The organism is Maribacter sp. UH1, from assembly GCF_056839145.1.
Genome location: NZ_CM166387.1, coordinates 1,526,201 through 1,641,543, shown reverse-complemented (window position 1 = coordinate 1,641,543; position 115,343 = coordinate 1,526,201). Strand labels below are relative to the sequence as shown.

Sequence of the window (115,343 nt, the reverse complement as noted above, 5' to 3'; positions counted from 1 at the left end):
ACTTCACAACAGGCTGCTGGTGATAACTCATATACCGATTTTGGTATAAGAGCGGCACATAAGTTCAGTGATAAATTTGCTGTGAAAGTAAATTTCGGTTATTTAAAAGGAACGGATTGGGCAGCTAATAATACGGATGATAAAATAACACCAGGTGGAACAAGAGCTAATTTAAATTATGATGGTGTAAATGTTTATGGTGATGAGGTTTCTACTAATATTAAAGAGGTAGCACTTACCTTGGAAGGTTTAGGTATTTTGCCTTCTGGTGCAAATGCCTTGGTACCATCTGAAATTGTAAGTAGAACGGGCTATAATGAAAGTGATCTTACCAATTATAATGCAGAAAGTATAAAGGCTGATTGGGGGTTATACTATAGACCTATTGAAGATAATAGTTTAGAGCTTTCTTATGTTGGTAAAGTAGGTACTGGTAACACCATATATCAAGGTACTAACAGGTATAATATTAAAGGCTTCTTTCAAGAGCAACATAAACTTGAAATAAGAAACGATAACTTTTTTGTAAGAGGTTATATGGTAGGTGATAAATCAGGTGATTCTTATGATATGGTATTTACGGGTATTAATATCAATAGAGCTTGGAAAGATGATAATACATGGTTTGGTGAATATACAGGTACATATGTGCAGGCTACATTATCTGGTGCTACTGATGAGCAAGCTCATGCTGCAGCAAGAGCTCAAGCGGAATCTGGTAGATTTTTGCCGGGCACACCAGAATTTGAAGCTGCATTTACAAGGAGTGTAAATGATCCAGATTTATCTACAGGGTCTAAGTTTCAAGATGCTTCAAAATACTACCATGCAGATGGTAACTATAACTTTAGTCATCTTATAGATTGGGCAGAAATACAAGTAGGTGGGTCGTTTAGAGAATATGATTTAAATTCTTCTGGTACTATTTATACAGATTTTGACGGTCCAATTAGATATTCTGAATTTGGTGTTTATTCTCAAGTTCAAAAGACATTGCCTTTTGAAGGTGATAAAAGTTTAAAGCTTACAGGGTCTATTAGATATGACAAATCAGAATTATTTGATGGTTTTTTCTCTCCTAGATTGTCTGCTGGTTATACCTTAAATAGAAATCATAATATTAGAGCTTCTGCGCAAACAGGATTTAGAAACCCTACTACCCAGGATTTATTTATCGGTTTAAATGCAGGAAGGGCTATTTTGGTAGGATCTGCAGAAGATAATTTAGATCGTTATACTAGAGATTATGAAGTAAGTGCTAGTGGTCAGCTTTTAGGTCAACCTTCAGAAGTTACACAAACTGGTGCTGCTGCTTATACTAATTCTTATTCTGCAGCTTCTGTTACAGAATTAGGAGAAACAGGAAATCCTGCAGTATTAGAAGTTTCAAATCCTGACTTGATCAAACCTGAAAAAGTAACCTCTTTTGAAATTGGTTATAGAGGTAAGGTGGATAAACTTGTTATAGATTTTAGTACTTATTATAATAGCTATCAAGATTTCATATCTCAAGAAGTGGTTATTGCTCCTTTCTACGGGGAAGTTGGTGATGGCGGACTTTCAGTAGCTGCGATTGCAAATGGAGATTTTCAAGCATATAGCGCTTATACAAATACCGATGCTAATGTAAATTCTTATGGTGCATCTTTAGGTTTGGATATGAAAGTGTTTGGTAATTTTGATTTAGGAGGTAGTTATACGTTTACAAAGTTAGATTTTGACCGCGAGGCAAATCCAGATGTAATGTTGAATTTCAACACACCAGAACACAAGTTCAAGGCTTCTTTTGGTAACAAAGAATTATTTGAAAATTTTGGATTCAATGTATCATACAGATTTAGTGATGACTATTACTGGGAAGCTACTTTTGGTAATGGAGTAATTCCAGAATTCCACGTGGTAGATGCTCAAATTAATTACGATGTGCCAAGTATTAAATCTTCTTTCAAATTAGGAGGTACAAACCTTACTAATAAAGAATATTATACGGCATTCGGTACAGGATTCATAGGTTCTATGTACTACTTATCTTGGACTATTAACAACTAATTAAAATCAAAAGTTGAAATGAAAAACTTAAAATATTTATATATTTCTTTAGGTATCTTGGCCTTTACGGCTTGTAATGACCCTGAAGATGTGGATCTTGATCCAGAAGAAATGGTAGAAGAATTACCGGCACTAACCGCTGGTTCGGCAGATTTCTCTAATTATGTTTCTTTAGGAAATTCGTTAACGGCAGGTTTTACAGATGGCGCATTGTTTCAAGCAAGTCAGACCTTGTCTTTACCTAATTTATTATCTCAGAAATTTAGTCTAGCCGGTGGCGGTACATTTACCCAACCGCTTACCAATGATAATATTGGTGGCTTGGCACTTGCGGGTACAAGAATTCAAAGTCCAAGATTGGTCTTTGGTGGTGCAGGTCCGGTATCTTTAGAATCTTTGATTGGTGATGTAACGGTTACAACTGATATTGCGTTGAACAACCCAACAGGACCTTTTAACAATTTAGGTGTACCTGGCGCTAAGAGTTTTCACTTACTAGCCCCTGGATATGGAAATATTGGTAATGTACAATTAGGTCTTGCTAATCCTTATTTTGTAAGAATGACGGGTACAACACCAGATATTAGTGTGTTGGAAATGGCGGTTGCTCAATCACCTAGTTTTTTCTCTTTATGGATCGGTAATAATGATGTATTGGGGTATGCTACAACTGGCGGTGACGGTTCAGATCCTATTACACCTGTATCAGGTGCACCAGGTCAAGGTTTTGATGGTAGTTATGGAGCATTGATTGCAACGTTAACTGCAGGTGGGGCTCAAGGTGTAGTTGCCAATATTCCTAACGTAACAGATGTTCCTCATTTTACTACGGTACCACATAATCCTTTAGATCCTACTGATGAATCATTTGGTGCTCAGATAGCTACTTTAAACGGAATATTTGGTCAGTTGAATCAGGTTTATGCATATTTAGAAAGTGTTAATCCTGCTATTTCAGCTTCAGAACGTTCCATTGAATTTTCAAGTACAGCTGCTAGTGAGGTCATTATTAAAGATGAAACCTTACCAGATTTATCTGCTGAAATTGCTGCAGTGTTAGGTGCTAGTCCAACTTTCCCTGCATTTGTAGAATCATTTGGCTTACCTGCACAAGCTGCACCATTGGTTGCCGGTTTATTAGGTAGTACGTATGGTCAATCAAGGGAAGCAACTGCAGATGATTTATTCGTTTTGCCAAGTGCCTCGGTTATAGGAACGGTTAATGTAGAATCTGTTGGTACATTAATGGCTGCAGGTTTGCCACAAGCCTTAGCTGGTCAGTTTTCAGTGGAAGGAATAACACTTCCGTTAGAAGACAAATGGGTTTTAATACCTACGGAACAACAAGAAATTGCTGTAGCAACAGAAGCATTTAATCAAATTATTGCAGCAACAGCTAGCCAGGCAGGTTTGGCTTTAGTAGATGCAAATACCTTGTTAAATCAATTAGCTAATGGTGGTATTACTAGCGGTGATTTCACTTTACAATCAAATCTGGTTACAGGTGGTGCCTTTTCTTTAGATGGTATTCACCCTACTGCTAGAGGTTATGCGTTACTAGCAAATGAGTTTATGATAGCAATTGATGCTACTTATGGCTCTAATTTTGAGGAATCAGGTAGTTTGTTGAATGTGGGAGATTACCCTACAAACTACCCGGCTACACTACAATAAAGGGATATAAAATAGTAAGATTTAAAAGGTGCTTTAAGGGCACCTTTTTACTTTTGTAAAAAAGGAAAAAAACTATTTTTCTTTAAAATTGAAAACTATATCTTTGCAGCCTGAAAATGAGAGCATTTTTCAGGTTATATTAAACGTATTAAATAAACATATAAGTAATGTCAAAAGTTACAGGTAAAGTTTCGCAAATCATTGGACCCGTGGTTGATGTAGAATTTCAGTCAGGTGCTGATCTTCCTAGAATCTATGATTCCTTAGAAATTGTAAACAAGGATAAGTCGGTTTTAGTATTAGAAGTACAGTCTCATGTTGGTGAAAACACAGTAAGAACCATCTCTATGGATTCTACTGATGGTTTAAGCAGAGGTGTAGAAGTAGTTGCTACAGGTAGTGCGATACAAATGCCGGTAGGTGATGACGTATATGGTCGTTTGTTCAATGTTATCGGTGATGCTATTGATGGTTTAGGTGATTTGCCTAAAGCAGGTAAAGATGGTCTTCCTATACATAGGGAAGCACCAAAATTCGAAGATCTTTCAACTTCTACAGAAGTTTTATTTACAGGTATTAAAGTAATCGATTTGATCGAGCCTTATGCAAAAGGTGGTAAAATTGGATTATTTGGTGGTGCTGGTGTAGGTAAAACGGTATTGATTCAAGAATTGATCAACAACATTGCAAAAGGTCATGGTGGTCTTTCTGTATTCGCAGGTGTTGGTGAAAGAACTCGTGAAGGAAATGATTTACTTCGTGAGATGTTAGAATCAGGTATTATAAAATATGGTGATGATTTCATGCATTCTATGGAAGAAGGCGGATGGGATCTTACCAAAGTTGATAAAGAAGCAATGAAAGGTTCAAAAGCGACTTTCGTTTTTGGACAAATGAACGAGCCACCAGGAGCACGTGCTAGAGTTGCCCTTTCAGGTTTAACAATTGCTGAATATTTCCGTGATGGAGCAGGTGAAGGTCAAGGTAAAGATGTACTTTTCTTCGTAGATAACATTTTCCGTTTTACACAAGCGGGTTCAGAGGTATCGGCACTATTGGGCCGTATGCCATCTGCGGTAGGTTACCAACCAACATTGGCAACAGAGATGGGTGCTATGCAAGAGCGTATTACATCAACAAAAAGAGGTTCTATTACATCTGTACAGGCGGTTTACGTACCTGCGGATGATTTAACGGATCCAGCACCGGCAACAACTTTTGCTCACTTAGATGCAACAACGGTATTGTCTCGTAAAATTGCCGAGTTGGGTATTTACCCAGCGGTAGATCCATTAGATTCTACATCAAGAATTTTAACAGCTGAAATTTTAGGAGATGAGCATTATGCTTGTGCACAAAGAGTAAAAGAGCTTTTACAACGATATAAAGAACTTCAAGATATTATTGCCATCTTAGGTATGGAAGAATTATCTGAAGAAGATAAATCTGCCGTAGGTAGAGCAAGACGTGTACAACGTTTCTTATCTCAACCTTTCCACGTAGCAGAACAATTTACAGGTCTTAAAGGTGTGTTAGTTGATATTAAAGAGACTATCAAAGGATTTAATATGATTATGGATGGTGAATTAGATCACTTGCCAGAATCTGCTTTTAACCTTAAAGGTACGATCGAAGAGGCTATTGAAGCTGGTGAAAAAATGTTGACTGAAGCTTAAATCTAGTAAACAGTTGGCGGTAGCAGTTTGCATTTTGCAAAAGATTACTAAGCACTGATTACTGAATACTGAAAAAATATGTATTTAGAAATTGTATCACCAGAAGCAACATTATTTGCAGGCGAAGTAACTTCGGTAACGGTACCAGGTATAAATGGTGAGTTTCAAATGTTAAAAGACCACGCCCCAATTGTATCATTGTTACAAGAAGGTAAGGTTAAGATTTCAGGTAATATTTCTTTAGATGAAGAATATGCCTCTAAGTTTACTAAAGATGCTAGCGGTAGTACAGTATTACAGATTTCTAGCGGTACTATTGAGCTTAAGAATAATAAAGTAATTGTACTTGCAGATTAGTAAGTAGAATACGTAATAGGTTTTAAAGGCTACACTGAAAAGTGTAGCCTTTTTTTATTCCTTTTCATATGCTAAAATATCTGCAGGCTGACAATCTAAAGCTTTACAAATAGCCTCTAGTGTAGAAAAACGAATGGCTTTAGCTTTACCTGATTTTAGAATAGAAAGGTTAGCTTCGGTTATACCGATCATTTCGGCTAGCTCTTTGCTTTTCAAATTTCGCTCTGCTAATACGGTGTTTAAGTTTACGACGATACTCATAGTTATATGGTTAGGTCGTTTTCATTCTTTAGCTGATAACCTTCTTTTATCAATCTGGCTATAATAAGTAGAAAAATAGCTATTACTAAAAGTGATATTCTTTCGCTTAGTGCCGTTCCAAAATTTTTGCCTAAGGTATATGAAGCAGAAACACCATATTCTAAAGTTATTTCAAAGGATTTTTCTATTAACCTTATAAAGAAAATTAATACAGAATAGATTATAAGTCCGTTACCGACCTTTCTAAAAATAGCACTATTATTCTCTGTAAATATTGTATCCGTTTTAAATTCGGGTATTACTTTTCTAAATTTCAAAAGAAGCCAGAATATATAACCTTGTAATAAAACAGTTAGTAAAGGAATTAAAAGCATTAGTATCCAGTTATTTTCTTCACCGGAATATTCAAGCAAATCAAATTTTGTAAGAACGTATTTTGATAATTCACCTAAGTTTATAATTATAGATATTAGTACGGAAAAAATTAAAAAATTAATAAGCCATTTGAGTGCAGAAAGAAGATTTTTCATAATATAATTATTGTTTAACGATAACAAATATATAAAAATTATCGAATAACAATAATAAAAATAAAAAAATGATTTCTGTTATCTTTCCTTATCAGTAAAACTACAGAGAGGTATAGATTAAATTTGAATCTTAATTACGTGTTCAAATTCTTACTGTTATAGATGTAAGAGCATGACGCTTGCTATAGCGTTTGGCAACAAAATCTTATATTTTACACACTTTTGTAATATGGGTAAAGAGGCTCTACTGTTTTAAGGCGCTCTTTTAGCTTATTGTAATATGGTATCCAATCTTTTAGTTGAGGCACGTTATAAAAAATCTCATCACGAGAGGCTACCTTTTCTTCAAAATTAGGGTCAGAACAAAGTTTGAAAATAATCAAACCTCTAAATCTTCGATCTGCTAACCCTACTAAAATTTCATTCGTGTTTTTTCCTTCTGCCTCTAAGCGGTCCATTTCCTTTAGTACATTGGGCAGGTAGGAGTAGGTATCTATAAAAGCCTGACCAGGACCTTCGGCGTAATCCACAATTAAGTGGCCCCATTGGCGGAAACCCTCGATTGAGGAAAGGTCTACATTTAATTTTATTTGCTTGTAGTAGTCAACAAAATCATTATCAAAAACAGTATCTAGATAATCATCACCAAGCGCTATTTTTGATAAGTCACGATTTGGTAATCCGATTTCTACTATGATATTTTCGACTTTCTTAAACCCAATATGAAAAACGGTTCCTGAATGTGTGTTGCTACTTAAAGTAAATGTAAATCCAAGCCGAACAATAATCTCCTCATTCTCCTTTATAAAAGATACAGGTCTTTTGCTTTGAAAAATAAATCCTTTACCATTAAACCAAGGTTTGCAAACCTTAAAAAGTTCCTTTTTTTTATCAGTAAGTGATGCCATCATTAGAAATTTATATCTTTTATAAACTGCATATCGTAAAGTATTGGTAGCTTAATGCTTGTGCTAGCGACCTTAGTTTGTTCTCGATAACAATGATATTTTTTTAATATACAGGATTATTAAGTTAATGTTTTTTTTCTGCTATAGTAGGCAGGGGTTTTAAACCTCAATTTTCTTTTTTAATGATAACCTCATAATCCAAATCATAAAAGGTAACATCTGTCATGCCAGCTTCTTCTATGGCATTTCTTAATCGTTCGGATACAATAAACGTGTAACCGTCATATAAGAAATCATAGCCTTTGTTTAAGCTTAAAACAGAAGGGATAAATTCATAATTCTTGTGGTTGGCTTTTTTTATCTCAAGTAACTCATCATATGGTAATGCTTTTATGAATGTTATGTCATCTTTATTATTTTTATTCACTTTTTTAAATACTGAATTCTCAATACTTAGATGTGGGTAGTTCCATTGTTTAATAGGATAAAATAACCAATATTTATTTTCGGTCTTTTTTTGATAATTGCCCACTTTCAATTCTAAGAATTGATCTTCCGTTAAAGTAAAATCATTTAAAATTTTAAACAATTCGTCACTTAAACATATACCTCTTGTAAATGGCGTAAAGGCAGCTTTATGCCATTTGCGACTTCCGCCACCGCTAGACCATAGCATGGTATTACGCAATATGGGTTCATTAAAGTCTAATTGTTCATGATCTGGAACATTAGTGTCTACATACAACTGAATAGGTTCTGGGTTTTCCCACCTTTCTCTATTTCTTAATAAATGGACATCTAATTGTAAACGAGCAGTTTCTTCTTGGCTACAATAGAATTGCCAACCTAATGAACCTTCGCCTATTCCAATATACTTCATAATTCATCTTAGTTTAAGAATCTGTTAATAGCATCAATTGCATTTTTCTTTTCCAAGTCATTTGCATTTGCATTAATTTTCACGCCAAACAAATCATTTACATTCGTAATTCCTTTTACAGATTAATCTAACAATACTTTAAGTTATAACTTTTAAGTCATAGACTTAATTTGTTTTAATCAAGCAGTCCTCAAAGAAATCAATTCCCAATCCTGCCCTAAAGAACTATAAGTACAAATTTTTTCGAATCCTACGGCGTAATGTGCCCCAAGAGAACGGGAGTTAGTTGCGTCAACTTCAGTGATAATGGCATCGTATTTTGGGTAAGAAGCAATTTTCATAGCATTATAAAGTCCGCGGAAAATCCCCATTCTTCTATGGGTCTTAGCTACACAAATTTGCCCCATGGTAATAAAATTTTGAATTTTTACGTTTTCTAATTCGGTAAACATAGGTCTTAAAACAGAGATTTCATCTTTAAAGTCATCGGTCATTGAAAGGGCGTAGCCAACTACGTTGTTTCCATCTTTCGCAATAATATGCGGACAAGCATTATTCATTCTAGTAAGCACATCTAAAGTGTGGTGTACGGTAACGAAACCTTCTTTTTCCATTTCATCGCCAGAAACAGAAGATTTCAAATTCATCTGCTGTAAAGAAAGAATCTGTATTAATTCTTCATTTGTTGTGGCTGTAGTATATATCAAATTCATTTACTCAACTTTTAACCAAGCTTTGCGGGCTTTTAATATTTTTTTTGAAGGAGCTTCCTCATTTTTCTCTATCAAGCTAATAGTGTAGTTAGGGTCAGCGGTCAATGTGACTTCGGTTTTTCTTTCCAATCCATTTCGTAAAAAGCTTAGTAAAAGCTTGTCATTTGGTTTAAATTTATTTTCTATGAACTTGTTGAACTGAATACCGTTGGGGAATTTATCTCCATTGATAGCGGTAATGATATCGCCTTTATCTAGCCCGGCAAAATAAGCAGGACTCCCGATTTTGGTATTGCTTCTAATTTTACCGTTTAAATCGTCTGTTATAGATACAGCAGCGCCAAAATAAGCAGCCTCTTTGTTTTGAGATAAACTTACCCCAACAGTTTTAAATAGTTCGGCATAGCTTGGCATTTCGCTTTTGTAGATGAAGTTATTAAAGAAGTTATTGCCAAAATCTTCGCCAGCGTACGTGTTCAAAGTTTTATTCAAGTTTTCAACGGTATATGAATTTTCAGATCTCCCGTAGGTAGTCCACACAAGGTTCATAAAATCATCTAAATTTAAATCGCGCTCTCTTAAAGAAAGGTCTAGGGCTAAACCAAGTACACTACCATAGGAATAATAGGAAATAAAAGTATTCTCTCTGTTTACAGGGTCTACAGAGGTTGCCGCATCTACAAAAGGAGCTTGGTAGCTCATTTCAATTGGATTAAAAAATTGTCTGGCGGGTGAATTCCATACATAGTTGAAAGTACCGGCTAATCCCTCTACATATTTTTTAGGTGTAATTAATCCTGCTCTACAAAGTATGAGATTGGTATAGTAGCTGGTAAAACCTTCTGCAAACCAAAGCTCACCACTCATGTTGGCTTCTTCAAAATTAAAAGGTTCTAAAGATTTTGGTCTAATACGTTCAACATTCCAACTATGAAAAAATTCATGGGATACGGTGCCGATATTACCATCCATGCCTCCATTTGCCAAAGTCCTAGTGCTAGTTAAAATGGTAGAGTTTCTATGCTCCATACCATCACCAGAAGCATTTGGTATATAGCAGGCTAAAAAGGTATAAGATCCATAATCAAATGTAGGTAGTTCACCAAAAACCTTCTTTTCAGCTAGAACAACTTTTTTTACTTTCTCAAAATATTGATCAGCTTCTTCTTCGGTACCAGGGTCGTGCAAAGCTAATTTTATGATTTGACCGTCTACAGTGAATTCGCGAACCTTATGGTTGCTCAGTTCTGTTGGGCTATCCATAAAATAATATAGATTAGGCGCGCTGTAGGTATTGTCCTTAACTTTAGGTAATTGCGTAGCTATCTTCCACTTAAGATCATCTCTTGTGTTAAAATCTACTTCTATTTTTCTGTCTTTAAGAGAAGGTGCGTACATAAATGTAGCCGGTATATTTAAATGCGCATGGGTTTCGTCTATTTGCGAATAGGTGCCATCACCTCTATTGGCAAAAAGGGTATAAGAGATTTTAACGGTGCCATCATGTCCAAAAACGTTCCATTCGTACGGGTTGGTTCTTGTGACTTTCAGATGGTTTCCTTTACTGTCTATAGCTTTAAAGTTATATACGTTTTTAGCAAATTCATGTAGTGCATACCTACCAGGCGAGGTTCTGCTCATTCTCAGGGATAATGTATCTGATGACACTTTTGGAAATGTAGCAGATATATTTGCCTCATGATGTTGGGCATTCTCAAAAGAGATAGTGTAAGAATTTGTCTGTGCAAATAGTTGAACCGATTGTAGTCCACAGAATAATAGAATAAAGAGATAGCGCATACTTAGATTTTTAGCTAAGATAATGAAGCTATTTCATGTATGAATCTACAATATTTTAATTATTGAAATGTGGGTTAGATGGTCTGGTTTTGTTCAAACTTATCATCTATACTTTCTTTTATTCCTTTTAATAAAAATTCTGTAATAGGTTTGGTAACAAAATCTACTACTAGGGGTTTTTTCTTTAGCTTTTCTATATCATTTCTATATGCAGAAGATGTAAGGATAAAAACCATACAGTTATCTGTAGAAGCAAAAGATTCTAGCTGATCCATAAATTCCCAACCGTTCATTACGGGCATATTAAGATCGAGAAAAATGATGTAGTTTTTCTGGTCTGAATATTCGTTTTTTAAAAATTCTATTGCAGGTTTTCCATTAGAAAAATTAACTGTATCACCCTTTAAATCGGCATGTTTAATACCTTTTTCGAGTAAAAAAGTAAAAATAGGATCGTCCTCAATTAGTAATATTTGGTAATTCATTTAATATCTTCTATATCAATAGCATTAATGGTATTTTCAACAATGTCTTTTATAACAAAATCAATTTCATCTGCTGAAGTGATTATAAAGTTAAGAACTTGTTCTCTTTCTTTTGGCTTTAATTTCTCTTTATCATCTCTTAGTAAATCTACTAAGCCCATTAATCTAGCAACAGGAGCTCTTACAATATGAGATTGAGTCCATGCTATTTTTTTAAGCTGAGCATTTTGCTCCTCTATTGCCTTTAAGTGTTGCACTTTGGTAGTCACATCTTTAGAATTCACAACTATACCATTAATTGTGGGTTCATCAATTTTGTTGGTTATAGCGGTTTCTAACCAGACCCAATGACCGGCACCATGCTTAAACCTAAATGGTTTGATATTTACTTGTGGACTATCTAAAATTTTTATGAATTCATTATATACAGTATCATGGTCGTCTGGATGAACATAATCGAAAGCATTAGTGCCAACAAATTCTTCTGGTGTAATTTCTAAAACCTTTGTAGAGGTAGGACTGGCATATGAGAAATTTGCTTTTTCGTCAATAATACAGATCATATCACTGCCTTCTTGAACTAAAGTTTTATACCGACGTTCGCTATTTTCTAATTGCTGTTCAGCCTTTTTCTTTGCGGTAATATCTCGGGTAGTTACAACTATCCCGTTTATTGATGGTTCGTTAAGTTGGTTGGTTATAATATTTTCAAACCATTTCCATTCACCGTTAACGTCTCTGAACCTAAAGGAATCTATTTCAACAGAATCTCTGTCCTTTATTGAGATAAATTTTTCTTTTACCCGTTCTAGATCATTTGCGTGAATATAATCAAACGCATTCGTGCCAATATACATTTCTGGATTGGCGCCTAGTACTTTTATTATACTGGGACTTACATATGTAAAATTACCTTCTAAATCTAGAATAGAAATAATATCACTACTTTCTTGCACTAACGTTTTAAACCGGCGTTCGCTGTTCTCTAATTGTAGTTCAGATTTTTTCTTTTCGGTATTATCTCTTGCAATGCAGTAGTAAACACCTTCTTTTTCATCCCAATTAGATGACCAAAGCATGGGTATTACGTGCCCGTCTTTATGAATATACCTATTTTCAAAATTCACCACTTTTTCTCCAGAAGAAACAGCGGCGGCAGAATTTTTTGTGTCTGGCCTGTCATCTTCATGAACAAGTTCAATATGATTAGTGCCAATAATGTCTTTAGGATGATACCCCCAAATGGCTTTACTGGCTTGGTTAACACTTAAAAAGTATCCTTCCTCATCAAGCGTGCAAATAATATCTAATGAAGTATCCATTATTTTTTGCATCTCTTCTTTAGCACTGATCAGTACTTGTTGAGATAATACCTCTGAGGTTATATCTTTTGAAAAACAGGTAATACCAATTGTTTCACCTTCTTTATTATACATGAGGTCAAAAGAGGTAAGGCCGTAAGTGGTCCAAAACTTTTTCGGGTTTTGAATTTTTTGTTTTACTGAAAACCTACCGTTGTTTAGTGCTCTTTTGTAGTATGATTTCCATTTGTCGGTTACTTGTTTTGGTACAGCATTAGAAAATACAGGATCACCTTCTTTGAAAGGATGCCCTTGAATTTTTTCAACCAAATCATGAAATGCTGTATTTGCAGTAATAAGATTAAAATCAAGATCAATAGACCACATTAGATCCCTAGTACTGTTGATCATTGCATCTTGGTTATTTTTAATCCTTTCAAGCTCTGTGGTGTATCTTTTCTTTTCAGTAACATCCTGTATGGTTCCGTACATTAACAAAGGTTCTTTGTTGTCACTCCATTTCAGTACCTTACCTTCTTCGTAAATCCATTTATAGCTGCCGTTTTTTTGTAAAAGTCTGTATTGCACATTACAGCCAACGGAAGGGTAATTTAAGCAATCGTGCATTTTTTTCTTTACGTGTGGCAGGTCATTTTGGTGAATACGGCTAAACCAATCGTTGGTTTTAAAATTTTTTAGAACATTCTCATCTAAATCAAATATTTTAAGTCCCTGTTCATTTAAAGTTAAACTGTCACTAGCAAGATTACGCTCCCATATTCCTATACCTGTTGCAGATACAATATTGTCTAAAAGTTTACCTTTTCTCTCTAAATCTAATTTTTGGTCTAATTCTAGTTTTTTGGCTTTTCGAAGTTCAAAAAGATGAACAACTTGTTTAGCCAAAGTCTTAAGTCCATCTATTTGTACATCATCTAATTGTCGTGTTACATTATCAAGAACGCATAAGGTACCCAAACGCATACCATTAGATGAGGTTAAGGATGCGCCCGCGTAGAATTTTATGTTGGGATCATTTTTAACTATGGTATAATTGGCAAAGCGCTTATCGTTTTCTGTGTCTTCAACAATAAATAAATCTATATCGTCTTCAATGATATATTTACAAAAAGATTCGCTTAAAGGCGTTTCATCATAGTCAATACCATGGTGAGATTTAAAGAATTGCCTTTTGTCATCAAGTAATGAAATAAGGCTTGTGGGAGAATTGCAGATAGAGGCGGCCAATGATGTTATTTCGTCATAGATAGCCTCAGGACGTGTGTCCATAATATCGAAAGAAATCAATGTTTCTAATCTATTTGTATCTAAAATATTACTCCCTTTCATTTTATCCTTGTAAAAAGATATGCACTTAATCTAATACTTTAATAACAAAGTAGGAAATTTCTGCAAAAAAAAGACGCAAAAATAAGATATAAGTTTATTTTTTAATCACAAAAAGTATCTTTTTTTAAAAATTTAATTGATATTTTTAGTTTGTAACTAATTATTAGTCAGAATTATAAAACGATTTTAGCAACCATTTTAAGGTTTGGCTGAATTACCTTCACTGATAATTAAAAATCATTAGAAAATTTTCATTAAATCCTTAATATGGTTACATATCATTTCATAGAAAGGCTATTTTTGTGATATGAGTCCACTACCTAAAAAGTTACAACATGTTTTAGCAACACGTAAGAAAGAAGAAACTTTTCGTACGTTAAATTCTATAGAAGGTCTAATAGATTTTCTTTCTAATGATTATTTAGGTTTTGCTACAAATGAAACTTTGTTTTCTAAAACATTTCAATTATTGCTTACAGAAAGTGTAGCTTCAAATGGCTCTGGAGGTTCTAGGTTGCTTTCGGGTAATCATAAATTGTACAACAGATTAGAACCGTTGTTGGCTAATTTTTATAAATCTGATGCTGCATTGGTATTTAATTCTGGATATGATGCTAATATGGGACTGTTTAGTGCTGTGCCCCAAAGAGGGGATTTAGTGTTTTACGATGAATATGTTCACGCCAGTATACGAGAAGGTATACGAATGAGCAATGCAAAAGCATATAGTTTTTTGCATAATGATTTATTAAGCTTAAAAGAGAAAATAGATTTAAATACTGCCAGGAACGAACAAAAAGATAGTACTGTTTACATTGTTACTGAAAGTGTTTTCTCCATGGATGGAGATACGCCAGATTTAAAAGCTTTTGCAAAATATGCAAAGTCTAATACTTATAATTTAATAGTTGATGAAGCACATGCTGTTGGTGTATTAGGAAAAAACGGAGAAGGATTAATACCTGAATTAAAACTTGAGAAAGATGTTTTTGCAAGAACGGTAACTTTTGGTAAAGCTTATGGTTGTCATGGAGCAGCAGTTCTGGGTTCTAATGATTTAAAGGATTATTTAGTAAATTTTGCTAAACCATTTATTTATACCACCGCATTAACGCCGCATACCTTAGCTACTATAATTACTGCTCATGAACAAATGGGTGATTTGGGAAAAGAACCAAATAAATTATTAAGAGAGCATATACATTTTTTTAAGAAGCAATTAAAGGCTCATAAAATAGAACAGTTATTCATACCTAGCGATACTGCAATACAAGGCTGTATAATTTCAGGATCTAAAAAAGCAAAGTTGGTGTCTAAAAAATTAATTGATAAAGGCTTTAATATTAAAGCAATTCTTTCACCAACGGTACCAGAAGGTCAAGAGCGATTAAGAATATGTTTGCATAGTTTTAATTCTAAAGAAGAAATAGGATTGTTGGTAAAATTATTATCTAGTTTTATTTAAGCTTATATGGAAGATAAATTTTATCAACTGGCAACTTTTGAATATGTTGCTGATGTACAGATTGTAAAAGGCAAGTTAGAGTCAGAGGGTATACCGGTATTTCTGAGGGATGAAAATACTTTAAATTCTGATCCACTTATAAGTAATGCCATTGGTGGTGTAAAGCTACAAGTCTATTCAAAAGACAAAGAAAGAGCAATTAAGATATATGATGAAATAAGGGCTTATGCTGTTGATAATAATGGAAAGCCAATTATTTGTCCCAATTGTAAGGCTCAAAAATCTGAACCTTATTATAACAGGACAGGTTTATTTTATAAACTTTTTCCTTTTTTTGAGAAAAGAAAATATAAGTGCCTAAATTGTGGAATGATCACTAATTCAAACTAAAATAGAATGCAAAAGATATTTGTAACAGGAATTTCAACTGAGGTTGGTAAAACTATAGCATCTGCAATTTTTACCGAAGCATTAAATGCAGATTATTGGAAGCCTGTACAAGCTGGTGATTTAGATAATACGGACACTGATAAAGTAAAAGCACTTATTTCTAATGACACCTCTAAATTTCACCCAAGTAGTTATAATTTAAAATTACCAATGAGTCCGCATGCAGCGGCTGAGATAGAAGATATTAGAATTGATAGATTTCATATTAATGAGCCAGAAACAGCTAATGATTTGGTTATTGAAGGTTCGGGTGGAATTCTGGTGCCGTTAAATGAGGAAGATACCATGTTCGATATTATTATGCCCGACTATAAGGTTGTGGTGGTATCTAGAAATTATTTGGGTAGTATCAATCATTCTCTATTGACCATAAATTGGTTGTTACAAAAAGGTTATGAAGTTTCGGTTTTGTTTAGTGGTGAAGCTAACCCACATACAGAGAATATTATTCTGCATAAAACAGGAGTATCTTTAATAGGTAGAATAGATGAAGAAAAGGAATTTACCAAGGAGGTAATCAAAAAATACGCTGATAAATTTCAAGGTGTTTTAAGAACATTATAAGCGTTGTAAAATTTCGGCGTTGTCCACAGTGGCAATTACCTTATAATGTTTATCTAAATATGCATCTATATATTCATTTTCTTCAATTTCTTTTTTGTCGAAAATTCGCTTTCCCTTACGAATAACTACTGTTTGCGGTCGTAATTCATGCATGATATATTTAATTTCTTCAACAGAGTTTTTTCTGGGGTTACCGTAAAAAGTAAATAGTTCATTTCTACAAATGTTACTTGGGTGTGTAGAAGCTGTTGTGGGTGGTAAAGTGTCTAAATTCCAATATCCAATATGGTACTCAAAAAACATAATATTTTCGGTATCTAAATTATGTTCTAAAATATACTGTGGTGCAGCAAAGCCTTCCCCATTGAAGAATGTGCCTTTTTCAAATTTATTTTGTAAAACGTTCGCATATTCCAGGTAACTTTCAGCGGGTATCAATAATGCGATAAAAGCGGCATAAACCGGTAGTTTAGGTTTGTACTGTATTACTAAGTTGTAGCTAACTATCGCAACCAGAATAAGTAACATGGGATGCAATTGTATAAGGTAATGACCGTTGATTCTTCCTCCTTTTGCAAAAGAGAATAATATTCCGATAAGGGCAACTAATAGCAGTTGTATGGTTCTATTTTTAAAATCAAGTTTTTTGCTTTTAAAGGCATAGACAAGAAAAAGTCCTGTAATGACGAAAATAGGTGCCAGTTTAAAAATAGAATATCTTCTTGCTCCTGTATATTCTAAAGGTGCCAATACCACAGACTCCCACCAGATATAAGTTTGATCGGTTATATAGTATGGTACAATAGTCCCTACAATTACGGTGATTACTCCTGTTGCAAAAAGTAACACATGAAGAGGAGATATGTTTTTTTTCTTAAAAATAGCCTCATATGTCAAGAATATACCAATGAATAGAATAGGGAAAGCCATGTTTAACTTTACCATAACCGTTGCGCCCATTAATAATCCGGCAAAGAAAAAATAACCGAGAGACTTTTTAGTTTGCAAAAGATAAATTGCTGGTACAAAAAATGCAATACAAATATGTTCTGACATTACACCTTGTAGGCTGCCAAAAAGGCTTAAGAGAACAATGCAAAATACACCAACAATAATAGAACCCTTTTTTGGGATTATGGTTAAAGCAATTTTATAGGTGTAAAAAGCGGTAATGGCAACCAAGAACACACCGGCAAACCTAATGGCGACAAAACTTTTGCCAAAAACAGAAATAATAGCGGCAAAGAATGCAAAGGTCAGTGGTGGCTTTAAATCCCATAATTGTGTGTAGGGTAGAAAACCATTTGCCCAAGATTGCCCTAATAGTATAAAAGTGCTTTCATCGCGATCTATGTAATCTCTAAAGAAGAAGGGAAAACGTATTAAAAAAGTGATTAAAGAAAGTATGAGAAATACAGTAGTATTTTTCATTTGGGAAAAATTTAAAAAGGCATTTTTGTTTCTTTCTAGAGGCATCTATTTATTGCGGTTTATTTCCCGATCTTTGCAAGATAGATAAAATGAAGAATTATAAATTCTATGAAAGTGGAAAATCTATCTAGTCGAGATAAAAAATATTTATGGCATCCATTGACCCAGCATAAGTTGGGTAAACCACAGTTACCAATAACTAGGGCAAAGGGCGCTTTATTGTTTGATGAAGAAGGAAAAGAATATATTGACGGAATTGCATCTTGGTATACCGTAATGTATGGTCATGCAAATGATCATATAATCTCAGCAATGAGCCAGCAAATGCAGAAGTTGGATTTTGTAATGTTCAGTGGTCTTACGCACGAACCGGCAATAGAATTATCAGAAAAATTAATGGCCATTTTGCCGGATAATCAAGCAAAGCTATTCTTCAACGATAATGGTTCTACCGCTATTGAAGCTGCGATAAAAATGTCCCTTCAATATTTTCATAATAATGGGGAGAAAAGAGATACGTTGATTGCTTTTGAAGATGGTTTTCATGGCGATACATTCGGAGCTATGAGTGCATCCGGTCTGTCATCTTACAATGGTCCCTTTGAAGATTTCCTGTTAAAAGTGGTGCGAATACCTGTTCCGCAAGAAGATAATATTGAAGAAGTAAAACGTACGCTTTCTAAAATTTTAAATGAAAATGAATGTGCTGCATTTGTTTTTGAACCTTTAGTACAAGGAGCTGCCGGTATGAAATTTCATTCCGCAGAAGGATTAGACGCTTTAATAAGTCTATGTCAAAAACATGAGGTTTTATGTATTGCCGATGAAATAATGACCGGTTTTGGTAAAACAGGAAAGAATTTTGCATCAGATCATTTATCGAACAAGCCGGATGTTATTTGTTTAAGTAAGGCATTGACAGCAGGTATGTTTCCTTTGAGTATTACAAGTTGTTCACAGAAAATTTATGACCGTTTTCTTAGTGATGATGTGCATAAAGGTTTTTTTCATGCGCATACGTTTAGCGCGCATCCTTTAGGTTGTGCAGCTGCTTTGGCAGGAATTGAACTTTTAAATTCAGTGGAAATTATAAAAAGAAGAACATATATTGAAAATGCGCATAACATATACGCGGACAAAATTCAGAATCATAAAAGAGTAAAAGAGGTTAGGGTAATGGGTGCTATTCTTGCCATAGACCTTGAAATAAAAATGGAACGTTATGGTAGTTTGCGAGACGAATTTTATAATTTCTTTTTGGAAAGAGGGGTGTTGTTAAGACCTTTGGGTAATACTATTTATACATTGCCGCCCTACGTAATTACAGATATACAACTTCAGAAAATTTACGACTCGATCACTGAAGCTTTAGATACATTTTAGATTAGAATTTGAAAGAAAAAATATCCATAACAGCAATAGCTTCAATGTCACCTTTAGGTAGTACGTTAGAAGAAGCTTGGCAATCATATCAGAACGATGATCATTACTTTTCTTTATCAGAAATAAATGGTTCTGAAACTTGGGCGGCACCCTTATCTACATCTGCAAGATTACTAGTAGAAGAACTAAGGGAGTCTGATAGTAAATACAGAAAATTAGATGACAGTGTGTTATTTGCAATGGTGGCTTCAAGAATGGCTGTGAAGCAATCTGGTTGGGAAAATACAGCTGAATTCGGTATTAACATGGGCTCTTCTAGAGGGGCTACAAAGTTGTTTGAAGAATATCATGCTGAATTTTTGGATACCGGTATTTCATCTACATTAAGTTCACCTACTACTACGCTTGGTAATATATCATCATGGGTATCTCATGATTTAGGTGCAACCGGACCAGAAATATCCCATTCCATTACCTGTTCCACAGGCTTACATTCGGTATTGAATGGAGTGGCGTGGCTATCAAGTGGTATGTCAACTAAATTTTTGGTAGGAGCCAGTGAAGCTCCATTGACCAATTTTACTATTGCCCAAATGAAGGCATTAAAGATTTATGCAAAAGCACCTGAGTCGAATACAGATTCAGTAGTTGAGCGTAGCCGAAACTATCCTTGCCATGCATTAAACATGGAAAAACAATATAATACCATGATTTTGGGCGAAGCGGCATCTGTAGCTTGTTTAGAAACTGGTGTGGTAGAAAATGCATTAGCAGTGATTGAAGGCGTAGGTTTTGCTACGGAAATATTAAAACATAATACTTCTATTTCTGCCAATGCCGTTTGCTTTCAAAAATCCATGAAAATGGCTTTGGGTAATATGAATCTTGCTGAGGTAGATGCCATAGTTATGCATGCACCAGGAACCATAAAAGGAGACTCATCAGAATATAATGCCATTAAGGAAGTGTTTGGTGAGCATATGCCTCAATTGACCACTAATAAATGGAAAATAGGTCATACGTTCGCTACATCAGGAATGCTAAATCTAGAATTAGCGATTCTAATGTTGCAGCATAACAAGATGATTTCAGTACCTTTTGTAGCATCGGACTCAAAGAATAGAAATCTTAAAAAAATACTGGTAAATGCTGTAGGTTTTGGTGGAAACGCGGTAAGTATTTTGATAGGTAAAAATGAATAATCAACTTTAGACAACGCGGTAAGTCATTATTTTAAAAACATCCAATTATTTTTTCAATATAAATTCCGTTATTTTTGAACCCTGGTAACAACCTAAGATTATATGAGCGAAGCAAGACATAATTGGTCAAAAGAAGAAATCCTAGAAATATACAACAAGCCTTTAATGGAGCTGCTCTATGAAGCTGCTACCGTACACAGGAAAAATCATGATCCCAATACGGTACAAGTTTCTACATTGCTTTCTATTAAAACAGGCGGTTGTCCAGAAGATTGTGGCTATTGTCCGCAAGCAGCACGTTACCACACGGATATTGAAGGTAACGATCTTATGGCTGTTTCTCAGGTAAAAGCTCAGGCGCTAAGAGCAAAAGCATCTGGTAGTTCTCGTGTATGTATGGGTGCTGCGTGGAGAAACGTAAAAGACGGACCTGAGTTTGATCAAGTATTAGAAATGGTGCGTACCATTAACAAGCTTGATATGGAGGTTTGCTGTACGTTAGGTATGATTACAGAGAATCAGGCAAAACGTTTGGCAGAGGCAGGTTTATACGCTTACAACCACAATTTAGATACTTCAGAAGATTATTATAAAGATGTTATTTCTACACGTGCCTTTGAGGATCGTTTAGATACTATTGAAAATGTTCGTAAAAGTAATGTAACCGTTTGTAGCGGTGGTATTATTGGTATGGGTGAAGCATTGGAAGATAGAGCAGGTATGTTAGTTGCTTTGACATCATTGAATCCTCAACCGGAATCAGTGCCAATTAACGCATTGGTTGCCGTAGAAGGTACACCTATGGAAGATATAGAGCCAGTTTCTATATGGGATATGATCCGTATGGTCGCTACTACAAGAATAGTAATGCCAGAGACGCAGGTACGTTTATCTGCAGGTCGTACGGAAATGAGTAGGGAAGGACAGGCAATGTGTTTCTTTGCCGGTGCCAATTCTATTTTTGCAGGCGATAAATTATTGACCACTCCAAATCCTGATGTAAATGAGGATATGGCGATGTTTAAAATGTTAGGTCTAAATCCGCAAAAGCCATTTACAAAGGTATCACAACCTAAAACTGTAGAAGCAGAAGATTCTCAAATTGAATCTTTAGGTGAAAAACCAAAATGGTCTAGACCCGGTCATTCTATTGAGCGTAATGAAACTGCGAAGCAAAAAGCAAAAATTGTTGAATAATACTACATTATTACATTTTTAAGAAATTATTTTCTTAACGTTAATTACCTTTGTTTTCCCTATAAAACCATGTGTAATTGAAGTTAGCAGATATTCCAAGGGTAAAACATATTACCAAGGAGAACTTTATTAAAGATTACTTTAAACCTCAAAAGCCTGTTGTGTTAGAACAGGCTATTGAAGATTGGCCTGCTTTTAAAAAGTGGAATCTAGATTATATTAAGGAAATAGCTGGTGATATCACGGTGCCTTTATATGATGATAGACCTGTGCAGCATAAAGATGGTTTCAATGAACCGCATGCCAAAATGAAAATGTCGACATATGTGGATTTATTGAAAAAAGAGCCTACCAAGTATAGAATATTTCTTTGGAATATTTTAAAGGAAGTACCAGCACTGCAAAAGGATTATAAGTTTCCTGATTTCGGATTAAGGCTTTTAAAAGGGGTGCCAATGATGTTTTTTGGGGGACGTGACTCCTACACTTTCATGCATTACGATATTGATTTGGCGAATATATTTCATTTTCATTTCGATGGTGAAAAAGAGGTAGTGCTGTTTCCGCAGTCAGAAACGGAAAATCTATATAAGGTACCACATTCGTTAATTACCCATGAGAGTATAGATTTCTCAAATCCGGATTTTGACAAGTGGCCGGCATTAAAAAATTCAAACGGATTTAAAACAACCCTCTCTCATGGAGAAGTTTTATATATGCCAGAAGGTTATTGGCATTATATGAAATACAATACTCCGGGCTTCTCAATGAGTTTGCGTGCATTGGCGCGTAATCCCAAAAACTTAGCGAAAGCATCGTATAATATTCTTATAATGCGTTATTATGATGTGCTTATGCGAAAGCTAAAAGGGCAAGATTGGATAGATTGGAAAAATAAAAAGGCTATTTCTAGAACGAATAATACAATAAAAGCTTAAGGAATCAACTCCCTTAATTTCTCATAAACCAGGTGGCTTTCCCAGCCTCTGTATAATAAATAATCAGCTAGTTTTTTTCTACGCTTTTGAATATTGGTTTCGGTAATTTGCTGCAATCTTTTATGAGCTAAATCATCTAAAGTAGTTAGGTATGCTTCAGGTTCAATTTCTTTTAAGGCAGTAGTAATATTGTATTTAGAAATATTTCTGAATTTCAGTTCTCTGACAATTCTATTTTTCCCCCATTTTTTAATGTTGAATTTTCCTCTGGCAAAACTTTTTGCAAAGCGTTCTTCATTTAAGAATCGGTCTTCAATAAGCTGAGCAATAATGGTATCGACTGCTAATGGGATCATGCCCATGTCTTTTAATTTTGAAACTACTTCTTTATGGCAGCGATCTTGGTAAGCACAGTAGCTTTCTATTTTTTTAGTAGCTTCCTGAACAGTATAGCCTTTAGTTTTTTCGTTCAATGATGATATTTAATAAAATTTAAAATTAAGACGGTCATGCCGCAAAGATATAACCAAAAGCAAAACTGAGTAAAAATATTAAGGCACCAACTGCTATTACTACTCCAACCGTTATTAGTAAAAATAAAATCACCTTTAATATTGATTGACCAATGGTAAGTTTATATAGTCTTCCATAAACATAAGTATAATAAAAAATCAATAGAGGATATATTAAAAGAAACAGGCTAGGATGAACCCAAATAGCTATAAAAAATATTAGAGAGGTAGTTAAAAAACTTAAACCCTGAATGTAACAATTGGCTACAATATGTTCTGCATAATTGTAGGGTTTTCTGTATACTAAAAATGCTATCAATGTGTATATGGGAAGTAAAAGGATTGCCATTATGTTAAAGTACTTAAGCATAAATTTTGAGCTTTCGGTTGATTTGGTCAACTGCTCTGCCTTAAATTCTGGATCTGCAAATGGTCCACCCAGTGTTTCTGCATACCAATTAATTTGTGATTCATTAAAATCGTTCATTACTGATATGTATTCTTTATCAAAAGAATTAAATACAAACAAGTTGATTGCCATACATATAGTTAAGAAAGCAAAAGGGTTCAAGAATTTTTTACGTGTACCGTTATAATATTCTCTAAGAAGTACTCCAGGTCTTAAAATCAAGTATTTAATGGTAACAAAATACTTGTTGTCCCACCCAATATAATTTTGAAAGGCGTCTTCTATAATACGTTTAATAGTTATTCTTTCAGAGACTATTTTAGCACCACATTGGTTACAGTAAAAAGATTGATGAACTAGAGCAGAAGAACAATTTTTGCAAGACATTTACTATGGTTAGTTAGGATTTTTGTGGTTAAAGTACATAAAAACCCAAAACAAAAAAAGCGACTCTGTTTAGAGTCGCTTGGTTTTTTATATTAGTAAAATACAAATCTACTTTAAACTATTACCTCTTATAAAAAGTTATAGCCAAGTACTATAGAAAGCACTTTGTAATCAGACGAAATAGCTGCATAGTTACTAAGTAATGCTCTTCTGGGGTTGTAGTTTAATTTAATGCTAGCATTTTTGCGAGCAAAACCTAGTCCAAAATTAAATGAAGTTCTTGGTTGAACTTCAAAATCACTACTAGATTCGAAATCTATTTTTGAATCTAAAGCTGTATCTATTTGAAATGCTGTATTTATAAATATTCTGGAGTCTGAATTAAGAAAAAAGTAATGCCTAACTCCAATAGATGTTTCAATTGATTTATAGTCTACCGAAACTTTTTGAAACTCTAATTGTTCTTTACCGTCAAAACTTTGATACATAGGTTGAATAAACAAAGACCATTTATTTTTATTAAATGGTAATACAGCTTCTAGTTCGACACCAAACCTTATACTTGAGTTGTTTTCAAGTTCAAAATTAGTACTTGATTGAGGCAACTTAAAATCCATAGAGGCGGAATTTAAACCAGCACGTATGCCTAAATTAAATACGTTTTTATTGTTGTTTTGTGAGGTGGTAGAGTTTACATAGTTAGGATTCTTGCATTGATTGTATAAAGTAAAAAACGAAAGTAATTCAGATTTTCTATAATCAGTAGATTTTACATCGTTAAGAGATAAATTTCCGCATTTTAAGTCATCCCACAATTGTTTTTTATATTCAGTATTCTCTCCAATACGATTGTTTTCAGTGAGGTACTTTTTATAAATTAATTGTGTTGTAGAAGCGTTGTTTAAGTTGTAAAAGAATCTTATTAGATTACTGTCTTCATAATAAAATAAATTTGCATCACCTTCGGCTAGCTGTTCAAGAAATAAGGTTTCTTGGGTGAATTCAGCTTCTTTTATCTTGCTAAACCTTTTAAGAATCGACTTAGACCTATCTATTTTTATGTCTTTTCTTATATACTTTTTTCCGTTTTCAATAGAGAATTCGGCTATGTTGTAGATTCCACCTTCTTGAACTTCAGCATTAGAGTCAATTTTATATTCAAATTTTGTGGGGTTGTTTTTCCAACCATTGTTCTTTATAAGACAATTTATTTTTTTACCAGAATTATCAATAATGTAACCTGGTTCAAATGTAATTTGTGCAAAGGTGTTAAAACTTAAAAAAGTCAGGAGAAATATAGATAGATATTTTTTCATCTTTAATGGAAATGATTAAGATTAGTTGAGATGCTTCTTTCATTTTCGGCAACAAAAAAAGCGACTCCGTAAGGAAATCGCTTTTTTCATTAATATATTGTTTTGCCGTCTTTGTTTTTAAAACGGTATTCTAGATACGTATACGCATCGCGCGGTTGAATTTTAATCCATTTTTTGTACTCTAAGAACCATTTTGTTCTCATTGATGGAAAACCTTTTGTAATATAGGCTGCTATAAAAGGGTGTATATTTAAAGTTATACTGCTATCCTTTTTAGGGCCTTTAAGAAGTTTTTCAAGGTCCGCTGTAATTTTATCTATTAAAACAATAGGTGCTTCCACCTGTTTCCCTGCATTGTTAGGGTCCTCTTCAGTTGTTTTAATATTCATTTCAGGTCGTACCCTTTGTCGGGTAATCTGAATTAAACCAAATTTACTAGGAGGTAGTATTTTATGTTTGGCACGATCATCTTTCATCTCATCTCTAAGATGTTCAAAAAGCCTTTTTCTATGTTGTGGTTTTACCATATCGATAAAATCTACCACTATAATTCCGCCCATATCACGAAGACGTAGTTGTCTTGCAATTTCAGAAGCGGATAAAAGATTTACCTCTAGGGCAGTATCTTCTTGATTTTTAGCTTTGTTTGATCTATTACCACTATTAACGTCTATAACATGAAGTGCTTCAGTATGCTCTATAATTAAATAGGCTCCTTTGCTCATAGCTGCAGTACGGCCAAAAGACGTTTTAATCTGTCTTTCAATACCAAACTTTTCAAAAATAGGTACGTTGGTGTTATAGTGCTTTACGATGCTCTCTTTTTCTGGAGCGATCTCTGCCACATAATCCTTAATTTCATTAAATAAGGTGGTGTCATCCACATGTATTCCTGTAAAACTATCATTGAATACATCTCTTAATATAGAAGATGCTCTATTGAGTTCTACAAATACTTTTGATGGTGTTTGAGCACGATGTAATTTTTTACACATTGCTGTCCATTTGTTCAGCAAGTTTTCTAGATCTTTGTCCAGTTCTGCGACTTTTTGTCCCTCTGCGACTGTTCTAATGATAACACCAAAACCTTTTGGTTTAATGCTTCTAACGAGTCTTTTTAACCTGTCTTTCTCTTCTTTGCTACCTATCTTTTGAGATACGGATACACGATCAGAGAAAGGAACCATTACCAAGTAACGCCCAGCTATTGATAGCTCAGAACTAATTCTTGGTCCTTTAGTAGATATAGGTTCTTTTACAATTTGAACCAATAAAGATTGGTTCGCTTTTATAACATCGGTAATAACACCGTTTTTGTCAATATCGGTCTCGAACGGGAAATTTTCTAAAGTGTAATCCTTTAGTTTTCCTGTGCTCACTTGTTTAATGAACTTAAGCATAGAAGATAACTGCGGGCCAAGGTCATGATAATGCAAGAATGCATCTTTTTCATAACCAACGTTTACAAACGCCGCATTTAGACCGGTAACCGGTTTTCTGATTTTGGCAAGAAATATATCGCCAACAGAAAAGTCGTTACTGTTTTCCTCTTTATGTAGTTCAGTGAGTTTTCCGTCCTTTAGCAAGGCAAAGTCAACAGATTGGGAACTAGATCTTACGATTAATTCTCTATTCACCTGAATATTTTTTTGTCGTTCACCTAAAAAATAGGCAACGAACTGATTAAACAATACCATAGACAAATACAAATGTATCTGCCGAAATCCAAATTTTGGATCTCTATGTCAATGAACGTATTTTAAAAAGAAAAAGTAGTTATAAAACTACTTTTTCTTGTGTCGGTTAGCTCTTCTACGCTTCTTGCGCTTGTGTGTAGCTACCTTATGTCTCTTTCTTTTTTTACCGCTTGGCATAAAGTTCTTTTTTTAAGTTAATTATTTTACGTGTACGTTGCTCTTAACTCCTTCTACAAAAACCTTGGCAGGTTTAAATGCTGGAATGTTGTGAGCGGGTATTTTAATAGTTGTGTTTTTGGAAATATTTCTACCGGTTTTTTCGGCTCTAGTTTTAATGATAAAACTACCAAAACCTCTTAGGTAAACATTATCACCACTTTCTAATGATGTTTTTACCTCTTCCATAAAAGATTCAACAGTTGCCTGTACATCTCCTTTTTCAATTCCCAGCTTATCTGAGATCTTCGATACAATTTCCGCTTTCGTCATCTTTCAATATTAGATTTTCTGTATGTTTTTTCGGGTTGCAAATATATAAATTAAATTCAATCTTTCTTTCTAATGGGTTAATTTTAAGTGTATAAACTGCTACTTTTATAACTTAGTATCAAAGAGCATGTCATTTTCGGGTAAAATTTTAGATTGGTATCATCAAAATAAGCGCAGTTTACCATGGCGCGAGACCTCTGATCCATACAAAATATGGCTATCGGAAATTATATTGCAACAAACACGTGTGGCTCAGGGAACCCCATATTACTTGAGTTTTGTAGCAAATTTCCCAACGGTTAACGATCTTGCGAGTGCTAAAGAAGAGCAGGTATTAAAACTTTGGCAAGGGCTTGGCTATTATTCAAGAGCTAGAAATCTTCATGCCGCTTCAAAAATGGTCGTTAAGGAGTATGAAGGTAAGTTTCCTGATAACTATAAGAAACTTTTAACACTAAAAGGGGTGGGTGACTACACTGCTAGTGCTATTTCGTCTATATGTTTTAATGAACCACAGGCAGTAGTTGATGGAAATGTATATAGAGTGCTCGCTAGATATTACGGTATAGATACACCTATTAATAGTACTAATGGTGTCAAATATTTTAAAAGCTTGGCCCAAAAAGTAATGGATCCTGCTAATATTCGAGATTATAATCAAGGTATTATGGAGTTTGGGGCAATACAATGCTCGCCTAAAAAACCTTTATGTTTACTTTGTCCTTTAAATGATAGTTGTGTTGCCTTAGAAAAAGGCTTGGTAGATGCTCTGCCGGTCAAGTTAAAAAAGACAAAAGTGCGAAATAGGTACTTTAATTATCTTATACCTATATATAAGGATGCGGATGGGAATAAATTTACAAGTCTAAATCAAAGAACGGGCAAAGGCATTTGGCAAAACTTATGGCAGTTTTCTTTGTTGGAATCAAAAGAGGTATTAGAAATAGAGGATATTACTATAAGGTATAAAGAAGTGCTAAATGATATAGATGCTAATGAAGTTATAGGTTTCAATGAGAATGCTGTAGTACATAAATTATCACATCAACATTTACATACAAAGTTTTGGTTGGTTTATACGAATGACAATTTCAATGACATGATTCCGGTTGAAAAAATAACCGATTTTCCGGTACCGGTTTTAATAGCAGATTTTATCAAAGCATTTAAATTTTAGTACTTTTGAATTTTATATCTTTAAGTTATGAGCGGTACATTGAATAAGGTAATGTTGATTGGGCATTTAGGTGATGAAGTTAAAATGCATTATTTTGAAGGAGGCGGTAGTATTGGTAGGTTTCCAATCGCTACTAATGAGACATATACCAATAAATCTACTGGTGAACGTGTTACAAATACAGATTGGCACAATGTGGTGGTTAGAAATAAAGCTGCTGAAATTTGTGAAAAATATTTAAGTAAAGGCGATAAGGTTTATGTAGAGGGCAGATTGAAAAATCGTCAATGGCAAGGTGAGGATGGTAATACCAGATATTCAACTGAGGTACATGTGCAAGAATTTACTTTTTTGACTACCAAGAAAGAAGGTATGCAGAATAATGGTGGTTCAGCTCCTGCTGCTCAGAAACCGGCAAGTACTGAAACTAAAGCACCGTCTAAAGCTGCTGCTCCTGCACCCGCAAGTCCAGAAGAGGATGATGATTTACCGTTCTAAATATAATTTAAATAGTAACTATTGGACCCAGACCCCTTACCGTTATTAATGACAACATTAGTTGTAAACGGTGTTTTTGCAATGAATATAGTTGTACTATGTGTACTGCTTATTTGCTCTGCACTTATTTCTGGTGCTGAAGTAGCCATGTTCGGCTTATCTACGACCGAAATAAAAGAACTACAAGATGAAAAATCTGCTAAGAGTTCCATTTTAATAAAACTTCTTGAACGACCTAAAAAACTACTGGCAACCATATTAATAGCAAACAATGCTATTAATATTGGAGTAGTATTGCTGTTTAGCATTATAGGGGATACCCTTTTTGAAAATGTCAACCAGGTATTATTTGGTATAGTATCCGTACGTTTTTTATTAGAAGTTGTGGTTGCTACTTTTCTAATTTTAATGTTCGGTGAAATATTACCCAAGGTTTATGCCAATAGAAATAGAATGAGCTTTGCGCATTTTATGGCATACCCATTGAGAGTGTTAGATTTTATTTTTGCTCCATTGAGTTTGCCCATGCGATCAGGCACTCTGTTTTTGTATAATAAGCTTGGTAAGCAGAAATCTAGTTTAAGTGTGGATCAATTGTCTCAGGCATTGGACCTGACGTCTCAAGGCGATACTACTAAGGAGGAGAAAAAGATTTTAGAGGGTATTGTAACCTTTGGTAATACGGATACCAAACAGGTAATGAGACCTCGTATAGATATTTTTGCGCTTAATGAACAGATGAAATTTCCTGAAGTGCTTGGGGAAATCAAAAAACATGGGTATTCAAGAATTCCGGTTTTTGGTGAGAATATAGATACCGTAAAAGGAGTTCTGTATGTGAAGGATTTATTGCCATATTTAGACCGAAAGACCTTTAATTGGATGACCTTGATAAGAGAGCCTTATTTCGTTCCTGAAAATAAAAAACTAGATGATTTATTAGGTGAATTTCAAGAGAAGAAAAACCACCTGGCTATAGTTGTAGATGAATATGGTGGTACTTCTGGATTGGTATCTTTAGAAGATATTATTGAAGAAATTGTTGGGGATATTAGTGATGAATTTGATGATGAAGATTTAATATTTTCTAAGCTGGATGATTTTAATTATGTCTTTGAAGGTAAAACACCTCTAAAAGATTTTTATAGAGTTATTAAGTTGGAGGATAGTGATTTTTTTGAGGAAAATAAAGGAGAATCTGAAACCCTGGCAGGCTTTGTTTTGGAAAAAGCAGGTAGTTTTCCAAGACGTGGAGAAAAAATAATGTTCGAGTCCTATACCTTTGTGGTTGAAGCGATGGACAAAAAAAGATTGAAACAAATAAAAGTTACCTTACCACATGAAGAGTAAGTCATTCGTTACGTTTTTAGTAGTATTTCTTTTGATGGCCAGCTGTAAAGATGAGCAAGTACTACCCAAACCAAAAGCTAAAATGCGATTAGAGTATCCGCAGGGAAAATTAGCGGATTTAGAAACAGAAAACTTTAGTTTTAAATACAATCAACTGGCAAATGCAGAGCCAAATGGAGATCAAGCCTATACTATATCTTATCCAGAGATGAAAGGTGCTATTTTTTTAAGCTATAAAAAGATTAATGGTAATTTGTCTCAGTTGATCAATGATTCTAAAAGACTTAGTTACGAGCATGCGGCAAAGGCGGATAACATTGTAGAACAACCGTATGTAAATCCAGATGAGAGAATTTATGGCGCTTTATTTGAGGTGCAAGGAAACGCAGCATCTCAATCGCAATTTTTTGTGACCGATAGTACAGAGCATTTTCTAACAGGTTCCGTTTATTTTTATACGAAACCTAATTATGACTCTATTTTACCTGCAGCATCATATCTTCAGAATGATATAAGAGGAATTATTGAAACCTTAAGGTGGAAAAAATAAATACGCATGATGACAAAGCAAGACCTTCTAGATTGTCACGAACGAATAACTCCATTTGTTCATAATACGTCAGTTCTAACGTCAAGATTAATTGACAAGGAAGTCAATGCAAAGGTATTCTTCAAATGCGAGAATTTTCAAAGAGCAGGAGCCTATAAAATGCGAGGGGCTACCAATGCAATCCTGCAATTATCCGATGAACAAAAGAAAAGTGGCGTGGTAACACATTCGTCAGGTAATTTTGCACAAGCTTTATCGCTTGCGGCTCAAAGTGTTGGTGTAACTGCTCATATTGTAATGCCAAATACAGCTCCAGAAGTAAAAAAAGTTGGGGTCAGAGAGTATCTGGGTAAAATTTATGAGTGTGAACCAACGGTAGAAGCAAGGCAATCGTTAGCGGATGAAATAGGACGGAAAACAGGGGCGACTTTTATTCATCCTTCAAATGATAATGATGTTATTTTAGGTCAGGGTACGGCAGCATTGGAATTATTGGAAAAGCAACCAGATTTAGATTTTATATTTTGCCCAGTAGGTGGTGGTGGTCTTATTGCCGGTTCTGCTTTGGCGGCTAAATATTTTGGTGATGATTGTAAAGTTTATGGTTCCGAGCCTTTTGAGGCAGATGATGCTTATCGTTCTTTGCAAAGTGGTAAAATAGAAAGTAATGATACTACGAATACCATTGCAGACGGATTAAAAACCATGTTGGGCGATAAGAATTTCCCTATTATAAAAGAGCTGGTTAGTGGTATTATTAGAATTACCGAAGATGAGATAGTAACTGCTATGAAATTGGTTTGGGAACGTATGAAAATTATTATAGAACCCTCTAGTGCTGTAACTGTGGCTGCAGTTTTGAAACAATCAAAAGAACAGCCAGAAGTTTTTCAGAATAAAAAAATAGGAATTATTATTTCAGGGGGTAATGTAGATCTTTCTAAATTGCCCTTTTAGTAAAAGTTTGTTATTGCTTGGCAAGAATCTCTTCAGCACGTTCAATACTAGAATTGATGTTCTCTTTTACTTGTTGTACTTTCTCTTCTTCTTCATTTAGCCATGCTTTCTTTTCATCAGAAAGTTCTTTACCGTTCATGATTTCATCAGCGTCAAAACGGTCTCCAAAACCTTGCATCCAATCCATCATAGATTTATTTGCTTCTTGAAGATCTTTCATTGCCTTTGCTTCAACTGATTCGGCTCCAAGAGAGTCGGCCATTGGTTTTAATTGCCCTACTAATTTCCCTAATGTTCCCATTTTTGGCATTACTTCATCATGAATGCTCATGACATGCTCCATTTTGGAAGGCTCTTCTGCTTTTTTAGTTTCCTTGCATGCAACAAAAGTTAAGAATGTTGCTATAGTAAGTGTGTAAAGTATATTTTTCATCTTAATTATTTTGTTGAGGAGTAACAGCAGTAATAGTTTTATTGGATGTAATGGTATAAACGTAATCTTTTACTTTTGTGTTGGTAATTATTCTCTTTACCTCTTCCATAGTAATAATGTTAGGGTCAAAAGTTATGAGTCCGCTTTTATCTTTAAAACTGATATCAGAAGAAACAACACCCTCACTCTCCATTAAATTAGAAGAAATTTTATCAGCGCACCCCTGTTGGCACGCCATACCTTCAATACCTATTAAGATTGTCTTGCTGTCACTGTTTATAACTTCAGTAGGTAAAGTATCATCTTCTTGCGCTAATGTAGCCTGTGATGTCAACGTAAATAGGGTGACGAAAAGAATTAATATTTTAAACCTCATAATTGTAGATTTTGTATAAGCTTAATAAAAGCAAACATGTTTACAGTGTAAATATACCAAATATGTAAAATGCATTAATCATTGTATTTTAAAAATAACTAGTTAAGAGGTTGATTTATTTAGAAAAAAGCTCACTTTTGTTTTAAAATCATCAACATTGAAGAATATAGATCAAAAATGGATTTACCTAGTAGTTCTATCGCTTATATGGGGTTCTTCTTTTATATTGATAAAAAGGTCTTTGGTTGGGTATACGCCTCTACAGGTAGGCGGATTAAGAATTGTATTTGCATCGGTACTGTTATTTATATTGGGTTTTAAGTCTTTAAAAACACTTTCAAAAACCGATTGGAAATGGATAACTATAGCAGGGTTATGTAGTTCATTTTTTCCACCATTTTTCTTTGCATTGGCACAAACTGAAATAAGCAGTGGCATTACTTCTATTTTAAATTCTGTAGCACCCTTGTTCACAACTTTGGTGGGGTTGGCACTTTTTGGACTTTCATTAAAGGGAAGGCAGGTTTTAGGGGTTTTAATAGGTCTGTTTGGTACTGTGGTATTAATTGCGGCCGGTATGGAAAATAATGTAAACCAGAATTATTGGTATGCATTGTTCATCATTGTTTCCGCCTTGGGTTATGCCTTCAATATCAATATTATAAAAAAGCATTTATCTCATTTAACCCCCTTGGCTGTAACAACTGCTAGTTTTGGAGTTGCCTTTCTTCCTGCGGTAATAATATTAGTGTATTCTGGAGTGTTTCAGCAATTTGTGGGAAATAGTGCTATGCAAGAGGCAGTGTGGTATATAATGGCGTTGGCTTTTTTAGGTACGGCATTGGCAAATATTCTGTTTAATAAACTGATAAAATTGTCCAGTCCCGTATTTGCGGCTTCTGTTACCTATTTGATACCACTTGTGGCAGTGTTATGGGGCTTTTTGGATGGTGAAAATATTAGCTTTCTTCAGTTGTTAGGTGGGCTAATTATACTGTTTGGGGTATGGCTGGTAAATAGAAAAAAGACGGTAGCTAGGTAGAAATAGTAATATCAACTGTAACAAAATGATTTTTGACTTGTCTTTGTATAGAATTAATCAAAAAAAACGGAAATCATGAAAAAAATATTAGTAGCACTCTTAGCGGTAACAATGACTGTTGGCGCAATTCAGGCTCAGGAAAAATCATTCAACGTAAAATCTTTTGATAAATTAATTGTTAGCCCGCATATAGCGGTTAATCTAGTTGAAGGGGAAGAGGAAAGTGTGGTTATTGAAAATGCAAAAGTTTCTTTAGATAAAATAAATGTTGAGGTAGAGGGCAGAACGCTGCGTTTGTATTTAGATGGTGCTAAAGTGGTGACAAAATCTGAACGCATTTCAACTGATCAATGGCGTGGTAGTAAGTCGCTTTATAATGGCACTATGGCAACTGCAACCGTTACCTATAGAAAGTTGGAAAATCTATCAATAAGAGGGGAAGAGGTAGTGAGATGTAAAAATCTTTTTAATGCCGATGATTTTAAAATGTCTTTATATGGTGAGGCAAAAGTGTACTTTGATTCGGTTTCCATAGATGAATTAACAGTAGCTATCTATGGTAGCAGTTATTTGGAAATAGGAGAAGGTGCTGTGGCTAGACAGGTATTTAGGGCATACGGAGAGAGCGAAGTAAATACAGTAGGTATGATGGCAGATGAGACTAAAATTACAGCCTATGGTGAAAGTAATTTTAGGGTTAATGTAAAAGATAGGTTAAAGGTAACTTGCTACGGAGAAACAAATGTGAATTATATGGGTAGCCCAGAAGTAGATAAAGGATTGATTTTTGGCGAAGCAAGAATAAGAAAAATAGGATAAGCTTAACCTATAAATTAGAAAACAAAAAACCCGCTAATGAGCGGGTTTTTCTTTTTAGATAAAATTTTAGTTATTCAAAATCGGTAGGTGATACACCATCATTTACTTTGATTTCAGAAACTATAAACTCAAAAGATTGAGGGCCTACGGTTTGTAGTATTTTAAAAGGAAATAATATACCAGAAACTTCTTTGTAATCTTCAAAGTTAGAAGTGCTGGCAATTTGTTGCCCCTGCATTTCGGTTATGGTAACCTCTTGTAGTTTAAGTCCGGTTTCGGCATCAAAGAAAGCAGATTTATTTTCTCCAACCTTTAGTTTGTAAGTGTTTTTATCGCCTACCATTTCCATACCTTCTATAACTACAGATTCATCGTTTAGTAATTGAAGTTCAGTGAAAGGAGCAGATTCTTTTTTAATAGCTTTCAATTCTTTTTCTTCAAGATCTTTACGCTGACCTTGCATTACCATATAGCCTTTATCACCGTTTACAACTTGTTTGCTTACGGAATTACCCATCATTTGCACATCTTGCATAAGTTGATTGCTAGATGTTTTTTTAACGTTTAAGTCTAATTTCATTCCTTGCATTTCTGCTGCGGCCATCATGGCTAAGGTATTTACGCTTTCAAGTTTATCTTTTCCACCAATAGCTGTAATATACTTTTCTAGTATGGACTTAGCTGATACATCGGTTGGTACGGCGGCATTGTAATCTGGAGTTTCAACTCTTTCGGCAGTTTTGGAATACGCAAGAACCGGAAGTTTTTTACCTTTAAATTCTACATTCTGAAGATTAGAAAGGATATCACTTCCTTTACCAACTACAATTACTCTGGCGTTATCAACATTGAAATACTTTTTTGCGGCAGCTTCTACGTCTGCTTTGTTAACCTTGTCAAGCTTCTCAAGAAAGGTTTTGTAAAAGTCTTTAGGTAGATTCTCTTTTTCGATATTCAAGGCATATCGCGCAATAGTTTCGGGATCTTCTAGCGCCATTATAAAACTACCGGCATATACGGCTTTGGTATTTTTTAGTTCCTCATCGGTAACAGGTTTAGTGACGATAACATCAAGCTCTTTTAACATTTCAACTACAGAACTATCGGTTACCATATTTCTGACTTCTGCAGATGCACTAAATCTAGATGGACCATATTTGTCGTTGCCAATAGAAGAATAGGCACCGTAAGTATAACCCTTGTCTTCTCTAAGGTTAGAATATAATCTGCTGTCAGCTCCACCGCCCAAAATCTCATTGGCTAAAAGAGCAGCGATATAATCATCGTCCTTCATTTTAAGGTTAACGATATTTTGAACCGTAATTTCTGATTGTACGGCATTTGGCATATCAACAAAATTAATTTGCGTATTAGGTACATTCTTAGGTTGAGAATAAGAGAAACTTGGTGGTACGGCTTTTGTCCAAGAGGTAAAGTAAGTCTCGGTCAATGTTTTCACTTCTTCAAGGTTAACATCGCCAATTACAATCAAGTAGGCATTTGCGGGAACAAAGTAATCTCTGTAAAACTCTTCAACATCACTAAGAGTTACATTGTTTACGGTTTCTTCTGTAGTGAATTCACCATAAGGATGATTTTTACCATAAGCTAATGCTCTTTGAACTCTACTTGAGATGGACGAAACCACTTTCTCTTCGGATTTTAGCCCTGTGATAAGTTTATCTTTTTCCTTGTCAAATTCCTCTTGTGTAAAATTCGGATTAATAGCAGCATCTGCCATAAGCTCCATCATTCTAGGGAAATATTTGGAAAGTGATTGGGCATATGCTCGTTGAGCGCTAAAATAAAGTCTAGCTCCTAAAAAATCTATTTCTTCATTGAATGCTTCTTTGCTAATATTTTTAGAACCTAGCCCTAAAAGACTACCTGTTAAGCTCGCAACACCTGCTTTGTCGCCTTCTAATATTGGCGGATTATCTATAGATAATTGCATGGAAACTCTAGGTAGTTTGTGATTTTCTACCACAAGAACCTTTAATCCGTTATTGAGGTTGAATGATTGTGGAGCTCCTAGATTAATTTCAGGTGCAGGTCCTGGTTTAGGCATAACCGTACGGTCTACCTGTGCTTGTACAGCAATAAAGGAGAATAATGTTAGTAGTAATATATATGTATTTTTCATAGTCATTTTTAGTTTGCAGTATTTTGTTCAGGTAAATATTCTAGAACCAATCTTTGGTTAGGCTTTAAATACTTGTTAGCGACCTCTTTAATTTCTTCTCTGGTAATAGATCTATATACTTCTATTTCCTTGTTGATAAGAGATGTATCACCATAAAGCGCATAATACTCTGCAAGAGATTCTGCTATACCTTCTATGCTAGAATTACTGTTCACAAACTGATTTTCAAACTTGTTCTGTAGTTTTTGATAATCATTTTCAGAAATAAGTTCATTTCTCAATTTCTCTACTTCTGTCTCAATAGAAGAGTTTAATGTGTTTAAACCAGTTTCGCCTACCGGAAGTGCAAAAACGATATACATGCCATAATCTTCTAAGGTTACGGGTATGGCTCCAATTTGTAAAGCCTGTTTTTCTTCGTCTACCATTTTCTTATAAAGTTTAGAAGAAGGTCCGTCAGATAAATAGGTGGAAATCATTTCTAATACTTGGCTATCTCTATTTTTAAGACCGGGAGTTCTATAGGCGATCATAGTAGCCGGTATTTGAATATTAGAGTCGTAAGCTTTTGCATTGATTTCTGATGTGATAGGAGTTTCTTTAGGGAAGGTTCTTGTAAGTTCTGCTCCCTTTGGAATATCTTTAAAATAATCTGATATCAATTTTTTAGCATTTTCTTTCTCAAAATCGCCTGCAATGACCAAAACGGCATTGTTCGGAGCATAGAATTTTTTCTGGAAAGCTATAAATTCATCTAAAGTAGCGGCATCCAAGTCTGCCATTTTGCCGATAACCGTTTCTTTATAAGGATGGTTTTGAAAAAGGTTCTTTTTTATGTTTTCAATGAATTTTCCGTAAGGAGAATTATCAACGCGAAGTCTTTTTTCTTCCTTGACCACTTCATTTTGAGTGTCAACACCTTTTTGATTGATAACAGGGTGAAGCATTCTTTCAGATTCTAGCCAAAGACCTAATTCTAAATTGTTAGATGGAAAAACTTCATAGTAGTATGTTCTATCTTCATTGGTAGTGGCATTACCTGATCCGCCGTTTGCAGATACTATTTTGTCCCATTCTCCTCTTTCGATATTTTCAGTTCCTTCAAAAAGTAAGTGTTCAAAAAAGTGAGCAAAGCCTGTTCTTTGTGGGTCTTCGTCTTTTGATCCTACATGGTAAAATACGGAGATGGAAATAATTGGTGCGGTGTTATCTTGATGTAAAATAACGTGTAAATCGTTTTCAAGGTTGTACTCTTCGTAAGCAACCTCTTGTGCGATTCCGGCAAATCCAATAACGGATAGTGCCGAAACCAGTAGTAATTTCATTTTCATTTAAACTGTTTTAGGTTCGTGTTTAATTGTTCTGTTCTATTAGTGTGCATTCAAATTAAAATGTTACACTCAATTTTAAATTTTGTAAGAACAATCTTCAATATAGGAATTCTTTAACAGTTATTATTTTCATTTATTTTGTTTAATGATTATATTGAATGTCTAAACAAAAAATATTTATTATGAAAAATTATGCCTTACCCCTTAGATTTGGTGTTGCCGCCAGTGGTTCTTTAATTGCTTATTTCTTAATACTATCATTACTTAATTTGCATGTTAATGTCTTCTATAGTCTTTTTAATGCGGTAATTACCGGTTTTGCCATTTTTGAGGCAATCAAATATTATAAGTTAAAAAAGGGTAGTGAATTTAGTTATGCAGGTGGTTTTATGGCAGGTTTGATAACCGGTGGCATAGCAACACTTATTTTTACAATCTTTTTTGCCTTTTATTCTACAGAATTACAGCCGGGTTTTTTAGAAGAATTATCAACAAGATGGGCAAACACGTATAGAAGTTTTGAAGCCATTGTTTTTCTTGTGGTAGCTACTATGGGTTTTACCAGTAGCGTTGTTTTGACCCTTGCATTTATGCAACTATTTAAGACTTCGAACACTAGAATACTAAAGACTGTTTAAAAATCGTAAAAAACACTTGTAAATTCACGATTAAGATCTATATTTGCACCCGCCTATGGAAAAAATCCATCAGGTTTAATCATTACATTTAACAATATGTACGCAATTGTAGAGATGGCAGGGCAGCAGTTTAAAGTTGCAAAAGACCAGAAAGTGTACGTTCACCGTTTACAAGCAGAAGAAGGTAAGAAAGTTACTTTTGACAATGTTCTTCTTTTAGCTGATGGATCGAACGTTACTATCGGCGCCCCGGCTATAGACGGTGCCGCAGTAGAGGCCAAAGTCGTTAAACACCTTAGAGGTGACAAAGTAATCGTTTTTCACAAGAAAAGACGTAAAGGTTACAGAAAGAAAAATGGACATCGTCAGTCTCTTACAGAGATTGTAATCGAATCTATTATTTCTAAAGGAGCAAAGAAAACTGAAACTAAGAAAGCTGAACCAAAGGCTAAAAAAGTTGAGGAAAAAGCAGCTCCTGTAGCACCAAAAGCAAAAGCTAAGAAAGCTGGTGCTAAAGGTGATGATTTGAAAAAAGTTGAAGGTATCGGTCCAAAAATCGCTGAAACTTTGAATAATGCAGGTATTTCTACTTTTGCTGAATTAGCAAAAACAGACGCAGCTAAAATTTCTGAAATTATAGCAGACGTACGTGGAAATCACGTAACTGACACATGGCCAAAGCAAGCTGAATTAGCTGCTGAAGGTAAATGGGACGAGTTACAGAAATGGCAAGACGAATTAGACGGTGGTGTAGCTAAATAAGCTGAACCATTAAAGTATAATAATATTTAAAACCTCAGACAATGGCACATAAGAAAGGTGTAGGTAGTTCGAAAAACGGTAGAGAATCAGAATCGAAACGATTAGGAGTTAAGATTTATGGTGGTCAAGCTGCTATCGCTGGTAACATTATCGTTAGACAGCGTGGAACAAGACACAATCCTGGTGAAAATGTTTACGCAGGAAAAGACCATACATTACACGCACGTGTAGATGGTTTAGTAAAGTTTACAAAAAAAGCTGGTGGAAAATCTTACGTTTCCATTGAGCCTTTTGAAGCATAAGCTTTAAGCAAATTATTTTAAAAAACCTCTTCAGTAATGAAGAGGTTTTTTTGTTACGACAATGTTAACCAAAGGTAAATAACGATAAAAATTGGGGTAATCTTAAAATAGCCTTAAGATTTAGGCAACACAGTTCTGTCTTCAATCTAATTTCTTTGTGGCCAAATAACAACCACTCAGAAAATGAAAAACTCAGTATTTTTTTACCTTTTCTTTCTTGCTCCATTTATTCTTTTGGCACAGTCAGGTAATATTCAAGGTACAGTAACAGATGAAAACGGTCTGTATTTACCAGGTGCTAACGCAATGATTCCTTCCCTTTCAAAAGGGGCGATTACAGATTTTGACGGTAGATTTACCATAGTAGGTATTCCAGAAGGCACTTACAACATAAAGGTCTCTTATTTAGGTTATGCAGATTTATCACAAGAGATAACGGTAGTAGCAAATAAAACTATCAGTGTTAACTTAAGTGTTGAGCCAAAGACTATGGAGTTGGAAGGCGTTGAGGTATCTGCCTATGGATTAAGTGGCCAGTCAAAAGCATTGAACACGCAAAAGACCAATTTAAATATTACCAATGTTGTTTCTACCGATCAAATAGGTAAGTTTCCAGATGCCAATATAGGTGATGCCGTTAAAAGAATACCAGGTATAACCATGCAGGTAGATCAAGGTGAGGCTAGAAATGTAATTGTTCGTGGTCTATCTCCACAATTGAATTCTGTTACTTTAAATGGAAGTAGAATTCCGTCTGCCGAAGGTGATAACAGAAATGTTCAGATGGATTTAATTCCGGCAGATATGATTCAATCTATTGAGGTAAGCAAAGCTGTTACACCAGATATGGATGCAGATGCGCTGGGTGGGTCGGTAAATTTAATTACAAGAACATCGCCGCAAGGTTTTCGACTCTCTGCAACACTTGGTTCAGGTATAAATTTTATTACTGATAAACCAATATTAAACGGCTCGGTTTTGTTGGGTGACCGTAGCAAAAATGACAAGTTTGGATGGATGATTTCTGTTTCGGGTAACGATAATGACTTTGGTTCTGACAACGTTGAAGCAGAATGGACAGATGAATTTGAATATAATACAGGTTTAGAAGATGGTGATGGTGAGGCAATTTTAGAAGAAGTAGATGTTGATCCTTATGTTAATGTATATGAGCAACGAGAATACTTGGTTCAACGTATTAGACGTAGCTTTTCGGCCAATTTAGATTATAAGTTCAATGTTAACAATACAGTGTTTTTAAAAACAATGTATAATTGGAGAGATGATCGTGAAAACAGATTTCGTTTAGAGCATGAAATTTTAGATGGTGAAGATATTGTAGAAGGAGACTTTACAATTACCAACGGCGTGCCTACTAGGTTTCCTGTTGAGGTTAAAAGACAATCTAAAGGTGGTATTGACAGTAATAGAAATAAAAATCGCCGTTTGGAAGATCAACGTATGCAGAATTACAGTTTAGGTGGTAATCATCTTTGGGGTAATCTAAAAGTAGATTGGATGAGCTCTTATGCAAAAGCATCAGAAGAGCGATTAAATGAACGATATGCTGAATTTGAATCAGAATATATTATTAATAATGATGTGTTGAATTCTAGATATCCAAGATTTTCGGCGGCCAACATGGCAGATGAAGATTTAGATAATTTTGAGTATGGAGAGATTACAGAAGAAAATCAGTATACCGAGGAAGAAGATGTAAATGTATTCGTCAATTTTGAAGTTCCTGCAGATATATTTGGACAAGGAGATGGATCTATAAAATTTGGAGCTAGGGGTCGTTTTAAATCAAAATTAAGAGATAATAATTTTTATGAATTTGATCTAGAAGATACTTTTCCAACTTTGGCAACCGTACCGGTTAAAAATTATAGTGATCCAGATTATCTAGCGGGAAGTCAGTATCAAATTGGTTCTTTTGCAAGTGAGGAATGGTTAGGTGCTTTAGATCTGAATATTGCAGAAGGGGAGTTGATCGTAGATGAATTTGCCCCAGGTAATTTCAAGGTAAACGAAGATGTTTTGGCTGGTTATGTTATGCTAAATCAGAAACTATCTGAAAAATTTAGTGCTTTGGTAGGGGTAAGAATAGAAAATACCAAATTGGAATCTAAGGGTAATAGGGTCGTTTATATAGAAGAAGATGAAGATGCGGGTATAGAAGAGGCAATTCTGGTCGAAGAGGTCAATGGTGAAAATTCATATACAAATGTTTTGCCTGGTGTACATTTAAAATATGACGTATCTAAGAATACAATACTCCGTTTTGCATGGACCAACACCTTGGCAAGACCTAATTATCAAGATCTAATTCCAAGGGCAGAAGTCATTAATGAAGATAAAGAGTTGGTCTTGGGGAATGCAGATCTAAATCCGACTACTTCAATAAATTTTGACCTTATGGCCGAACATTATTTTCAAAGTGTAGGTTTAATTTCAGGAGGTATGTTTTACAAAAATATAGATGAGTTTATTTACACATTTATATATGAGGCGCCAGATGATAGTTTGGGTGCAGGTACAGAAGGTTATGATGTTTTTCAGCCTTTAAATGGTGACAGTGCCACACTTTTTGGTTTAGAGTTCGCATTTCAGCGTCAATTAGATTTTCTTCCTGGTTTTGCCAAAAACTTTAGTCTTTATTTAAACTATACTTATTTGTCTTCTTCAGCAGATGGTATACGTAATGAAGATGGTGATGAAAGAGAGGATTTGGACTTGCCCAATACGGCACCGAATATGTTCAATGGATCATTGGGGTATGCAGATAAAAAGTTCAGTGCTAGGCTATCCGCTAATTTTTCTGATAGTTACATTGATGAAATTGGGGGTAATGATTTTGAGGATAGATATTATGATACGCAACTATTTTTAGATTTTAACGCAACATTTCAAATCAATAAGAACCTTAGTGTGTATGCTGATTTGAAGAACATAACCGATCAACCGTTACGCTACTTTCAAGGTGTTAAAGAGCGTACGCAACAAATAGAATTTTATGGGCAGCGTTTTACTTTAGGTTTAAAGTATGATCTTTTTAGAAAATAATATAGCACTTGTATCAATTACTTAAAATGAAAAAAATATCATATTTATTAACCTTGGTTGCTATTTTTAATTCTTGTAACCAAAGTAAGTTGACTAAAATTGCACCAGATGTTATTACTGAATTTACCTTGAATGATACAGATGACCCTGCAATTTGGGTTAATCCTGAAAACGCAGAAAAGAGTATTGTTTTTGGTACTGATAAGAAAACCAACGGAGCTATTTATGCTTTTGATCTAAACGGTAAAATAATAGAAGAGAAAACTATAAGGAATATTAAACGACCGAACAATGTAGATATTGAATATGGTTTTCAGCTGAACGACTCTACTAAAACAGATATTTTGGTTTTTACCGAACGTGAAAAACAGCAAATTAGAATGTTTTCTGTACCAGATATGAAGCCTTTAGATGGTGGCGGTTTTAAGGTTTTTGAAGATGAAACGTTAGAAGAGAATAAATTGCCAATGGGAGTTAGCTTGTATAAGTCTCCTAAAGATGCAAAGGTATATGCTATTGTAGGTAGAAAAACCGGTCCGGCAGATGGTTATCTGTACCAGTATGCTCTAAATGCTGATAGTTTAGGTATAACCTCTAATTATGTTAGAAAATTCGGCAAGTTTAGCGGCGTAAAGGAAATTGAGGCTATTGCTATTGATGATGAAAATGGGTTTGTTTATTTCTCTGATGAAGGTGTCTGTATAAAAAAATACTATGCAGAACCCAGTATGGGAAATAAAGAGATTTCTTGTTTTGGAGGTGAATACTTTAGTGAAGATATTGAAGGTATAGCCATTGCAAGTTACACTGATGGACATGGGTATTTAATAGTATCTAACCAGCAAAAGGGCGAGTTTAACATTTTTGATAGAGAGACTAATGCGTTTATTACAGCTGTAAACCTATCAACTACTGAAACAGATGGTTGTGAGGCGGTAACGGTACCGTTGAACGATATGTTCAAAAACGGACTTTTCGTCGCGATGAACGACGAAAAGAACTTTTACTTTTATGATTTGGGGAAATTAGGTTTACAATAATTTCTCTCCAATCTCAAACCAAGTATTCACACGTTCAAAACCTTCGGTATTTACGTTATGTGGTGAGGTAAACTGTAAACTTCTACCATCAAAATTCTCTAAATTAAAACTTCTGTCGTCTATTAAAACATCTCCTTTTAGAATGTGTTTATGACCACATAAAATTCGATTTTGCCAAGGTAAAAAGGGGAAGTGTTCATCTAGCCATTCACTTTTTTCTTCCAAGGAATTTGGAAACTGCATGGCAGCAGATGCAATATAAACTTCATGTTTGTCCGCAAGTTGAGATAATATTTCTTGGCTACCGGCAATAGGATTTAAATTTCTAAAAAAGCCTCTTCTAGTGGCATGTTTCCGAACACTGTCTTGGTGCGCCTCGGGCACCATACGCCATACTTCTGTGCCAGAACATAAATCTTTGGTTAATTCTCCCTTAAATTCAGCATTGTAAAGTTCTATATGGGCGCCATAGGTATCAGCGATTACCTCATCCATGTCTACAAATATGATCATAGTTTTGTGTTTTAAGCGAAGTACGTAAAATCTTGGTTAAGAGAAAAGAGATAGTTTAAAAGTTGATGTTCTATGAGATATATTTTGAAAAAGGGGATTTGCAAATAAAAAATTATTGGATATTTTTAAGTGATTAATTAAAACTCTTTATGGAAACTAAAAAACTACCTAATTCTACAATTATTTATCTACTGGCCATTCTAAGCTGCTTTATTTGCTGTTTTGGTGGTATTGGTATTATACCTGCAATCATTTCCTATTATTTAGCATCTAAAGCTGAAGGAGTTTATAAAATCAACCCTGATGGTTATAGTAATTTTTCTACGGTAAAGAAAAGTAGAATTATAGCTGTAATAGGTATTGTATTAAATATTATAATAATTGGAATTACTATTTGGACGTTAAGCACCATTGGTTGGGATGCTTGGTCAGAAGAGTTCGTAAGAAAATGGAACGAGGGTTTGGAGAAAGGTATGTAAATTAAAATTACAGTTATTAATGATTTAAGATTGATGATGTAATTTCCTTATAAGAACGGATACCGTTAACAAAATAATTTATAAGAGAAGTTAGAAGGGGCATCTAGCGGTATTTTGCAGGTCTAATTCTAAATAATCATATCATGAAAAAATCAATTATCTGTGTTGCAATGGCGAGTACCTTATTATTCTCTAGTTGCTTAGGTTCTTTTAGTGCTTTCAATAATTTAAAAGATTGGAATCAAGGGTTGTCTGATAGTAAGTTTGTGAACAATCTGGTATTCTGGGGCTTAAATATTATTCCTGTTTATGGATTATTCTTTTTAGGTGATGCTGTAATCTTCAACGTAATCGAGTTTTGGGGAGGTTCTAACCCAATTGCAATGGAAGAAGGGGAGTCAGAGACTCAAATGGTAGAAAGAGACGGTAACACTTTTGAAATGACCGCTACTAAAAACAGAATGCAAGTAACCGTAGTTGACGGTCCTAAAAAAGGAAAGAAAATTGATTTAGTTTATAAACCAAGTGAAAAATCTTGGAACGCAGTAAGACCTAATGGTGAGATTATAAAATTGTCATCTTTTGAAGAAGGTTTTTACATTGTTTATATGCCAAATGGAAAAGAGGTTAAGATTAATCCGCTAAGTTCTAAAGAAGAAGGTTTGGCTCAAATTAAAGAGCAAACAGATTGTTATTATTTAGAGGGTATGTTGGCAGAGAATAACTAATCTAAAGAAAGTATAAAGCATAAAAAAAGTCCTGATAAAAATCAGGACTTTTTTAGTTTCTAAAACCAATGTTTTAGTATCTGTAGTATTCAGGTTTGAAAGGACCTTCTACCGTTACACCAATGTAATCGGCTTGGTAATCTTTCAACTCTGTAAGCTCAGCTCCTAAACGAGATAAGTGAAGTTTTGCAACCTTCTCATCTAAATGCTTAGGTAGCATGTATACTTCATTCTTGTAGTTGGCACTGTTTTTCCAAAGCTCTATTTGAGCTAATGTTTGGTTTGTAAAAGAATTACTCATTACAAAACTAGGGTGCCCAGTTGCACAACCTAAGTTTACCAATCTACCTTCTGCCAAAATGATTAAATCTTTACCGTTGATAGTGTATTTATCAACCTGTGGCTTGATTTCATCTTTGGTATTACCATGATTTTTGTTCAACCATGCCATGTCGATCTCATTGTCAAAATGACCAATATTACAAACAATTGCTTTATCCTTTAGGGCTTCAAAATGTTCAGCTCTAATAATATCTTTATTTCCGGTTGTAGTGATTACAATATCTGCGTTACCTATAACCGTTTCCAGTTTCTTAACTTCAAATCCGTCCATACAAGCCTGTAACGCACAAATTGGGTCAATTTCGGTAACGGTAACGATAGAGCCAGCACCTTTAAAAGAAGCTGCAGTACCTTTACCAACATCACCGTAACCGGCAACAACTACGCGTTTACCTGCAAGCATTGTATCTGTTGCTCTACGTATAGCATCAACAGCACTTTCGCGACATCCGTATTTGTTATCGAATTTGGATTTAGTAACAGAATCGTTAACGTTTATAGCTGGCATAGGTAAAGTTCCTTTCTTTACACGCTCGTATAAACGGTGAACACCTGTTGTAGTTTCTTCAGAAAGACCTTTGATTTCTCCGGCCATTTCTGGGTATTTATCCAAAACCATGTTGGTAAGGTCACCACCATCATCCAAAATCATGTTCAATGGTTTTCTGTCCTCACCAAAGAATAAAGTCTGTTCAATACACCAATCAAACTCCTCTTCGTTCATTCCTTTCCAAGCATAAACAGGTACGCCTGCTGCGGCAATAGCTGCTGCTGCTTGATCTTGAGTGGAAAATATGTTACATGAGCTCCAAGTAACATCGGCGCCAAGAGCGGTCAATGTTTCTATAAGTACAGCAGTTTGTATTGTCATATGTAGACAACCTGCAATACGGGCACCTTTTAAAGGTTGCTCATCTTTATACTCTTCTCTTAACGCCATTAAGCCTGGCATTTCAGCTTCTGCTAATTCAATTTCTTTTCTTCCCCAATCAGCAAGGGAAATATCCTTAACCTTATAAGGCACATACGGAATAGTTTTCGTGCTCATATCTTTATTATTTTATACTTTCGTTTTCTGTGTACAGCAATTTTTAATTCGTGCAAAGGTACGAATAACACTAAGAATCCCATGCCGCTTTACAAAACTATAACAGTAAATGAAGAAACCTCCTTAGCAATTTGGAAGGTTGAAGAGACAGAAGAAAACCTTTGGACGGGTATTGAGCTCACGCCCTATTGTCAAAATCGATTTGACGGAATGAAATCTGAACTTCATCGTAAGGCTTTCTTGAGTATTAGGCATTTGCTTGCTACCTATGGATATACCGATGCCGATTTAATCTATGATGAAAATGGGAAACCCCATTTAAAAGACGGTAATTTTATATCTATTACGCACTCACATAATTTTACGGGTATTATCATAAGTAAAACCGAACATGTAGGTATAGATATTGAAATGCAGCGTGATAAAATTTTAAGAATAGCACATAAGTTTACACCTTTTGAAGAGTATAAAACACTTGCGAATACTGCTGCTGTAGTTAGAAAATTGACTATTGTATGGGGTGCCAAAGAATCACTTTATAAAATTTATGGCCACAGGGGGGTAAGTTTTTTGCACCATATAAATGTTCTAGATTTTAAATTTGATGCTAATAATACCACGGCACAAATTATTTTTCAAGGAAATTTATCGAATTATAAAATACGATTTCTGGAGTTTGAGCAGTTTACTTGTGTATATGCTACAAGAGATAAAGAATAGAATAAATTAAAGACAGCATACTTTATATGGATATATCAGTTGAATTGACCTTTTCGCCGTTACAAGACGATTTTGAGCAGCACATTATAAATTTTATAAAAAAACTGCGTGACTGTGGTTTAACTGTTTTAGAGAACCCGCTAAGTACACAAGTATTTGGTTCGTATGATGAAGTAATGAACGTATTGAATACTGAAATTAAAACAGCATTTGAGCTGATGGACCGCGGACTTTTGTTCATGAAAATAGTTAAATCTGATAGAAGCGACTATGAGCCCCATTTTTGATTATCTCTTTGGTCAATATTCAGATTATGATACTTTAGATATTATCCTGGAGATCGTAGCGGTCATTTTTGGGCTGTTATCGGTGTGGTTTTCCAAACAAAACAAAATTTTAGTGTACCCTACAGGGCTGATAAGTACTTCAATATTTGTCTATCTCCTATTGAAATGGGGTTTATTGGGCGATATGATGATAAATGCCTACTATTTTATAATGAGTTTGTATGGTTGGTATATTTGGACAAGAAAAGTAGATGCAGAACATTACACGCCAATTACCAGAGTAACCAAAAAGGAAAATATTACCTCGGTCATCATATTTATAAGTACTATCATCTTTGTTTTTACCGTGTATCAAGTTTTTGATAAATGGAATAGTTGGACTGCTTATGTTGATACCATAACAACAGCTATATTTTTTGTGGGTATGTGGTTGATGGCCAAGAGGAAAGTAGAAAATTGGATATATTGGATCATTGGAGATTTAATATCTATTCCATTATACTTTTATAAAGGATTTACGTTTACTAGTTTTCAATATCTCATTTTTACAATATTGGCCTTTTACGGGTATAATGCATGGAAGAAAAATATAAGCAAGAACCTTCAGATGTCTTAAAAGTGGTCCTTTTTGGTCCAGAATCTACAGGTAAGACAACCTTATCAGAACAGTTGGCAAGGCATTACCATACCGTTTGGGTACCAGAATATGCAAGAGATTATCTTCAAGATAAATGGAACAATGAGCGTAAAACTTGCGAACCTCATGATCTGTTACCTATTGCCGAAGGGCAAATGCGCTTAGAAAATAAGTTGTCTAAAAAGGCTACGGATATTCTCATTTGCGATACAGATCTGTTGGAAACCAAAGTATATTCAGAAGCATATTATATTGGGGAATGTGATCCTGTATTAGAAAAATATGCGCTTGAGAATTCTTATGATCTTTATTTGCTGACTTATATAGATATTCCTTGGGAAGCTGATGATTTAAGGGATAAGCCAAATGAAAGAGAACAAATGTTCAATTATTTTAAAGATACTTTAGAAAAATACGGCAAAAAATTTATTACCTTGAAGGGGAACAAAAAACAACGTTTAGAAAAAGCCATTAACCATATAGATACCTTATTAAATAAATGATTGAACTTACAGATAAAGATTTAAAACAATTAGAGCAAAAGGGAATTTCTAAAGAGCAAATGTTGATTCACATCAACACTTTTAAAGAAGGTATACCTTTTGTAAAATTAGAGAATGCTGCCGTAATAGGTAATGGTATTCTTAAATTTTCTGATGCAGAAGAGCAAGAGCTCATTGCATTTTATGATTCGAAATTAAAAGACTTAGATATATTAAAGTTTGTGCCGGCTTCTGGTGCGGCATCAAGAATGTTTAAAGCATTATTTAGTTTTTTAGGTGCTTATAATCCTGCTGAGGAAACTCTAGACGCATATTTGACAAGAACTAATGATAAAGATATTAAGAAGTTCTCTGAAGGATTAGAGCGTTTTCCGTTTTATCAGAAAGTTATGGATAGATTAAATTTAAAATCTGATGCTCAAGGAGAAAAGGTTTTTAGTTTTATCTCTGAACTTTTAGGCGAGAATGCACTGAACTATGGTTTTTATCCGAAGGGATTATTGCCATTTCATAAGTACGAATCTTCTGCAGCTACACCATTTGAAGAACATTTAAAGGAAGGTGCATTATATGCAGGTTCTAACGGAAAGGCAAATTTACATTTTACAATCTCTGAGCAGCATGAAGAAATGTTTGGGGAAGAGTTTAAAGCCTCTGGACCAAAAGTTTCTGCTGACACTGGTATAACTTATAATGTAGATTACTCATTTCAAAAACCTTCTACAGATACCTTGGCCGTAGATATGGACAATAATCCATTTAGAAATGAAGATGGCTCTGTGTTGTTTAGACCAGGAGGTCACGGCGCATTGATCCAGAATTTAAACGAACAAGACGCCGATATTGTTTTTATCAAAAATATAGACAACGTTGCCGTAATGAAAGATGCCAAGGCAGTTGCGGATAGTAAAAAGGTTTTGGCAGGTGTACTTTTAAAAGAGCAGGAAAAAGCTTTTGAATATGCTGCGTTGCTAGATAAGGGGAATGTAGATGATACACAGATTGAAGAAATCAGAAACTTTTTGGTTACAAACTTGAACGTTCGTTTCTCAGATGATTTTGATACCAAATCCAACAGTGAAAAAGTAGCTGTACTAAAAGATAAAATCAACAGACCTATTCGTATTTGCGGTATGGTTAAGAATGAAGGTGAACCAGGTGGTGGTCCGTTTTGGGTAACTAATGGTAAAGGGGAAGTTTCTTTACAAATTATAGAGTCTGCCCAAATAGATATGGATAATTCACAACAAGCGGATCTTCTTAAAAATTCTACACATTTTAATCCGGTAGATTTAGTATGTGCTGTTCGTAATTATAAAGGTGAGAAATATGACCTATTAAAATTTGTTGATGAAAAGCAAGGTTTTATTACAGGCAAAACTAAAGATGGTAAAGAATTAAAAGCTCTTGAGCTACCTGGTTTATGGAATGGTGCAATGGCTTTTTGGAATACCATTTTTGTAGAAGTGCCCTTAGTGACCTTTAATCCTGTAAAAAGTGTAGTAGATCTTTTAAAAGATTCGCATCAGGCTTAAATAATAATATAGAGTATCGTATAAAAAAGTGTGTAGTTTCTACACACTTTTTTTATTTACGCACATTTTTACCCAATATTCTTAAAACGATTATTTGGTTTATATATCTGACAATCAATGATATGTAATTAAACAGGATGTCGTATTTCGTGTTGGCACAATTATTCTAATATACCTTTCAAGAATGTTTAATTTAAATATAAGAAAGATGAAAAAAATAGTATTTGCCACAGCTTTAGCCATAGGTAGTTTAACAATAGGTACTGCCGCAACTCCAATTATATTTCACGATGGTATAATGGAAGAAATCTTTTTACAAGATTATACAGAAGTAGCTGCTTCTGATTTACCAACACCAATTGTAAATGCTTTAGCAACAGATTATGAAGGTGCAATGTTGAATAAAGCATACGTTGATGATGAAAATAAATACAAATTAGAAATTACTTCACAAGATGGTGCTTCTTCAGTGCTTTATGCAGATGCAGAAGGTAACTGGTTAGAAATGTAAGGATTAGAAGTTTGAGTTAGTTGTTTGTAAAAAGCTGCCTAGGCAGCTTTTTTATGTTTAAAATTTTAAAATTTCATTAAAAGATAATCCATATGTAAGATTACTCCGTAAGTATTTTAAGATTTAGAGTTATTAACGATTAAAATTATTAGCATGAAAAATTACGCATTACTAGTATTCTTGACTTTCGGAATCATGTTTAACGCATCAGCAAATACTAGTTCAGATATAATTGAAACAGAAGTTGTAGTCAAAATAGCCGATGAATACGTAAAAATTAAATCGAGCGAATTAACACCACCGGTAATTGAAGAAATATTAAAGCAATACCCAACCTCTAAACTTGGTGGAGCTTTTAAAAATGATAAAGGAGAATTCAAATTAATAATGGTGCTTAAAAGCGGTACAAGAAAGACCGTATATATAGACCAGCATGGTAATTGGATCAATAAGAGATAGTCCATTTTACGGATAGAAATAAAAAAAAACTGCTAAATGCGGTTTTTTTTTATTTAAAATGTGACCTATCAAATAATGTTGTGTCTAAATAAGTGAAGCAAGTTATGAAACAATGGTCACATTAGTATTTATTTTAGTCTTAAGCACAGTTTTGATTTTTTCATTAGGGGTCATATCAAAATTATGTTTAGAGAAATAAATAATTAAAATATCACTTTCGCGTAAACACTAACCGTTAACTATGAAAGTGCCACCAAATAATTGTATTTGAAATAATCCCCCGGATTAGCATTACCAATATTAGTTGTTGTTGAATTGATTGAGGTGTTGATTTAAAATTTTAAGACAAGAGTTTGATAGGTGGTTTGAGGGGGGCTGCAATTTGCAGCTCCTTTTTTTTGTCTTCATTTGAATTTTAAGGACGACTTTATAATTGGCTTATTGAGTAAAAATTACACAGTGGTTTATATGGGGTACAAGTTTACCCAGTTACCGGAATGATGGTAAAATTATAATTGGCTGATAATCAGTTGTAATAGTATATTCTTTTTTTGTGGCACTCTTTTTTCTTTGTTAATAGTATTGATATGTATTATTAACTTAAATATAGAAAATATGAGAACTTTATTTTTATTAGGAGCAATGACATTAGGAGGTTTTGCAATAAATGCACAAGATGCAGCGGTTTCAGAAAATGGAATACAGCACAACCAAGTAAATGAGATTTCAATAGCAACAGAAGATTTTGAAGAAATCTCGGTTGCAGAAGTACCACAAGCAGTAACAGATGCAGTATCAAAGAATTTTCCAACGGCAAATTTAGATAAGGCATACACAAATGAAAAGAAACAATATAAGCTAGTATTATCTCTTGAAGATGGCACACAAGGTACGGTGTATGCAGATGAAGAAGGTAATTGGATAGATATGTAATTATAGAGAAACTTGTTTGTTCAAGTTGGTTTGGTCAGGAAAGGATAGCTAAAGGCTATTCTTTCCTTTTTTTATGCCTTTTTTTAAATGTTTGAACAAAAGCTTTATGATAATTTTAAAATACAAGTAGTCGGCATATGGTATTTTTACGTAGATACTAAGAACACCAAACTGACTATGACTAAAATTCTAATTATTGAAGATGATACTTCATTTGCTCAAATGCTTCAAAAATTTTTGGCTAGAAATAGTTATGATGTAGTATTAAGTCATACTGGGTTAGATGGTGAAAAACAGCTAAAAGAACAAAATTTTAATTTGGTAATTACCGATTTGCGTCTGCCGGATTATGATGGCATTAAATTGGTGTCTGAATTAAAAGGAAAGATTCCGGTAATAGTTATGACCGGTTATGCAGAAGTGTCTACGGCTGTAAAGGCTATGAAGATGGGTGCATATGATTATATTTCCAAACCATTTACGCCTGACCAAATGTTGACGGTTATTGATGGGGCGTTGAATTCAAAACCTGCAGCTGTAAAAGAGACTTCCAAAGAAGAACCTGAAAACTCTAAGGCTAAAGTAGCTAACAAAGAGAGTGAAGCTAGTTCAAAGGAATTGATTCTTACAAGTGATGCAACTCAAAAATTAGAAGAACATATTGTCTTGGTCGCACCTACGGATATGTCAGTTTTGATCATAGGAGAAAGTGGTACAGGTAAAGAGGTTACTGCAAAAGCCATTCATCAAAAAAGTACAAGAAATAAAAAGCCATTTATAGCGCTTGATTGTGGGGCAATACCTAAAGAATTAGCGGCAAGTGAGTTTTTTGGACATTTAAAAGGAAGTTTTACCGGTGCAGTTGCTGATAAAATAGGGAGTTTTGAAGCTGCTAATGGCGGAACATTGTTTTTAGATGAGGTAGGTAATCTTTCCTATGAGAATCAAATTCAGTTGTTAAGAGCCTTACAAGAGCGAAAAATTAAAAGAATAGGTAGTAATACTGAAATACAGGTTGATGTTAGAATATTATCAGCTACCAATGAAGATTTAAAGTCTGCGGTTGAGAACGGTACTTTTCGTGAAGATCTGTATCATAGATTAAATGAATTTTCTTTGCAAATTCCCGCTTTAAAAAACAGACACGGAGATTTGCTGGTATTAGCTTCTCATTTTCTAAAAAAGTTCAATGCAAAGTTGAACAAACAAATAGTTGATTTTTCTGATGAGGTTTGGGATATTTTCAATGCGTATCATTGGCCTGGTAATATTCGTGAATTACAGAATGTAATTCAGCGCGCAGTATTGTTATCAACTACAGATAAAGTAGAAGCAAAAGTTTTACCGTCAGAGTTGATGAGTCCTGTTTTAGAAACCGCAGCACTAGGGAGCCTTTCAAAAGCAGAATTCGAAAAAGAACAAATTGTAAACGCTTTAAAACGTACTAATTATAATAAATCCAAGGCAGCCAAATTACTCCAGGTAACTCGCAAAACGCTATACAATAGAATCAACCATTATGATTTGGATCTGTAGCTGTTTGTTGTGAAAGTACATCAATTAAAAATTCAATCTCACGCTGCACTTCTTGAAATTTTCTTTTTAATTTTTGACTGCTAATTTCATCGCTCTTTAATACTTCAAAAGTTTCTAAAACGGGAATGGCATTATGCACTTCTAATTGACGAAACATGGGTAACATTTTATGTGCTGTTTTGTTTAGTAGCTCAAAATCATTATCGGTAACGGCGGTTCGAAGTTGAAGGAGGTTTTCTGTGGTGTCTTTTTTAAAAATCAGCAATACCTCGTCAATAGCATTTTGGTCATCACCTAAAAACATTTTTATATTAGTTAGGCTAAATGGCTTGTCGTTGTTTTCCTTACTAAAAATAATGGTACTTGGAGCCTCGGTGTTATTGTTAAATAATGTATTTAGTTTTTGTAATAAGTCGGTCTTTGAAAACGGCTTGCGTAAGAGGCTTGTAAATCCTTTTTCGGTGAAATGTTGTAATGATAGGTCTCGTCTTCCTGTCATTGCCAAGATGGGTTGTTTTTTATAATTTTTGAATGTTCCAGATTTTAATTTGTTTGCAATTTCATAGCCGGTAACGGTAGGCATTTCTATATCGGTCAAAACCACATCAAAGTGGAAATCTTCTTCAGATGTAAAAGCATTAAAATCTGAAAATAGTCGGGCTTCAATTCCCTCAGATTTTAGAATTTCACCAATAAGTTTTAAGAGAGATGCATCATCATCGAATACAATAATTTTTAAATCTTCTAATGCTATAATTGATTGTTTTTCATCTTCAGAATCTTCTCCCAATTCAATAGGTATTTCAAGCGTGAACGTACTGCCTATATTTATTTCGCTTTCTAACCATATGAAACCTTCAAGTAATTCAGTGAGTTTTTTGGTAATGGTAAGTCCTAATCCGTATCCACCATATTTCTTATCGGTATCGTTCTCAGCTTGTGTAAATTCTTTGAAAATCAGTTCTTGTTTCTCTTTAGAAATCCCTATTCCCGTATCTTCTATTTGTAGTTTAAGAGTTTTATTGTTTAATATAGTTCCGGTCAATGTGATAGTGCCTTTATCTGTGAATTTATAAGCATTTCCTAAAAGATTCGATATTATTTGTCGTAGACGAAAAGCATCTGAAATAATAGGCTGTGTTAAAGAATCATCCAATTTTAAAATCATCTCAATATTCTTGTTTTGGTATTGAGAAGCAATATTTTTAGAGCTTTCTTGTATTAATTCATCAATCCTAAAAGTAGAATGCTTAGCAACCATTTTTCCGGCTTCTAACTGGGAGAAATCCAGTAAATCATTTACAAGGTTATTGACATAGGTAGTAGCAGATTTAATATGGGTAATATGTTCTTTGTGGTACTTACTGTTATCGCTTTCTTCTATAATATTGGCATAGCCGCTTATGGTGTTTAATGGAGTGCGTAAGTCATGACTTACGGTAGCGATCAATTGCTCTCTACTTTTTAAGAGCGATTCTGAATATGCCTTTTCCTTTTCAAGTTTTTCTCTATAAATGTTGGCTTTCCAAAAATCTCTATTAAGAATAAAAGTAAAAATTCCCACTACAAGAAAACCAAGAATTGCGGCGATAACGGCTAGGCGAATACTTCGTTTAAATAGCGATTCCTGTTTAATGGAATTTGCTAGACTATTCATAATAATCTCTTGCTCAAAAGAAGAAAGCATAGTGCGCAATTGCTGCGATAGCTCAACATCTGTTCTGTTGATAGTTGTTTCTCTAATGGCTAAAGAATTTTCATTTATTGTGTTTTCTTGTTGAACATCTTTTAATAGGTTTTTAGATACCTGAACAACACTGTCCATTGTTTGTGCATTCTGTTGCGGATCGCCATCTGCGGGTACATTTGCATTTAAATAATCTGCTACTTTTTTTATAGCACTTTGTGCTTTTGGCGAAAGCTCGTCCAAGTTTGGGGCTAAACCTTCCGGTTTAATAATACCCAAAGATTCTTCAAGCTTGTCAAATTCTTTAAGTGCAGAGTTTATAGCGGTGCCTGTTTGGTCTTTAAGTCTAATAGAACGTAAGGCATTAATATTGGTCACCTTTTTGGTTAGTAAAGAGCTAAGGCTATCTAGAAGCATGCGTTGATGATTGCTTTCCGTAAGTGTTTTTAATTCTTCAATATTGGTGTAGAGAGAGTCTATTTTATTCTCATAAGCGGTAAAATTGATTTTGCTTTTGGTTTGCAAGGCAAGCTTTGAAAGACTTTCCGCTTCATATAATTGCGCCAGAAAAGAGTTGGTTTTTAGCAGTTTATTGTCTTTTTCCGTTGTTTGTTCAGTTGCTATATACTCTTTTACTTCATTGTAGATATAATAAGAGGCAATGACCCCTAGAATAATTAGGAGTAGATAACTAATAGTAATCTTAAGGGTGAATCTATTTTTTTTTGAATTCATAAAGTTTCGTTGCTGGCAGTATAAATACGTTAAAACTGCAAGAAGAAGTTCTAAAATGATGTTAATTAAACAAGTTGTTATTTTTTTAAATTTCTTTATGACAGTTTAAATAACTGCATTACATTTGCCGCATCTCAAAGGGGTGCCTAGTTCTAGTTTTAGAACAAAGCTGAGATTATACCCAAAGAACCTGGGCAGGTAATGCTGCCAAGGGAAAGTCTAAAAAATTTAAAACAATTTTTTAGAATAAGATGTAGTATGATTTTTTTGTTCATATGAAGTCTTTTGGAAATCGAGCTTAGTTGCTCAAAAATCAATTTTAACATCAGAATAATAGCCCCTTTTATTCGTAATTATTTTACGAATGAAACTATCTATTTTCACAATTGCGGCGTTTTTTGCGCTGAGTATGGGTGTCTGTGCCCAAGAACAGGAAACCGACTCTTTAGAGGGTCAAAAAGTAGTGTTGGACGAAGTGTTCGTTTCGGCAATTAGGGTAACCAAGCAATCTCCGGTTACATTTTCAAATCTTACAAAAGAGGATATCAAACCAAGAAATTTGGGTCAAGATATTCCGGTTTTAATGAATTTTTTACCATCTGTTGTAACCACTACGGATGCAGGTGCGGGTGTAGGTTATACAGGTATTAGAGTAAGAGGTAGCGATGCTACCCGTGTAAACGTTACCATTAACGGTATACCTTATAACGATGCGGAATCTCAAGGAACTTTTTGGGTTAACATGCCAGATTTTGCTTCATCAACAGAGAGTCTGCAATTACAACGTGGTGTAGGTACATCTACTAACGGTGCAGGTGCTTTTGGAGCGAGTTTAAATGTGTTAACTGACGGATTCTCGCAAGATGCATACGGACAAATATCAACTTCAATTGGTAGTTACAGCACCTTAAGAAATAACTTGAAATTCAGTACAGGACTCTTAAATGACCATGTTGAAATTTCAGGTAGATTGTCTAAAATAAAATCTGACGGATATATTGATAGAGCCCGTTCAGACTTAGAATCTTATTTTTTACAAGCAGCGTATAAAGATGATAATACCTTGGTCAAAGCATTAATGTTTGGTGGTCATGAAATTACGTATCAAGCTTGGTATGGTATAGATCGTCAAACTTTGGAAACGGATAGAACTTTTAATCCTTCAGGTATTTACACAGATTTAGATGGTAATACCCAATTTCATGATAATGAGGTAGATAATTATAAGCAGGATCATGCGCAGCTGTTATGGAATGAGCAAATTTCTGATTTTTGGAGTACCAACATTGCTTTGCATTATACGAGAGGTAGAGGCTATTTTGAGCAATATAAAGAGGCAGACGATTTTTCTACCTATGGTTTTGAACCGCTAATAGTTGATGGTAACGAAGTAAATACCACCGATCTAATTAGAAGACGTTGGTTGGACAATGATTTCTACGGTACCGTTTTTTCCGCAAACTATAAGAAAGACAAGCTAGACTTAATAATGGGTGGTGGCTTCAATAAGTATGAAGGCGACCATTTCGGCGAAGTAATTTGGGCTAGATATGCTAGCAATAGTAGTTATAAAGACCGCTACTATGATGATAGTTCAACTAAAACAGATTTTAATTTGTATGCAAAAGCAAATTATCAATTAACAGATCAGTGGTCGTTATATGGAGATTTGCAATATAGAACAGTTGGGTACAAGGCTAATGGAGATGAAACAGGTTTGGTTGATGATACATTTAATTTTTTCAACCCAAAAGCTGGGGTAACTTTTGATTTAAATGCTAATAACAATTTCTACTTGTCTTATGCGGTAGCTAATAGAGAACCAAATAGAAATGACTACGAAAGCGGGAACCCTAAGCCAGAAAAATTAAATGATTTTGAATTAGGGTGGAGATACGTATCTACTAATGTACAGGTCAATACCAACCTATATTACATGAACTATAAAGATCAGTTAGTGGTAACAGGGGAATTAAATGATGTTGGTGCACCATTAAGAGAAAATGTTGGTGATAGTTACAGATTTGGTTTAGAGGTTGATGCGAATATTAGATTGGGAGATAAATTTAGTGTAAGACCTAATTTTGCTATCAGCGATAATAAGAACAAAAATTTCTTTATTGATAGAGATGGACTATTGCAAGGTTTAGGAGATACTAATATTGCATATTCTCCAGGTTTGGTAGCAGGTAATATTATTAGTTATATGCCTTGTGAAGCACTGAATCTTTCACTGTATTCAAAATTTGTTGGCGAGCAATATTTAAGTAATACAGACACAGAAGCATCAAAATTGGATTCTTATTTTACGAATGATTTTAATATCACTTATGAAATAAAAATGAATAATGTATTAAAGTCTATTGTATTTGCTGGGTTGGTAAATAACATTCTAAACGAGAAATATGTTTCTAATGGTTACACCTATTTAGACAGTTGGTCTACGCCAGGTAATACTTTTGAAGTTCAAGGCTATTATCCGCAAGCGGGTACTAACTTTTTATTGGGAGCAACGGTTAATTTTTAAAAATAGAGGCTGAGGTAATCCGTTACAAATTTGTCTTAAATATTTGCTTAAAAAGTACGGCGCGTAGAAGAATAATCTAAATTAGAACCCTAATATACAGGGTTATGGAGCGTAATATTCCCGTTTTTGGTAGTAGATTAAGAAATAACATTGTAACGGTGCCAGAAGTAATCTCACAATGCTCGGGTATTCGTGTATTTGGGCAATCTATAAAGTCATTTCTGTTTAGTACAGATGTGGCAATTATTAGAAATACAAATGCTAATGCGATTATAGCGGTATACCCGTTTACGCCACAACCGGTAATTTCCAATGCATTGATTTTGGCTGCCGATAAGCCTATTTTTTGCGGTGTCGGCGGCGGATTAACAACCGGAGTGCGATCGTTAGAATTAGCGATACATGCAGAATTTCAAGGGGCTTTAGGGGTGGTTTTAAACAAACCTACCCCTAATAGCCTTATTTCTATGCTTAAAGAAAAAATTGATATACCGGTAACCATTACTGTGGTTTCCGAAAAAGATGATTTCAAGGGTAGATTAGCTGCAGGGGTTGATATCTTCAATGTATCGGGAGCAGGTAAAACAGCTGAAATCATTAAAAGGATTAGAGATTTAGATGAGAAAGTAGCAATTATTGCAACAGGTGGTAAGACCGAAGAAACAATAGTACAGGCAATTGATGCAGGGGCAAATGCAATATCATACACTCCACCAAGTACAGGCGAATTATTTAAAGAGATAATGGATAAATATCGTGCTGAAGAATAATATTTAGTTAGAGATAATAACGCTGCCTCCACTAAAAGTAGCGCGGTATTCTAGCATGTCATAATAGCGGTTTTCATCATCGGGTCTATTTAATAATTGACCTGTAAATAAGCTATACTCATAACCTTCACATGAACATGTGGCAACTTGTCCACTAAAAGACATGGTAGAGCAATCATTAGGGGCGTGATTTGGGCAACTACCTTCAAAAGCCCTAAATTGATCAAAGCCAGAGTTGATTACAAAAACTCCTCTAGTACCAGCAAGATCACTATTAATATAAACCACACTGCCGGTGTTTGTAAGAGGACTGTAGGTAGGTAAGTTTAAATTTGCTTCAAAACGAAAACCGATTTCCTGTAAAAACGGATTTCTATTTGTGCCGTCATTGCTACAAGCGGTAATAATCAATAGAATAACAATGCCTAATCTCTTCATTATACTTAAAGTTTAGTTTTAAAAAACTTCAGCAAATGTGCGTAAAAATTATGTATATTTGTGTTAAATCCTCGCTTAAAAAGCCGAATTAACAGGCAATTGCAGAGGATTTGTTTATTTATAAAACGAGGAAGTTATGAGTAATATATCATACTATACTGTCGAGGGGTTAAAAAAGCTCAAGGCAGAACTAAATCATTTACGAGATGTTGAGCGCCCAAAAGCGTCTCAAGCAATTGCTGAAGCAAGAGATAAAGGAGATTTGTCAGAAAATGCTGAATATGATGCTGCGAAAGAAGCACAGGGACTCTTGGAAATGAAAATTTCTAAGATGGAAAATACGGTAGCCAATGCGCGTTTAATTGACGAGTCTCAATTAGATACTTCAAAGGTTTTGGTACTTTCTACGGTAAAGCTAAAAAATCAAAATAATGGCATGGAAATGTCTTATAAGTTGGTTGCGGAAAGTGAGGCGGATTTAAAAACTGGAAAAATTTCTGTGAACTCACCAATTGGTAAAGGTCTACTTGGTAAAAAGGTAGGGGATACTGCAGAGATCGTAGTGCCAAGCGGAGCTATAAAATTTGAAATTCTTGAAATTACAAGAGCATAAATTTTTTAAATAACTATATTTAATCCTATCCTTTCTAAATGGATAGGATTTTTTATTACCATTAAATACAAATTACTATGCCAACTATTTTTACGAAGATTATCAATGGTGAAATTCCGTGCTTTAAAGTAGCTGAAGATGACAACTTCTTGGCTTTTTTAGACATTAACCCCAATGCAAAAGGGCATACATTGTGTATACCTAAAAAAGAGGTTGATAAAATTTTAGATTTAGATGAAGAAACCTATTTGGGCCTGATGTCTTTTTCTAGAAAAGTAGGGAAAGCGTTAGAGGAAACAGTTGATTGCAAGCGTGTGGGTATGTCTGTTATTGGTTTGGAAGTACCGCATGTACATGTTCATTTAATTCCTTTGAATGAAATGAAAGATGCTACTTTTCAGCATAAGGTAAAATTGAGTAATGAAGAACTTAGTGATTTAGCTAAAGCAATAGGTTCTAAAGTTGAATAGCTCCAGAAATATATAAATAGATTGCACCGGCTACTAATGCTATAAGAATTAAGATTAAGCTATAGAACAGTAATGTTGGCTTAGATGATTTTTTGGTTGGTATAGCGGTTTTTTGATAGTAATTGAACATGCGTTCAATATCATCTGTCCAAGTAACAGGGTAAATAGTAGAGTGGCAGGTATTGCAAACTAATTTATTGCTTAGTTCTCCTGTAATTTTATGAAAAAAGCTACCATAGGTATGCTTTTGATAAAAAGTTAAATTTAAATCTTGATTAAAACACTCAGGACAGTTATTCGTCAGTTTGGCTTCCTTAATAACTTCTAATTTTTCCTTCGCCATAATTAGTGAGACACTTTTAAAGAAATTTGCATTATAGTACCTTCTTTACCAGATGATAACACCTTTATTTTGCCATCGTGATATTCTTCCACAATACGCTTAACTAAAGAAAGTCCTAAGCCCCAACCTCTTTTTTTAGAAGTAAAGCCGGGTGTAAAGATACTATTATAGTTGCTTTTAGAAATACCATGTCCAGTATCCGCTATTAAAATGTTGACATATTTGTTGTCTTGAACTATCTCAATGGCAATACTGCCTTTGCCTCTCATGGCATCAATGCCGTTTTTAACTAAATTCTCTATGGTCCAATTGTATAAAGAACTGTTTAACATAACCGGTAGGTAATCTACCTTTGTGCTGAAAGAAAAGTGGATAAGTTTAGAGCTTCTTCGCTTTAAGTAATCGAAGGCATCTCGTGTTTCCTTTACAATATCACTTTTTTCAAGTTTTGGTAATGAACCAATTTTAGAAAAGCGCTCGGTAATGGTTTCTAATCGATCAATATCCTTTTCAATTTCTTTTGTTATACTCGGGTTGATCGCTTCAGATTTCAACAATTCATTCCATCCTAAAAGAGAAGAAAGCGGTGTGCCAATCTGGTGCGCAGTTTCTTTGGCCATCCCGGCCCATAATTTATTCTGTTCAGAAGCTTTGTTGGTCTTGAACAAGAAATAGATAACCGCTGCAAAAAGAAAAATAATAAGAAGTAGGGCTATAGGGTAAAACTTCAACTTGGTTAAGACATCAGAATTCCCGTAGTATAAAGTTGCCAAATGTTCTCCTTGTTGATCAATGGAGATAGGTATATTTTCGTTTTTGAATTTCCTAAGCTGACTTTGTATAAACGCGGAGTCTTTAGCTTTGTTAGGTGGAAAATTATTTACCCTGATCGATTTATCCTTGTTAATAAGGATCATTGGGGTAGAAGTATTGTTTTGAAAAACCTTTAAATGTAAGCTGCCTAAATCTACAGTTTCAGAAGATTGTAAAAATTCTGATTGGGCGGTAGCCCAAATTTCCATTTTAAGCCGTTCTTCTTCTTTAAATTGCTTAAAAAAGCTATTGGTGTTCCATAAGATAAGACTCACCACAACAAAGGAGCCTATCAATAGAAAAATGTTGGAAATTTTGTTTTTAGGAATAAAGTTCATCCAATAGTTATCTAATACTAAAGATAACCCTAATTGTGAATAATTGTTGTGTTGTAATCCACGTGCGCTGTTTTATTAGAACATCATTTTATGTATTTTTGGAGTCTATTGTAAAAAGAGTTCAAGATGGAAATAGAAGGTAAAGTAAAATTGATAGGAGAAACCCAAACTTTTGGGTCTAATGGCTTTAGAAAAAGAGAATTGGTTGTTACTACAGATGAGCAGTATCCACAGCATATAATGGTAGAGTTTGTTCAAGATAAATGTGATTTATTGAACAGCTATAATGTAGGTCAAGATGTAAAAGTAAGCATTAACCTTAGAGGAAGAGAATGGACAAATCCTCAAGGTCAGGTTAAGTACTTTAACTCTATTCAAGGATGGCGTATAGAAGGGGCATCTCAAGGAGCAGCAGCGGGTATGCCACCAGTTGCACCAATGGAAGCTTTTGAGCCTGCTGATAATTTAAATGAAGAGGATCATGATGATCTTCCTTTCTAAGAATTGTAAAGAGATTGTAAAAGACGTTATGTCTTTATAATAGTAAACTTGTTTAGCTTTAAAAAGTTAAACAAGTTTTTTTGTTTTAGGACCTTTATTTATTTTGAACGATAATTTAAAAGCCTTGGCTAGTCATGTATTTTTTGACCGATGAACTTATTTTTCCACCAGTAGATAGTGCCAATGTAGAAGGCTTGTTGGCAGTTGGCGGCGATCTCTCACCAGAACGATTATTATTAGCATACCAAAGCGGAATATTCCCGTGGTTTGATAATGATTCTATCATTTTATGGTGGAGTCCCGATCCTAGAATGATTCTATATCCCGATCAAATAAAAATCTCTAAAAGCATGCGTAAGGTTATTCGTAATGAACAGTTTCGATTAACAAAAAATACGTGCTTTGGAGAAGTGTTAGAGTATTGTTCATCTGTACCGCGTGAAGGTCAAGATGGTACTTGGATTACGGATGATATGAAAAATGCGTACATAGCATTACATGAAAAAGGTATTGCAAAATCATATGAGGTTTGGGAAGACGATTCTTTAGTTGGTGGGTTATATGGGGTAGATTTAGGTGATGTATTCTGTGGCGAAAGTATGTTTAGTTTAACTTCTAACGCATCAAAATTTGCATTCATAAAACTTGCCGAAGAATTAAAAGCTAAAGATTATAAGGTTATTGATTGCCAATTGCATACGGATCATCTAGAAAGTATGGGTGCGCAAGAAATACCAAGAAAAGAGTTTATGAAGTTTTTAAATTGAGATGACCAGACTATTTAGAAAAAGGAAAACATGTTCTGTACTTTCTGTATAATTTTCCATTCTAAACTGTACTCCCAATTGCGCTTTTAGGTGTTCTGATATAGACCAACCAATTTGTGATGTAAGTCGTTGGTCATACATAGGTTTTATGCTTTTGCCTACACTCAACAAAGATTCTGTAGTAGCGACTAAATAGGGTTCGCCAATATCCATCTTTAAACCTTTTAAAGGTATATCTATGGCAAAGCGATACCTAAAACGATGAACTAGTGTAGAGGGCTGAATACGTTGCTCTATTCTAAATCTATTACCAAAACGAGCACTATTCGTTTTTTTAGTGATGTTAAATTGTTGGGTAAGCCTAAGTTCATTTTCCTTGTCACTTTCAAATGCTTCTCTAAATCGATACTGAACACCTAGACCTATGCTTTTATCTGGATCTATTGTTAAAGATGAAAAATGTGCTATCTCTATTTGTCGTATGGTTAGTTGAGATTTGTTGTCTTGGTAAGTATAATTTCTATTGGATAATGAAAAGTTCTGTTTAAGCAATGGGGTAACCTTATAGTTTAAAGCAACTTCAGGTTCCCAATATGCAATTGTGTTATTTTGTGATCGAATAAGGTAAGTGCCTAAAAAATAAAATAGGACTATGCTGAACCCAACCTTAGTACAGTACGTGATCATAATTAGGAGGAAGGGAGGTTCTTGTTTTTTTAAAATTACCATCTGCGTCAAACAGGATTTCATAGTCTAAATACCCCTTTTCTTTTTTGCCTACCACAACTATTTCATAGTTATTAGAAGGTAGCATAAGGTTTTGAAATGCGTTTTTGAATATATCTTCTACTACTTTATTATTTGAAGGATATTGTTGTTGAAGCCTCTTTATTTTATATTTGGTGAAAGTATTGTTCAAATAATCTAAAATTTTGGCATAAGTGTCATTTGGGATATCAGTAGGTTTAATGAGTATTTCAATATCTTCTAAAGTGCCTTCTTCATTAAATTCTATACTGTACCAAAGCTTGTCTTTTTTAAGTTTAGCTTCATAGCTTATTTTAGTGCTATCTGTTTCTTTGTAGTATTTAATACGTTTAAAATCTGTAACATATTGCTCTATGTTTGCAATGGCTAAAGCGGGGAATTGAGATTTAAGAATGCGATGTTCTCTTTCATATTTATATTGAGAATGCCCTACTTGAATACATAATAATATAGTGGCGATAGTTATTTTTAAAAGCATATTTTTCATGTTGCACGTAATTGGTTTACCTATACTTGATTGTATCTAAAACAATCTACTTGATGGTCGTTTACCATACCGGTAGCTTGCATAAAAGCATAAATGATGGTGCTACCTACAAATTTAAAACCTCTTTTTTTAAGGTCCTTACTTATGGCATCTGAAGTTGGTGTATTTGCTGGGGCATTTTTATAATCAATGACTTCATTTTTCACGGGTGTGTTATTTACAAATTCCCAAATGTAAGCACTAAAGGAACCAAACTCTTGTTGAATTTGTATATAAGCTTGTGCATTGGTAACGGTGGCTCTAACTTTTAATTTATTCCTAATAATACCCTCGTCTTGTAATAAGGATAAGATTTTTGTTTCAGGATATATTGCTATTTTTCGATAATCAAAATGATCAAAAGCTACCCTAAAGTTCTCTCTCCTTTTTAAAATAGTAATCCAGCTTAAACCGGCTTGAAAGGTTTCCAAAACTAAGAACTCGAACAATAACGCATCATCTTTAACAGGTACACCCCATTCTTGATCATGATAAGCTTCATAAAGTGAATCTCCTTTGCACCAGCCACACCTATTAGGTTCCATTGTAAAATATTTAAGTAACAAAAGTATTGAAAATGAGTTGAAATAAGGCGTATTTGGGTGTTTTGAGATATGTTATTTAGAATTTTAAAGTATTCTATTTTCCTTCCGATGAGTTGATATGAGTCATTAATTAATTGTTTAGAGTTCTTTATTAAATGTTAAACTATTAGAATATGATAGTATTACTATTATATTTGCAATCGACTTAATAATCAACAATATGGATAGGCTGTTGCAAGGCGTACAGATAAGGATAAATGAAAAGCTATATTTAAAAGACCCCGAGTCTTCTGGGCTTGGTAAAAAAATAATTGAATTCAGTATTCAGTTAATTAATGAAATAGGTTTTGAAAGTTTTACATTTAAAAAACTTGGTATGCAGATAGGCTCTAACGAAAGTTCTATATACCGTTATTTTGAAAATAAGCATAAGCTTTTATTATATCTAACATCATGGTATTGGGGTTGGATGGAGTATCAATTGGTTTTTGCTACTAACAGTATTAAAAATCCAAAAGAAAAATTGTTGAAGGCCATATTTATTATGACCAAGACTACCAAGGAAGATTCAGATTTTTCTCATATCAATGAAGTCCTTTTAAACAATATCGTTATCAACGAATATTCAAAATCATACCTGACAAAAGAGGTAGATGCCGAGAATAAAGAAGGTTTTTATATCATTTATAAAAGGCTTGTAAGTAGACTTGGCGAAATGATTACAGAGGTAGATTCAGATTATGAATATGCAACTAGTTTAGCAAGTACAATACTTGAAAATGGCTTACATCAACATTTCTTAAAGGAACATTTTCCTACGCTTACAGATTGTAATGATAAGGTAACACCAACGCAATATTTAACCCACCTTGTATTTAATACACTAAACCAAGACATAGATGAATAAAAATATCCTAACCGCCTGGCAACGTTTTCTAGGTCTTTTAAAATTAGACAAGAAAGATGTGTTTCAGGTATTTTACTATGCCATATTCGCAGGTGTGGTTAACCTTTCTTTGCCTTTAGGTATACAGGCTATTATCAATTTAATGCAAGGTGCACAAATAAGTTCATCATGGGTGGTTTTGGTAATAGGCGTAACCGTAGGTGTGGCATTCGTAGGTATTCTTCAATTAATGCAAATAAGGATTATTGAAAATGTTCAACAAAAAATATTTACTCGTGCTTCTTTTGAATTTGCGTATCGTTTTCCAAAAATTAAAATGAGTGAACTTTATAATTACTATCCGCCAGAATTGGCGAATCGTTTTTTTGATACGTTGACCATTCAAAAATCATTGTCAAAAGTTTTGATTGATTTTCCTGCTGCTCTATTGCAAATTGTTTTCGGCTTATTGCTTTTGTCTTTTTATCATCCCTTTTTTATCGTTTACGGTCTGCTTTTGCTTTTATTGATTTATGTTGTCTTTAAGTTTACGGCACAGCGAGGTTTAGATACCAGTTTAGACGAATCTAAGAGTAAATATAAGGTAGCGCACTGGTTACAAGAGATAGCGCGTTCTATAGTTAGTTTCAAGTTATCTGGTAAAACTTCTCATGCTTTAGATAAGAATGACACTTTGGTTGTAGAGTATTTGAATGCTAGAGAAAGTCACTTTCGCGTAATTGTACTTCAGTTTATACAAATGATAGGTTTTAAGGTTCTGGTAACTGCCGGACTTCTACTTATTGGTGGTTTGTTAGTATTGAATCAAGAGATGAATATTGGTCAATTTGTTGCGGCAGAAATTATCATTCTTTTGGTCATTAGTTCTGTTGAGAAATTAATACTTGGTTTAGAGACCTTTTATGATTTGTTGACTTCATTGGAAAAAATGGGTCAGGTTGTAGATAAAGAACTAGAAACACAAGAAGGCGAAAAACCATTCTTAGAGAACCAAGCTTTTACTGTAGAATTAAGTGATATTACATATAGTGTACCACAACAAAAAAGACAGATAATTACCAATTTAAGTTTAACTATAACTCCTAACTGTACTATTCTTTTAAGAGGAAATAGTGGATCTGGTAAAAATACTTTGTTAAGAATTATTGCGGGTATTATTGAGCCTGATAGTGGTGGGGTTTATGTAAACGGAGTTTCTTTAAGAGGAATGAACTTAAATTATTACCGCTCACATCTAGGTCAATCGTTACCAGAAGAGTCACCTTTTGAGGGTACTATTCTCCATAATATCACTTTTGGTGATAAGGAAACTACTAATGAACAAGTGTATTGGGCATTGGATAAGGTTGGGTTAACGGATTTTGTTAAGAAACAACCTGAGGGTTTAAATACGGTTCTTTACCCAGAAGGAAAACAGATTCCGTATACGGTATCTAAAAAGATTGTGCTTGCAAGAAGTATTGTACGTAAGCCTAAATTACTAATTCTAAAAGATCCCCTTGATCAGTTTAATAGTGAAGAGGCAGACCGTATTTTGAGCTTTTTAAGTGATTCATCTAACGGGTGGGCTTTACTTGTAGTAAGCGAGAATGATAAGTGGATCAAAAAATGTTCACGAATTATTACCATGGACAAAGGACAGATTATTAACGAAATCGCAGGAAAAGATGCTTAATATTTCTCATAAAAAACTAAACCAATCTGTTTCTATTGAGCGATTTAAATCCGTTCAAAAAGTAAATCATAAAAGACATTATAAGCACTTTAATAGATTTTTGTTTGCGTTTGCAGTGGTGGGTGTAATTGTATTGTTTTTACCTTGGACACAAACGATAAATGCCCGAGGTTTTTTAACTACGCTAACACCAGGTCAAAGACCGCAAACTATTCAATCTCAAATACCGGGTAGAATAGAAGAGTGGTATGTACAAGAGGGAGACTATGTAAAAAAGGGAGATACAATACTCTTTATATCTGAAGTAAAGTCTGAGTATTTTGATCCGGATCTAGTGGAAAGAACTGGGCAGCAATTAAAATCAAAATCATCTTCTGTTACGTCTTATGAGGATAAGGTGAAATCTTTAGATAATCAGGTAGCGGCGTTATTCAATGAAAGGCGGTTAAAATTAGAGCAAGCCAAGAATAAATTGATGCAAGCGAAATTAAAGGCACAAAGTGATAGTATTGATTTTGAAGCGGCAAAGACGAACATACAAATTGCAGAACGCCAATATGAACGTACGGCTCAGTTACAAAGCGAAGGTTTAAAGGCGGTAACTGATGTTGAGGCAAAACGTTTAAAGCTTCAGGAAACCCAGGCTAAATTGCTTTCTCAAGAAAATAAACTGTTGGCGGCCAAGAATGAAATCATCAATGCTGAGGTTGAAATCAATAGAGTACAGGCTTCTTATACAGATAAGATTTCAAAAGCGCAGAGCGATAAGTTTACGGCGATGTCTAATCAATTTGATTCTGAGGCTCAGGTAAGTAAACTGGAGAACGATTATACAAATTATCAAATGCGAAGCGAGCTTCGTTATATCCGTGCACCACAAAATGGCTATATCAATAAAGTGCTAACTGCAGGTATTGGTGAGACTTTTAAAGAAGGTACTCCATTGGTTGGAATAATGCCGGCAGAATATGATATGGCGGTAGAAACCTTTGTAAATCCTATAGACTTACCGTTGATCCATTTGGGAGAAACGGTTAGAATTCAGTTCGATGGTTGGCCGGCAATTGTATTTAGCGGATGGCCAAATGCATCTTACGGAACTTATGCTGGTAAAGTGGTGGCTATTGAGACTTTTATAAATCCGAATGGGAAGTATCGAATACTATTGTCGCCTGATAAAGATGATCAAGCATGGCCAGAAGCCTTACGTGTAGGTTCTGGGGCAAATACGATTGCATTGTTAGAAGATGTGCCTATTTGGTATGAACTATGGCGTCAGTTGAACGGATTCCCTGCCAATTATTATCAGCCAGAAGGTGCTCAAGATAAACCTGTAAAAAAATAGTGATGAAGGGAATGATTGTCTTTTTATATCTAATTACGGGCTTATTTTCAAATGCTCAGACCCCAGATTCCATAGAACTGAATTTCAGGGAGTATTTGGGTTATGTAAAAAAGTATCACCCTGTAGCCAAACAGGCAGAAATGGTAATGAGTGTTGGTCAAGCAAGCCTAATGAAAGCACGTGGTGGTTTTGACCCCAAGATATCTGTGGATTATTCAACCAAGGAATTTAAAGGTTCAGAATATTATGACCTCTTAAACTCTACCTTTAAAATACCTACTTGGTACGGTATAGAGTTGAAGGGCGAATTTGAACAATATTCTGGTGAATATTTAAATGCCGAAAGAAATGTACCCGATGATGGCTTATATAGTGCCGGAGTTGCCCTGTCATTAGGTCGTGGTTCTTGGATCAACGAACGTATGGCTACCGTAAAGAAAGCCAAATTTTTCAGGGAGCAATCTAAGGCAGATAGAGATTTATTGGTGAATCAGATTTTGTTCGATGCTTCATTGGCGTATTTTAATTGGTTACAAGCCTATAGGAATAGTTTGTTGTTCAATGATTTTTTGTTGAATGCCAAGGTAAGGCTTAAGGGTGTTAACCGTAGCGCGCAAGCAGGTGAAATAGCTGCCATAGATACAGTAGAAGCTAAGATTGCAGTGCAAAATAGAGCGTTAGAACGTGAGCAGGCAAATGTAACTTTACGAAATGCCAGGTTAGAACTTTCTAATTACCTGTGGATGGGAGAAAACATACCAATGGAGCTACAACCGCAAGTTGTGCCAGATACATCTTTAGATACTGAAATTGATCAAGCATTGGAAATTCTAGGAAAACCGTTGGATAGTTTTGTGTTAGAAAATCATCCGAAGTTAAAATCGTTAGGTTATAAAATTGATGGTCTGTTAGTGGATAAGCGTTTAAAAACAAATAAATTGTTGCCAAGAATAGATGTGGAATATAAGTTCATTACTGATGAGCCAGAGTACTTGAATTCATTTGAAACACAAAATTATAAAGCAGGCTTAAATTTTGAACTTCCGCTATTTCTTAGAAAAGAGCGTGGAGATTTAAAATTGGCGAAATTGAAATTAAAAGACGCACAGTTCGAGCTTGATAATGCCGAGGTTCAGATTCAGAATAAAATTACCGCTATATATAATGAGTTAGATTCCTTTCAGGATCAGAATGTTCTTATAGATGATATTGTGTCTAGTTACGAAGCTTTATTAGCTGCCGAAGAGCGAAAATTCAGTTTTGGTGAAAGTTCACTTTTTCTAATAAACTCTAGAGAAAGTAAGTTGATAGACGCCGTATTGAAACAAAACCAGGTAGAGAATAAATACTTTACGGCAAAAGCTAAGCTGTTCAATAGCTTGGCGGTAAATCCTGAGAATTTGTAAGCTTTGTACTTTTATTACTACTAAATCGTTCAATTAAAGATTATAATATAGTAAGCGCATGGAATTAGTAATGGAAGATTTAATAAAAGAAGGATTGCAAACCGGTTTTAGTTATGCGGAATACAGAGCTTTAGTAGCGGATTTAGCTGAAAAAGGCACATCTACCGGTCCTGAACAGTCAGAAGCTTTAACACAATACACGCAATTGAATAATAGTCGTATGCGTAGATGGGACAAAACTTTAAAGTTTAGTGACGAGGCTGTGGCTAGAATTAAATCTGTAGACAAGAAAATTTCATGGTTGGTATTATCTGAAAGTTGGTGTGGAGATGCTTCACCTGCATTACCGGTAATGAATAAGATTACGGAAATCAATCCGAATATTTCCTTATCTATTATCCTACGTGATGAGAATTTAGAGATCATGGATCAGTTTTTAACCAACGGTGGAAGATCTATTCCTAAATTAATAGCTGTTGAAGAAGGTAATGGTGCTGTAGTTGCAACTTGGGGACCACGATCGGCAAAAGCTACAAAGATGGTTGTTGATTATAAAACAGAGCATGGTAAGTTAACTCCAGAGTTTAAACAAGATCTTCAAATGTTTTATAATAAGGATAAGGGTCAAAGTATTTTAGAAGATGTGCTAAAGTTACTTCCCTTGAAATAGGTAAGTAATAGTTCCCTTCTGAGCGTCTTTTGTAGAAGAATTAAATCTTGCTTTTAAGGCATAGTTGATGGCGTTATCAACAAGGCATCCGTTAGAAGTACCTGAGCTTTTAGCATTATAATCGGCTTCGGTAACATAGCCTAAAGCATTTACCTCAATGTTGATGACCACTTTACCTCCTTCTATACAAGTGTATATTGGTGGTGGTAATTTATAATTGTTTCTGTCTACTAAAGAATAAGAAACAGATGTTCTTCTTGCGGCCAGGTTGTTTGTAAATTCTTTCTTTTGAGCTTCTTTTTCTCCTAGAAGTTGTTTTTTTTCTTCTCGTTTTTTCGCCAGGGCTTTTACTCGTGCAGAATAACCATCGTCAGAAATCATATTTTCTGTTGGGTCGCCATCACTCATTTCATTACGCTCTGCCATTAACTCCTCTAAAGTTTGCAGTGGTTCTGGATTTCCGTAACTAGGTTTAGCGGTTTCGTTAAAGGCTAAGTGACTTTTAATAGGGTCTATTTCTTCTTGTTCTTCTAATGGTTCCTCCTCTTTTAGAATTTCTTCTAAAACCTCAGGGTCCATAACCATTTCAACAACATAATCTTCTTTAGATTCTTCTTGCCCCCCAAACTGAATATTATACAATACCAACACTACAATAGACATGCTAAAGACAGTGGCAAGTAATGATAATTGTTTTCTGTTCAGATTCATGGGTATATAACCTTAATAATACCAAAATATTTTAGAAGATCGACAAATGGTAATCAATTGTTTGTTACCTGTTTTCTTCTGTACCTAATAAGATATTGGCATAAACCAAAGGGTCTTGAGCATTATCTACGTTAAAATCACCTATTTTGGTTCTTCTCAATGCTGTTAAATGCGCTCCAGAATTCAATGCTTTTCCAAAATCATGAGCCATAGACCTTATGTAAGTTCCTTTGCTACATGCAATTCTAAAGTGAACATTCAATCCGTCAATATCGGTAATTTCAAAAGCGCTTACATTTACTTTACGCTTTGGTATATCTACTGTTTTTCCTTCTCTTGCCAATTCATATAAACGCTTGCCATCTTTTTTAAGTGCTGAAAATACAGGTGGCGCTTGTTCTATATCACCAATAAATTCATTGGTAGTTGCTTTTATAAGCTCAGATGTAATATGTTCTGTACTAAAAGTCTCGTTTATTTCTGTTTCAAGGTCATACGAAGAAGTAGTTGCACCTAGAGTGAAAACACCTGTATATTCTTTTTCCTGACCTTGATATTCAGTAATTTTTTTAGTGAATTTACCGGTACAGATAATTAGAAGTCCTGTTGCTAACGGATCTAAAGTACCGGCGTGCCCTATTTTAAACTTCTTTAAGCTGAATTTTTTTCTGATAGCCCATTTCAATTTATTGACCGCTTGAAAAGAGGACCATTCTAGTGGTTTATCGATCAATAATACCTGACCGTTCAAATAGTCTTCTTTGGTCAAATCTTCCATGAATTTGGGTGTTTATATTGTATTAAGGATTAGTAAAACCGTAAATAACGGCAATTAACCCTACCACAAGGCAGTAAATGGCAAAGTAAGATAGCTTGCTTTTGCGAACCAATTTAATCATCCAAGTACAAGCGGCAAGACCGGCAACAAAGGCGGCAATAAAACCAGCGCCCATGGCTACATTATTTTCTCCGTCAAAAGTTAAATCTCCGCTCATAAGGTCTTTGGCAATTTTACCAAAGATCAATGGTACTACCATTAAAAATGAAAATCTGGCGGCTTTAGATTTGTCTACACCTAAAAGAACAGAAGTAGAAATGGTGGCTCCACTACGTGAAATACCAGGTAGCATAGCAATCGCTTGAGAGATACCTACAATAAAGGCATTACCAAAACTTACTTTCTTATCCGTGTCTTTAGCTTTGTCGGCAAAATATAAAAGTACTGCCGTGATAATTAGCATAAAGCCTACAAATCTGATATTTCCTCCAAAAAAAGCTTCTAACTGTTCTTCAAAAAAAAGACCTACGAATACGGCCGGTAACATGGAGATGATGATTTTAGCGGAAAACTGACTTTCTTCGTTCCATTTAAACTGAAACAATCCGCTTAAAATTTCCCAAATATCTTTTCTAAAAACTACAATTGTACTCAGTGCGGTTGCAAAGTGTAGTACTACGGTAAATAATAAACTTTCTTCTTGAACAGAGTTATCTCCTAAAATGGCTTTACCCAATTCTAAATGCCCACTTGATGAAACAGGTAAAAACTCGGTTAATCCTTGAATAATACCGAGAATAATAGCGTCTAAAGTATCCAATTAATCTTTCTTTTTGTGTGGGTTTAATAAAATGGCATAAATTTCTATGCCTAAGCCAATAAGCACTAAAGTTGGTGCAAGTCTTATTCTTCTAAAATTATAGATTTCAGGATTAAAAACGTTGGGGTCGTCACTACCGCCACCGCTCATTAAAATAAAACCTATTGCAATACAGGCAAGACCAATAAACATGAACATGTAATTTTTCTTCTGAAAAATGAATTCTTGTTTAGAATGCTGTTCCACTTTGTTGTTTTTACTCATGCCGCAAATTTAATAATATAATTCGTCCGTTCTAAGGTTTAGGAAGCGTTGGGTCGCAAAATAGGTGCTAATGAACGAAATAAGTATGCCTAATAGAAAAACGCTAACAAATAAAATGACTAAAATATAGGGCTCGTCAAATAAACCTAAATCTTGAAAATTAGTATTTACATAATACACGACACCACCAATAGCCAATAAAGCAATTGCGGCTCCGATCATGCCTAATTTAATATTTTGCCATATAAACGGCCTTCTAATGAAGGTTTTCGTTGCCCCTACCATTTGCATGGTTTTGATGATAAATCTTTTTGAATATATGGATAATCGAATAGAACTATTGATCAATAATACCGCAATAAAGGTAAATATGGCGCTGGCAACCAAAATCCAGAAACCAATTTGTTCAACGCTCTTGGCAACCATGCTCACTAGAACTCGGTCATAGCTAACTTCGTCTACAAAGCTCTTTTCTGAAAGGGTATCGGCAATTTCTTCAACTTTCTCTGCGGTAACGAAATCTGCATTTAATTTTACGTCGATGGAGTTTTTCAGCGGATTATACCCTAAATAATCAACAAAATCCTCGCCAATATCCTCACTATGCTGTTTTGCTGCCTCTTCTTTAGATACGTATGTAGAAGATTTGGTGTATTCAGACATTGCCAGGGTTTTTTGAAGCTGTTCAACTTCAATTTCCTTAGTATTTTCTTTTAGAAAGACAGAAATGGTGATTTGTTCTTTAGAACGATCTGCCATTTTTTTGGTGTTCAGAACCAGTAATCCTAAAATGCCCAGTAGAAATAAGACTAATGCAATACTTAGCACCACTGAAAAATAGGAGGAGATGAGTTTGCGTCTTTGATAATTTTCGAAGGAGTTCGCCATAAACTTGAAATTCGCTGTAAAAATAACAAAGTAACCTTATACTTTAGTTTTTATTTAGTTTAGGAAGCGTTAAAGGTTTAGGAGCAGGTGGAATTCTTTTTCTTAATAAAAGCATTTGACCAAGATGACTAGATTGGTGTTCCATGACATGAAACCAAGCAAAGTGGTTATTAACATTTGATCCAGGGTAAACTTCTGCTAGCCAAGCATCATCTTTATTTTTAAAATTTTCCTTGGTTTTTGCCCTAACTTTTTTCCATAGATCAAAATAGTAGTTCGCTTCTTTTCCATTAATATTGTTACGAGCACCCTCTCCAAGCGCCATTGCAATATCTAATTGTTTAGTATCTTCCTCATCATATTCCATTTCATCAAAAGTTAAGTTTTGATAATATACTTCGGTAGCGATTAAATGCATGATAAGTGCTCCTATGGAATTTGCTTCTTTATCCATGATGTGATCTAATTCCCTAATATCTAAAGAACTCATTTGCTTTTCTATTCTAATACTTAAGTTATCTAGCATAGTAACTAAAGTGCCTATTTGTGGTGTGTAACCTTCTATAGGACCAATAAGATTAGATTTGTCTTCTACCACACCTTCTCCAGTAATTATAATTGCATTTTTGCCATCGGTAGTGTCATCGGTGTTGCTGAAAGTGAATTCTTTTATTTTTACTGGATTTTCTTCGCTTATTCCATTAGACCAGCCGGAAATTCCCTTTTCCGTTAAAGTTTGTTCAAAACTTGGATTTTTAATATCGAGTTTTTCAAATGAACCATCTGGTTTTTCTGTTTCAACAATAAAATTGTCATAAAAGAATTTCCCGTTTCCGCTACATAGACCTCCAAATACTAATGCTTTTGCATTTTTGTCTATCTCACCTTCAATGACATATGTATTCCACTCTTTAGAAAGAATTGGGCGATCACCCATATTATCAAAAAAACCACTTTCTCCATCTTTTGTATCCACTCTTGCCCAAAGACCAGACCAACTACCCTCTGTATCTGTAACGGTTTTAGCGGATGCTGTTAGTCTAAATTTAATTTTTTTATCGGTTGTTATTGTAATATTTTGGGCAAAAGAAGTCCAATCTCGAGATATTTCTTTTTGTGCGATTGATATCGTAGTGGTTAGGATAAGAGTAATTACTAAAAGTTTGGTTCTCATTACTTGATTTTTCTTCTAAGATAGAAAGTTAATACTAACGTTTTAGGCTAAAGTGTCCTTTAAATTGAGTGGTATCTGCCTCAATTAGATACCAATAATCATCTTCTGGCATTCGTTCACCTTGAAAAGTGCCGTCCCAAGATGTAGCATTTGTATTTCCAAATTTGATGAGCTTGCCATAGCGGTCAAAAATTGAAATCGAAACAGAATTAAAAACCTCTAATCCGTCAGGTTCAAAAAGGTCATTGACAGTATCTCCATTAGGTGTAAAGAATTTTTGAATGACCAGATGGTAAAAATCCTCCGTTACAACACCACAATCGGTATTGTCTTGAACGTAAATAGTGTAAAATCCGCCTTCTACAGCTTCAAAAATGGGATTGGTTTGAAATGAGATTCCATCTAAAGAATATTCAAAATTTCCACTGTTGGCAGTAGAAACTACTATTGATGGTCCGTCAGATACTATTTTATCAATTCTAGGTAAATCTATTTGTTCAACTGTAATGGTTCGTGTGGCCGAGCATCCATTGGTGTTAGTTACAATGACTTCGTATTCGCCAGCTTCAGTAACGTTTATCATTTGGGTGGTAGCGCCTGTAGACCATAGGTAGGTGACATTCTCAACATCGGCATCTAGAGTGATAAAAGAATCTTCGCAAAGAAAAATATTAGAGTCAACAGGTATGATCGGTAATGGATTAACGGTCAGCGTAACTGCTGTTCTTGTGGTAGATGCACATTCAATTTCTGTTGAATTAGCTTCAGCGTAATAGGTGCCGGCAGTGCCAGTTTCTAAGTTTTGGTCATCAGATAAAATTAAATTTCCGCCAGTAGCGGCATCGTACCAATTTATGGAATATGAATTTAGTGTATTAACGGATAGCGTTCCTAATTCTCCTTCACAAATGGTTATATCTCCGTTACTTGTAGGTGCAGCGGGAATAGGTAGAACGGTAATGTCAAAAACATCGGATACCACGTTGCATAAATCATTGTTTACATTGACAATATCCTCTGCAATTTTTGTTCTAAAATAGGTAGTTGTGGTAACTGCCGGAGTATTTAAAATGGCACTATTTTCACCAGCGATGTCTACCCATGTTTGTTGGTCCGTACTTTGCTGCCATTGGTAGGCATGAGAACTGAATACAGAAGAATCTGGTGTTGCTGTCAATGTTCTTGAAACACTGCCTTGATCTTCACAAACTACCAAACTAGCTTCATCTGCTGCCGTAGCAATGGTAACATTGTCACCGCAAGATCGAAATAGAATATCGTCAATGGCTACATCATTTCCACATCCTCCATTACTATTATTTCTCATCTTCAAAATAACCGATGTTTGTCCCGGTTCGGTTTTAAAAACCAAAGCATATTGTTCCCATTCTAAAGTGCCAGTGCCGGGTATGCTGCCAGTGTCCCCTTGCGCAAGTAAATTACTATCTGTTTCATCCCATATTTGAAAGCGAACATTTACAGGTATGCTATTGCCCTCGCAGCTTCCAGCGGGTTGTAAGTTAATAAGCCATGATGAAAATTCATAGGTGGTGTTTTCGCACAAGCCTGTAACTTGACGTTGATAAAATTCCCCAGCGGTAAAACTGGCGTTGACAATAAAAAGTTTTCCGTTGCTATCGCCAGGGGTGTGGTCTTGAATGGAAAGCCAGTCAAAATAGTTTGTGGTACTAGATATAGTATAATCGCCATCATTTGGTGTGCCAGTAGTAAATTGATATGAAGTAGTGCCTGCAGGTAATTCCGGTCCATCGGTAGTGCCGGATCCAAAATCTTCCGTAAAAATGGGGTCGCCAGAATTGCCACCACAAAAACCAAGCTGCGCCTGCAGTGTAGCAATACTACAGCAGGTCAGTACTAACGTGAGTAAAAAAAGTTTGGGGCTCCTCATATTCTAAGGTTAAAGATATACTTTTTAAAAAGATGGCTAGTTATAGTATAGCCTTGATAGTGTTACAATGCTAAGAATGGTATTTTTACGAAGATGTGAACCTAAATCTGTTATATGTTGAATTTATTGGATTTAAAGATATCCAGACCCGGACTTTGGTTTCCTACAATTTGGATTTATTTAGTTCCTTTTGCAAATGAGGTGGATTTTTGGTTGAATGTTAATTTTTGGCTCGGACTTTTCTTTGTCACTTTCCCTTTAAATTATTTGGTCTACGGTCTAAATGATTATAATGATATAGATGCTGATGCGGTAAACGCTAGAAAAGGAAATTTTCTATTTGGAGCAAAAGCTTCAAAATCGCAACTAAAAGGAGTACTTACTAAAATTACAATTCTCACATCCGTGTTTGTAGTTGCCTTCACTTTTATATCCGGCTTTAAAATGTTCTTGCTTCTGCTGTTTATGGTCGTCGTAAATATCCTTTATAATTTTAAACCGTTCAGAATAAAGGAACGACCTCCTTTTGAAATACTAATTCAGGTAGGGTATGTAGTAACCGTATTCTTTTCAACAGAACTAAATAATTTAGAAACGCTACCATGGCAAACATTGGTGTATTTGTCTTTGTTTGCATTTCAAGCACATATTGCGGGCGAAATAATGGATATAGAGCCGGATTTAGCTTCGGGCAAGCGAACAACCGCTACTTTGATAGGACGTAACAGCTCAAAACTACTAATGCTCTTGATATTGGTATGCGAATCTGTTTTGGTTTGGTATTGGTTTAAAGATGTAGTGTTGGCATCATTTCTAGGTCTTTTTTCTGTATTTATCGTATTAGATATTTTTGTGATATTCAAGGGTAGGGCATATACATTGCCCGAAATGAAATTGTTTGGTTATCTCATTAACTTATCTGCATTGGCATCTATGCTTTGGGTGCTCTACAGTGGAAAATTATTGATGGTTTAACCCAAAAAGTATCAACGATGTTATTCTTTCGCTTTTAGCAGAATAAACCTATTTTTGCGACTTACAGAAAAGAAGTAAAGATCATGCAATACAATTTCAACGAAATTGAAGCCAAATGGCAAAAATACTGGGCAGAAAACCAAACATTTAAAGCGGAGAACGATTCTGAAAAAGAAAAATTCTATGTGCTTGATATGTTTCCTTATCCTTCTGGTGCGGGTCTGCATGTTGGGCATCCGTTAGGGTATATTGCTAGTGATATTTATGCGAGATATAAGAGGCATAAAGGCTTCAATGTATTGCATCCACAAGGGTATGATTCTTTTGGTTTGCCTGCAGAGCAGTATGCTATTCAAACAGGTCAGCATCCTGCAATTACTACGTCAGCCAATATAAAAACTTATAGAAGGCAATTAGATCAATTGGGTTTTTCTTTTGATTGGAGTAGGGAAGTAAGAACTTCTAGTCCCGAATATTATAAATGGACACAGTGGATATTCATTCAAATATTCAATTCTTGGTATAATAAAGATACCGATAAGGCAGAAGATATAGAAACCTTGATTTCTAAATTTTCTACGGATGGTAATGCCAATGTGAATGCAGTGTGTGATGATGATATTGAGGTATTTACAGCTGATGAATGGACTGCTTTTTCTGATGTTAAAAAACAAGAAATACTATTACAGTATAGATTAACGTATTTGGCGGATACTGAGGTAAACTGGTGCCCTGCACTAGGTACGGTATTGGCAAATGACGAAATCGTAAACGGAGTATCAGAGCGTGGTGGTCACCCGGTTATTCGTAAAAAAATGACCCAGTGGAGTATGCGTATTTCAGCATATGCACAACGTTTGCTAGATGGTTTAAATAAGATAGATTGGCCACAACCGTTAAAAGATTCCCAGACCAACTGGATTGGAAGAAGTCAAGGAGCTTCAGCTATTTTCAATGTTAAGGACCATGATGAGAAAATAGAAGTTTTCACAACTCGCCCTGATACCATTTTCGGAGTTTCATTTATGACCTTGGCGCCAGAGCACGAATTAGTAGGTAAAATAACTACACCAGATCAGAAAGCTGAGGTAGAGGCTTATATAGAGGCAACTGCAAAGCGTTCTGAGCGCGATCGTATGGCAGACGTAAAAACCATTTCGGGTGCTTTTACAGGAGCTTATGCTGAGCATCCGTTTACCAAAGAACCTATTCCTATCTGGATCGGAGATTATGTCTTGGCGGGTTATGGTACAGGAGCTGTGATGTCCGTTCCATGTGGAGATCAGCGCGATTATGATTTTGCAAAGCATTTCAATATTGATATTCCCAATGTATTTGAAGGTGTAGATATTTCTGAAGAAGCATTTGCCGATAAGGAGAAGACTGTTATTGCTAATTCTGATTTCTTAAATGGATTACCATATAAGAAAGCAATGAAGCTGGCTATCTATGAGTTGGAAAAAATTGGGCATGGCGAAGGAAAAATAAACTATCGCTTGCGTGATGCTGTTTTTAGTCGTCAAAGATATTGGGGGGAACCTTTCCCGGTGTATTATGTAGATGGTATGCCGCAGATGATTGCAAAAGAACATTTGCCAATTGAGTTACCTGAAGTGGAAAAGTATTTACCAACGGAAACAGGCGAGCCCCCGTTAGGTAATGCTGAGGTTTGGGCGTGGGATACTGTTGCCAATAAGGTTGTAAATAATAGTGAGATAAATAATACCACTGTGTTTCCATTAGAGTTGAATACCATGCCAGGTTGGGCAGGTAGTTCACAGTATTTTAATAGATACATGGATCCACATAATAATGAAGAGATATTCTCTGAAAAAGCGATTAACTACTGGCAAGATGTAGATTTATATATAGGTGGTAGCGAACACGCAACAGGTCACTTATTGTACTCTCGTTTCTGGCAAAAATTCATGTTTGATAAAGGTTTGGTACCTAAAGATGAGTTTGCTAAGAAGTTAATCAATCAAGGGATGATTACGGGGACTAGTGCATTTGTTTATAGAGTTAATTTAAGAATAGCGGCAGTTAGAAATACGGGAAGTCAAATAATTACAGAGAACGATAATTCTTTTGACGAATTAGTTTTGGTCTCAAAGGGAAGAAAGGAAGATTATTTGAAGTCTAAAGAGTTAGATTTTTTAGGAGAAAAATTATCGGGATATATTAAAGATGCCATGATAACCTTAGAGAATGATGTGCAGATAGAGAGTTCAGATTACTTTATTGATTTTAATGCAATTCATGCAGATGTATCATTAGTAAATGCATCGGACGAGTTGGATATTGAAGGATATAAAAGTTGGAGAGATGAATTTGCGGATGCGGAATTTATCACTGAAGAGGATGGAACATTTAAAGTAGGTCGCGAAGTGGAGAAAATGTCCAAGTCTAAATACAACGTTGTAAATCCTGATGCCATTTGTGAGGAGTACGGCGCGGATAGTTTGCGTTTGTATGAAATGTTCTTAGGGCCATTAGAGCAGTCAAAACCGTGGAACACGGCAGGTATAACGGGAGCACATGGTTTTTTAAAGAAACTGTGGAAATTGTACACGCCCTTTTTAGATGAAACTGCGGTCGCTGAGCGTAGCCGAAGCGAAGAAGAGCCTTCTAAAGAATCATGGAAAACATTACATAAGACCATTAAAAAGGTAGAAGAAGATATTGAGAATTTTAGTTTCAATACATCGGTATCTACATTTATGATTTGTGTAAACGAGCTTTCGTCTCAAAAATGTGTGAGCAGAAAAGTGTTGGAGCCATTGGCAATTTTAGTATCTCCTTATGCACCTCATATTGCAGAAGAGTTATGGAGTAAATTGGGTCATACAGATTCTATTGCAACAGCACCTTTTCCAAAATTTGAAGAAAAGTATATTAAGGAAAGTGATAAAGAGTACCCTATATCCTTTAATGGTAAAATGAAGTTTACTATGCAGCTATCTTTAGATTTAAGTAAAGATGAAATAGAGGCAGCAGTAATGGCGCATGAAAAAACCCAACAACAACTAGCAGGTAGAACACCTAAAAAGGTGATTGTGGTACCAGGTAAGATTGTGAATATCGTGGGTTAATGCTCAAATTCTATAATTTAAAAAAAGAGGTAATGACAATTACCTCTTTTTTTGTCTGGCTATTTGGCAATGGTAGGCCTAAAAATCAGTGTTTTATTTTGTAAATAGTCATAAAATAAAATACACCCCCTAAAAAATAGGGGTATAAACACTATAAAATGATAATTATAGCAAGTAACCCCTGTGTTTTATCGATTTAATGTTTGATATATGCATAATTAGTTTCAATTTTGCAGTGTAACATAAAATGATAAATCATGATTGTTGGTATTCCAAAAGAAATCAAAAACAATGAAAGCAGGGTAGGTATGACGCCGGCCGGAGTTTTCGAATTGGTAAAAAACAACCACAAAGTATATGTCCAGTCAGATGCTGGTGAAGGCAGTGGTTTTTTTAATCAAGATTATCAACAGGCGGGTGCTATAATACTAGATACAATTGGTCAGGTATACGCCATGAGCGAAATGATCGTAAAAGTAAAAGAGCCTATTGCCGAAGAATATGATTTAATTCAACAAGGGCAAATATTGTTCACATACTTTCATTTTGCATCAAGCGAAGCCTTAACAAAGGCAATGATAAAGCAGAAGGCAATTTGTATAGCTTACGAAACCGTAGAAGATGAAGAAGGTACGTTGCCGCTTTTAACGCCAATGTCTGAAGTTGCAGGTAGAATGGCAATACAACAAGGTGCTAAATATTTAGAAAAACCCGTAAAAGGGCGTGGTGTATTGTTAGGTGGTGTACCAGGTGTAGCTCCGGGTAAGGTTTTGGTCTTAGGTGCTGGTGTAGTTGGTATACAAGCTGCTAAAATGGCAGCAGGTCTTGGTGCTCACGTAACTATCTTAGATGTTAATATGAAACGTTTGCGTTATGCAAATGATGTAATGCCACCACATGTGGTGACCGAATTTTCAAATGAGTTTAATATAAGAAGACTTATAAAAACACATGATCTAATCATTGGTGGGGTTTTGCTAAAAGGAGCAAAAGCTCCAAATTTGATTACAAGAGACATGTTGAAAGAAATGAGACCTGGAACGGTAATCGTTGATGTAGCCGTGGATCAAGGCGGATGTGTAGAAACAACCAAGCCTACCACGCATGAAGACCCTATTTATATTATAGATGATGTTGTGCACTATTCGGTAGCGAATATGCCAGGTGCGGTACCTTATACGTCTACAATGGCCTTGACCAATGTAACCTTGCCATATGCTTTAAAATTGGCGAATTTAGGTTGGGAAGCTGCTTGTGATAAAGACGCGGCTTTAAAGAAAGGATTAAATATCGTAGAAGGAAATGTAGTATATCAAGAAATTATTGAAGCCTTTGGTTGGGAAGAGATAGTTGCTTAGCCAGTACATTTTGTCAGTAAAATATGCCTCGCCATATCCGAAAGGAATTTGGCGGGGTTTTTGCTTTTATATCACTAGATTCTTAAAAAAGTGGGAATCTTTAGTATATTTAATCGATTTAAAAATTGAAATGTTATGATGGGATATTATATACTGATTGGGGCAATTGCTTTGGTCAGCTGGTTAGTTAGTAGTAAATTAAAGAGTAAGTTCAAGCATTATTCTAAGGTGCATTTGCAAAATGGAATGAGTGGTGCGGAGATAGCTGAAAAGATGTTGGCGGATCATGGTATTAGAGATGTAAAGGTGGTTTCTACGCCTGGTATGCTTACGGATCACTATAACCCTGCTAACAAAACGGTAAATTTAAGTGAAGGAGTATACAATCAAAGAAATGCAGCTGCCGCGGCAGTTTCTGCGCACGAAGTAGGTCACGCTGTACAACATGCAGAAGCTTACGAGTGGTTGGGTATGCGTTCAAAATTAGTGCCTATAGTTAGTGTAACATCCAGTATGTCTATGTGGGTCGTATTCGGTGGTTTGGCATTAGGTGCCGCAGCCGGTGTGGGATTTGGATATTGGGTTGCTGTCGCTGGTTTAATAATGATGGGTATGGCAACGTTGTTCAGTTTTGTAACCCTTCCGGTTGAATATGATGCTAGTAATAGAGCATTGGCATGGTTAAAAAACAAAAATATAGTGACACCAGAAGAATATAAAGGTTCTGAAGATGCACTGAAATGGGCTGCACGTACGTATTTAGTTGCTGCAATTGGTTCATTGGCAACTTTGGTATACTGGGGACTTCAGGTTTTTGGTGGTAGAGATTAAGCTAAAACTAATATTTGATATATAAAAAAGCCTTCCCAATTGGGAAGGCTTTTTTTTATATACTTATTTGTCTATCTATTTGTTGGGCCAAAGAAATAAACGTTTCTGTTCTTGAAACCCCTTCTATGGCTTGTATTTCTTTGTTAAGCACCTGCATTAAATGCTCATTATCTCTACACAACACTTTAATTAAAATAGACCAATTCCCCGTGGTATAGTGGCATTCCAATACTTCTGGAATTTTCTCTAATTGTTTTACGGCCATTGGGTTGCTCATCGCTTTATCTAGGTAGATACCGATATATGCCATGGTAGTATAGCCTAATGACTTGGGATTGACAATAAATTTAGAACCAGATAAAAGTCCTGATGCTTCTAGTTTTCTTAAACGTTGATGTATAGCTGCGCCGGATATTCCAATACTTCTCGCAATTTCAAGCACTGGTTTACGGGCGTCTTCCATTAAAAATCGTAAGATTTTTTTATCGATTCCGTCAATTTTAGCCAAAGAAGTAGGTGTTTTCATGTTTTCTCAAATCAATTACCTCAATTGTAAAGGGTCGAGGTATGCTAATTAATTTATAATTTCAAGGCAAGCCTTGGGTAATTGAACCCATAATGAGGGTTTAAAACATAAATGTACTTATTTGGTTTCAAAATGATAGTTAAAAAGTGTTAGTTGACTACAGAATTTGGATTATAACCTAAATAAGGTATATCATATTCCATGAAATTGACTCCGTAATCCTCAAGTTCCTTCAATATAGGTTCGTACACTTCTTTAGTAATAGGTATCTGTACACCTGGTGTAGTTATATCGCCATTCAATATTTTTAAAGCTGCCATGGCTACTGGTAAACCCACGGTTTTTGCCATTGCCGTAAACGTTTGGTTTTCGCCCGTAACTACAAGTTTAGAATCTATTTGTTTCTTTTCTCCGTTTAATTCATAACCAAATTTATGATACATGACAATCATATCTTTTTCTTCTGGCTGAAGTGTCCAGCTATCTTCTAATATTTTTTGAAGAGCTTGAGCAGGTGTGGCATTTGGTATTCCAATGATTTTATTGTTATCAAAAAGATTTAGTTCCACTAATTTATCCCAACGGATATCATCTTGATCCAATTTCAGGTAATGTCTAAGTTTTAGTTCGACAGAATCGGTAGGTGAGTAAGGAAGAAAAAGATTGATGAATTCGCGATAACTCATTTTTTCAGAGTTTTCTATAGTAAATGTATCGTCGGTTGCTCCTAATTGAATGAACATATTCCATGCTTTGGAAAAGCCGACACGGCGCATAGTACCTCTGTAAATAGTTAGTGCATCTTGTAATTTATAAGCCTCTCTGTAGTTTAACGAATCGCGATTAGCGTATCCTTCAAAACGACCATATCCTTCAATTTCAAAAAATTCCGTACGCCTAAATAATCGGTGGTAAGGTATGTATTTATAAGTGCCCTCTTGAATGAACTTGGCAGTTCCGCCTTGCCCTGCAAGAACTACGTTTCTGGGGTTCCAGGTAAATTTGTAGTTCCAAAGGTTGTTATCGTGTTCCGGGGCTACCAAGCCACCACAGAAAGATTCGAACAGGATTATTTTACCACCTTTATCTCTTATGCGGTCAATTACTTGCATGGCGCTCATGTGATCTAAACCGGGATCTAATCCTATTTCATTCATAAATACGAGTCCCTCTTCCTCTACCTTTTTGTTAAGCGCCAATAATTCTTGACTAACGTATGATGCTGTCACCAAGTGTTTTTTAAGATGAACACAATCTTCTGCAACCTTAATATGAAAGCGAGCGGGAAGCATAGAAATAACGATGTCTGAATTATCTATCGCTTTTTTTCTTGCGTTTTCTTCGAATATATCAAGGGCAATGACGGTGCAAGAAGGATGTTGTGCAATCGATGATGGAATTGCAGCAGGATTGATGTCGCCAATGGTGACTTCTAATTTTTCTACTTCCGCTTTTCCTAAAAGGTAATCCAACAAATAGGAAGTAGATTTACCTGCGCCTATAACAAGAATTTTTCGCATCATACGATTTCAGTATTTTTGATTGGTAACGATTTACTAAGGTATCAAATTGTTACATTTATAAAAAAAGTTATTATAAAAGTTATGAAAAAAACAATTTTAGGTACTGCGTGTCTATTTGGAATGTTGGCAGTTGTTCTTGGTGCTTTTGGTGCACATGGGTTAAAAAATTTGGTAGATGCACAATCTGTAGCCACTTTTGAGACGGGAGTTAGGTATCAAATGTACCATGCCTTTTTCTTGTTTGTACTTGGGTTGTTGCCTTTGGAATATGTAAAGTCTAAAAAGGTCATTTATATATGTACGGTAATTGGTATCGTTTTATTTTCTTTTTCTATTTATCTACTGTCGTTAAATTCATTGGTAGCATTTGATTTTAAAGTTATCGGCATCATTACACCTATCGGTGGATTGTTTTTAATTGCCGCTTGGGCACTTATGGGCTATGGTGTAATGAAATCAAAATTTGTAAAATAGCTGGTGAATACGTTGTTTGAGTGACTAAATAGCTTATTTTCAACATATCAATGGCTTTTTCATGACTAAAACAAAATTACTAGGACTAGTCTTGGGTCCTCTTTCTTTTATATTGATTCTTTCCTTTTTTCATCCAGAAGGACTTTCCATACAGGCAAATGCAGTCTTGGCATCTACCATTTGGATCGCCATATGGTGGATTACCGAAGCAATACCAATAGCCGTAACGGCATTGTTACCATTGGTGCTATTTCCGCTTTCTGGCGGATTGGATTTGTCATCTACATCAGGTTCTTTCGGGCATAAATATGTATTTCTCTATATGGGCGGGTTCATCATTGCCATCGCCATAGAAAAATGGAATCTCCATAGAAGAATAGCCTTGAATATTATCAACCTCATTGGTTCAGATGTTAGAAAGATTATTCTGGGTTTTATGTTGGCAACTGCTTTTTTATCCATGTGGATTTCCAATACGGCTACTTCGGTAATGATGCTTCCTATAGGTTTAGCGATTATAAAACAGTTACAAGATAACCCAGATACGGTAGAAGATGAAAATAAGACCTTTGGTAAGGCGCTAATGTTGGCAATAGCTTACAGTGCTTCTATAGGTGGTGTGGCTACGCTTATAGGCACACCGCCAAACCTAGTTTTGGCAGGTGTGGTTTTAGATACTTATGGTTATGAAATTACCTTTATGCAATGGTTTGCCTTTGGTTTGCCCATTTCAATTATTCTGATTTTCATTTGTTGGAAGTATTTGACACAGTTTGCTTTTAGCTTTAAGCAGAAATCATTTCCTGGAGGTAAGCAAGAGATTAAACGTTTACTATCCAATCTTGGTAAAATTTCATATGAAGAGAAGGTAGTGGCTTTTGTATTTGCTTTGACTGCATTCTGTTGGATCACGCGCTCGTTTTTATTGCAAAAGATATTACCGGGCTTAGATGATACTATCATAGCCATATTTTTTTCAATTGTGTTATTCTTGATTCCTTCAAAGAAGAAAGGAGAGCAACTCATTAATTGGGAAGAAGCCGTAAAAATGCCGTGGGGTATCATTCTTTTGTTCGGTGGCGGTATGGCATTGGCAAAAGGATTTGAAGTTAGCGGATTGGCGGTATGGATTGGTAGTCAAATGACATCGTTATCAGGGTTACCTATAATAATTCTGATTTTAGTATTGATAGCAGCGGTGAATTTTCTAACTGAAATTACATCCAACCTGGCAACCACGGCAATGTTGTTACCAGTATTAGCCCCTATGGCGTTAACAATAGATGTGCATCCGTTTGTATTAATGGTGGGTGCTGCGGTTGCGGCATCGTGTGCTTTTATGTTACCGGTTGCTACACCTCCAAATGCAGTGGTTTTTGGTTCGGGTTACCTCAGAATTCCAGATATGGTGGGCAAAGGATTCTTTATGAATATTATTTCTATCATTATATTGACCTTTTTCGTATATTTTGTACTCCCAGAGTTGTGGGAAATTTCAATAAATAGTTTCCCCCAGAAATTCAAATAAATGAAGCTATTACTTATTCCTGATAAATTTGATGGTTCTTTAACAAGTGAATCATTTACTAATGCCTTTGTTGATGGTATGAAGAAAGCTGGTGTGCCTTTTTCTTCCCGTTTTATTAAAGCAACAGATGGCGGAGAAGGTTTCTTGAAAGTCATTGCCAATTATAAACCATGTATTTCGGTTGAGGTAATAAGTGAGAATCCGTTAAGAGAACCTATACGATCCTATTATTTATATAACAAAGAGGATAATTCGGCTTACATAGAGCTCGCCAATGCATCGGGTGTTGATTTATTGCCTTTTGATGAACGTAACCCTATGTTGACCACTACGTATGGTACCGGTATTGAAATTAAAGATGCTGTTGAAAAAGGGGTAAAGCATATTTATATAGGGCTTGGTGCAAGTGCTACCAATGATGGTGGTATTGGCATAGCACATGCTTTAGGTTTTGATTTTTTAAATGAAAATGGAGTATTGCTTCCTCCTATTGGCTCAAGTTTACAATTAATAAGGTCTATTGATGATTCACGTGTGTCTGATAAACTAAAGCAAGTGAAGTTCTATACGGTTCATGATGTAATTAATCCATTATTTGGTGAAAATGGAGCAGCTTATGTATATGCAAAATACAAAGGCGCTACAGATGAGGTTATAGCAGAATTGAATAAGGGTTTAATAAGATTGAATAGGGTAGTTTCAGATAAGTATAACGTATTTCTAAATAATGTACCTGGTGCTGGTGCAGCAGGAGGTGCCGCTTTTGGGTTGAAAACTTTTTTAAATGCGGAATTCTTGAGCGCTATGGACTTTATTTTAGGATTGTCTGGTTTAAGGGAGATTTTGGATAAGGAGAATTTTGATTATATAATTACCGGTGAAGGCAAAATTGATGCGCAAAATTTGAATAGTAAATTATTGCAAGGCGTTATAGGGTTGGGTAAAGAATATAATATTCCTGTAATTGCCATATGTGGAATGTTAGAAATCTCAAAGGACCAGTTAAAAGAAATTGGTGTATTTGATGTTTTTGATATTCAAGACGAGCATAAAGATTTGGAGTATAATATGAAGCACGCAGCCCTGCTTTTAACTGCAAAAACAGCTGAATATTTCTCTGAAAAGTGAAAATTGGGTATCAAAAAAAGACCACTTTTTTTATTTATTTCTTAAAATTTTAAGTCCTAAATAGCAATAATGTATTTAAAACGCGTTATCTCCTTATAATGTGTATTAAAAGGAATAAAGTGTCTGCGAATATTTTTTGTTTATAGCGATTCTTTGATTGAATTCGTATTTCGACGAGAAATGGCGCTAATTGAGCTCTGAAAATCAGTGGTTCAGCTTTTATTTTTTTAGTTTTACACGAACAAATTTTCTAAAGCATGAAAAGCTCAACGACAAATGCGCATACCATATCCCTAAAAAACTATGGGATTACACACGCCAATTTTCATTATCAGGAAACACCGGAAAACCTCCAAAAAGCCACTCTAGAAATGGATATGGGAGTTGAAACCAGCAACGGTACACTTGCTGTGAATACTGGTGAATTTACAGGTAGATCCCCTAAAGATAGATATATTGTCAAGGACGATATAACAAAAGATAAAATTTGGTGGGGAGATATCAATATTCCATTTGAAAAGGAAAAGTTTGATGCCTTATATACTAAGGTGATTAGCTATTTAAACGAAAAAGAACTTTTTGTTAGGGATAGTTACGCTTGTGCAGACGAAGATTATAAGTTAAATATACGTGTGATCAATGAATATCCTTGGTCTAATATGTTTGCCTATAATATGTTTTTACGTCCTACAGAAGCAGAATTAGAGGATTTTACGCCAGAGTGGACCGTTATCAACGCACCTGGTTTTATGGCAGATGCAGAATTAGATGGAACAAGACAACACAATTTTGCAATCTTGAATTTCACTGATAAAATTGCATTGATTGGTGGAACAGGATATACCGGAGAAATCAAAAAAGGTATTTTCTCAGCCTTAAACTTTATTCTACCAGTTTATAAGGAAACATTGCCAATGCACTGTTCGTCAAATGTTGGTGAAGATGGAGATACGGCAATATTTTTTGGATTATCTGGAACAGGAAAAACAACTTTATCAACAGATCCCAATAGAAAATTAATAGGAGATGATGAGCATGGTTGGACAAGTAGAAATACCGTTTTCAATTTTGAAGGTGGATGTTATGCAAAGGTGATTAACTTATCTGAAGAGCAAGAACCGGAAATTTACGGAGCTATCAAACCAGGTGCAATACTTGAAAATGTAGTGCTAGATGATAAAGGCAATGTTGATTTTGCCGATACTTCAATTACACAAAATACAAGGGTTAGTTATCCAATTCATCATATAGATAACATTCAGCAACCATCTATTGGTAAGAATGTAAAGAATATTTTCTTTTTAACTGCAGATGCTTTTGGTGTACTGCCTCCAATATCTAAGCTTACACCTAGCCAGGCTGCATATCACTTTATTTCTGGTTACACGGCTAAAGTTGCGGGTACAGAAGCAGGTGTTGTAGAGCCTGTACCATCATTTTCAGCTTGTTTTGGCGCACCTTTTATGCCATTACACCCAACAAAGTATGCTGAAATGTTGAGCAAGAAAATGAAAGAATCCGGTGTAGATGTATGGCTTGTGAATACAGGTTGGACAGGCGGACCTTACGGTATTGGTACAAGAATGAAATTAAAGTATACTAGAGCTATGATATCTGCTGCCCTAAGTGGTGAGTTAGGTTTGTATTCTTATGATAAGTACCATATTCATTCTGTATTCGGTGTGGCGCAACCAAGAGAATGTCCTGGTGTACCAACATCGGTATTAAGTCCAAGAGCAACTTGGAACAATGATGAGAAATATTATAACACTGCATTTAAATTGACAAATGCCTTTAGGGAAAACTTCAAAAAATTTGAAAGTTATGCCAGTGAAGAAATAAGAAGGGGCGGACCACAGCGGTACGCATTTTAAAACAATAAAAAAGCCTTGCAATGCAAGGCTTTTTTTATATCAAATATTTTAAGCGTTCTATTTATTTACACTTATTATATACTTCTGTAACGCCATGGTCATAGAAGGTGTTTCAGGTGTTGGTGCTTTAATGTCTATACGTAAACCGGCATCGGTTGCAGCATCTACTGTAGAGTTACCGAATACGGCAATTCTAGTTTCCTTTTGATCGAAATCTGGAAAATTCTGTAATAAAGATTCAATCCCAGACGGACTAAAGAATACTAAAATGTCATAGTATACATTGCGTAAATCAGAAAGATCGCTAATAACAGTTTTGTAAAAAATAGCTCTTTTCCAATTAATGTTTAGAGAATCTAAAGTATCGGGAACGTCTTGTTTAAGTACATCTGAAGAAGGAAGTAAGAATTTTTCATCCTTATATTTCTTAATCAATGGTACTAAATCCGTGAATAATCTTTTTCCTACGTAAATCTTACGTTTTCTATAGACCACGTATTTTTGAAGGTAATAGGCTACCGCTTCAGATTGGCAGAAGTATTTCATGGAATCTGGCACCTTAAAACGCATTTCGTCTGCAATTCTAAAGAAATGATCTACTGCGTTTCTACTTGTTAAGATAATAGCAGTAAAATCATTCAGATCTATCTTTTGCTGACGCACGGTTTTTGCGTCAACTCCTTCTACATGTATGAACGGTCTAAAATCAACCTTTACTTTCTCTTTGTCTATAAGCTTGGAATAGGGGGAGTTTTCCATTTTCGGCTCAGGTTGCGAGACCAAAATCGTTTTTACTTTCATATGCTGCACTATTTTAGAAAGCTTCCCATAATAACTAAGGGTGCAATTTCGAGTGCGCAAAGGTACAAAATAAAATAGAAAAAATAGCTGCTAATAAATTTTTGGTAATTCCTTAAGACTGTAACCCAACCAATTATATTGATTACTAAAAATAGAATTAGTGCAATAATAATTACGATTTGCGAGTCGATCAAAACATATGCTAAAAATATATTTGCAATGAAAAGAACAAAACCTGCATAATTTAGGTAGGTTAATTTCTTAAAAATCAACTCATTAAAAGTGCTGTAAGAATTAAAGATAAACCCGTTAAATAATTGCGCCATTGTTTTCGCAGTGATAAATAGGAAAACACCTGCAAGTAATAATGGGAAAATGTAAGGATTTTTTGCTTCTGTAGGATTTAGGTACGAACGCCAAATAAAAAAAATAAATAAGGTTGAATTTATGATTTGAAACACGCTCATTAGAAAATGAAACCAATTAAACAGCTTTTCTTTCTTTGTGTACATGGTAATGTACTTGTTGTTGAAAGGAAGGATTATGAAGTTTAAAAAACGTGGATAATAGATACTTTTGGCAATTAAGGGAAACAGCAGACTTACCATAAGTGTTATGGTAATCCAATCCGTTTGCTCAAAAGTTCTTGCAATAGGTTCCATTATTTAACAGGAATTGCTTTTCCGTTTAAACCATATAGTAGGTCGTTCTCAGAAATAACTACTCTAAAGTAACCAATGTTTTCCTTTTTTGTTTTAGGTAATTGAAATATAAAATTAGTGGTGTCTTGTTGTTTTAAGGCTATAATTCCCGTTTGCATAGATTCTGGAGTCATTTGCAGGGTTTCTACAGGACTTTTGTAGTCATCCATATATGTAATTGCAAATTTCAGCTTTTTAAGGTCTATATCTTTTTGATATGGATTGTAGATTTTTAAATCTATACTTTCTTCAGAATTTAAATCAAAAGGGGTGTCCTCAACAATACAGTCTAGTTTTCGGTAAGACTGAAAGTTGTCAATATATTTGCCTTTGTACAAACCACCATCTTCTCTAGTGTAAGTAAAAGTAGGGTTATTTAAATATTTGGAAACATAAGCTACATCCTTGCCGCGAACTTGTTCCTCAGAATCATCAATGGAATATTGGTTTTTTCGATACATGAAATTGTTCAAAGAGAAAGTAGCTGTCCCGTCTGTATAAAAAGAATACATTGGCGCATTCCTGTAGGAGTTTTCAAATACCACAGGTATATCACCAACTTCCTCTTCAATAGCCTTTGCCCATTCTTTATTACCATGACTTTCGTAATAGAAGTTAAAAAGTAGAGGCTGGTAAGCAAGACCCATTCTTAAATAAATAATTAGAACCGTATTGATAAGTCCTAATCTATAAATCCAGGTTAAGGCTTGCTTGTTTTGTAGCATGTAGTTGAATGCGATAATCACCAATGGAATGCAAACGATAATAATCCATTGTGTTTGAACCCTTCTGTTAAAACTAGAAACGAAAAAGAAAATCAGTACACCGTAAGTAAGATAGATAAGCGCCTTGTTGAAGAGGTCGTTTCCTTTCGTTTTAAACAACGCTTTATATATAAACGGAAAAGTCAGACCAAAAATAGCAACCAAATTCACGAAGAAGCCTAAGGTGTATTTTTCAAATCGATATGCGCCGTTGGGGCGTTCATATAAATGATATTTAATAGATACAAAGTCGTTCTCGTATAGCCAATAAAAATGCGGGGCATAACAGCATAACGCAATAATAACGGCAAGCCAGGCGTATTTGTTCGTAGTAAGTTTAAGGTTGGATAATAAGACAAAAAATATGACCAGCACTGCATGGTATTTACTATACATCAATGCAGCCATGAATATGCCCAAAAGTATAGCTAGAACTGCGGTTGGCTTTTTTATAAAATGCTTGTAAGTGAGCAAAAAGCAACTGGTAAAAAATAATAGCGGTGTGTCTGGTAAGGTGAAAAAACCATAGGCGTTAAGCAGGGTCATTGAAAAAACCAACACAAAGAAATGTTTAATATAGTCGTTCTTCTTAGGGTTGTCTATCAATAACCAAAGGAGAATAATATTGATGGCAGATAGCACGCAGCTCATAAAACGCACACCCAGTTCCCCATTAAAAAAGAAGCTACTTATTTTCACTAAAACCGCCACCATTGGTGGATGGTCAAAATAGCCCCAAGCCATGTTCTGGCTGTAGTACCAGTAATAGGCCTCGTCAAAAATGAGTTGCGTAAAACTAGATTGAATAAGATTTAAAATGAATATGGCAGCTAAAAAAAAATAAAACTGCTTTGGAATTTTAGTCAACATTTGCATAGGTTACTAAATGGCAAAATTACAAATTTAAGGGGAGCTACCTACTTTAAAAATTTCATAAAGCTATTGTTGCCTATTTTAAACGATTATTAAAACCTTACTTTTGTCAAAACACCTATAAATAACATATGTCCAGTAGTATTGTAATCATACCTACGTATAATGAAATTGAGAATGTAGAGGCTATAATTAGAGCTGTATTTGTCTTGCCAAAAGATTTTCATGTGCTTATAGTAGATGACAATTCACCGGACAAAACCGGGGACTGTGTTCGCGGACTTCAAGAAGAGTTCAAGGGTAAATTATTTTTAGAGACCAGATTGGAAAAATCAGGATTAGGTACTGCATATATTCATGGTTTTAAATGGGCAATAGCCAAAGGTTATGATTATATTTTTGAAATGGATGCCGATTTTTCCCATACGCCATCAGACCTATTGCGACTATTGAAAGCTTGTGAGAACGGTGCTGATTTGGCTGTAGGTTCTAGATATAAAAAAGGTGTAAACGTTGTAAATTGGCCACTGCATAGAGTGTTGTTGTCATACGGTGCATCTGTATATGTAAAGCTCATTACCGGTATGCGGGTAGATGATCCTACAGCTGGTTTTGTATGTTACAAAAGACAAGTGTTAGAAGCTATAGATTTAGATTCGGTTCGTTTTGTAGGCTATGCATTTCAAATAGAAATGAAGTTTAGGGCATACTTAAAACATTTTAAAATTGAAGAAGTTTCTATTATTTTTAGAGATCGAGTACTAGGGAAATCAAAAATGAGTTCCTCAATTATAAGTGAGGCTATTTGGGGTGTGTTTGTAATGAAAATGAGAAGTCTATTTTTGAAAAATAAGTTTTAATTATGGGTAAGATTTTATTGAAAAACGGAATAATTGTTAATGAGGGAATAGCACAAGAAAGTGATATTCTCATTATTGATGATTTAATAGCGAAAATAGAAAAAGACATATCTGATCCAGATGCTGAAGTAATTGATGTTTCTGGCAAACATATATTCCCAGGCATTATAGATGATCAAGTGCATTTTAGGGAGCCGGGCCTTACCCACAAAGGAACAATTGCAACAGAAAGTAGGGCGGCACTTGCAGGTGGTATTACCACCTTTATGGAGCAACCCAATACAACGCCACAAACGACTACAATAGAAAAATTAGAAGAAAAATTCGCAACTGCAGCGAATTCTGCATTTGCCAATTATTCTTTTTTATTTGGTGGTACCAATGATAATCTTGAGGAACTAAAAAAATTGGATAAAAATGCCTGTTCAGGTATCAAATTGTTTTTAGGTTCATCTACAGGTAATATGTTGGTGGATGATGAAAAAGTTATAGAGAGTATTTTTAGCAATACTGAAATGGTCATCTCTGCACACTGTGAAGATGAAACTACCATTCGTAAAAACATGGAGAAGTATAAGGCAGAGTACGGTGATGATATTCCTGTTGCAATGCATCCTGTTATTAGAAGCGAAGAGGCATGTTATCTTTCTTCATCAAGGGCAATTGCTTTAGCTAAAAAAACAGGTGCAAGGTTACATGTGTTTCATTTATCCACCGGAAAAGAAACAGATCTATTCCGTAATGATATTCCTCTGGAACAAAAGAAAATTACTGCAGAAGTATGTATACATCACCTTTGGTTTTCTGATGCCGACTATGCAAATAAAGGAACGTTGATAAAATGGAACCCAGCGGTGAAAACAGCCAAGGATAGAGATATGTTATGGGATGCTCTGTTAGACGATAGAATAGATGTAATAGCAACTGATCACGCCCCGCATTTATTGGAGGAAAAAAATAATGTGTATACAAAGGCACCTTCGGGAGGGCCATTAGTGCAACATGCATTAAATGCGATGTTGGAAAAGGTTAAAGAAGGAAGGATTACCCTAGAGAAAATGGTACAGAAAATGTGTCATAATCCCGCAATACTATTTCAAATTAAAAAGCGCGGATATATTCGTGAGGGCTATTATGCAGATTTAGTAGTAGCTGATTTAAACAGCCCTTGGACAGTTACTAAAGAAAATATCGCGTATAAATGTAAATGGTCTCCTTTTGAGGATACTACGTTTTCATCTAAGATTGTGCATACTTTTATAAACGGACATTTAGGGTACAGTAACGGACAGTTTTCTGAAAAGCGAAATGCAAAAAGGCTAACATTTAATAGACCATGAAGCAATTATTCCTTTTAACGGTAGCACTATTATTGGTTTCGTCCTGTGCTGAAGAATTAATAGAAAAGCCCGATAATTTAATACCGGAAGATAAAATGGTATTGATTATCAAAGAAATGGCTATTGTTAATGCCGCAAAAGCTACCAATCTAAGTAAGTTACGTGAAAACGGAGTAGAACCAACGTCTTTCATATTTGCGAAATTTGAAATTGATAGTGCACAGTTTGTAGATAGCGACAGGTACTATGCATCAAAACCTTTACGATATGAAAATATGTACAAAAAGGTAGAATCTGACTTAGAAGAGCAACGCTTACAATTAGAAGAAGAAAAAAAAGTTAGGGATAGTCTAAGTGCTGCAGAGAAATCTAAAAAGGATATCGATATTAAAAAGAAAGATTCCCTATCCTCTAACCTTCAGAAATAAATAGTTTGGATGAAAATTTTATTTGATCGTCCAAACTTTCAAACTCCATACCCAAAGCGTTCTTGATTTTTTCATTGTTGAATACTGTTGGGTGTTTTAGTCCGTGAATTGTATTTTTAGTAATAGTTCTAGGGTTTTCCGTGAGTATATTTCTAATTTTATCTGCAATCTTACCAATTTTTAATTGCCAAAATTTCAATGCCTTGGTAGGGGGTTTTTTGTCCATTGCCAAAGCTATCTTTTCCAATATTTGTTTATAGGTCAAGTTTTCAGCTACCAGAATAAATCGTTCATTATGAATATCAGAATTCATAAGTGCGATCATAATATTAGTGACATCGTTTATGGTTATAAATCCTGATCCGCCAGGTGGGTAATATTTATAACCTTTTGCGGCGGTTTTAAAAAATGAGCCACTACCGCTATTCCAAAACCCTGGTCCAAGAATAACCCCCGGGTTTACGATTACAACTTCTAGTTCTTCTTGTGCGCCACGCCACACTTCCATTTCGGCAAGGTGCTTTGTAATGGCGTACGGGTTGGCATGTTGGCGTGTCCATTCAGAATCTTCATCTGCTAATTCGCCATTCAAGGTTCTTCCTATAGCGCCAATGGTACTTACATGGCATATTTTTTTGACGCCTTTTGCAATGCAGATATTTACAATATTGGCAGTTCCTTCACGGTTAATACGTTCCAGTTTTTTAAAATCAGACGGGTTAAAGGAAATGTAAGCGGCGCAATGGTATACATGGGTAATACCTTTGATGGCATTTTCTAAAGATGGGATATCTAAAATATCACCATGTACCCAATCAATTTTATTGAAAAGAGCGGTAGCGTTATCAGAATAATAGGAAAAGATTTTCTGTACCTGAGCTAACTTGTCTTTAGTTCTGTATAAGGCGTAAACTTTTTCATGATCCATTGATAATTTCAGTAGCAAATGCGACCCCACCAACCCTGTGCCTCCTGTAACTAATATCATATTTCAAATTTAGGGAATACAAGTGGATAAATTCATGCTTTAATCTACTGTGTACTGGCAAGAATTCCATTTATATTTGCAATTCAATTAAAATTCAGGAAGACATGACAAATTTTGTCAAGGAGTTACAATGGCGAGGAATGTTGCATGATGCAATGCCAGGAACAGAAGAACATTTATTAGAAGGCATGCAGTCTGCATATGTGGGTATAGATCCAACGGCAGATTCTTTACATATAGGGCACTTGGTAGGGGTAATGATGCTTCGTCATTTTCAATTGGCAGGTCACAAACCTTATGCTTTAATAGGTGGTGCTACGGGTATGATCGGTGATCCTTCTGGCAAATCTGCAGAACGTAATTTGCTTGATGAGAAAACACTTCGTCATAATCAGAATGCTTTAAAAGAACAATTATCACGTTTTTTAGATTTTTCTGGAAATGAGGATAATGCTGCGGTTTTGGTCAATAATTATGATTGGATGAAAGACTTCTCTTTTCTAGAATTTATAAGAGACGTAGGTAAGCATATTACGGTAAACTACATGATGTCTAAAGACTCTGTAAAAAAGCGCCTTTCATCAGAAGCGAAAGAAGGTATGTCATTTACGGAATTTACCTATCAATTAGTTCAAGGGTATGATTTTCTTCACTTGTACAGAGAACATAATTGTAGCCTTCAAATGGGCGGTAGTGATCAGTGGGGCAATATTACCACGGGTACAGAATTAATTAGAAGAATAGCCGGTGGTAAAGGGTATTCACTTACGTGCCCGTTAATTACCAAGGCAGATGGTACTAAATTCGGAAAAACAGAAGGCGGTAACGTTTGGTTGGATGCAGAAAGAACATCGCCATATAAATTTTACCAATATTGGTTGAATACATCAGATGATGATGCTAATAAATACATCAAGATCTTTACCTATTTAGGTCAGCAAGAAATTGAAGATTTAATAAAAGAACATACAGAAGCTCCGCACTTAAGATTACTACAAAAGAGATTGGCAGACGAGATTACGGTGATGGTGCACTCGCAAGAAGATTTGGACAATGCGGTAAAAGCTAGTCAAATTCTGTTCGGTAAGTCTACAGCGTCTGATTTAAAAGGATTGAATGAAAAAACATTCTTAGAAATTTTTGATGGTGTACCACAAGCAGAACTTTCAAAATCAGAATTAACAGACGGTTTAGATATGATCGGTGCACTGGCAGCTAAAACTAACTTTTTGGGTTCTAATGGCGAAGCAAGAAGAGAGTTGAAGCAAAACTCCATTTCAGTAAATAAAGAAAAAGTAAAAGATGACTTTTTAATTACCTCAGCAGATTTGATAAATGACAAGTTTGTGCTGTTGCAAAGAGGTAAGAAAAACTATTTCGTATTGGTATTTAACTAAATCATTTTTTGAAGACTAGACTTTTTATGAAATTTAAACTTTTAGGGGTACTTCTCTTATTATGTGTTTCTTGTAGCGATGATGATAGGGTGATAGATGATTTGGCTTTGGAAGGCGATTGGATTCTTTCAAATGTTATATGTTATTGTAGTTTTGAGGAAGATGTAGATTTTTCTTTAACTACCATTAATTTTGATTCAAGCAGAGCCATGGTTACGGTTTCTAATGAAAGTGAATACATTTTTTTTAGGGAAAATGGAGCGCATTTATATGGTGGACAAGCCAATAGAATCAATTTTTCTGATGGATCTGTGTACTTTTTTGAAACTAGAGGAGAGCAACTTACACTTACTTTTGAAGACAACCCTGATATTGCCGATGATGAGGTAATTTATGTTTTTACTCGATAGAAATAATTATACCTAATTAAGTAGCGTTTTTTAAATATTTCTTACAGAATAGCGTTTGTTAGCATAAACCCCTACGTTATGTTCAAGAAGAGTATTTTTATAATCTGTTTGCTTGCTTTAATTACTTCATGTGATAAGTTAGACGAATTGACAAAGTTTGATATGGAATATAGCCAGCGTGCTACCATACCTTCTTCTGCAGGTATTGATTTACCTTTTGATGTTTTCACTCCGGAAATAGAGACGAATTCAGAGTCTACTTTTGAAGTCAACGATACTAGAAAAGACCTTATTGAAGAGATTAAGTTGACCGAATTGGAAATGGTCATTATATCGCCCGATGGTGCGGATTTTAGCTTTTTAAATTCGATAGAAGTATATATTTCTGCCGATGGACTAGAAGAAATTAAAATTGCCTATTTGGAAGAGGTAGCAGATGATGCTGGTAGTGTCATCACTTTAGATACCTCAGATACAGATTTAAAGGAGTACATAAAGAGCGATGAGTTCAGTTTACGATTGAATACCGTTACCGATGAATTAATGAGTACGGACCATGAGTTAGAAGTAAATTCTACATTTTTCGTAGATGCTAAAATATTAGGGCTTTAATTTAATAATGCCTTAACGCAACTATTCTGTTAGTTGGGTATCTTGTAACTAGTTAAAAGTCTTGTTACTATGAAAAGATATTCTGCGCTGCTTCTATTTTTGGTATTTTTTGCCTCTTGTGCAGAAGATGATGACTTTGGGCTAGAGTCTACACAATTTGTGTTCTCAGATCAGAAATGGGAATTGGTTCAAATGTCAGGTAGTTTTCAAAATTCAGAAACTACGGGAGAGGAAATGGATTGGCAAGAATATTATATTTTTTCGCCAGAAGGTACTTTTATAAAATCTAGAACTGTTGATGAAGAAGTTACTGAGGCTACAGGTACTTTTGAGGTTGTAGAATATGATAATGACCTCAATCATTACTTAGAACTTACGTACCAAACCGGAAATGAATTGGTAGGTAATTGTACAGGAGATGATAAAGAGCTATTAATATACAGAAATTCTACTATGATTTCTAGCCTATGGATGGCTTGCGATGGACCAGGCTTGGATTATTCGCTTTCAAAGAATTAAACCGCTTACATGTTTAATTGATATTCTTCAATTTCAGATTCTTTGTTCTTATAAGTATTCACAAAAGTATTTTTCACCCTTTCTGAATTTACAAAATAGGGTATCCAAATTGCAGAAGAAATTATAGCTTTAAAAATGTCTGATGATGCTGTTGGATCGGGAATATCGAATTGATTCATAAGAAAGCTTTCTATTAGGGTGATGCCCAAATTACAAGCATAAAATATAATCATCATTTTAGGGGCCGATGTTCGCTTTTGTAAAAACAAGATAATGGTTAAAATAGCAAATACTAATAAGGTAAAGTTGTAGAATAGCTCAAAACCAAGGTACATTTCAAGTTGTTTGGCATTTTCATAACCAGCATACTCGAACCCGTCCCAAATAGTTTTATCAAAATACCCGTTTTGATAAATTGTATAGATAAGTACAAAAGGAGTAAGCATTAGTCCGATCATAGGTAAAATTAGCCAACCTCCAAATTCTTGCCCGGGTAATGTTGCGTTTTCGTTCTTTTTAGGATTGTAATTTTTATAGACCATAAAAGCAAAAAATGTACTTAATGATAGAGATGTAATCACGATAAAAATAGATAACCAACTAATACCTGATTGAGATTCATTAGATCCATAAGTGAGCTGTAATCCTATTTTATCTCTAAGGTCGTCGTGTTCTTTTATAAATGCTCTAGTATCGGCAGCAGGTATAACATCTTCCTTTAATTCATATTCATAGTTTAAGGTTATCATGTTCCCAGTTTGATTAATAGTCTTCGAAAAGCTGTAATAATCCTTATCTATTTTTATGTCTTTCAAATTTAACGACCAAGGTTCTGGTAATAAGATACGTGTAGTTTGTGTAAAACTAAAAGGAGTTCCTGCGCTGTACGGCATTTCTCTTTCTAAAGAATTGTTGTAGCTGATTAATCCGTCTAAAACTAGTGAGTTGGTGTCAAAGTATATAGTTTCGTCGTTTTCTATTGTACTCCATAAATCTTCAATGTCATAGTATTCGTTTGTGGTGAAAATATTTTCCCACGGTCTTGAATCATCTACGTAAGTCACTTTTTCATTTGAAGAAATAGTAGGGTATAAGCTGCTATAGAAATTTAGGTATTCTTTATTTATACTTTCTTCCTTATTGTTTTTGAAATATGCTCTTGTATTATCTGCCCTACTACCAAAATATTCTGTTTTAACTTCAAATTTCGCATTACCACCAATTTCATCAACAATAATATCTTCAACAATTCTAATACGTGAATTAGTTTTGTGTGGTATCTTTTTTAATGAGGTACTGCCCTCTTTTAGTAGTAGTCCGTTTTTATAATCGGGTGTATTTAAATGGTAGAGGTTACCTCCTTGGTTAGAAATCGTAGGGTCAACAAAATATTCTTTACCACCATGTTCGAAATAGACAATGCAATGGTCAAACATTAGGTGGCTAGGTAAGTATTTGTCTAAATTTTCACTTGATTTAGTATTTACCAAAATCGGAAAAGAACTTACACCTTGGTTTTGTAATAATGTGGCTAATAATAGAGATTTATCTTTACAATCCCCATATCTACGATCTAGTACTACATCTGGTTTAGTAGGTTTAAAAGCGCCAATACCAGATTCAAAACCTAAATAGCGAATTTCATCTTGTACAAACCTAATAAGCTTGATAATAATATCTTGTTTAGAATCTAGCTCTTTATCTATTGTAATTGGGTTCTTTAAATGTTCTTTAGGAAATTGGTAATAAGGTGTCATTAGATTTACGACACTTTTCCAATCATTAAATGTAGAAATAGAAATACGTTTTTGAATATTATACCAATATGGGGTGTTACTGTCATAAGTTACATATTCATCACTGTTATTTATCCAAGTATATTCTTTACCTAAAGCTGTGTTTATAATTTTAGGTTCATTAGCTCCATTAAGCGTTTTAAATGTGATGGGGTTGTTTGAATCAGTTAAAATTCTATTATATATTCTGTTTACAGGTGTGGTGTATTCCTCATAGACCATATTAGAATAATTGCCTTCGTTTATTGGATTAAAACCTTTTATAGAATATGAGTATTCTATGATGTCTCCTACCCTAATATCAGAAAGGTTAATTACAGAAGTTAATGAACCGTCGTAAAGTGAGCGCTCTAAATTAGTTTCTCTTTGAAACGTATTGATAAATGATTTTTCTAATCTATCTATTATCTTACCATCACGAATTACTTGTGCCTTATGGAATTCTATTGTCTGATATTCTGGGTCATAAGATGCGCTAATGTCTGACATTTCCTGAATACCATCACTATTAAAAATTTTAAATGCATAGTGTGCAAATTGCTCTTTTTTAATCAAATTATCTTGATAATCTAACAACAGGTATTTGTAAGCCCCTTCATCTTTAGCTTCTTGCTTATTGGGAATTGATACAGGAGTAACCCAATTAGGAGTTGAAGTTTTTTTTATCTGCTGAGCATGTATAGAGATAGATGCAAGTAAGAAAATATAGATATAAAAATGAAAGCGCATTAAATCTTGTTTACGTTAAATATAAGTAAGAAATATCTTAGATAAATAACGTGTAGCTTTTCTAAAACGTATATAGTGGCTTTATGAAGGAAACTAAAGCACCATTAAATTACAACCTCTAATATCAGAATTATCGAATCTTCCGATAATTTCAAAAGTGCCGTTTTGGTTTATCTTACCTAAATCTTGAGTGGCAATAAAAGAACAAGAATTAATATTGGCTAGGTCGATTACATTGATCCCACCAGATTTACCATTTTTTAAATAGGTGAGTGGATCTTCGGTATCGCGTACTAAAATCTTCATCCAGTTTGGACAATCGAAAACACCATTTCCTTTAGAGTAGGCTTGTGAAAGTAGCTCGGTCATTCCGTATTCGGAATGTATTTTAGAAACTCCAAATCCCGTTGATAATAATTCGTGCAGTTCTTGACGTACAATTTCTTTTCTTCGCCCTTTCATACCGCCGGTTTCCATAATTATAGTGTTGCGTAAAGACATCTGGTACTGCTCAGTAAATTCCAGTAATGCAAATGAAACACCAATGATCAATATTTTGGTATCGGTTTTTTGAAGTTCAAGAAGTAACTGGTGCAACTGTTCATATTCATTTAAAAAGAAGCCGCTTTTAGGGTGATCCGATTTTTTGATCAAGTCATCTGCCATATAGATTAATGAAGACCCCGTTCGCTCTAAATAAGAAGGTAAAAGGGCAAGAACACAATAGTCCTTAATATCCCCGTAAAAATGATTAAAAGCCTTTAAATAACTCTGTTCGTAGAGGCTGAGGTCCGTAACAAAGTGTTTACTGGTTTCACTGCCTGTAGTACCGCTACTGGTAAAGGTTATTTCTGGTGTATTTTTGGTGCTGAGAACATCTTTGGATTTAAAAAATTCTATAGGTAAAAACGGAATCTGTTCTAAGGTGTTTACTGTATTTGGGTCAACGTTTAAATACGAGCAAAACTTTTGGTAGACTAAATTGTTGTCGTATTGAAACTTGAATATACGGAGTGCTTGGGTTAAGAAATCCCCATCTGTTTGTATATCAAAAATAGCATTGTGCTCCATGTTCCGTACCAATTCTGGCAAAGGTACTGAACCAAATTATTTTTATTGTTTTAAGCGGAAAATATGTAGGTTATTTATTTAACTACCAGCTTACGTGTAATAGATTTATCGTTTTCGGTCACTTGAACAACATAAACACCAGGTGATAATCTAGAAATGTTCATAGCCTTTGTAGATAATTTTTCGGTTAAGACAAGCTCACCGAATACATCGTAAACTCTAACCTCTTTAAGGTTGTTGTCTTGTGTTGTTACATAAACAACATCTGCTATTGCAGGGTTAGGGTACAATTTAAAACCGACAATTTCATCGTTACGTAGGTTGTTGATATCTATGGTGTCTTGGGCATATAAGCCAACGGAGACTACCATAAATAGCATAAAGTAGATTTTCTTCATTTTGTATTGATTTGGGATCAACACTTCAAAGATAGTAACAAGTGTAACTAGAACACGGGAAATGTTGTGAAAGCTAAATTTATGTAGGTCAATGAAATACGCGAAGTATTTCGTCGTAAAAACGTGTAGTTAACCGATAGTGGTTAATTGAAAATGAGAGAAGGAAAACGTATAACTAGGCTACTTTACAATTAACTTACGTGTACACATCTTGTTTTTTTCAAGAACACGTAATACGTAAACACCGGCATCTAGATCAGAAAGATTTAATTCTTTTCCTAAAATCGTTGTCTTTAATAACAAAGTACCAAATACATCGTAGATGAAAATTTCTTTAGGTGCGTTAATATTTGTGGAGATATAAACTTTACCTGTAGTAACCGGATTTGGATACATACTAAAACCATCAATATCTCCATTGCTTTGGGTACTTTGCCCATAGCTGAAAGAAATAAAGAAAAAGAAGAGGATTAGGTAAAGTTGCTTCATATATAGCTGGTTACAAATGCTATGCCACAAATATAGGAATTTAACAGTCTCTTATATTTTTGTAAGAGGAGATATTGTGAAAAGATCGATGAAATGCAAAAAGATCGATGAAATGCACAGTTTATGACGTCAACTACCAATTTTATTGGGGTTTTAAGTTGTGTGTAGTCTTTGATTGTAAGAAATATTATAAACAAAAAAGCCCGCAAATTGCGGGCTTTTTATTAAAAAAATAAGTTTAGAATTAATCTTGAAGATTAAAATAATCGACCAGCTCATCAAAATCTCTATAATCTAAAGTACCTGTAGGGATATCTTTAATTTTGGAAATATTTAAGCCAATAATCGTTAGGTTTTTAAGTTCGAAACTTGAACCAAAATTATTGGTTCCGTCAGCATTTTCAATATAAATGGTATAGTCTAATTCTTCAAGGTCGCTTCCTCCTTCGTAGGAAATGCGATAGTCCTTCTCTAAATCTATATGAGCTAAAGGTTTCATTTCATTTAAATTGGAATCTTTAAAAAACAAAGATATGGAGTGAATTTCGTCAAAATCGATTTCAAGATCAAAGTCTTTTAGGCTCAATGTAAATTGTAAGGAATCTTTTACGATCTGAGTTCCAAAAGGAATTAGAAAGGCATCATCATTAGATTTCGGTGTTAATATTTCATCAGATGTTGACTCGTCTATATTTTCTTCTTTTGAGCAAGACGCTAAAAAGACCATAATAAAACTAGCTAAAAAGAAGGTGAATTTTTTCATCATATAAATATTAAGATTCTTACTAAAATTAAGATATTATCCCACATCTATTTTAAGTTAAATGTTATCAAATAGTTATCGGTTTTAAGAATAAAAAAAGCCCGCAATTTGCGGGCTTTTGACTATTGAATTTTAAAGATTTTAGAACTGGTAGCTATATCCTAAAGAAATAGCTTGTCCTGGATATCTAGAAGAATATATTTGGTCTTGAGCACCAAAAGATTGGTAAACACTCTCAATATCATCATTGATAATGTTTTCAAACTTTAAGGTTATTTTGCTAGAGTTTTCTTTACCGAATTCTTTACTTAAATTCATTTTTAAGTTGTGGAAAGGTAGCGTGTAAACATCTGGGATATCGCCATTACCTACAATCTCTAAAGTTTTACCTTGAACATTGTAAACGATACCACCTTGCCAGCCATTATCATTATTTGAGTAGTCAAATCCAACGTTTAAAAGTAAAGGAGACTGCCCTTGTAATTGTCTAGTGTCATCTAATGTTTCACCTGTTCTTAAGTTATCTATTCTTGCAGCTTCTTCATCTTCACTATATGTTTGCTGAGATTCAATAACAGAAATATTAGCATTGAAATTGAAATTTTCCCATCCAGGAATAAAGCCCATATTTCTTCTATATTCCAATTCAGCACCAAATACCTTGGCATCACCTAAGTTTAAGGGAATAAATTGCCCTCTGGCTTCTCTAATGAATGTAAGTTCAATAGGATCATCAAAAGTTTTTGCAAAACCACTGATTGCAAAGAAATTCGTTCCTTCACCATACGCTTCAAATCTTATATCATAGTTATTAATATAAGTTGGTTGAATATCGATATTACCAATAAAGAACGTACTTGATACAGGGTCAAAAATCTGTGCGTTAGATGCCTCTTTAAAAGAAGGTCTTGCCGTAGTACTAGAAAACGAAGCTCTTATTTTCTTATTAGCTTCTTCGTTTAGTTCGTAAATAAAGTTGGCAGAAGGGAAGAAATCTGCTTTATCTAAAATAGTTTGATTGTCAAAAACTTCACCGTCTTGGTTTTCACCTGAGTAACGTAGGTCAAACTTTTCAAATCTTACACCAACAATTGCGTTGAACCTATCAGATAGTTTAAATTCATCGCCAACATAACCTGCGCCAACGGTAATTTGAGAGTTGAAAGAATCAGATATATTAGAATCACGTCTTACATAAGTGCCTTCTCTTGTTTCTGGATCATATATATTTTCATCAGCTAAAATTAAATCTGCATTACCTTCAAAATTTAAACTGTAGTTACCTGCTTGTGATTGTATAGGTGTCGAGAATTGATTAACAACAAAGTCTCTTTCTTTAATAGTAAACGCACCACCAAATTTAAGTTTTGCATCTCTACCAAATAATTGATGCTTTCTTGTAAGATCTAATTTACTAGCTACGTTGTATTCTTCTAAGTCTCTCCAAATTCTACTAGGGTCTCCAGATTCACTAGGGGAAATAGTAAAGTTTCCAGTTTCTGGCTCAAATCTAAAAGGAGTCGTTCTCAAATCCTTATCATAGATTTTAGAGAATGTTGGCGAAACTTTCCAAGAAACTTTCCAAGAAGCATCTTCGTTCGTGTGTTCACCATTTAATAAAATGTTGGTAATAGAACGTTGTGTATACGTTAATACATCTTTGAAAATAGTGTTAGAATTTACATTAAAATTATCTTGTCTAATGTATGAAGCACCAGATTCTCCATTTTGTATGTGTAATACATTCAACTTGTATTTAGACTGAAGGCTTTTTAATGAAATACCTGCAAGCCCACTAATAAGTACGTTGTTGACACCGATATTACCAGATTGTGTTCTATCATCGGTTAGCTCAAGAACAGATTTATCTTGGTCTTGTTTTCTAAATACTTGTCCGCTAACAGCATCTTCGTAGAAATCAGTACTGTTTTTATATGTAAGAGAGGCTAAGTAACCTATTTTTTTAGTTCCATCTTCATTAAGGTCATATTGGTTACCAGCTGTAAAACCAATATTAAAATCTGCACCACTTTGATTTTCCAGTGCTTTTAGATTTGGTTCCAATAATCTTGTTAAGGCAGCGGATCTATTGCCGTCTACAACAGGTAAAGGAGTTTCTATACTTTGTGGTATTGCTAAATCTCTTTGACCATTATCAAAACCTAAAGCATCTGTTGGACTACCATCATATTTAAGGTAATTGTTTTTAAAATGCATACTAGAATTGTAACCTAGGCCAGCAGAGAAACTGTATTCAGCTCTTGATGGGAAATCTTTAGTAACAATATCGACTACACCACCGGTAAAATCTGCAGGTTGATCTGCTGTAGCAGATTTAACAACAATAATATTGTCAAGAATGTTCGTAGGGAAAATATCTAATTGCAAAGTGTTTCTGTCTGGATCAAGACCAGGTACATCTACACCATTTAAAATGGATTTAGTGTAACGGTCACCTAAACCACGAACGTAAACAAATTTACCTCCTTGTACAGATACACCAGGTACCGATTTAATAGCACTGGCAATATCACTAGCACCAGATTTTTTAATGCTTTGTATAGATAAACCATCTAATAATGCTACTGAATTCTTTTGTAGATTTAAGACAGAAGCTTCTGTGTTTTTACTAACTGTGGTAGTAACCACAACTTCGTCTAGCGCATTAGCAAGCGGATTTAAAGTAATGTCTATTATTTGCTCTGCGCCAGGGGCAACGACAACTTCTGCTACTTCTTTTGTTTCGTATCCTAAGTACGAAAAAGTAACGGTATACGTGCCAGGTTCAACGTCTAGAACATATTTTCCATCAAAATCCGATGTGGTTCCTTTTGTTGTGCCTTTGATAAGAATATTTGCAAAAGGAAGAACGTCATTAAATTCACCATCGTTTACCGTTCCTGAAATAATACCTTCTTGTGCAAAGATGGTTTGAGTAGAAAAGGCGATGAGTAAAATGAATAATAACTTAAGTTTCATAATCAATTAATTGAAATTATTAAAAAAGAAATAAATTGCCCGCCTATAGATTAGTCTAAGACGAGCAATTATTATGTGTAACTATTATTTGTATTTATAATTAGAAACCTAAGCTAGCTTTAGTGTTAGAATAAGTCCAAGAAAATGCAGATGTCTCAGCACCAACAGTTCCTTCAGTTACTGCAGATGAGAACGTTGCTGCATCAGCTTCAAAAGTTGTACTGTCTGTAGTATCATTAAATACTTCAGAAGAAGCAGTAACACCTTCTGGTAATACAATTTCCCAGTTGGTAAATACCAATGAACCTGCAGTGTAGTTAGCGGCAACACCTTCGTTGTCTAATTCAATGTCAGAAAGTTGTAAGTCAGTACCTACTCCTGTGAAATTAGTAACTAATATATTGTTGGTAGTACCTTGTGCGTTTGAACGGAAATCAGCGATTTCACCATTCTCAACATTATCAGCTAAACCAATTAAAGTAGCGTTTGTTAAAGTAAAGCTGCCTTGTAAAGAACCTTCTGGTCCGTCAATTTCCAAAGCATGGTCAGAAATTCCACCTTGTACAACTACTGCATTGTCGATAGTACCTGAGTAAGCTTGATCAATATCAAGAGCATCATCACCTTGTGCCCATACAAATAAGTTAGTAGCGTTTACGCTTCCGCCAAAGAATTCAACACCATCATCAACGTTACCAACAACTTCAATGTTGTCAACAGTTGTTCCAGAACCAACAGCACCTAAAGTAAGACCGTTAATTTCGTTTCCTTCACCAATTAAAGCACCACCATGACGTATAGAGATGTATTGTAAAGTACCTGAATCATCAGCAGAGTCAGATCCACCATATAAACCTTTATCTCCATCAGTATCTGTAGGTACACCTTCTATTTGAGCAGATTCAGCATCACCATCAAAAGATGCAGGTGCATTACCCAATACGATTAATCCACCCCAAAGACCACGATCGTTTTGGTCAAGGTTAGTTCCGGCAGTTTCTCCTAGTTCAATATTGTCAGCTGCAGAAGTAAAAATAATTGGAGCTGTAGCAGTACCTGCAGCTTCAATTTTACTACCTCTTGTTACTATTAATACAGAAGCATTAACACCTGATCCAGCATTTGCTTTTATAATTGTACCTGGTTCAATTGTAAGTGTTGCTCCATCGGTTACGAATACTCTACCATCTAAAGTAACAATCTTATCAGCAGTCCATGTAGCATCTGCACTTATGTCCTCAGAAACAGTTATTGATGTTTCAACTTCAGTTTCTGTTGTTACCGTATCTACAACGATGACTTCTTTTTCTACTTCTACTACAGTTTCTTTTTCACATGATGCTGCAGCAATAATTGCAGTTACCGTAGCAAGTGACCAAATAATTTTTTTCATCTTTTCTTTTTAATTATTAATTTAATTAGGTTGGCAATAGAGTTCTTATCAATTATATTTTATTGCACCGCAAAGAAAGAGAGAGGTTGTAATCTTCGGGTTAGATCCATGTTAAACATTTATTTTGTTAATGTTATGTAAACGTTACTACATTAAATCAATGTTAACTGGCTTTGCAGTAATAGTATTATCTTTACTTTTGAGCCAATCAATCTAATTTGAAAACCATGAAAAAGAAGGACATTAGAATACTTTTAGTTGATGATGAACCAGACATACTAGAGATAGTGGCCTATAATTTATCTGCAGAAGGATATGATGTATACACAGCTAAGAATGGTGCCGATGGTGTTGCCAAGGCAAAAAAGAAATTGCCACATCTTATCATATTGGATGTAATGATGCCGGAGATGGATGGTATCGAAGCTTGTGAGATCCTAAGAAGAACTCCTGGTATGGAGAATACCATTATAACCTTCTTAACAGCTAGAGGGGAAGATTATTCTCAAGTAGCAGGTTTTGATGCCGGTGCAGATGATTACATTACCAAACCTATTAAACCAAAAGTATTGGTAAGTAAGGTGAATGCGTTACTTAGACGCATGAAGAATGAAGAAAACGCTCAAGAAGATATTACCAAAGTAGGCGATATCGTTATTAATAGAGAAGAGTATAAGATTGTCAAAAAAGGTAAAGAGATCATTTTACCAAGAAAAGAATTTGAACTTCTAGCTTTATTGACTTCAAAACCTAGTAAAGTATTTAAAAGAGAAGTAATTCTTGATAAAGTATGGGGTAATGAAGTCGTTGTGGGTGGCCGTACTATAGATGTACACATTAGAAAACTTCGCGAAAAAATAGGTGAAGACCATTTTAAGACCGTAAAGGGAGTAGGATATAAGTTTGTACTGTAAATGGCTTCTCTAGTTCGTTCAAGAAAGTCATATCGTTTTGCATTTCGCTCATCGCTTTATATTGTAATAATCGGCATAGCTATGTTGGCATTGTTGCAATGGCACTTTAGCACCATAAATTGGCCTATTTTATTATTTGCGGCGTTGTTCTTTTTTGTCATTTCCTTTATCACTTTGCAATTAAGAATTGAAAAATTTATCTACAAGCGTATTAAGAAAATTTATGATGATGTAGAGTTGCTGGAGTCTAGTACCATACTCTCGTATCCTGTAACTACAGATATGAGAACCTTGACTGCGGAAATTGAAAAATTTGCAAAGGATAAGAAAATTGAAATAGACACCTTAAAGATTCGTGAAGAGTACCGTAAAGATTTTTTAGGTAATGTTTCGCACGAATTAAAGACCCCTTTGTTTACTGTGCAAGGGTATATTGAAACCCTGTTAGATGGTGCAATGGAGGATAAGAATATTCGTAAAAAGTATCTTACCCGTGCCAACAAAGCAGTAGACCGTCTTATTTATATTGTAAAAGATTTAGATTTGATTACGAAACTTGAGGTTGGTGATCTTAATCTAGATAAGGGTTCGTTTGATATTGTAGAGCTCATACAAAGTGTGTTCGATCTTTTAGAGATGAAAGCGGCAAAGAAGAACATTACCCTTACGTTTGATATGGAATATGTTGATCCCATATTCGTTTATGCCGATAAAGAAAAAATTCAGCAAGTACTCACTAACTTACTCGTCAACTCCATCAAATATGGTAATGACAATGGTACTACCGAAGTCAGTGTAGAAGATCTGGTGAAAAATAAGGTAATTGTTAGGGTTACCGATAATGGTGAAGGCATACCGGCCGTTCATATTCCTAGACTTTTTGAACGTTTTTACAGGGTAGATCAAAGCGGTAGTCGCCGTGAAGGAGGCTCAGGTTTAGGTCTTGCCATTGTAAAACATGTGATTGAAGCTCACGGAGAAAAAATCTACGTAGAAAGTGCGGTAGAGGTAGGATCGGAGTTTTCTTTTACCCTAGAGAAAAGTATTGTTCAAATAGAGGAAGTACAATAATCGCTACCCCTCTCTTTTTTCTTAGATTTGCCGCAGCTTAGATGTAATTATTGTGGGAAGTAAGAATAAATTAAAAAGATTTCAGGAAAACGAGACGTTTTCAAACGTAATTCAACCAACAAGAGATGAAGTGGTAGGCGGTTTTTCTTTAAAAGGAAAGTGGAATACCCATTTCAAAAATGACAACCCTATTGTATTGGAATTGGGTTGTGGTAAAGGGGAGTATACCGTTGGCTTGGCAAAGAAATTTCCGAACAAGAATTTTATTGGTATCGATATCAAAGGAGCCCGTTTTTGGAAAGGTGCTAAAGAAGCCATTGAAGAAGATTTGCCTAATGTTTGTTTTATACGAACGCAAATAGAATTGGTTGATCATCTTTTTGGAAAAGAAGAAGTATCTGAAATTTGGATCACCTTCCCAGATCCACAGATAAAATATAAACGTACCAAGCACCGTATGACCAATGCGGTATTTTTGGAGCGCTACAAACAAGTGCTAAAACCAGAAGGTACCGTGAATCTTAAAACAGATAGTGAGTTCATGCACGGGTATACTTTGGGCTTATTGCACGGACTTGGTTTAGAGGTACTTTATGCCAACCATGATGTGTATAAGAATGAAGGCAGCCCTAAAGAAGTCTTGGAAATACAGACTTTCTATGAAAATCAGTATCTTGAAAAGGGAAAACCTATTACGTTCATTAGGTTCAAGGTAAACTGATTCAATGCAACAATTGCCAACCTTATTTGTATTTACCTTTGGTGCAGCCTTTTTTGCATCATTACCACCGGGTCTACTTAATTTAAACGCTGCCAAAACCAGTGTTGAAAAGGGTAAGGCAAACGGAATAATATTTGGGTTGGGGGTAGCATTGGCCGTAATGCTACAGACCTACGTTGCGGTACGGATAGCAAAACTGATTTCAAGAAACCAACATGTAATAGAAGTATTGCTGCAATTGGCACTAGGTATCTTTTTTGTGCTGGCTATTGTCTTCTTTATAAAGGGTAGAAAGCAAGAGAATAAGCCACTAATACTTACCGAAACTAAAAAAAGAAACAGTTTTTCTAAAGGGGTGTTCTTGGCACTTATCAATCTTTTGGCAATACCTTATTATAGCGGATTAAATACGGTTTTTCATTCTCAAGGGTTTATGACCTTTAAAATCATAGATGAGGTTTTGTTTATACTGGCAGCCGGTAGTGGTACTTTTCTTGCCATGTACTTATATGTGATCTATTTTAATAAGTGGGAGCATAAAACAACGTCATTCTCTAAGAACAGTAATTTTATTTTAAGCGGATTAATGGTGTTGTTATTTGTAATTACCGCTTTTAGATTGTTTAATTAAACGGATATAGCTGATGAAACCTGAAAATGAGAATTTCTTTGAAAGAGTATATCAGGTGGCACGATTAATTCCTGAGGGACGGGTGACATCCTATGGTGCAATTGCCAAATATTTAGGTGCGGCACGTAGCGCAAGAATGGTAGGCTGGGCAATGAACGCATCGCACAATATGGATGATATTCCAGCGCATAGAGTAGTCAATAAAGCCGGGTTACTTACCGGCAAGCATCATTTTGACGGTACCAACCTCATGCAACAACTTTTAGAGTCTGAGGGAGTAATCATAAAAGAACTCCAAATTGTAAACCTTGAAAAATACTTCTGGGATCCTTTTACGGAACTTAAAGCGGAATTATAATACTACTGAAAAGTAAGTGTAAAAGTCGTTGTTTCGTTTGATGCTACACGAATAGATCCACCATGCATTCGCATAATTTGTTTGCTTAGACTTAGACCAATGCCTGTTCCTGTGCTTTTGGTAGTAAAAAATGGAACAAAAACTTCGTCTAACATTTCTGGCGATATACCCGGTCCGTTATCGGTAACGGTAATGTATTTTTTACCTTGCTGGTCTACACCGGCTTTAATGACTATGCTTCCTTCATCTTGCCCTTCTAAAGCCTGTTGAGCATTTTTACCCAAGTTTAAAAGTATTTGTGTGAGCTGTTTTTCATCTATGTATAGTTCTAAGTCCTCGGGTTGGGAAGATACTTCTAAAGTAATATTATGTCCGTTGGTATACTCTTGTAATAACAATCGTACTTTTTCTAAGATCTTGCTAGCCGGTATTAATTCTCGATCAGGTTCAGGTACACTTAAAAATGTACGGTAAGACTGTACAAAACTCATTAAATCATTT

General features: G+C 34.9%; 113 protein-coding genes (2 of these 113 running past the window's edge). 65 read left to right on the top strand and 48 right to left on the bottom strand.

Features of this window, described 5'->3' with window-relative positions:
- The 4 genes from UH1x_RS07170 to UH1x_RS07155 all read left to right on the top strand — a co-directional run.
- A protein-coding gene (locus UH1x_RS07170; RefSeq protein ID WP_482625949.1) for a TonB-dependent receptor crosses the window boundary here: on the top strand, window positions 1–2,049 show its 3' portion. Its footprint begins 735 nt before the window's first position; only the last 2,049 of its 2,784 coding nucleotides appear in the window; the start codon falls outside the window, past its left edge; it ends in the stop codon at window positions 2,047–2,049.
- Window positions 2,050–2,067: 18 nt separating this feature from the next.
- Entirely contained in the window at window positions 2,068–3,723 is a 1,656-nt protein-coding gene (locus tag UH1x_RS07165) for a G-D-S-L family lipolytic protein (RefSeq protein ID WP_482625948.1), read from the top strand.
- 167 nt (window positions 3,724–3,890) lie between these two features.
- Complete coding sequence (atpD, locus tag UH1x_RS07160) at window positions 3,891–5,399, top strand: F0F1 ATP synthase subunit beta (protein WP_036157210.1); 1,509 nt, start codon at window positions 3,891–3,893, stop codon at window positions 5,397–5,399.
- A gap of 78 nt (window positions 5,400–5,477) precedes the next feature.
- Window positions 5,478–5,756, top strand: a complete 279-nt coding sequence (locus UH1x_RS07155; protein WP_036157208.1) for a F0F1 ATP synthase subunit delta/epsilon — start codon at window positions 5,478–5,480, stop codon at window positions 5,754–5,756.
- A gap of 54 nt (window positions 5,757–5,810) precedes the next feature.
- Here UH1x_RS07155 and UH1x_RS07150 read toward each other — a convergent pair whose 3' ends face one another.
- From UH1x_RS07150 to UH1x_RS07115, 8 genes are all read right to left on the bottom strand, one after another.
- On the bottom strand, window positions 5,811–6,017 hold the full coding sequence (locus tag UH1x_RS07150) for a helix-turn-helix domain-containing protein (RefSeq protein WP_036157206.1): 207 nt from the start codon (window positions 6,015–6,017) through the stop codon (window positions 5,811–5,813).
- Window positions 6,018–6,019: 2 nt separating this feature from the next.
- Complete coding sequence (locus tag UH1x_RS07145) at window positions 6,020–6,547, bottom strand: DUF2975 domain-containing protein (protein WP_482625947.1); 528 nt, start codon at window positions 6,545–6,547, stop codon at window positions 6,020–6,022.
- Between the two features lie 212 nt (window positions 6,548–6,759).
- Window positions 6,760–7,455: a hypothetical protein gene (locus UH1x_RS07140; protein ID WP_482625946.1), complete on the bottom strand. Its 696-nt coding sequence runs from the start codon at window positions 7,453–7,455 to the stop codon at window positions 6,760–6,762.
- Between the two features lie 166 nt (window positions 7,456–7,621).
- The gene (locus UH1x_RS07135) at window positions 7,622–8,335 is read right to left on the bottom strand and encodes a hypothetical protein (protein ID WP_482625945.1); all 714 of its coding nucleotides are present in this window, start codon (window positions 8,333–8,335) and stop codon (window positions 7,622–7,624) included.
- A gap of 179 nt (window positions 8,336–8,514) precedes the next feature.
- A complete protein-coding gene (locus UH1x_RS07130) occupies window positions 8,515–9,048 on the bottom strand; it encodes a GNAT family N-acetyltransferase (RefSeq protein WP_482625944.1) in 534 nt (177 codons plus the stop codon).
- The gene (locus UH1x_RS07125) at window positions 9,049–10,848 is read right to left on the bottom strand and encodes a M61 family metallopeptidase (protein WP_482625943.1); all 1,800 of its coding nucleotides are present in this window, start codon (window positions 10,846–10,848) and stop codon (window positions 9,049–9,051) included. It abuts the gene before it with no gap.
- A 74-nt stretch (window positions 10,849–10,922) separates the two neighbouring features.
- Window positions 10,923–11,333, bottom strand: coding sequence for a response regulator (locus UH1x_RS07120; RefSeq protein ID WP_482625942.1), 411 nt, complete (start codon window positions 11,331–11,333; stop codon window positions 10,923–10,925).
- Window positions 11,330–13,984, bottom strand: coding sequence for a PAS domain S-box protein (locus tag UH1x_RS07115; RefSeq protein WP_482625941.1), 2,655 nt, complete (start codon window positions 13,982–13,984; stop codon window positions 11,330–11,332). The genes UH1x_RS07120 and UH1x_RS07115 overlap by 4 nt, the downstream gene beginning before the upstream one ends.
- Window positions 13,985–14,291: 307 nt before the next feature.
- Here UH1x_RS07115 and UH1x_RS07110 point away from each other — a divergent pair, with 307 nt between their 5' ends.
- From UH1x_RS07110 to bioD, 3 genes are read left to right on the top strand one after another with little or no spacing between them, the layout of a single operon-like run.
- Window positions 14,292–15,449: an aminotransferase class I/II-fold pyridoxal phosphate-dependent enzyme gene (locus UH1x_RS07110; protein ID WP_482625940.1), complete on the top strand. Its 1,158-nt coding sequence runs from the start codon at window positions 14,292–14,294 to the stop codon at window positions 15,447–15,449.
- Between the two features lie 6 nt (window positions 15,450–15,455).
- Complete coding sequence (locus UH1x_RS07105; RefSeq protein ID WP_405412281.1) at window positions 15,456–15,839, top strand: putative signal transducing protein; 384 nt, start codon at window positions 15,456–15,458, stop codon at window positions 15,837–15,839.
- A 6-nt stretch (window positions 15,840–15,845) separates the two neighbouring features.
- Entirely contained in the window at window positions 15,846–16,463 is a 618-nt protein-coding gene (gene bioD / locus UH1x_RS07100; RefSeq protein ID WP_482625939.1) for a dethiobiotin synthase, read from the top strand.
- On the opposite strand, the gene UH1x_RS07095 is transcribed toward bioD, so the two are convergent.
- Window positions 16,458–17,894, bottom strand: a complete 1,437-nt coding sequence (locus UH1x_RS07095) for an ArnT family glycosyltransferase (protein ID WP_482625938.1) — start codon at window positions 17,892–17,894, stop codon at window positions 16,458–16,460. The two genes, bioD and UH1x_RS07095, sit on opposite strands and share 6 nt — an antisense overlap.
- 108 nt (window positions 17,895–18,002) lie before the next feature.
- Between UH1x_RS07095 and bioA the strand changes: the two genes are divergently transcribed.
- The 4 genes from bioA (at window position 18,003) to UH1x_RS07075 (ending at window position 22,614) form a co-directional block, all read left to right on the top strand.
- On the top strand, window positions 18,003–19,277 hold the full coding sequence (gene bioA / locus UH1x_RS07090; RefSeq protein WP_482625937.1) for an adenosylmethionine--8-amino-7-oxononanoate transaminase: 1,275 nt from the start codon (window positions 18,003–18,005) through the stop codon (window positions 19,275–19,277).
- A gap of 8 nt (window positions 19,278–19,285) precedes the next feature.
- Window positions 19,286–20,479 carry a beta-ketoacyl synthase N-terminal-like domain-containing protein gene (locus UH1x_RS07085; protein WP_482625936.1) on the top strand — a complete coding sequence of 398 codons (1,194 nt, stop codon included), beginning with the start codon at window positions 19,286–19,288 and terminating at the stop codon, window positions 20,477–20,479.
- A gap of 102 nt (window positions 20,480–20,581) precedes the next feature.
- Entirely contained in the window at window positions 20,582–21,676 is a 1,095-nt protein-coding gene (gene bioB, locus UH1x_RS07080) for a biotin synthase BioB (protein ID WP_482625935.1), read from the top strand.
- Between the two features lie 77 nt (window positions 21,677–21,753).
- Window positions 21,754–22,614 (top strand): cupin-like domain-containing protein, encoded by an 861-nt coding sequence (locus UH1x_RS07075; protein WP_482625934.1) that lies wholly within the window; start codon window positions 21,754–21,756, stop codon window positions 22,612–22,614.
- On the opposite strand, the gene UH1x_RS07070 is transcribed toward UH1x_RS07075, so the two are convergent.
- The 5 genes from UH1x_RS07070 to UH1x_RS07050 form a co-directional block, all read right to left on the bottom strand.
- Window positions 22,611–23,087 carry a regulatory protein RecX gene (locus UH1x_RS07070; protein ID WP_036157172.1) on the bottom strand — a complete coding sequence of 159 codons (477 nt, stop codon included), beginning with the start codon at window positions 23,085–23,087 and terminating at the stop codon, window positions 22,611–22,613. The two genes, UH1x_RS07075 and UH1x_RS07070, sit on opposite strands and share 4 nt — an antisense overlap.
- Before the next feature lie 34 nt (window positions 23,088–23,121).
- Window positions 23,122–23,922 (bottom strand): DUF3667 domain-containing protein, encoded by an 801-nt coding sequence (locus tag UH1x_RS07065; RefSeq protein WP_482625933.1) that lies wholly within the window; start codon window positions 23,920–23,922, stop codon window positions 23,122–23,124.
- A 128-nt stretch (window positions 23,923–24,050) separates the two neighbouring features.
- Window positions 24,051–25,238 (bottom strand): tRNA modification GTPase, encoded by a 1,188-nt coding sequence (locus tag UH1x_RS07060; protein WP_482625932.1) that lies wholly within the window; start codon window positions 25,236–25,238, stop codon window positions 24,051–24,053.
- Between the two features lie 89 nt (window positions 25,239–25,327).
- Window positions 25,328–26,875 (bottom strand): Rne/Rng family ribonuclease, encoded by a 1,548-nt coding sequence (locus UH1x_RS07055; RefSeq protein ID WP_396633082.1) that lies wholly within the window; start codon window positions 26,873–26,875, stop codon window positions 25,328–25,330.
- Window positions 26,876–27,133: 258 nt separating this feature from the next.
- A complete protein-coding gene (locus UH1x_RS07050; RefSeq protein WP_027065813.1) occupies window positions 27,134–27,424 on the bottom strand; it encodes an HU family DNA-binding protein in 291 nt (96 codons plus the stop codon).
- Between the two features lie 127 nt (window positions 27,425–27,551).
- On the opposite strand from UH1x_RS07050, the gene mutY reads away from it, so the two are divergent.
- The 5 genes from mutY to UH1x_RS07025 are packed head-to-tail and all read left to right on the top strand — an operon-like array spanning window position 27,552 to window position 31,956.
- Window positions 27,552–28,601: an A/G-specific adenine glycosylase gene (gene mutY, locus UH1x_RS07045; RefSeq protein WP_482625931.1), complete on the top strand. Its 1,050-nt coding sequence runs from the start codon at window positions 27,552–27,554 to the stop codon at window positions 28,599–28,601.
- Window positions 28,602–28,628: 27 nt separating this feature from the next.
- Window positions 28,629–29,099 (top strand): single-stranded DNA-binding protein, encoded by a 471-nt coding sequence (locus UH1x_RS07040; RefSeq protein ID WP_482625930.1) that lies wholly within the window; start codon window positions 28,629–28,631, stop codon window positions 29,097–29,099.
- 21 nt (window positions 29,100–29,120) lie between these two features.
- Window positions 29,121–30,449 carry a gliding motility-associated protein GldE gene (locus UH1x_RS07035; protein WP_482625929.1) on the top strand — a complete coding sequence of 443 codons (1,329 nt, stop codon included), beginning with the start codon at window positions 29,121–29,123 and terminating at the stop codon, window positions 30,447–30,449.
- The gene (gene gldD, locus UH1x_RS07030) at window positions 30,439–30,999 is read left to right on the top strand and encodes a gliding motility lipoprotein GldD (protein WP_482625928.1); all 561 of its coding nucleotides are present in this window, start codon (window positions 30,439–30,441) and stop codon (window positions 30,997–30,999) included. Before UH1x_RS07035 ends, gldD begins: the two co-directional genes overlap by 11 nt.
- A 9-nt stretch (window positions 31,000–31,008) precedes the next feature.
- Window positions 31,009–31,956: a pyridoxal-phosphate dependent enzyme gene (locus UH1x_RS07025; protein WP_482626495.1), complete on the top strand. Its 948-nt coding sequence runs from the start codon at window positions 31,009–31,011 to the stop codon at window positions 31,954–31,956.
- A gap of 10 nt (window positions 31,957–31,966) precedes the next feature.
- On the opposite strand, the gene UH1x_RS07020 is transcribed toward UH1x_RS07025, so the two are convergent.
- The gene (locus UH1x_RS07020) at window positions 31,967–32,389 is read right to left on the bottom strand and encodes a hypothetical protein (RefSeq protein ID WP_482625927.1); all 423 of its coding nucleotides are present in this window, start codon (window positions 32,387–32,389) and stop codon (window positions 31,967–31,969) included.
- A 1-nt stretch (window position 32,390) separates the two neighbouring features.
- Entirely contained in the window at window positions 32,391–32,765 is a 375-nt protein-coding gene (locus tag UH1x_RS07015) for a heavy-metal-associated domain-containing protein (RefSeq protein WP_482625926.1), read from the bottom strand.
- Between the two features lie 157 nt (window positions 32,766–32,922).
- On the opposite strand from UH1x_RS07015, the gene UH1x_RS07010 reads away from it, so the two are divergent.
- Both UH1x_RS07010 and UH1x_RS07005 read left to right on the top strand, forming a co-directional pair.
- A complete protein-coding gene (locus tag UH1x_RS07010; protein WP_482625925.1) occupies window positions 32,923–33,807 on the top strand; it encodes a DMT family transporter in 885 nt (294 codons plus the stop codon).
- A 75-nt stretch (window positions 33,808–33,882) separates the two neighbouring features.
- Window positions 33,883–34,626: a head GIN domain-containing protein gene (locus UH1x_RS07005; protein WP_482625924.1), complete on the top strand. Its 744-nt coding sequence runs from the start codon at window positions 33,883–33,885 to the stop codon at window positions 34,624–34,626.
- 70 nt (window positions 34,627–34,696) lie between these two features.
- Here UH1x_RS07005 and UH1x_RS07000 read toward each other — a convergent pair whose 3' ends face one another.
- Both UH1x_RS07000 and UH1x_RS06995 read right to left on the bottom strand, forming a co-directional pair.
- Window positions 34,697–36,769: a M16 family metallopeptidase gene (locus UH1x_RS07000; RefSeq protein WP_482625923.1), complete on the bottom strand. Its 2,073-nt coding sequence runs from the start codon at window positions 36,767–36,769 to the stop codon at window positions 34,697–34,699.
- An 8-nt stretch (window positions 36,770–36,777) separates the two neighbouring features.
- Window positions 36,778–38,100: a M16 family metallopeptidase gene (locus UH1x_RS06995; protein WP_482625922.1), complete on the bottom strand. Its 1,323-nt coding sequence runs from the start codon at window positions 38,098–38,100 to the stop codon at window positions 36,778–36,780.
- Window positions 38,101–38,282: 182 nt separating this feature from the next.
- Between UH1x_RS06995 and UH1x_RS06990 the strand changes: the two genes are divergently transcribed.
- The 5 genes from UH1x_RS06990 to UH1x_RS06970 all read left to right on the top strand — a co-directional run bounded on the left by UH1x_RS06990 (window position 38,283) and on the right by UH1x_RS06970 (window position 43,908).
- The gene (locus UH1x_RS06990; protein ID WP_482625921.1) at window positions 38,283–38,738 is read left to right on the top strand and encodes a DUF4199 domain-containing protein; all 456 of its coding nucleotides are present in this window, start codon (window positions 38,283–38,285) and stop codon (window positions 38,736–38,738) included.
- A 96-nt stretch (window positions 38,739–38,834) separates the two neighbouring features.
- The gene (gene rplU, locus UH1x_RS06985; RefSeq protein ID WP_482625920.1) at window positions 38,835–39,500 is read left to right on the top strand and encodes a 50S ribosomal protein L21; all 666 of its coding nucleotides are present in this window, start codon (window positions 38,835–38,837) and stop codon (window positions 39,498–39,500) included.
- Between the two features lie 41 nt (window positions 39,501–39,541).
- The gene (rpmA, locus tag UH1x_RS06980) at window positions 39,542–39,802 is read left to right on the top strand and encodes a 50S ribosomal protein L27 (RefSeq protein ID WP_036157145.1); all 261 of its coding nucleotides are present in this window, start codon (window positions 39,542–39,544) and stop codon (window positions 39,800–39,802) included.
- Window positions 39,803–39,985: 183 nt separating this feature from the next.
- The gene (locus UH1x_RS06975) at window positions 39,986–42,868 is read left to right on the top strand and encodes a TonB-dependent receptor (RefSeq protein ID WP_482625919.1); all 2,883 of its coding nucleotides are present in this window, start codon (window positions 39,986–39,988) and stop codon (window positions 42,866–42,868) included.
- A gap of 26 nt (window positions 42,869–42,894) precedes the next feature.
- Window positions 42,895–43,908: a phytase gene (locus UH1x_RS06970; protein ID WP_482625918.1), complete on the top strand. Its 1,014-nt coding sequence runs from the start codon at window positions 42,895–42,897 to the stop codon at window positions 43,906–43,908.
- On the opposite strand, the gene UH1x_RS06965 is transcribed toward UH1x_RS06970, so the two are convergent.
- Window positions 43,900–44,421: a 5' nucleotidase, NT5C type gene (locus tag UH1x_RS06965; RefSeq protein ID WP_482625917.1), complete on the bottom strand. Its 522-nt coding sequence runs from the start codon at window positions 44,419–44,421 to the stop codon at window positions 43,900–43,902. The genes UH1x_RS06970 and UH1x_RS06965 overlap by 9 nt on opposite strands.
- A 149-nt stretch (window positions 44,422–44,570) precedes the next feature.
- Here UH1x_RS06965 and UH1x_RS06960 point away from each other — a divergent pair, with 149 nt between their 5' ends.
- Window positions 44,571–44,900, top strand: a complete 330-nt coding sequence (locus tag UH1x_RS06960; protein ID WP_482625916.1) for a CCC motif membrane protein — start codon at window positions 44,571–44,573, stop codon at window positions 44,898–44,900.
- A gap of 143 nt (window positions 44,901–45,043) precedes the next feature.
- On the top strand, window positions 45,044–45,628 hold the full coding sequence (locus UH1x_RS06955; protein WP_482625915.1) for a DUF3332 domain-containing protein: 585 nt from the start codon (window positions 45,044–45,046) through the stop codon (window positions 45,626–45,628).
- A gap of 73 nt (window positions 45,629–45,701) precedes the next feature.
- Here UH1x_RS06955 and ahcY read toward each other — a convergent pair whose 3' ends face one another.
- Window positions 45,702–47,018 (bottom strand): adenosylhomocysteinase, encoded by a 1,317-nt coding sequence (ahcY, locus tag UH1x_RS06950; RefSeq protein ID WP_482625914.1) that lies wholly within the window; start codon window positions 47,016–47,018, stop codon window positions 45,702–45,704.
- Window positions 47,019–47,099: 81 nt separating this feature from the next.
- Between ahcY and UH1x_RS06945 the strand changes: the two genes are divergently transcribed.
- The 9 genes from UH1x_RS06945 to UH1x_RS06905 all read left to right on the top strand — a co-directional run bounded on the left by UH1x_RS06945 (window position 47,100) and on the right by UH1x_RS06905 (window position 54,139).
- Window positions 47,100–47,738 (top strand): 4'-phosphopantetheinyl transferase family protein, encoded by a 639-nt coding sequence (locus tag UH1x_RS06945; protein ID WP_482625913.1) that lies wholly within the window; start codon window positions 47,100–47,102, stop codon window positions 47,736–47,738.
- A 26-nt stretch (window positions 47,739–47,764) separates the two neighbouring features.
- Window positions 47,765–48,025, top strand: coding sequence for a hypothetical protein (locus UH1x_RS06940; protein WP_036157129.1), 261 nt, complete (start codon window positions 47,765–47,767; stop codon window positions 48,023–48,025).
- Window positions 48,009–48,641 (top strand): nicotinamide riboside transporter PnuC, encoded by a 633-nt coding sequence (gene pnuC / locus UH1x_RS06935; RefSeq protein ID WP_482625912.1) that lies wholly within the window; start codon window positions 48,009–48,011, stop codon window positions 48,639–48,641. Before UH1x_RS06940 ends, pnuC begins: the two co-directional genes overlap by 17 nt.
- On the top strand, window positions 48,602–49,165 hold the full coding sequence (locus tag UH1x_RS06930) for an AAA family ATPase (protein ID WP_482625911.1): 564 nt from the start codon (window positions 48,602–48,604) through the stop codon (window positions 49,163–49,165). Before pnuC ends, UH1x_RS06930 begins: the two co-directional genes overlap by 40 nt.
- On the top strand, window positions 49,162–50,700 hold the full coding sequence (locus UH1x_RS06925; RefSeq protein ID WP_482625910.1) for a DUF4301 family protein: 1,539 nt from the start codon (window positions 49,162–49,164) through the stop codon (window positions 50,698–50,700). Before UH1x_RS06930 ends, UH1x_RS06925 begins: the two co-directional genes overlap by 4 nt.
- 208 nt (window positions 50,701–50,908) lie before the next feature.
- Complete coding sequence (locus UH1x_RS06920; RefSeq protein ID WP_482625909.1) at window positions 50,909–51,211, top strand: hypothetical protein; 303 nt, start codon at window positions 50,909–50,911, stop codon at window positions 51,209–51,211.
- Window positions 51,212–51,364: 153 nt separating this feature from the next.
- Window positions 51,365–51,670 carry a hypothetical protein gene (locus tag UH1x_RS06915; RefSeq protein ID WP_482625908.1) on the top strand — a complete coding sequence of 102 codons (306 nt, stop codon included), beginning with the start codon at window positions 51,365–51,367 and terminating at the stop codon, window positions 51,668–51,670.
- Between the two features lie 615 nt (window positions 51,671–52,285).
- A complete protein-coding gene (locus UH1x_RS06910) occupies window positions 52,286–52,603 on the top strand; it encodes a hypothetical protein (RefSeq protein WP_482625907.1) in 318 nt (105 codons plus the stop codon).
- A gap of 177 nt (window positions 52,604–52,780) precedes the next feature.
- Window positions 52,781–54,139 (top strand): sigma-54-dependent transcriptional regulator, encoded by a 1,359-nt coding sequence (locus tag UH1x_RS06905; RefSeq protein WP_482625906.1) that lies wholly within the window; start codon window positions 52,781–52,783, stop codon window positions 54,137–54,139.
- Here the strand turns inward: UH1x_RS06905 and UH1x_RS06900 are convergent.
- Entirely contained in the window at window positions 54,114–56,561 is a 2,448-nt protein-coding gene (locus tag UH1x_RS06900) for a hybrid sensor histidine kinase/response regulator (protein WP_482625905.1), read from the bottom strand. The genes UH1x_RS06905 and UH1x_RS06900 overlap by 26 nt on opposite strands.
- Before the next feature lie 364 nt (window positions 56,562–56,925).
- Here UH1x_RS06900 and UH1x_RS06895 point away from each other — a divergent pair, with 364 nt between their 5' ends.
- Window positions 56,926–59,088, top strand: coding sequence for a TonB-dependent receptor (locus UH1x_RS06895; protein WP_482625904.1), 2,163 nt, complete (start codon window positions 56,926–56,928; stop codon window positions 59,086–59,088).
- A 104-nt stretch (window positions 59,089–59,192) separates the two neighbouring features.
- Entirely contained in the window at window positions 59,193–59,858 is a 666-nt protein-coding gene (locus tag UH1x_RS06890; protein ID WP_482625903.1) for a beta/alpha barrel domain-containing protein, read from the top strand.
- Window positions 59,859–59,861: 3 nt separating this feature from the next.
- Here UH1x_RS06890 and UH1x_RS06885 read toward each other — a convergent pair whose 3' ends face one another.
- The gene (locus UH1x_RS06885; RefSeq protein ID WP_482625902.1) at window positions 59,862–60,296 is read right to left on the bottom strand and encodes a Rieske (2Fe-2S) protein; all 435 of its coding nucleotides are present in this window, start codon (window positions 60,294–60,296) and stop codon (window positions 59,862–59,864) included.
- 136 nt (window positions 60,297–60,432) lie between these two features.
- Here UH1x_RS06885 and greA point away from each other — a divergent pair, with 136 nt between their 5' ends.
- Together greA and UH1x_RS06875 are read left to right on the top strand one after the other, a co-directional pair.
- The gene (gene greA, locus UH1x_RS06880; RefSeq protein WP_482625901.1) at window positions 60,433–60,909 is read left to right on the top strand and encodes a transcription elongation factor GreA; all 477 of its coding nucleotides are present in this window, start codon (window positions 60,433–60,435) and stop codon (window positions 60,907–60,909) included.
- 77 nt (window positions 60,910–60,986) lie between these two features.
- Window positions 60,987–61,379 (top strand): HIT family protein, encoded by a 393-nt coding sequence (locus tag UH1x_RS06875; RefSeq protein WP_482625900.1) that lies wholly within the window; start codon window positions 60,987–60,989, stop codon window positions 61,377–61,379.
- Here the strand turns inward: UH1x_RS06875 and UH1x_RS06870 are convergent.
- Together UH1x_RS06870 and UH1x_RS06865 are read right to left on the bottom strand one after the other, a co-directional pair.
- Complete coding sequence (locus UH1x_RS06870) at window positions 61,366–61,722, bottom strand: hypothetical protein (protein WP_482625899.1); 357 nt, start codon at window positions 61,720–61,722, stop codon at window positions 61,366–61,368. The genes UH1x_RS06875 and UH1x_RS06870 overlap by 14 nt on opposite strands.
- A gap of 2 nt (window positions 61,723–61,724) precedes the next feature.
- Window positions 61,725–62,873, bottom strand: coding sequence for a sensor histidine kinase (locus tag UH1x_RS06865; RefSeq protein ID WP_482625898.1), 1,149 nt, complete (start codon window positions 62,871–62,873; stop codon window positions 61,725–61,727).
- A 126-nt stretch (window positions 62,874–62,999) separates the two neighbouring features.
- Here UH1x_RS06865 and UH1x_RS06860 point away from each other — a divergent pair, with 126 nt between their 5' ends.
- Window positions 63,000–63,374, top strand: a complete 375-nt coding sequence (locus UH1x_RS06860) for a DUF3127 domain-containing protein (RefSeq protein WP_076546396.1) — start codon at window positions 63,000–63,002, stop codon at window positions 63,372–63,374.
- A 134-nt stretch (window positions 63,375–63,508) separates the two neighbouring features.
- On the top strand, window positions 63,509–64,141 hold the full coding sequence (aat, locus tag UH1x_RS06855) for a leucyl/phenylalanyl-tRNA--protein transferase (RefSeq protein WP_482625897.1): 633 nt from the start codon (window positions 63,509–63,511) through the stop codon (window positions 64,139–64,141).
- Here the strand turns inward: aat and UH1x_RS06850 are convergent.
- The 3 genes from UH1x_RS06850 to UH1x_RS06840 are packed head-to-tail and all read right to left on the bottom strand — an operon-like array spanning window position 64,133 to window position 65,980.
- Window positions 64,133–64,828, bottom strand: coding sequence for a DUF2490 domain-containing protein (locus UH1x_RS06850; protein ID WP_482625896.1), 696 nt, complete (start codon window positions 64,826–64,828; stop codon window positions 64,133–64,135). The two genes, aat and UH1x_RS06850, sit on opposite strands and share 9 nt — an antisense overlap.
- Window positions 64,809–65,387 (bottom strand): hypothetical protein, encoded by a 579-nt coding sequence (locus UH1x_RS06845; RefSeq protein ID WP_482625895.1) that lies wholly within the window; start codon window positions 65,385–65,387, stop codon window positions 64,809–64,811. Before UH1x_RS06845 ends, UH1x_RS06850 begins: the two co-directional genes overlap by 20 nt.
- Before the next feature lie 29 nt (window positions 65,388–65,416).
- Window positions 65,417–65,980: a DNA-3-methyladenine glycosylase I gene (locus UH1x_RS06840; RefSeq protein ID WP_482625894.1), complete on the bottom strand. Its 564-nt coding sequence runs from the start codon at window positions 65,978–65,980 to the stop codon at window positions 65,417–65,419.
- 220 nt (window positions 65,981–66,200) lie between these two features.
- On the opposite strand from UH1x_RS06840, the gene UH1x_RS06835 reads away from it, so the two are divergent.
- From UH1x_RS06835 to UH1x_RS06815, 5 genes are read left to right on the top strand one after another with little or no spacing between them, the layout of a single operon-like run.
- Window positions 66,201–66,887 carry a TetR/AcrR family transcriptional regulator gene (locus UH1x_RS06835; protein ID WP_482625893.1) on the top strand — a complete coding sequence of 229 codons (687 nt, stop codon included), beginning with the start codon at window positions 66,201–66,203 and terminating at the stop codon, window positions 66,885–66,887.
- A complete protein-coding gene (locus UH1x_RS06830) occupies window positions 66,880–68,562 on the top strand; it encodes a peptidase domain-containing ABC transporter (RefSeq protein WP_482625892.1) in 1,683 nt (560 codons plus the stop codon). The genes UH1x_RS06835 and UH1x_RS06830 overlap by 8 nt, the downstream gene beginning before the upstream one ends.
- Window positions 68,555–69,907: an HlyD family secretion protein gene (locus tag UH1x_RS06825; protein ID WP_482625891.1), complete on the top strand. Its 1,353-nt coding sequence runs from the start codon at window positions 68,555–68,557 to the stop codon at window positions 69,905–69,907. The genes UH1x_RS06830 and UH1x_RS06825 overlap by 8 nt, the downstream gene beginning before the upstream one ends.
- Window positions 69,908–69,909: 2 nt before the next feature.
- Window positions 69,910–71,313: a TolC family protein gene (locus UH1x_RS06820; protein WP_482625890.1), complete on the top strand. Its 1,404-nt coding sequence runs from the start codon at window positions 69,910–69,912 to the stop codon at window positions 71,311–71,313.
- Window positions 71,314–71,371: 58 nt separating this feature from the next.
- Window positions 71,372–71,983 (top strand): thioredoxin family protein, encoded by a 612-nt coding sequence (locus UH1x_RS06815; RefSeq protein ID WP_482625889.1) that lies wholly within the window; start codon window positions 71,372–71,374, stop codon window positions 71,981–71,983.
- Here the strand turns inward: UH1x_RS06815 and UH1x_RS06810 are convergent.
- The 7 genes from UH1x_RS06810 to UH1x_RS06780 all read right to left on the bottom strand — a co-directional run bounded on the left by UH1x_RS06810 (window position 71,966) and on the right by UH1x_RS06780 (window position 78,527).
- The gene (locus tag UH1x_RS06810) at window positions 71,966–72,694 is read right to left on the bottom strand and encodes a hypothetical protein (RefSeq protein ID WP_482625888.1); all 729 of its coding nucleotides are present in this window, start codon (window positions 72,692–72,694) and stop codon (window positions 71,966–71,968) included. The genes UH1x_RS06815 and UH1x_RS06810 overlap by 18 nt on opposite strands.
- A 64-nt stretch (window positions 72,695–72,758) precedes the next feature.
- On the bottom strand, window positions 72,759–73,472 hold the full coding sequence (truB, locus tag UH1x_RS06805; protein WP_482625887.1) for a tRNA pseudouridine(55) synthase TruB: 714 nt from the start codon (window positions 73,470–73,472) through the stop codon (window positions 72,759–72,761).
- Between the two features lie 22 nt (window positions 73,473–73,494).
- Complete coding sequence (locus UH1x_RS06800) at window positions 73,495–74,292, bottom strand: undecaprenyl-diphosphate phosphatase (RefSeq protein WP_036157079.1); 798 nt, start codon at window positions 74,290–74,292, stop codon at window positions 73,495–73,497.
- A complete protein-coding gene (locus UH1x_RS06795; RefSeq protein ID WP_036157077.1) occupies window positions 74,293–74,556 on the bottom strand; it encodes a DUF3098 domain-containing protein in 264 nt (87 codons plus the stop codon). It lies immediately after the preceding gene.
- Between the two features lie 9 nt (window positions 74,557–74,565).
- Window positions 74,566–75,444, bottom strand: a complete 879-nt coding sequence (locus UH1x_RS06790; RefSeq protein WP_036157076.1) for a cell division protein FtsX — start codon at window positions 75,442–75,444, stop codon at window positions 74,566–74,568.
- 43 nt (window positions 75,445–75,487) lie between these two features.
- Window positions 75,488–76,618, bottom strand: a complete 1,131-nt coding sequence (locus UH1x_RS06785) for a mycothiol transferase (RefSeq protein ID WP_482625886.1) — start codon at window positions 76,616–76,618, stop codon at window positions 75,488–75,490.
- 34 nt (window positions 76,619–76,652) lie between these two features.
- Window positions 76,653–78,527, bottom strand: coding sequence for a T9SS type B sorting domain-containing protein (locus UH1x_RS06780; RefSeq protein WP_482625885.1), 1,875 nt, complete (start codon window positions 78,525–78,527; stop codon window positions 76,653–76,655).
- A 114-nt stretch (window positions 78,528–78,641) separates the two neighbouring features.
- Between UH1x_RS06780 and UH1x_RS06775 the strand changes: the two genes are divergently transcribed.
- The 4 genes from UH1x_RS06775 (at window position 78,642) to UH1x_RS06760 (ending at window position 84,783) form a co-directional block, all read left to right on the top strand.
- The gene (locus UH1x_RS06775) at window positions 78,642–79,502 is read left to right on the top strand and encodes a UbiA family prenyltransferase (protein ID WP_482625884.1); all 861 of its coding nucleotides are present in this window, start codon (window positions 78,642–78,644) and stop codon (window positions 79,500–79,502) included.
- An 83-nt stretch (window positions 79,503–79,585) separates the two neighbouring features.
- Window positions 79,586–82,594 (top strand): leucine--tRNA ligase, encoded by a 3,009-nt coding sequence (locus UH1x_RS06770; protein ID WP_482625883.1) that lies wholly within the window; start codon window positions 79,586–79,588, stop codon window positions 82,592–82,594.
- 257 nt (window positions 82,595–82,851) lie between these two features.
- Window positions 82,852–83,952 (top strand): alanine dehydrogenase, encoded by a 1,101-nt coding sequence (ald, locus tag UH1x_RS06765; protein WP_396633133.1) that lies wholly within the window; start codon window positions 82,852–82,854, stop codon window positions 83,950–83,952.
- Between the two features lie 135 nt (window positions 83,953–84,087).
- Entirely contained in the window at window positions 84,088–84,783 is a 696-nt protein-coding gene (locus tag UH1x_RS06760; protein WP_396633134.1) for a zinc metallopeptidase, read from the top strand.
- Between the two features lie 55 nt (window positions 84,784–84,838).
- Here UH1x_RS06760 and UH1x_RS06755 read toward each other — a convergent pair whose 3' ends face one another.
- Together UH1x_RS06755 and UH1x_RS06750 are read right to left on the bottom strand one after the other, a co-directional pair.
- Complete coding sequence (locus tag UH1x_RS06755) at window positions 84,839–85,309, bottom strand: Lrp/AsnC ligand binding domain-containing protein (RefSeq protein ID WP_027065872.1); 471 nt, start codon at window positions 85,307–85,309, stop codon at window positions 84,839–84,841.
- A 149-nt stretch (window positions 85,310–85,458) separates the two neighbouring features.
- Window positions 85,459–86,832 (bottom strand): saccharopine dehydrogenase family protein, encoded by a 1,374-nt coding sequence (locus UH1x_RS06750; protein ID WP_482625882.1) that lies wholly within the window; start codon window positions 86,830–86,832, stop codon window positions 85,459–85,461.
- Between the two features lie 81 nt (window positions 86,833–86,913).
- On the opposite strand from UH1x_RS06750, the gene UH1x_RS06745 reads away from it, so the two are divergent.
- The 4 genes from UH1x_RS06745 to pckA all read left to right on the top strand — a co-directional run bounded on the left by UH1x_RS06745 (window position 86,914) and on the right by pckA (window position 91,836).
- Window positions 86,914–87,306 (top strand): DUF423 domain-containing protein, encoded by a 393-nt coding sequence (locus UH1x_RS06745; RefSeq protein ID WP_482625881.1) that lies wholly within the window; start codon window positions 86,914–86,916, stop codon window positions 87,304–87,306.
- Between the two features lie 61 nt (window positions 87,307–87,367).
- Window positions 87,368–88,834, top strand: a complete 1,467-nt coding sequence (locus UH1x_RS06740; protein ID WP_482625880.1) for an SLC13 family permease — start codon at window positions 87,368–87,370, stop codon at window positions 88,832–88,834.
- The gene (locus tag UH1x_RS06735; RefSeq protein WP_482625879.1) at window positions 88,835–89,962 is read left to right on the top strand and encodes a glycerate kinase; all 1,128 of its coding nucleotides are present in this window, start codon (window positions 88,835–88,837) and stop codon (window positions 89,960–89,962) included.
- Between the two features lie 257 nt (window positions 89,963–90,219).
- Window positions 90,220–91,836 carry a phosphoenolpyruvate carboxykinase (ATP) gene (gene pckA / locus UH1x_RS06730; protein ID WP_482625878.1) on the top strand — a complete coding sequence of 539 codons (1,617 nt, stop codon included), beginning with the start codon at window positions 90,220–90,222 and terminating at the stop codon, window positions 91,834–91,836.
- Between the two features lie 57 nt (window positions 91,837–91,893).
- Here the strand turns inward: pckA and UH1x_RS06725 are convergent, their stop codons facing one another.
- From UH1x_RS06725 to UH1x_RS06715, 3 genes are read right to left on the bottom strand one after another with little or no spacing between them, the layout of a single operon-like run.
- On the bottom strand, window positions 91,894–92,637 hold the full coding sequence (locus UH1x_RS06725) for a uroporphyrinogen-III synthase (RefSeq protein ID WP_482625877.1): 744 nt from the start codon (window positions 92,635–92,637) through the stop codon (window positions 91,894–91,896).
- 8 nt (window positions 92,638–92,645) lie between these two features.
- Entirely contained in the window at window positions 92,646–93,245 is a 600-nt protein-coding gene (locus UH1x_RS06720) for a DUF4271 domain-containing protein (protein WP_482626494.1), read from the bottom strand.
- A gap of 53 nt (window positions 93,246–93,298) precedes the next feature.
- Window positions 93,299–94,972, bottom strand: coding sequence for an ArnT family glycosyltransferase (locus UH1x_RS06715; RefSeq protein WP_482625876.1), 1,674 nt, complete (start codon window positions 94,970–94,972; stop codon window positions 93,299–93,301).
- Between the two features lie 134 nt (window positions 94,973–95,106).
- On the opposite strand from UH1x_RS06715, the gene UH1x_RS06710 reads away from it, so the two are divergent.
- The 3 genes from UH1x_RS06710 to UH1x_RS06700 are packed head-to-tail and all read left to right on the top strand — an operon-like array spanning window position 95,107 to window position 97,603.
- Window positions 95,107–95,835 (top strand): polyprenol monophosphomannose synthase, encoded by a 729-nt coding sequence (locus tag UH1x_RS06710; protein WP_482625875.1) that lies wholly within the window; start codon window positions 95,107–95,109, stop codon window positions 95,833–95,835.
- 2 nt (window positions 95,836–95,837) lie between these two features.
- Window positions 95,838–97,175, top strand: coding sequence for a dihydroorotase (locus UH1x_RS06705; protein ID WP_482625874.1), 1,338 nt, complete (start codon window positions 95,838–95,840; stop codon window positions 97,173–97,175).
- On the top strand, window positions 97,172–97,603 hold the full coding sequence (locus UH1x_RS06700) for a DUF4296 domain-containing protein (protein ID WP_482625873.1): 432 nt from the start codon (window positions 97,172–97,174) through the stop codon (window positions 97,601–97,603). The genes UH1x_RS06705 and UH1x_RS06700 overlap by 4 nt, the downstream gene beginning before the upstream one ends.
- Here the strand turns inward: UH1x_RS06700 and UH1x_RS06695 are convergent.
- Entirely contained in the window at window positions 97,587–98,591 is a 1,005-nt protein-coding gene (locus tag UH1x_RS06695) for an SDR family oxidoreductase (RefSeq protein ID WP_482625872.1), read from the bottom strand. The two genes, UH1x_RS06700 and UH1x_RS06695, sit on opposite strands and share 17 nt — an antisense overlap.
- A gap of 104 nt (window positions 98,592–98,695) precedes the next feature.
- Between UH1x_RS06695 and tyrS the strand changes: the two genes are divergently transcribed.
- The 4 genes from tyrS to UH1x_RS06675 all read left to right on the top strand — a co-directional run bounded on the left by tyrS (window position 98,696) and on the right by UH1x_RS06675 (window position 101,529).
- A complete protein-coding gene (gene tyrS / locus UH1x_RS06690) occupies window positions 98,696–99,988 on the top strand; it encodes a tyrosine--tRNA ligase (RefSeq protein WP_482625871.1) in 1,293 nt (430 codons plus the stop codon).
- Between the two features lie 26 nt (window positions 99,989–100,014).
- Window positions 100,015–100,398 carry a hypothetical protein gene (locus UH1x_RS06685; RefSeq protein WP_482625870.1) on the top strand — a complete coding sequence of 128 codons (384 nt, stop codon included), beginning with the start codon at window positions 100,015–100,017 and terminating at the stop codon, window positions 100,396–100,398.
- A gap of 78 nt (window positions 100,399–100,476) precedes the next feature.
- Complete coding sequence (locus tag UH1x_RS06680) at window positions 100,477–101,010, top strand: hypothetical protein (protein ID WP_482625869.1); 534 nt, start codon at window positions 100,477–100,479, stop codon at window positions 101,008–101,010.
- A gap of 69 nt (window positions 101,011–101,079) precedes the next feature.
- Window positions 101,080–101,529: a hypothetical protein gene (locus UH1x_RS06675; protein ID WP_482625868.1), complete on the top strand. Its 450-nt coding sequence runs from the start codon at window positions 101,080–101,082 to the stop codon at window positions 101,527–101,529.
- Window positions 101,530–101,534: 5 nt separating this feature from the next.
- Here the strand turns inward: UH1x_RS06675 and UH1x_RS06670 are convergent, their stop codons facing one another.
- The 7 genes from UH1x_RS06670 to UH1x_RS06640 all read right to left on the bottom strand — a co-directional run bounded on the left by UH1x_RS06670 (window position 101,535) and on the right by UH1x_RS06640 (window position 111,147).
- Window positions 101,535–104,054 (bottom strand): DUF3857 domain-containing protein, encoded by a 2,520-nt coding sequence (locus UH1x_RS06670; protein WP_482625867.1) that lies wholly within the window; start codon window positions 104,052–104,054, stop codon window positions 101,535–101,537.
- Between the two features lie 93 nt (window positions 104,055–104,147).
- A complete protein-coding gene (locus tag UH1x_RS06665) occupies window positions 104,148–105,125 on the bottom strand; it encodes a LuxE/PaaK family acyltransferase (protein WP_482625866.1) in 978 nt (325 codons plus the stop codon).
- Window positions 105,126–105,199: 74 nt separating this feature from the next.
- Complete coding sequence (locus UH1x_RS06660) at window positions 105,200–105,523, bottom strand: T9SS type A sorting domain-containing protein (protein WP_482625865.1); 324 nt, start codon at window positions 105,521–105,523, stop codon at window positions 105,200–105,202.
- Window positions 105,524–105,703: 180 nt separating this feature from the next.
- Window positions 105,704–106,012, bottom strand: coding sequence for a T9SS type A sorting domain-containing protein (locus UH1x_RS06655; protein WP_482625864.1), 309 nt, complete (start codon window positions 106,010–106,012; stop codon window positions 105,704–105,706).
- Window positions 106,013–106,256: 244 nt separating this feature from the next.
- Window positions 106,257–106,775 carry a hypothetical protein gene (locus tag UH1x_RS06650; RefSeq protein ID WP_482625863.1) on the bottom strand — a complete coding sequence of 173 codons (519 nt, stop codon included), beginning with the start codon at window positions 106,773–106,775 and terminating at the stop codon, window positions 106,257–106,259.
- A 141-nt stretch (window positions 106,776–106,916) separates the two neighbouring features.
- On the bottom strand, window positions 106,917–109,754 hold the full coding sequence (locus UH1x_RS06645; RefSeq protein ID WP_482625862.1) for a TonB-dependent receptor: 2,838 nt from the start codon (window positions 109,752–109,754) through the stop codon (window positions 106,917–106,919).
- Window positions 109,755–109,854: 100 nt separating this feature from the next.
- Window positions 109,855–111,147 carry a hypothetical protein gene (locus tag UH1x_RS06640; protein ID WP_482625861.1) on the bottom strand — a complete coding sequence of 431 codons (1,293 nt, stop codon included), beginning with the start codon at window positions 111,145–111,147 and terminating at the stop codon, window positions 109,855–109,857.
- Between the two features lie 227 nt (window positions 111,148–111,374).
- Here UH1x_RS06640 and UH1x_RS06635 point away from each other — a divergent pair, with 227 nt between their 5' ends.
- Genes UH1x_RS06635 through UH1x_RS06615 form a run of 5 tightly spaced genes read left to right on the top strand, consistent with a single transcriptional unit; the run spans window position 111,375 to window position 114,842 of the window.
- Window positions 111,375–112,061 (top strand): response regulator transcription factor, encoded by a 687-nt coding sequence (locus UH1x_RS06635; protein WP_396633157.1) that lies wholly within the window; start codon window positions 111,375–111,377, stop codon window positions 112,059–112,061.
- Window positions 112,062–113,132 carry a sensor histidine kinase gene (locus tag UH1x_RS06630; RefSeq protein ID WP_482625860.1) on the top strand — a complete coding sequence of 357 codons (1,071 nt, stop codon included), beginning with the start codon at window positions 112,062–112,064 and terminating at the stop codon, window positions 113,130–113,132.
- Between the two features lie 52 nt (window positions 113,133–113,184).
- Window positions 113,185–113,853: a tRNA (guanosine(46)-N7)-methyltransferase TrmB gene (trmB, locus tag UH1x_RS06625; RefSeq protein WP_482625859.1), complete on the top strand. Its 669-nt coding sequence runs from the start codon at window positions 113,185–113,187 to the stop codon at window positions 113,851–113,853.
- A gap of 4 nt (window positions 113,854–113,857) precedes the next feature.
- Window positions 113,858–114,484: a LysE family transporter gene (locus tag UH1x_RS06620; protein ID WP_482625858.1), complete on the top strand. Its 627-nt coding sequence runs from the start codon at window positions 113,858–113,860 to the stop codon at window positions 114,482–114,484.
- Between the two features lie 13 nt (window positions 114,485–114,497).
- Window positions 114,498–114,842 carry an MGMT family protein gene (locus UH1x_RS06615; RefSeq protein WP_036157011.1) on the top strand — a complete coding sequence of 115 codons (345 nt, stop codon included), beginning with the start codon at window positions 114,498–114,500 and terminating at the stop codon, window positions 114,840–114,842.
- A gap of 2 nt (window positions 114,843–114,844) precedes the next feature.
- Here UH1x_RS06615 and UH1x_RS06610 read toward each other — a convergent pair whose 3' ends face one another.
- On the bottom strand, window positions 114,845–115,343 hold the end of the coding sequence (locus UH1x_RS06610; protein ID WP_482625857.1) for a sensor histidine kinase. The gene runs 848 nt beyond the window's last position; 499 of the gene's 1,347 nt are visible here — the last part of the coding sequence; the start codon falls outside the window, past its right edge — the gene reads right to left on this strand; it ends in the stop codon at window positions 114,845–114,847.

Coding starts and splice junctions, on each gene's coding strand:
- UH1x_RS07165 (WP_482625948.1), top strand. CDS start 2,068: ATGAAAAACTTAAAATATTTATATATTTCTTTAGGTATCTTGGCCTTT.
- atpD (WP_036157210.1), top strand. CDS start 3,891: ATGTCAAAAGTTACAGGTAAAGTTTCGCAAATCATTGGACCCGTGGTT.
- UH1x_RS07155 (WP_036157208.1), top strand. CDS start 5,478: ATGTATTTAGAAATTGTATCACCAGAAGCAACATTATTTGCAGGCGAA.
- UH1x_RS07150 (WP_036157206.1), bottom strand. CDS start 6,017: ATGAGTATCGTCGTAAACTTAAACACCGTATTAGCAGAGCGAAATTTG.
- UH1x_RS07145 (WP_482625947.1), bottom strand. CDS start 6,547: ATGAAAAATCTTCTTTCTGCACTCAAATGGCTTATTAATTTTTTAATT.
- UH1x_RS07140 (WP_482625946.1), bottom strand. CDS start 7,455: ATGGCATCACTTACTGATAAAAAAAAGGAACTTTTTAAGGTTTGCAAA.
- UH1x_RS07135 (WP_482625945.1), bottom strand. CDS start 8,335: ATGAAGTATATTGGAATAGGCGAAGGTTCATTAGGTTGGCAATTCTAT.
- UH1x_RS07130 (WP_482625944.1), bottom strand. CDS start 9,048: ATGAATTTGATATATACTACAGCCACAACAAATGAAGAATTAATACAG.
- UH1x_RS07125 (WP_482625943.1), bottom strand. CDS start 10,848: ATGCGCTATCTCTTTATTCTATTATTCTGTGGACTACAATCGGTTCAA.
- UH1x_RS07120 (WP_482625942.1), bottom strand. CDS start 11,333: ATGAATTACCAAATATTACTAATTGAGGACGATCCTATTTTTACTTTT.
- UH1x_RS07115 (WP_482625941.1), bottom strand. CDS start 13,984: ATGAAAGGGAGTAATATTTTAGATACAAATAGATTAGAAACATTGATT.
- UH1x_RS07110 (WP_482625940.1), top strand. CDS start 14,292: ATGAGTCCACTACCTAAAAAGTTACAACATGTTTTAGCAACACGTAAG.
- UH1x_RS07105 (WP_405412281.1), top strand. CDS start 15,456: ATGGAAGATAAATTTTATCAACTGGCAACTTTTGAATATGTTGCTGAT.
- bioD (WP_482625939.1), top strand. CDS start 15,846: ATGCAAAAGATATTTGTAACAGGAATTTCAACTGAGGTTGGTAAAACT.
- UH1x_RS07095 (WP_482625938.1), bottom strand. CDS start 17,894: ATGAAAAATACTACTGTATTTCTCATACTTTCTTTAATCACTTTTTTA.
- bioA (WP_482625937.1), top strand. CDS start 18,003: ATGAAAGTGGAAAATCTATCTAGTCGAGATAAAAAATATTTATGGCAT.
- bioB (WP_482625935.1), top strand. CDS start 20,582: ATGAGCGAAGCAAGACATAATTGGTCAAAAGAAGAAATCCTAGAAATA.
- UH1x_RS07065 (WP_482625933.1), bottom strand. CDS start 23,922: ATGTCTTGCAAAAATTGTTCTTCTGCTCTAGTTCATCAATCTTTTTAC.
- UH1x_RS07060 (WP_482625932.1), bottom strand. CDS start 25,238: ATGAAAAAATATCTATCTATATTTCTCCTGACTTTTTTAAGTTTTAAC.
- UH1x_RS07050 (WP_027065813.1), bottom strand. CDS start 27,424: ATGACGAAAGCGGAAATTGTATCGAAGATCTCAGATAAGCTGGGAATT.
- mutY (WP_482625931.1), top strand. CDS start 27,552: ATGTCATTTTCGGGTAAAATTTTAGATTGGTATCATCAAAATAAGCGC.
- UH1x_RS07040 (WP_482625930.1), top strand. CDS start 28,629: ATGAGCGGTACATTGAATAAGGTAATGTTGATTGGGCATTTAGGTGAT.
- gldD (WP_482625928.1), top strand. CDS start 30,439: ATGAAGAGTAAGTCATTCGTTACGTTTTTAGTAGTATTTCTTTTGATG.
- UH1x_RS07025 (WP_482626495.1), top strand. CDS start 31,009: ATGACAAAGCAAGACCTTCTAGATTGTCACGAACGAATAACTCCATTT.
- UH1x_RS07020 (WP_482625927.1), bottom strand. CDS start 32,389: ATGAAAAATATACTTTACACACTTACTATAGCAACATTCTTAACTTTT.
- UH1x_RS07015 (WP_482625926.1), bottom strand. CDS start 32,765: ATGAGGTTTAAAATATTAATTCTTTTCGTCACCCTATTTACGTTGACA.
- UH1x_RS07005 (WP_482625924.1), top strand. CDS start 33,883: ATGAAAAAAATATTAGTAGCACTCTTAGCGGTAACAATGACTGTTGGC.
- UH1x_RS07000 (WP_482625923.1), bottom strand. CDS start 36,769: ATGAAAAATACATATATATTACTACTAACATTATTCTCCTTTATTGCT.
- UH1x_RS06995 (WP_482625922.1), bottom strand. CDS start 38,100: ATGAAAATGAAATTACTACTGGTTTCGGCACTATCCGTTATTGGATTT.
- UH1x_RS06990 (WP_482625921.1), top strand. CDS start 38,283: ATGAAAAATTATGCCTTACCCCTTAGATTTGGTGTTGCCGCCAGTGGT.
- rplU (WP_482625920.1), top strand. CDS start 38,835: ATGTACGCAATTGTAGAGATGGCAGGGCAGCAGTTTAAAGTTGCAAAA.
- rpmA (WP_036157145.1), top strand. CDS start 39,542: ATGGCACATAAGAAAGGTGTAGGTAGTTCGAAAAACGGTAGAGAATCA.
- UH1x_RS06975 (WP_482625919.1), top strand. CDS start 39,986: ATGAAAAACTCAGTATTTTTTTACCTTTTCTTTCTTGCTCCATTTATT.
- UH1x_RS06970 (WP_482625918.1), top strand. CDS start 42,895: ATGAAAAAAATATCATATTTATTAACCTTGGTTGCTATTTTTAATTCT.
- UH1x_RS06965 (WP_482625917.1), bottom strand. CDS start 44,421: ATGATCATATTTGTAGACATGGATGAGGTAATCGCTGATACCTATGGC.
- UH1x_RS06960 (WP_482625916.1), top strand. CDS start 44,571: ATGGAAACTAAAAAACTACCTAATTCTACAATTATTTATCTACTGGCC.
- UH1x_RS06955 (WP_482625915.1), top strand. CDS start 45,044: ATGAAAAAATCAATTATCTGTGTTGCAATGGCGAGTACCTTATTATTC.
- ahcY (WP_482625914.1), bottom strand. CDS start 47,018: ATGAGCACGAAAACTATTCCGTATGTGCCTTATAAGGTTAAGGATATT.
- UH1x_RS06945 (WP_482625913.1), top strand. CDS start 47,100: ATGCCGCTTTACAAAACTATAACAGTAAATGAAGAAACCTCCTTAGCA.
- UH1x_RS06940 (WP_036157129.1), top strand. CDS start 47,765: ATGGATATATCAGTTGAATTGACCTTTTCGCCGTTACAAGACGATTTT.
- pnuC (WP_482625912.1), top strand. CDS start 48,009: ATGAGCCCCATTTTTGATTATCTCTTTGGTCAATATTCAGATTATGAT.
- UH1x_RS06930 (WP_482625911.1), top strand. CDS start 48,602: ATGGAAGAAAAATATAAGCAAGAACCTTCAGATGTCTTAAAAGTGGTC.
- UH1x_RS06925 (WP_482625910.1), top strand. CDS start 49,162: ATGATTGAACTTACAGATAAAGATTTAAAACAATTAGAGCAAAAGGGA.
- UH1x_RS06920 (WP_482625909.1), top strand. CDS start 50,909: ATGAAAAAAATAGTATTTGCCACAGCTTTAGCCATAGGTAGTTTAACA.
- UH1x_RS06915 (WP_482625908.1), top strand. CDS start 51,365: ATGAAAAATTACGCATTACTAGTATTCTTGACTTTCGGAATCATGTTT.
- UH1x_RS06910 (WP_482625907.1), top strand. CDS start 52,286: ATGAGAACTTTATTTTTATTAGGAGCAATGACATTAGGAGGTTTTGCA.
- UH1x_RS06905 (WP_482625906.1), top strand. CDS start 52,781: ATGACTAAAATTCTAATTATTGAAGATGATACTTCATTTGCTCAAATG.
- UH1x_RS06900 (WP_482625905.1), bottom strand. CDS start 56,561: ATGAATTCAAAAAAAAATAGATTCACCCTTAAGATTACTATTAGTTAT.
- UH1x_RS06895 (WP_482625904.1), top strand. CDS start 56,926: ATGAAACTATCTATTTTCACAATTGCGGCGTTTTTTGCGCTGAGTATG.
- UH1x_RS06890 (WP_482625903.1), top strand. CDS start 59,193: ATGGAGCGTAATATTCCCGTTTTTGGTAGTAGATTAAGAAATAACATT.
- UH1x_RS06885 (WP_482625902.1), bottom strand. CDS start 60,296: ATGAAGAGATTAGGCATTGTTATTCTATTGATTATTACCGCTTGTAGC.
- greA (WP_482625901.1), top strand. CDS start 60,433: ATGAGTAATATATCATACTATACTGTCGAGGGGTTAAAAAAGCTCAAG.
- UH1x_RS06875 (WP_482625900.1), top strand. CDS start 60,987: ATGCCAACTATTTTTACGAAGATTATCAATGGTGAAATTCCGTGCTTT.
- UH1x_RS06870 (WP_482625899.1), bottom strand. CDS start 61,722: ATGGCGAAGGAAAAATTAGAAGTTATTAAGGAAGCCAAACTGACGAAT.
- UH1x_RS06865 (WP_482625898.1), bottom strand. CDS start 62,873: ATGAACTTTATTCCTAAAAACAAAATTTCCAACATTTTTCTATTGATA.
- UH1x_RS06860 (WP_076546396.1), top strand. CDS start 63,000: ATGGAAATAGAAGGTAAAGTAAAATTGATAGGAGAAACCCAAACTTTT.
- aat (WP_482625897.1), top strand. CDS start 63,509: ATGTATTTTTTGACCGATGAACTTATTTTTCCACCAGTAGATAGTGCC.
- UH1x_RS06850 (WP_482625896.1), bottom strand. CDS start 64,828: ATGATCACGTACTGTACTAAGGTTGGGTTCAGCATAGTCCTATTTTAT.
- UH1x_RS06845 (WP_482625895.1), bottom strand. CDS start 65,387: ATGCTTTTAAAAATAACTATCGCCACTATATTATTATGTATTCAAGTA.
- UH1x_RS06840 (WP_482625894.1), bottom strand. CDS start 65,980: ATGGAACCTAATAGGTGTGGCTGGTGCAAAGGAGATTCACTTTATGAA.
- UH1x_RS06835 (WP_482625893.1), top strand. CDS start 66,201: ATGGATAGGCTGTTGCAAGGCGTACAGATAAGGATAAATGAAAAGCTA.
- UH1x_RS06830 (WP_482625892.1), top strand. CDS start 66,880: ATGAATAAAAATATCCTAACCGCCTGGCAACGTTTTCTAGGTCTTTTA.
- UH1x_RS06825 (WP_482625891.1), top strand. CDS start 68,555: ATGCTTAATATTTCTCATAAAAAACTAAACCAATCTGTTTCTATTGAG.
- UH1x_RS06820 (WP_482625890.1), top strand. CDS start 69,910: ATGAAGGGAATGATTGTCTTTTTATATCTAATTACGGGCTTATTTTCA.
- UH1x_RS06815 (WP_482625889.1), top strand. CDS start 71,372: ATGGAATTAGTAATGGAAGATTTAATAAAAGAAGGATTGCAAACCGGT.
- UH1x_RS06810 (WP_482625888.1), bottom strand. CDS start 72,694: ATGAATCTGAACAGAAAACAATTATCATTACTTGCCACTGTCTTTAGC.
- truB (WP_482625887.1), bottom strand. CDS start 73,472: ATGGAAGATTTGACCAAAGAAGACTATTTGAACGGTCAGGTATTATTG.
- UH1x_RS06795 (WP_036157077.1), bottom strand. CDS start 74,556: ATGAGTAAAAACAACAAAGTGGAACAGCATTCTAAACAAGAATTCATT.
- UH1x_RS06790 (WP_036157076.1), bottom strand. CDS start 75,444: ATGGCGAACTCCTTCGAAAATTATCAAAGACGCAAACTCATCTCCTCC.
- UH1x_RS06785 (WP_482625886.1), bottom strand. CDS start 76,618: ATGAGAACCAAACTTTTAGTAATTACTCTTATCCTAACCACTACGATA.
- UH1x_RS06780 (WP_482625885.1), bottom strand. CDS start 78,527: ATGAGGAGCCCCAAACTTTTTTTACTCACGTTAGTACTGACCTGCTGT.
- UH1x_RS06775 (WP_482625884.1), top strand. CDS start 78,642: ATGTTGAATTTATTGGATTTAAAGATATCCAGACCCGGACTTTGGTTT.
- UH1x_RS06770 (WP_482625883.1), top strand. CDS start 79,586: ATGCAATACAATTTCAACGAAATTGAAGCCAAATGGCAAAAATACTGG.
- ald (WP_396633133.1), top strand. CDS start 82,852: ATGATTGTTGGTATTCCAAAAGAAATCAAAAACAATGAAAGCAGGGTA.
- UH1x_RS06760 (WP_396633134.1), top strand. CDS start 84,088: ATGATGGGATATTATATACTGATTGGGGCAATTGCTTTGGTCAGCTGG.
- UH1x_RS06755 (WP_027065872.1), bottom strand. CDS start 85,309: ATGAAAACACCTACTTCTTTGGCTAAAATTGACGGAATCGATAAAAAA.
- UH1x_RS06750 (WP_482625882.1), bottom strand. CDS start 86,832: ATGATGCGAAAAATTCTTGTTATAGGCGCAGGTAAATCTACTTCCTAT.
- UH1x_RS06745 (WP_482625881.1), top strand. CDS start 86,914: ATGAAAAAAACAATTTTAGGTACTGCGTGTCTATTTGGAATGTTGGCA.
- UH1x_RS06740 (WP_482625880.1), top strand. CDS start 87,368: ATGACTAAAACAAAATTACTAGGACTAGTCTTGGGTCCTCTTTCTTTT.
- UH1x_RS06735 (WP_482625879.1), top strand. CDS start 88,835: ATGAAGCTATTACTTATTCCTGATAAATTTGATGGTTCTTTAACAAGT.
- pckA (WP_482625878.1), top strand. CDS start 90,220: ATGAAAAGCTCAACGACAAATGCGCATACCATATCCCTAAAAAACTAT.
- UH1x_RS06725 (WP_482625877.1), bottom strand. CDS start 92,637: ATGAAAGTAAAAACGATTTTGGTCTCGCAACCTGAGCCGAAAATGGAA.
- UH1x_RS06720 (WP_482626494.1), bottom strand. CDS start 93,245: ATGGTAAGTCTGCTGTTTCCCTTAATTGCCAAAAGTATCTATTATCCA.
- UH1x_RS06715 (WP_482625876.1), bottom strand. CDS start 94,972: ATGTTGACTAAAATTCCAAAGCAGTTTTATTTTTTTTTAGCTGCCATA.
- UH1x_RS06710 (WP_482625875.1), top strand. CDS start 95,107: ATGTCCAGTAGTATTGTAATCATACCTACGTATAATGAAATTGAGAAT.
- UH1x_RS06705 (WP_482625874.1), top strand. CDS start 95,838: ATGGGTAAGATTTTATTGAAAAACGGAATAATTGTTAATGAGGGAATA.
- UH1x_RS06700 (WP_482625873.1), top strand. CDS start 97,172: ATGAAGCAATTATTCCTTTTAACGGTAGCACTATTATTGGTTTCGTCC.
- UH1x_RS06695 (WP_482625872.1), bottom strand. CDS start 98,591: ATGATATTAGTTACAGGAGGCACAGGGTTGGTGGGGTCGCATTTGCTA.
- tyrS (WP_482625871.1), top strand. CDS start 98,696: ATGACAAATTTTGTCAAGGAGTTACAATGGCGAGGAATGTTGCATGAT.
- UH1x_RS06685 (WP_482625870.1), top strand. CDS start 100,015: ATGAAATTTAAACTTTTAGGGGTACTTCTCTTATTATGTGTTTCTTGT.
- UH1x_RS06680 (WP_482625869.1), top strand. CDS start 100,477: ATGTTCAAGAAGAGTATTTTTATAATCTGTTTGCTTGCTTTAATTACT.
- UH1x_RS06675 (WP_482625868.1), top strand. CDS start 101,080: ATGAAAAGATATTCTGCGCTGCTTCTATTTTTGGTATTTTTTGCCTCT.
- UH1x_RS06670 (WP_482625867.1), bottom strand. CDS start 104,054: ATGCGCTTTCATTTTTATATCTATATTTTCTTACTTGCATCTATCTCT.
- UH1x_RS06665 (WP_482625866.1), bottom strand. CDS start 105,125: ATGGAGCACAATGCTATTTTTGATATACAAACAGATGGGGATTTCTTA.
- UH1x_RS06660 (WP_482625865.1), bottom strand. CDS start 105,523: ATGAAGAAAATCTACTTTATGCTATTTATGGTAGTCTCCGTTGGCTTA.
- UH1x_RS06655 (WP_482625864.1), bottom strand. CDS start 106,012: ATGAAGCAACTTTACCTAATCCTCTTCTTTTTCTTTATTTCTTTCAGC.
- UH1x_RS06650 (WP_482625863.1), bottom strand. CDS start 106,775: ATGAAAAAATTCACCTTCTTTTTAGCTAGTTTTATTATGGTCTTTTTA.
- UH1x_RS06645 (WP_482625862.1), bottom strand. CDS start 109,754: ATGAAACTTAAGTTATTATTCATTTTACTCATCGCCTTTTCTACTCAA.
- UH1x_RS06640 (WP_482625861.1), bottom strand. CDS start 111,147: ATGAAAAAAATTATTTGGTCACTTGCTACGGTAACTGCAATTATTGCT.
- UH1x_RS06635 (WP_396633157.1), top strand. CDS start 111,375: ATGAAAAAGAAGGACATTAGAATACTTTTAGTTGATGATGAACCAGAC.
- UH1x_RS06630 (WP_482625860.1), top strand. CDS start 112,062: ATGGCTTCTCTAGTTCGTTCAAGAAAGTCATATCGTTTTGCATTTCGC.
- UH1x_RS06620 (WP_482625858.1), top strand. CDS start 113,858: ATGCAACAATTGCCAACCTTATTTGTATTTACCTTTGGTGCAGCCTTT.
- UH1x_RS06615 (WP_036157011.1), top strand. CDS start 114,498: ATGAAACCTGAAAATGAGAATTTCTTTGAAAGAGTATATCAGGTGGCA.